103 protein-coding genes and 3 pseudogenes (1 of these 106 running past the window's edge) are annotated in these 115,343 nt (G+C 38.4%); 59 read left to right on the top strand and 47 right to left on the bottom strand.

Annotated elements, in window-relative coordinates:
* The 4 genes from ABDW32_RS20840 to ABDW32_RS20825 all read right to left on the bottom strand — a co-directional run.
* Window positions 1-431: the 5' portion of a 5'-nucleotidase gene (locus ABDW32_RS20840; protein ID WP_343565766.1), read on the bottom strand. It extends 331 nt beyond the left edge of the window; the window shows 431 of its 762 coding nt (coding positions 1-431); it begins with the start codon at window positions 429-431; its stop codon lies beyond the left edge, outside the window.
* Window positions 432-587: 156 nt separating this feature from the next.
* Window positions 588-1,655 carry an EamA family transporter gene (locus ABDW32_RS20835; protein ID WP_343565765.1) on the bottom strand — a complete coding sequence of 356 codons (1,068 nt, stop codon included), beginning with the start codon at window positions 1,653-1,655 and terminating at the stop codon, window positions 588-590.
* Between the two features lie 17 nt (window positions 1,656-1,672).
* Window positions 1,673-2,146, bottom strand: a complete 474-nt coding sequence (locus ABDW32_RS20830) for an Lrp/AsnC family transcriptional regulator (RefSeq protein ID WP_104381980.1) — start codon at window positions 2,144-2,146, stop codon at window positions 1,673-1,675.
* A gap of 180 nt (window positions 2,147-2,326) precedes the next feature.
* The gene (locus ABDW32_RS20825; RefSeq protein WP_343565764.1) at window positions 2,327-2,830 is read right to left on the bottom strand and encodes an FUSC family protein; all 504 of its coding nucleotides are present in this window, start codon (window positions 2,828-2,830) and stop codon (window positions 2,327-2,329) included.
* A 213-nt stretch (window positions 2,831-3,043) separates the two neighbouring features.
* Between ABDW32_RS20825 and ABDW32_RS20820 the strand changes: the two genes are divergently transcribed.
* The 8 genes from ABDW32_RS20820 to ABDW32_RS20785 all read left to right on the top strand — a co-directional run bounded on the left by ABDW32_RS20820 (window position 3,044) and on the right by ABDW32_RS20785 (window position 15,377).
* Window positions 3,044-5,965, top strand: a complete 2,922-nt coding sequence (locus ABDW32_RS20820) for an FAD-linked oxidase C-terminal domain-containing protein (RefSeq protein ID WP_343565763.1) — start codon at window positions 3,044-3,046, stop codon at window positions 5,963-5,965.
* A gap of 93 nt (window positions 5,966-6,058) precedes the next feature.
* The gene (locus tag ABDW32_RS20815) at window positions 6,059-6,709 is read left to right on the top strand and encodes a hypothetical protein (protein ID WP_343565762.1); all 651 of its coding nucleotides are present in this window, start codon (window positions 6,059-6,061) and stop codon (window positions 6,707-6,709) included.
* 254 nt (window positions 6,710-6,963) lie between these two features.
* The gene (locus ABDW32_RS20810; RefSeq protein ID WP_343565761.1) at window positions 6,964-8,178 is read left to right on the top strand and encodes a DUF763 domain-containing protein; all 1,215 of its coding nucleotides are present in this window, start codon (window positions 6,964-6,966) and stop codon (window positions 8,176-8,178) included.
* Between the two features lie 83 nt (window positions 8,179-8,261).
* Window positions 8,262-8,663, top strand: a complete 402-nt coding sequence (locus tag ABDW32_RS20805) for a hypothetical protein (RefSeq protein WP_343565760.1) — start codon at window positions 8,262-8,264, stop codon at window positions 8,661-8,663.
* A gap of 174 nt (window positions 8,664-8,837) precedes the next feature.
* Window positions 8,838-9,920 carry an efflux RND transporter periplasmic adaptor subunit gene (locus ABDW32_RS20800; protein WP_343565759.1) on the top strand — a complete coding sequence of 361 codons (1,083 nt, stop codon included), beginning with the start codon at window positions 8,838-8,840 and terminating at the stop codon, window positions 9,918-9,920.
* A 22-nt stretch (window positions 9,921-9,942) separates the two neighbouring features.
* Complete coding sequence (locus tag ABDW32_RS20795) at window positions 9,943-13,107, top strand: efflux RND transporter permease subunit (protein WP_343565758.1); 3,165 nt, start codon at window positions 9,943-9,945, stop codon at window positions 13,105-13,107.
* Entirely contained in the window at window positions 13,100-14,539 is a 1,440-nt protein-coding gene (locus tag ABDW32_RS20790; RefSeq protein ID WP_343565757.1) for an efflux transporter outer membrane subunit, read from the top strand. Before ABDW32_RS20795 ends, ABDW32_RS20790 begins: the two co-directional genes overlap by 8 nt.
* Before the next feature lie 151 nt (window positions 14,540-14,690).
* On the top strand, window positions 14,691-15,377 hold the full coding sequence (locus ABDW32_RS20785) for a Bax inhibitor-1 family protein (protein ID WP_343565756.1): 687 nt from the start codon (window positions 14,691-14,693) through the stop codon (window positions 15,375-15,377).
* A gap of 79 nt (window positions 15,378-15,456) precedes the next feature.
* Here the strand turns inward: ABDW32_RS20785 and ABDW32_RS20780 are convergent, their stop codons facing one another.
* The 5 genes from ABDW32_RS20780 to ABDW32_RS20760 form a co-directional block, all read right to left on the bottom strand.
* On the bottom strand, window positions 15,457-15,969 hold the full coding sequence (locus tag ABDW32_RS20780; protein ID WP_343565755.1) for an SRPBCC family protein: 513 nt from the start codon (window positions 15,967-15,969) through the stop codon (window positions 15,457-15,459).
* A gap of 204 nt (window positions 15,970-16,173) precedes the next feature.
* A complete protein-coding gene (locus ABDW32_RS20775; RefSeq protein ID WP_343565754.1) occupies window positions 16,174-16,614 on the bottom strand; it encodes a carboxymuconolactone decarboxylase family protein in 441 nt (146 codons plus the stop codon).
* Between the two features lie 130 nt (window positions 16,615-16,744).
* On the bottom strand, window positions 16,745-17,110 hold the full coding sequence (locus ABDW32_RS20770) for a VOC family protein (protein ID WP_343565753.1): 366 nt from the start codon (window positions 17,108-17,110) through the stop codon (window positions 16,745-16,747).
* A gap of 117 nt (window positions 17,111-17,227) precedes the next feature.
* Window positions 17,228-18,259: a glutaminase A gene (gene glsA, locus ABDW32_RS20765; RefSeq protein WP_343565752.1), complete on the bottom strand. Its 1,032-nt coding sequence runs from the start codon at window positions 18,257-18,259 to the stop codon at window positions 17,228-17,230.
* Between the two features lie 47 nt (window positions 18,260-18,306).
* A complete protein-coding gene (locus tag ABDW32_RS20760) occupies window positions 18,307-19,695 on the bottom strand; it encodes a family 10 glycosylhydrolase (protein WP_343565751.1) in 1,389 nt (462 codons plus the stop codon).
* A gap of 309 nt (window positions 19,696-20,004) precedes the next feature.
* Here ABDW32_RS20760 and ABDW32_RS20755 point away from each other — a divergent pair, with 309 nt between their 5' ends.
* The 6 genes from ABDW32_RS20755 (at window position 20,005) to ABDW32_RS20730 (ending at window position 27,111) form a co-directional block, all read left to right on the top strand.
* The gene (locus ABDW32_RS20755; protein WP_343565750.1) at window positions 20,005-21,168 is read left to right on the top strand and encodes a porin; all 1,164 of its coding nucleotides are present in this window, start codon (window positions 20,005-20,007) and stop codon (window positions 21,166-21,168) included.
* Window positions 21,169-21,188: 20 nt separating this feature from the next.
* Window positions 21,189-22,619: an anion permease gene (locus ABDW32_RS20750; RefSeq protein ID WP_343565749.1), complete on the top strand. Its 1,431-nt coding sequence runs from the start codon at window positions 21,189-21,191 to the stop codon at window positions 22,617-22,619.
* Window positions 22,592-23,287, top strand: a complete 696-nt coding sequence (locus tag ABDW32_RS20745; protein ID WP_343565748.1) for a succinate dehydrogenase cytochrome b subunit — start codon at window positions 22,592-22,594, stop codon at window positions 23,285-23,287. The genes ABDW32_RS20750 and ABDW32_RS20745 overlap by 28 nt, the downstream gene beginning before the upstream one ends.
* A 10-nt stretch (window positions 23,288-23,297) precedes the next feature.
* Window positions 23,298-25,214 (top strand): fumarate reductase/succinate dehydrogenase flavoprotein subunit, encoded by a 1,917-nt coding sequence (locus ABDW32_RS20740; RefSeq protein WP_343565747.1) that lies wholly within the window; start codon window positions 23,298-23,300, stop codon window positions 25,212-25,214.
* An 11-nt stretch (window positions 25,215-25,225) separates the two neighbouring features.
* Complete coding sequence (locus ABDW32_RS20735; protein ID WP_343565746.1) at window positions 25,226-25,975, top strand: succinate dehydrogenase/fumarate reductase iron-sulfur subunit; 750 nt, start codon at window positions 25,226-25,228, stop codon at window positions 25,973-25,975.
* A gap of 188 nt (window positions 25,976-26,163) precedes the next feature.
* Window positions 26,164-27,111, top strand: coding sequence for a polysaccharide deacetylase family protein (locus tag ABDW32_RS20730; RefSeq protein ID WP_343565745.1), 948 nt, complete (start codon window positions 26,164-26,166; stop codon window positions 27,109-27,111).
* Window positions 27,112-27,146: 35 nt separating this feature from the next.
* Here ABDW32_RS20730 and ABDW32_RS20725 read toward each other — a convergent pair whose 3' ends face one another.
* Entirely contained in the window at window positions 27,147-27,686 is a 540-nt protein-coding gene (locus tag ABDW32_RS20725) for an N-acetyltransferase (protein WP_343565744.1), read from the bottom strand.
* A 525-nt stretch (window positions 27,687-28,211) separates the two neighbouring features.
* Here ABDW32_RS20725 and ABDW32_RS20720 point away from each other — a divergent pair.
* Together ABDW32_RS20720 and ABDW32_RS20715 are read left to right on the top strand one after the other, a co-directional pair.
* Complete coding sequence (locus tag ABDW32_RS20720; protein WP_343565743.1) at window positions 28,212-31,427, top strand: TonB-dependent receptor; 3,216 nt, start codon at window positions 28,212-28,214, stop codon at window positions 31,425-31,427.
* A 113-nt stretch (window positions 31,428-31,540) separates the two neighbouring features.
* On the top strand, window positions 31,541-33,418 hold the full coding sequence (locus tag ABDW32_RS20715; RefSeq protein ID WP_343565742.1) for a RagB/SusD family nutrient uptake outer membrane protein: 1,878 nt from the start codon (window positions 31,541-31,543) through the stop codon (window positions 33,416-33,418).
* A 48-nt stretch (window positions 33,419-33,466) separates the two neighbouring features.
* Here the strand turns inward: ABDW32_RS20715 and ABDW32_RS20710 are convergent, their stop codons facing one another.
* Both ABDW32_RS20710 and ABDW32_RS20705 read right to left on the bottom strand, forming a co-directional pair.
* The gene (locus ABDW32_RS20710; RefSeq protein WP_343565741.1) at window positions 33,467-34,687 is read right to left on the bottom strand and encodes an MFS transporter; all 1,221 of its coding nucleotides are present in this window, start codon (window positions 34,685-34,687) and stop codon (window positions 33,467-33,469) included.
* An 87-nt stretch (window positions 34,688-34,774) separates the two neighbouring features.
* On the bottom strand, window positions 34,775-35,434 hold the full coding sequence (locus ABDW32_RS20705; RefSeq protein WP_343565740.1) for an FCD domain-containing protein: 660 nt from the start codon (window positions 35,432-35,434) through the stop codon (window positions 34,775-34,777).
* A 245-nt stretch (window positions 35,435-35,679) separates the two neighbouring features.
* On the opposite strand from ABDW32_RS20705, the gene ABDW32_RS20700 reads away from it, so the two are divergent.
* Window positions 35,680-37,398 carry a hypothetical protein gene (locus ABDW32_RS20700; protein ID WP_343565739.1) on the top strand — a complete coding sequence of 573 codons (1,719 nt, stop codon included), beginning with the start codon at window positions 35,680-35,682 and terminating at the stop codon, window positions 37,396-37,398.
* A gap of 190 nt (window positions 37,399-37,588) precedes the next feature.
* On the opposite strand, the gene ABDW32_RS20695 is transcribed toward ABDW32_RS20700, so the two are convergent.
* On the bottom strand, window positions 37,589-38,773 hold the full coding sequence (locus ABDW32_RS20695; RefSeq protein WP_343565738.1) for an MFS transporter: 1,185 nt from the start codon (window positions 38,771-38,773) through the stop codon (window positions 37,589-37,591).
* An 83-nt stretch (window positions 38,774-38,856) separates the two neighbouring features.
* Here ABDW32_RS20695 and ABDW32_RS20690 point away from each other — a divergent pair, with 83 nt between their 5' ends.
* The 6 genes from ABDW32_RS20690 to ABDW32_RS20665 all read left to right on the top strand — a co-directional run bounded on the left by ABDW32_RS20690 (window position 38,857) and on the right by ABDW32_RS20665 (window position 45,253).
* On the top strand, window positions 38,857-39,708 hold the full coding sequence (locus ABDW32_RS20690) for an AraC family transcriptional regulator (RefSeq protein WP_343565737.1): 852 nt from the start codon (window positions 38,857-38,859) through the stop codon (window positions 39,706-39,708).
* A gap of 883 nt (window positions 39,709-40,591) precedes the next feature.
* Window positions 40,592-41,218 carry a Pr6Pr family membrane protein gene (locus tag ABDW32_RS20685; protein WP_343565736.1) on the top strand — a complete coding sequence of 209 codons (627 nt, stop codon included), beginning with the start codon at window positions 40,592-40,594 and terminating at the stop codon, window positions 41,216-41,218.
* A 444-nt stretch (window positions 41,219-41,662) separates the two neighbouring features.
* On the top strand, window positions 41,663-42,202 hold the full coding sequence (locus ABDW32_RS20680; protein ID WP_343565735.1) for a hypothetical protein: 540 nt from the start codon (window positions 41,663-41,665) through the stop codon (window positions 42,200-42,202).
* An 8-nt stretch (window positions 42,203-42,210) separates the two neighbouring features.
* A complete protein-coding gene (locus ABDW32_RS20675) occupies window positions 42,211-42,870 on the top strand; it encodes a hypothetical protein (protein ID WP_343565734.1) in 660 nt (219 codons plus the stop codon).
* Between the two features lie 25 nt (window positions 42,871-42,895).
* Entirely contained in the window at window positions 42,896-43,966 is a 1,071-nt protein-coding gene (locus tag ABDW32_RS20670) for a hypothetical protein (protein WP_343565733.1), read from the top strand.
* A gap of 198 nt (window positions 43,967-44,164) precedes the next feature.
* On the top strand, window positions 44,165-45,253 hold the full coding sequence (locus tag ABDW32_RS20665; RefSeq protein ID WP_343565732.1) for a nitronate monooxygenase: 1,089 nt from the start codon (window positions 44,165-44,167) through the stop codon (window positions 45,251-45,253).
* Window positions 45,254-45,541: 288 nt separating this feature from the next.
* Here the strand turns inward: ABDW32_RS20665 and ABDW32_RS20660 are convergent, their stop codons facing one another.
* Window positions 45,542-46,135: an NAD(P)H-dependent oxidoreductase gene (locus ABDW32_RS20660; protein WP_343565731.1), complete on the bottom strand. Its 594-nt coding sequence runs from the start codon at window positions 46,133-46,135 to the stop codon at window positions 45,542-45,544.
* A 76-nt stretch (window positions 46,136-46,211) separates the two neighbouring features.
* Window positions 46,212-47,036 (bottom strand): helix-turn-helix domain-containing protein, encoded by an 825-nt coding sequence (locus ABDW32_RS20655; protein ID WP_343565730.1) that lies wholly within the window; start codon window positions 47,034-47,036, stop codon window positions 46,212-46,214.
* 274 nt (window positions 47,037-47,310) lie between these two features.
* Here ABDW32_RS20655 and ABDW32_RS20650 point away from each other — a divergent pair, with 274 nt between their 5' ends.
* The 5 genes from ABDW32_RS20650 (at window position 47,311) to ABDW32_RS20630 (ending at window position 54,823) form a co-directional block, all read left to right on the top strand.
* Window positions 47,311-48,090 (top strand): Ku protein, encoded by a 780-nt coding sequence (locus ABDW32_RS20650; protein WP_343565729.1) that lies wholly within the window; start codon window positions 47,311-47,313, stop codon window positions 48,088-48,090.
* Between the two features lie 432 nt (window positions 48,091-48,522).
* The gene (locus tag ABDW32_RS20645) at window positions 48,523-50,466 is read left to right on the top strand and encodes a glycoside hydrolase family 97 protein (RefSeq protein ID WP_343565728.1); all 1,944 of its coding nucleotides are present in this window, start codon (window positions 48,523-48,525) and stop codon (window positions 50,464-50,466) included.
* 37 nt (window positions 50,467-50,503) lie between these two features.
* The gene (locus tag ABDW32_RS20640) at window positions 50,504-50,803 is read left to right on the top strand and encodes a RagB/SusD family nutrient uptake outer membrane protein (protein WP_343565727.1); all 300 of its coding nucleotides are present in this window, start codon (window positions 50,504-50,506) and stop codon (window positions 50,801-50,803) included.
* Between the two features lie 6 nt (window positions 50,804-50,809).
* On the top strand, window positions 50,810-53,644 hold the full coding sequence (locus ABDW32_RS20635; RefSeq protein ID WP_343565726.1) for an endopygalactorunase: 2,835 nt from the start codon (window positions 50,810-50,812) through the stop codon (window positions 53,642-53,644).
* A 240-nt stretch (window positions 53,645-53,884) separates the two neighbouring features.
* The gene (locus ABDW32_RS20630; RefSeq protein ID WP_343565725.1) at window positions 53,885-54,823 is read left to right on the top strand and encodes an SPFH domain-containing protein; all 939 of its coding nucleotides are present in this window, start codon (window positions 53,885-53,887) and stop codon (window positions 54,821-54,823) included.
* A gap of 139 nt (window positions 54,824-54,962) precedes the next feature.
* On the opposite strand, the gene ABDW32_RS20625 is transcribed toward ABDW32_RS20630, so the two are convergent.
* Window positions 54,963-55,745, bottom strand: a complete 783-nt coding sequence (locus ABDW32_RS20625) for a phosphatase PAP2 family protein (RefSeq protein ID WP_343565724.1) — start codon at window positions 55,743-55,745, stop codon at window positions 54,963-54,965.
* A gap of 1,517 nt (window positions 55,746-57,262) precedes the next feature.
* On the opposite strand from ABDW32_RS20625, the gene ABDW32_RS20620 reads away from it, so the two are divergent.
* Together ABDW32_RS20620 and ABDW32_RS20615 are read left to right on the top strand one after the other, a co-directional pair.
* The gene (locus tag ABDW32_RS20620) at window positions 57,263-58,132 is read left to right on the top strand and encodes a hypothetical protein (RefSeq protein WP_343565723.1); all 870 of its coding nucleotides are present in this window, start codon (window positions 57,263-57,265) and stop codon (window positions 58,130-58,132) included.
* A 355-nt stretch (window positions 58,133-58,487) separates the two neighbouring features.
* Complete coding sequence (locus ABDW32_RS20615; RefSeq protein ID WP_343565722.1) at window positions 58,488-59,234, top strand: hypothetical protein; 747 nt, start codon at window positions 58,488-58,490, stop codon at window positions 59,232-59,234.
* 93 nt (window positions 59,235-59,327) lie between these two features.
* On the opposite strand, the gene ABDW32_RS20610 is transcribed toward ABDW32_RS20615, so the two are convergent.
* The 3 genes from ABDW32_RS20610 to ABDW32_RS20600 form a co-directional block, all read right to left on the bottom strand.
* On the bottom strand, window positions 59,328-59,672 hold the full coding sequence (locus ABDW32_RS20610) for a TfoX/Sxy family protein (protein WP_343565721.1): 345 nt from the start codon (window positions 59,670-59,672) through the stop codon (window positions 59,328-59,330).
* Between the two features lie 151 nt (window positions 59,673-59,823).
* Entirely contained in the window at window positions 59,824-62,685 is a 2,862-nt protein-coding gene (locus tag ABDW32_RS20605) for a response regulator (protein ID WP_343565720.1), read from the bottom strand.
* A gap of 340 nt (window positions 62,686-63,025) precedes the next feature.
* Window positions 63,026-64,018 carry a phosphotransferase gene (locus ABDW32_RS20600; RefSeq protein ID WP_343565719.1) on the bottom strand — a complete coding sequence of 331 codons (993 nt, stop codon included), beginning with the start codon at window positions 64,016-64,018 and terminating at the stop codon, window positions 63,026-63,028.
* A gap of 599 nt (window positions 64,019-64,617) precedes the next feature.
* Between ABDW32_RS20600 and ABDW32_RS20595 the strand changes: the two genes are divergently transcribed.
* A complete protein-coding gene (locus ABDW32_RS20595; protein WP_343565718.1) occupies window positions 64,618-65,205 on the top strand; it encodes a hypothetical protein in 588 nt (195 codons plus the stop codon).
* Between the two features lie 106 nt (window positions 65,206-65,311).
* Here ABDW32_RS20595 and ABDW32_RS20590 read toward each other — a convergent pair whose 3' ends face one another.
* From ABDW32_RS20590 to ABDW32_RS20575, 4 genes are all read right to left on the bottom strand, one after another.
* A complete protein-coding gene (locus ABDW32_RS20590; protein WP_343565717.1) occupies window positions 65,312-66,544 on the bottom strand; it encodes a transglutaminase-like domain-containing protein in 1,233 nt (410 codons plus the stop codon).
* A 598-nt stretch (window positions 66,545-67,142) separates the two neighbouring features.
* A complete protein-coding gene (locus ABDW32_RS20585; protein ID WP_343565715.1) occupies window positions 67,143-67,652 on the bottom strand; it encodes a ClbS/DfsB family four-helix bundle protein in 510 nt (169 codons plus the stop codon).
* Between the two features lie 367 nt (window positions 67,653-68,019).
* Window positions 68,020-69,072: a ribosome small subunit-dependent GTPase A gene (rsgA, locus tag ABDW32_RS20580; RefSeq protein WP_343565714.1), complete on the bottom strand. Its 1,053-nt coding sequence runs from the start codon at window positions 69,070-69,072 to the stop codon at window positions 68,020-68,022.
* Between the two features lie 326 nt (window positions 69,073-69,398).
* Window positions 69,399-70,373 carry an AraC family transcriptional regulator gene (locus tag ABDW32_RS20575; protein WP_343565713.1) on the bottom strand — a complete coding sequence of 325 codons (975 nt, stop codon included), beginning with the start codon at window positions 70,371-70,373 and terminating at the stop codon, window positions 69,399-69,401.
* Between the two features lie 112 nt (window positions 70,374-70,485).
* Between ABDW32_RS20575 and ABDW32_RS20570 the strand changes: the two genes are divergently transcribed.
* Both ABDW32_RS20570 and ABDW32_RS20565 read left to right on the top strand, forming a co-directional pair.
* On the top strand, window positions 70,486-70,983 hold the full coding sequence (locus ABDW32_RS20570; RefSeq protein ID WP_343565712.1) for a transposase: 498 nt from the start codon (window positions 70,486-70,488) through the stop codon (window positions 70,981-70,983).
* A complete protein-coding gene (locus ABDW32_RS20565) occupies window positions 70,976-72,160 on the top strand; it encodes an NAD(P)/FAD-dependent oxidoreductase (protein ID WP_343565711.1) in 1,185 nt (394 codons plus the stop codon). The genes ABDW32_RS20570 and ABDW32_RS20565 overlap by 8 nt, the downstream gene beginning before the upstream one ends.
* A gap of 233 nt (window positions 72,161-72,393) precedes the next feature.
* On the opposite strand, the gene ABDW32_RS20560 is transcribed toward ABDW32_RS20565, so the two are convergent.
* A complete protein-coding gene (locus ABDW32_RS20560; protein ID WP_343565710.1) occupies window positions 72,394-72,855 on the bottom strand; it encodes a hypothetical protein in 462 nt (153 codons plus the stop codon).
* A gap of 77 nt (window positions 72,856-72,932) precedes the next feature.
* Here ABDW32_RS20560 and ABDW32_RS20555 point away from each other — a divergent pair, with 77 nt between their 5' ends.
* Window positions 72,933-73,928, top strand: a complete 996-nt coding sequence (locus ABDW32_RS20555) for an Rpn family recombination-promoting nuclease/putative transposase (RefSeq protein WP_343565709.1) — start codon at window positions 72,933-72,935, stop codon at window positions 73,926-73,928.
* 236 nt (window positions 73,929-74,164) lie between these two features.
* On the opposite strand, the gene ABDW32_RS20550 is transcribed toward ABDW32_RS20555, so the two are convergent.
* Together ABDW32_RS20550 and ABDW32_RS20545 are read right to left on the bottom strand one after the other, a co-directional pair.
* Window positions 74,165-74,290 (bottom strand): hypothetical protein, encoded by a 126-nt coding sequence (locus ABDW32_RS20550; RefSeq protein ID WP_343565708.1) that lies wholly within the window; start codon window positions 74,288-74,290, stop codon window positions 74,165-74,167.
* 171 nt (window positions 74,291-74,461) lie between these two features.
* Window positions 74,462-74,800 carry a helix-turn-helix domain-containing protein gene (locus ABDW32_RS20545; protein ID WP_343565707.1) on the bottom strand — a complete coding sequence of 113 codons (339 nt, stop codon included), beginning with the start codon at window positions 74,798-74,800 and terminating at the stop codon, window positions 74,462-74,464.
* Between the two features lie 103 nt (window positions 74,801-74,903).
* Between ABDW32_RS20545 and ABDW32_RS20540 the strand changes: the two genes are divergently transcribed.
* Window positions 74,904-75,650 (top strand): SDR family oxidoreductase, encoded by a 747-nt coding sequence (locus ABDW32_RS20540; RefSeq protein ID WP_343565706.1) that lies wholly within the window; start codon window positions 74,904-74,906, stop codon window positions 75,648-75,650.
* A gap of 227 nt (window positions 75,651-75,877) precedes the next feature.
* Window positions 75,878-76,906, top strand: a complete 1,029-nt coding sequence (locus tag ABDW32_RS20535) for an LLM class flavin-dependent oxidoreductase (RefSeq protein ID WP_343565705.1) — start codon at window positions 75,878-75,880, stop codon at window positions 76,904-76,906.
* Here ABDW32_RS20535 and ABDW32_RS20530 read toward each other — a convergent pair whose 3' ends face one another.
* Window positions 76,907-77,488 carry a Crp/Fnr family transcriptional regulator gene (locus ABDW32_RS20530; protein ID WP_343565704.1) on the bottom strand — a complete coding sequence of 194 codons (582 nt, stop codon included), beginning with the start codon at window positions 77,486-77,488 and terminating at the stop codon, window positions 76,907-76,909.
* A gap of 159 nt (window positions 77,489-77,647) precedes the next feature.
* Here ABDW32_RS20530 and ABDW32_RS20525 point away from each other — a divergent pair, with 159 nt between their 5' ends.
* The 3 genes from ABDW32_RS20525 to ABDW32_RS20515 all read left to right on the top strand — a co-directional run bounded on the left by ABDW32_RS20525 (window position 77,648) and on the right by ABDW32_RS20515 (window position 79,643).
* Window positions 77,648-78,076, top strand: a complete 429-nt coding sequence (locus ABDW32_RS20525) for a DUF3592 domain-containing protein (RefSeq protein WP_343565703.1) — start codon at window positions 77,648-77,650, stop codon at window positions 78,074-78,076.
* 316 nt (window positions 78,077-78,392) lie between these two features.
* Window positions 78,393-78,980, top strand: coding sequence for an SMI1/KNR4 family protein (locus tag ABDW32_RS20520; protein ID WP_343565702.1), 588 nt, complete (start codon window positions 78,393-78,395; stop codon window positions 78,978-78,980).
* A 9-nt stretch (window positions 78,981-78,989) separates the two neighbouring features.
* A complete protein-coding gene (locus ABDW32_RS20515) occupies window positions 78,990-79,643 on the top strand; it encodes a DUF6597 domain-containing transcriptional factor (RefSeq protein ID WP_343565701.1) in 654 nt (217 codons plus the stop codon).
* A 1-nt stretch (window position 79,644) separates the two neighbouring features.
* On the opposite strand, the gene ABDW32_RS20510 is transcribed toward ABDW32_RS20515, so the two are convergent.
* Window positions 79,645-80,991: an SWIM zinc finger family protein gene (locus ABDW32_RS20510; RefSeq protein ID WP_343565700.1), complete on the bottom strand. Its 1,347-nt coding sequence runs from the start codon at window positions 80,989-80,991 to the stop codon at window positions 79,645-79,647.
* Window positions 80,988-83,654 carry a DUF6493 family protein gene (locus ABDW32_RS20505; protein ID WP_343565699.1) on the bottom strand — a complete coding sequence of 889 codons (2,667 nt, stop codon included), beginning with the start codon at window positions 83,652-83,654 and terminating at the stop codon, window positions 80,988-80,990. Before ABDW32_RS20505 ends, ABDW32_RS20510 begins: the two co-directional genes overlap by 4 nt.
* A 288-nt stretch (window positions 83,655-83,942) precedes the next feature.
* On the opposite strand from ABDW32_RS20505, the gene ABDW32_RS20500 reads away from it, so the two are divergent.
* Window positions 83,943-86,438: a cation-translocating P-type ATPase gene (locus tag ABDW32_RS20500; protein WP_343565698.1), complete on the top strand. Its 2,496-nt coding sequence runs from the start codon at window positions 83,943-83,945 to the stop codon at window positions 86,436-86,438.
* Between the two features lie 245 nt (window positions 86,439-86,683).
* Window positions 86,684-86,983, top strand: a complete 300-nt coding sequence (locus ABDW32_RS20495) for a hypothetical protein (protein WP_343565697.1) — start codon at window positions 86,684-86,686, stop codon at window positions 86,981-86,983.
* A gap of 221 nt (window positions 86,984-87,204) precedes the next feature.
* Here ABDW32_RS20495 and ABDW32_RS20490 read toward each other — a convergent pair whose 3' ends face one another.
* Entirely contained in the window at window positions 87,205-88,113 is a 909-nt protein-coding gene (locus tag ABDW32_RS20490; RefSeq protein WP_343565696.1) for an SMP-30/gluconolactonase/LRE family protein, read from the bottom strand.
* 1,025 nt (window positions 88,114-89,138) lie between these two features.
* Here ABDW32_RS20490 and ABDW32_RS20485 point away from each other — a divergent pair.
* Entirely contained in the window at window positions 89,139-89,606 is a 468-nt protein-coding gene (locus ABDW32_RS20485; RefSeq protein WP_343565695.1) for an HAD domain-containing protein, read from the top strand.
* Window positions 89,607-89,692: 86 nt separating this feature from the next.
* Here ABDW32_RS20485 and ABDW32_RS20480 read toward each other — a convergent pair whose 3' ends face one another.
* The 5 genes from ABDW32_RS20480 to ABDW32_RS20460 form a co-directional block, all read right to left on the bottom strand.
* Window positions 89,693-90,148 (bottom strand): GNAT family N-acetyltransferase, encoded by a 456-nt coding sequence (locus ABDW32_RS20480; protein WP_077433860.1) that lies wholly within the window; start codon window positions 90,146-90,148, stop codon window positions 89,693-89,695.
* Between the two features lie 17 nt (window positions 90,149-90,165).
* Window positions 90,166-90,744 (bottom strand): hypothetical protein, encoded by a 579-nt coding sequence (locus ABDW32_RS20475; protein WP_077433858.1) that lies wholly within the window; start codon window positions 90,742-90,744, stop codon window positions 90,166-90,168.
* 355 nt (window positions 90,745-91,099) lie between these two features.
* Window positions 91,100-93,226, bottom strand: coding sequence for a S41 family peptidase (locus ABDW32_RS20470; protein ID WP_343565694.1), 2,127 nt, complete (start codon window positions 93,224-93,226; stop codon window positions 91,100-91,102).
* A gap of 145 nt (window positions 93,227-93,371) precedes the next feature.
* Window positions 93,372-93,779 (bottom strand): GNAT family N-acetyltransferase, encoded by a 408-nt coding sequence (locus tag ABDW32_RS20465; protein WP_343565693.1) that lies wholly within the window; start codon window positions 93,777-93,779, stop codon window positions 93,372-93,374.
* The gene (locus ABDW32_RS20460) at window positions 93,763-93,972 is read right to left on the bottom strand and encodes a hypothetical protein (protein WP_343565692.1); all 210 of its coding nucleotides are present in this window, start codon (window positions 93,970-93,972) and stop codon (window positions 93,763-93,765) included. The genes ABDW32_RS20465 and ABDW32_RS20460 overlap by 17 nt, the downstream gene beginning before the upstream one ends.
* Window positions 93,973-94,475: 503 nt before the next feature.
* On the opposite strand from ABDW32_RS20460, the gene ABDW32_RS20455 reads away from it, so the two are divergent.
* From ABDW32_RS20455 to ABDW32_RS20380, 16 genes and pseudogenes are all read left to right on the top strand, one after another.
* A complete protein-coding gene (locus ABDW32_RS20455; RefSeq protein ID WP_343565691.1) occupies window positions 94,476-94,997 on the top strand; it encodes a hypothetical protein in 522 nt (173 codons plus the stop codon).
* 53 nt (window positions 94,998-95,050) lie between these two features.
* Entirely contained in the window at window positions 95,051-95,383 is a 333-nt protein-coding gene (locus ABDW32_RS20450; protein WP_343565690.1) for a hypothetical protein, read from the top strand.
* Window positions 95,384-95,394: 11 nt separating this feature from the next.
* Window positions 95,395-96,555, top strand: a complete 1,161-nt coding sequence (locus ABDW32_RS20445; protein WP_343565689.1) for an SMI1/KNR4 family protein — start codon at window positions 95,395-95,397, stop codon at window positions 96,553-96,555.
* Window positions 96,556-96,565: 10 nt separating this feature from the next.
* Window positions 96,566-97,216, top strand: a complete 651-nt coding sequence (locus ABDW32_RS20440; RefSeq protein ID WP_343565688.1) for a hypothetical protein — start codon at window positions 96,566-96,568, stop codon at window positions 97,214-97,216.
* Window positions 97,217-97,239: 23 nt separating this feature from the next.
* Window positions 97,240-97,371: pseudogene (locus ABDW32_RS20435) on the top strand (IS3 family transposase); the annotation flags it as partial.
* A 235-nt stretch (window positions 97,372-97,606) separates the two neighbouring features.
* Window positions 97,607-97,846 (top strand): annotated as a pseudogene (locus tag ABDW32_RS20430) (type I restriction-modification enzyme R subunit C-terminal domain-containing protein); the annotation flags it as partial.
* A gap of 320 nt (window positions 97,847-98,166) precedes the next feature.
* A pseudogene (locus tag ABDW32_RS20425) lies at window positions 98,167-98,541 on the top strand (hypothetical protein); the annotation flags it as partial.
* 184 nt (window positions 98,542-98,725) lie between these two features.
* On the top strand, window positions 98,726-99,811 hold the full coding sequence (locus ABDW32_RS20420) for a hypothetical protein (RefSeq protein WP_343565687.1): 1,086 nt from the start codon (window positions 98,726-98,728) through the stop codon (window positions 99,809-99,811).
* A gap of 10 nt (window positions 99,812-99,821) precedes the next feature.
* Window positions 99,822-100,370 carry an RNA 2'-phosphotransferase gene (locus tag ABDW32_RS20415; protein ID WP_343565686.1) on the top strand — a complete coding sequence of 183 codons (549 nt, stop codon included), beginning with the start codon at window positions 99,822-99,824 and terminating at the stop codon, window positions 100,368-100,370.
* A 183-nt stretch (window positions 100,371-100,553) separates the two neighbouring features.
* The gene (locus ABDW32_RS20410) at window positions 100,554-101,171 is read left to right on the top strand and encodes a hypothetical protein (RefSeq protein WP_343565685.1); all 618 of its coding nucleotides are present in this window, start codon (window positions 100,554-100,556) and stop codon (window positions 101,169-101,171) included.
* 213 nt (window positions 101,172-101,384) lie between these two features.
* The gene (locus ABDW32_RS20405; RefSeq protein ID WP_077433838.1) at window positions 101,385-101,765 is read left to right on the top strand and encodes a hypothetical protein; all 381 of its coding nucleotides are present in this window, start codon (window positions 101,385-101,387) and stop codon (window positions 101,763-101,765) included.
* A gap of 90 nt (window positions 101,766-101,855) precedes the next feature.
* Entirely contained in the window at window positions 101,856-102,515 is a 660-nt protein-coding gene (locus ABDW32_RS20400; RefSeq protein ID WP_343565684.1) for an SCO family protein, read from the top strand.
* A gap of 14 nt (window positions 102,516-102,529) precedes the next feature.
* The gene (locus ABDW32_RS20395; protein WP_343565683.1) at window positions 102,530-103,378 is read left to right on the top strand and encodes a FixH family protein; all 849 of its coding nucleotides are present in this window, start codon (window positions 102,530-102,532) and stop codon (window positions 103,376-103,378) included.
* Between the two features lie 66 nt (window positions 103,379-103,444).
* Window positions 103,445-103,942, top strand: coding sequence for a c-type cytochrome (locus tag ABDW32_RS20390; protein ID WP_343565682.1), 498 nt, complete (start codon window positions 103,445-103,447; stop codon window positions 103,940-103,942).
* A 156-nt stretch (window positions 103,943-104,098) separates the two neighbouring features.
* Window positions 104,099-106,219 carry a TonB-dependent receptor gene (locus tag ABDW32_RS20385; protein WP_343565681.1) on the top strand — a complete coding sequence of 707 codons (2,121 nt, stop codon included), beginning with the start codon at window positions 104,099-104,101 and terminating at the stop codon, window positions 106,217-106,219.
* A 219-nt stretch (window positions 106,220-106,438) separates the two neighbouring features.
* Window positions 106,439-107,410 (top strand): Rpn family recombination-promoting nuclease/putative transposase, encoded by a 972-nt coding sequence (locus ABDW32_RS20380; protein ID WP_343565680.1) that lies wholly within the window; start codon window positions 106,439-106,441, stop codon window positions 107,408-107,410.
* 78 nt (window positions 107,411-107,488) lie between these two features.
* Here ABDW32_RS20380 and ABDW32_RS20375 read toward each other — a convergent pair whose 3' ends face one another.
* The 9 genes from ABDW32_RS20375 to ABDW32_RS20335 all read right to left on the bottom strand — a co-directional run bounded on the left by ABDW32_RS20375 (window position 107,489) and on the right by ABDW32_RS20335 (window position 112,564).
* Window positions 107,489-107,656, bottom strand: a complete 168-nt coding sequence (locus ABDW32_RS20375; RefSeq protein ID WP_343565679.1) for a hypothetical protein — start codon at window positions 107,654-107,656, stop codon at window positions 107,489-107,491.
* 31 nt (window positions 107,657-107,687) lie between these two features.
* The gene (locus ABDW32_RS20370; protein WP_343565678.1) at window positions 107,688-108,365 is read right to left on the bottom strand and encodes an SMI1/KNR4 family protein; all 678 of its coding nucleotides are present in this window, start codon (window positions 108,363-108,365) and stop codon (window positions 107,688-107,690) included.
* A 78-nt stretch (window positions 108,366-108,443) separates the two neighbouring features.
* The gene (locus ABDW32_RS20365; RefSeq protein ID WP_343565677.1) at window positions 108,444-108,575 is read right to left on the bottom strand and encodes a hypothetical protein; all 132 of its coding nucleotides are present in this window, start codon (window positions 108,573-108,575) and stop codon (window positions 108,444-108,446) included.
* Between the two features lie 6 nt (window positions 108,576-108,581).
* Window positions 108,582-109,070, bottom strand: a complete 489-nt coding sequence (locus tag ABDW32_RS20360) for a hypothetical protein (protein ID WP_343565676.1) — start codon at window positions 109,068-109,070, stop codon at window positions 108,582-108,584.
* Window positions 109,057-109,644: a hypothetical protein gene (locus tag ABDW32_RS20355; protein WP_343565675.1), complete on the bottom strand. Its 588-nt coding sequence runs from the start codon at window positions 109,642-109,644 to the stop codon at window positions 109,057-109,059. Before ABDW32_RS20355 ends, ABDW32_RS20360 begins: the two co-directional genes overlap by 14 nt.
* Before the next feature lie 60 nt (window positions 109,645-109,704).
* Window positions 109,705-110,451: a metallophosphoesterase gene (locus tag ABDW32_RS20350; protein ID WP_343565674.1), complete on the bottom strand. Its 747-nt coding sequence runs from the start codon at window positions 110,449-110,451 to the stop codon at window positions 109,705-109,707.
* Window positions 110,452-110,535: 84 nt separating this feature from the next.
* The gene (locus tag ABDW32_RS20345; RefSeq protein ID WP_343565673.1) at window positions 110,536-110,925 is read right to left on the bottom strand and encodes a hypothetical protein; all 390 of its coding nucleotides are present in this window, start codon (window positions 110,923-110,925) and stop codon (window positions 110,536-110,538) included.
* A 435-nt stretch (window positions 110,926-111,360) separates the two neighbouring features.
* A complete protein-coding gene (locus ABDW32_RS20340; RefSeq protein WP_343565672.1) occupies window positions 111,361-112,128 on the bottom strand; it encodes a tRNA(His) guanylyltransferase Thg1 family protein in 768 nt (255 codons plus the stop codon).
* On the bottom strand, window positions 112,118-112,564 hold the full coding sequence (locus ABDW32_RS20335) for an AAA family ATPase (RefSeq protein WP_121124851.1): 447 nt from the start codon (window positions 112,562-112,564) through the stop codon (window positions 112,118-112,120). Before ABDW32_RS20335 ends, ABDW32_RS20340 begins: the two co-directional genes overlap by 11 nt.
* 317 nt (window positions 112,565-112,881) lie before the next feature.
* Here ABDW32_RS20335 and ABDW32_RS20330 point away from each other — a divergent pair, with 317 nt between their 5' ends.
* Entirely contained in the window at window positions 112,882-113,637 is a 756-nt protein-coding gene (locus ABDW32_RS20330) for a DUF6882 domain-containing protein (RefSeq protein ID WP_343565671.1), read from the top strand.
* A gap of 215 nt (window positions 113,638-113,852) precedes the next feature.
* Here ABDW32_RS20330 and ABDW32_RS20325 read toward each other — a convergent pair whose 3' ends face one another.
* The 3 genes from ABDW32_RS20325 to ABDW32_RS20315 all read right to left on the bottom strand — a co-directional run.
* On the bottom strand, window positions 113,853-114,488 hold the full coding sequence (locus tag ABDW32_RS20325; RefSeq protein WP_343565670.1) for a pentapeptide repeat-containing protein: 636 nt from the start codon (window positions 114,486-114,488) through the stop codon (window positions 113,853-113,855).
* Window positions 114,489-114,703: 215 nt separating this feature from the next.
* Window positions 114,704-115,111 carry a GNAT family N-acetyltransferase gene (locus ABDW32_RS20320; protein WP_343565669.1) on the bottom strand — a complete coding sequence of 136 codons (408 nt, stop codon included), beginning with the start codon at window positions 115,109-115,111 and terminating at the stop codon, window positions 114,704-114,706.
* A partial coding sequence (locus tag ABDW32_RS20315) for a hypothetical protein (RefSeq protein ID WP_343565668.1) occupies window positions 115,095-115,343 on the bottom strand: 249 nt, incomplete at its 5' end. The genes ABDW32_RS20320 and ABDW32_RS20315, both read right to left, overlap by 17 nt.

Here is a 115,343-nt window from a genome sequence, read left to right as displayed (position 1 = left end):
TCAATAATCGTCAATGTATTTTCAAAGGGCATGACTTCAAAGATATGTCCTACTGTAATATTTCCGGCCTTGAGATCATTGCGAATTCCACCTTTTGTCGCAAAGGCAATGTCGGCGGGATTATGGGCATAATGGTCACTCATCCATAACAATGCTTCACAAAAGAAGTTACCCATTAATGTTTCAGGGGTCTTTTCTTTTGTCAGCGCCTTGTCGGCATGTCCGATAACGCGGTTCATTTCAGTTTCCATTTTTTGCTTGAAAGGCTCATAAATGGAAATGACAGTAGGGTCTGCTTGTACATCCTTGTTAATATGGTATTGTTGGAAATCCTTTCGTGTAGGGTGTAGTTGCTTCGAACAACCTGTGACCATCAAAAGCGAAATGACTCCAAAACTACCAATAAAGGCAATTTGCTTTGATATATTCATTATAGTTAGTTTAACCAAAATACTGCTGCAAAGTTAGCCAATTAAAAAGGAAGAAATCTTATTCCTTCCAGTCTAATTTTGCTAAAAAGATAAATACAATAAAAGCTTAACATAGATCTACGTTAAGCTTTATCATATAATTAGAAAAATAACAACCTAATGAACTAATTCTGCTTCGGGAAGATCATCTATAGTCGATTGACGGTCTTCACTCTTTGGCAAAGAATCGAATGTCTTTCCTTGCAGGATCTTTTTGTTTTTATTTTTAGTTGACAATTTGGTGCGGTAAGCCTTCCAGTTCATCAGTAAAACAGAGAACAAAATAACTGCCAAACCAACGATCTGTAAGGAAGTCACGGCATGTGAAGTGAAAAAATGACTTAATATTAACGCAATGATCGGATTTACATAAGCGTAGGTACTTACCTCCATCGCTGGGCGCACCTGCAACAGCCAAATATAGGAGCTAAATGCTAGGATGGAGCCAAATGTGATTAAATAACCTAAATTGAACCAGTCGACTGGAGCCACGCTGCTCAGTTCAAATGATGCATATTCACCTGTAAACAGGGCAGTAATATTAAATAGAATACCTGCAGTCACCATTTGCCAAGCCGTTTTGACCATAACATGTAAGTCTTCCTTTTCTTGGGTCTCTGATTTTTTAAAATATTTGGATACTAATGAGCCTACTGTCCAAGCAATAGAGCCTAATACTAAAATACATAAAGCGATAATCTTGAGTGTCCCATTCGCATTGTCATTAGATGACAGGATCTGTTCAGCAAACAACATCACAACGCCAACGAATCCAAGCAAAACACCGGCTACTGTTGTAATGCTGCTAAAATTTTCTTTCCATTTGGGTTTATCCAGTATAATAAACCAGATCGCTGCTGCTGCTGCAATAATTGCTGCCACCCCGCCAGAAACATATTGTTCGGCCCAGATGACGCCAGCCATATCGACAAATAGAAGTAGGAATCCAACGAAAGCAGCTTCCAATATGGAGCGTTTGTTAAAAAGTTTATACCCTTTTATGGCACAATAACTCATCAGGATGGCACTTGCGGTGACAAAACGAAATGATCCCAGTATAAATGGTGGAAAGCTATGCAATGCTTTTTCTATAAAGAAAAAGGTGGAGCCCCATACCACGTAAATTATAAAATAGGCAACCACAACCATAAGTGGATTAGCAGCTTTTTTGTGACCTTGCAACATATTAAACCTCCTTTCTATTATTCAGGTATAACAACCTGTTGATCTTCTTTAACCGTCTGAAGCACAATTGTGGTGCGCGTGGAAATTATTCCTTCTACTTTACTTAAGGTATTACGCATTAAATCCACTAAACCTGTCGAATCAGCGGTTCTTACTTTAATAAGATAACCATCATCTCCAGCGATATCGTGTACCTCCTGTACTTCTGGAATTTCAGCTAAGGCAAGGCCTACACGCTGCTCTCCAATAATATCATTCGCTTTGATGAAAATAAATGATAAAAGTTTTTGATCGACAGCAGCTGGATTGATTTTGGCGCTGTATTTTAAGATGACGTCTTTTTGTTCGAGCTTTTTAACGCGCTCCAGTATTGCTGACGGAGCCATGCCTAATTCTCTTGCAATATCAGCATTGTTAATACGCCCATTATCCTGCATTAAACGAAGGATTTTGTAATCTACTTGATCTAAATTATATTCTACTTTTGTCATTTCGACTGCAAAGGTAGATAAAAAAGTATAATATTCAAAATATTAGTGTTAATTATGAATATTATTCTGATTGTTTCATTTTAATGCTGAATTTTATTCTATTGATAAGAATGTTGGTTTTCTTTGTTTGTTTTAATTGACTTGTTGAGAGGATGTTGCAAAGCTTTACAATTTCAATGATCAACAATTATACCGATTTCTCAATTTAATAATGATATTCTGCGTGGATAGGATGACTCCTAAGCCGATCAAACAACCCACACATACACAGCCGAAGCGGTCAAGAGCTGCAAAATAGGAGCGACTTTCCTGTTCATGTAAATAAACAATAATCAGCGCTACCATCGAGGTGCGAGCCACGGCCATAATATTTAACGCTTTGCAGATAACCAAAGAGGCAAGCATGCCAATCATCATAGCGTAAAGCTGTGGAATTGGAATGAAATATAGACTGAGGCCTATGGCAGAGCCGATAAAATTGGATTTTGCACGGTCAATGGCAATTTTTTTTGACTCATTTTCCTGTGGAGATATGACCAATATAATTGAAATTAGGGTCCAGGAAACGGAGTATTCCGGAAAGGATACGAATAAGATGTAGCCAAGTAAAAACCCAACGAGTACCCGTATCGAATATATAATAAAATCTGAATGTAATGTGTATCGGAGGATAAGATTACGCATATAACGGAGAGGATGTTAATTCGTTAAACTGTGTTGATGTAGCAAAAATACGAGCAAATGAGGAAGATGCGAAATAAAATTCAAGTTTGTCACCTTTTGTGAGTGCGTTTTTATGCGTTTTAGATAAAGAAGTTGTGTGTTTCTTGCAAGTAAGCCTTTTCCCAAAGGAGAAATTTCACTAAATTTGTTTTCTACATTTAAAAATTATATCCAGTGAAAGATCAGAGTCAATTAGCCCTATTGGCAACTCAACTAAAAGGAGAGTTGTATTATACAGATGAAGCGTCACACCAAACGATGTTGTTTGCTTATTCGACGGATGCTTCGGTATACCAAGAGAAGCCCTTGGCTGTAGCTATTCCAGCAGGTATAGATGACATCAAGAAGCTGATTGATTTTGCTCGCACAAACCAAACGACACTAATTCCGCGAACGGCTGGCACCTCCTTGGCAGGACAGGTTGTTGGAAATGGTATTGTTATGGATATCTCCCGGTATTTTAATCGTATCCTCGAATTAAATGTGGAGGAGAAATGGGTGCGTGTGCAACCTGGTGTCATTCGTGACGATCTTAATAAGTTTCTTAAACCTTATGGGCTGATGTTTGGCCCAGAGACCTCTACAGCAAGTCGGGCTATGGTCGGAGGAATGATCGGTAATAATTCCTCAGGCCTCCATTCCATTGTATGGGGTGATACCCGTCATAATTTAATTTCAGCAAATGTAGTTTTAGATGATAAATCTGAGGTAAGTTTTGCTTCGCTGGATGAAGCGAGTTATTTCAAAAAGCTTTTACAAGCAGATCGTGAAGGAGATATCTACCGTCACATGAATAATTTGTTGACTGATCCTCAAAATTTGGCTGCGATTGAGGCGGGCTACCCCAAGCGTTCAATTACCCGACGAAATACAGGGTATGCCCTGGATATTTTGAGTGATCGTACGCAACCGTTTAATATGTGTAATCTTTTGGCAGGGTCAGAGGGAACTTTGGCGATTGTAACTGAAGCAAAGCTCCGCTTGATGGATTTACCGCCCCAGGAACTCGGACTGTTATGCGTGCATTTTGCTGATATGGTTGAATGTATGCATGGCAATGTAATTGCATTGAACCATAAACCTGAGGCCTCGGAATTGGTGGATAAGTATATCATGGATTTTACGGTTGGTCATCCTACTTATCAGTATAATCGTTTTTTTATAGAGGGTGATCCACAGGCATTATTAATTGTTGAGTTTAGAGGACATACGGTGGCTGAAACCGAAGCTAAAGCAATGGCTTTAAAGGCGGAGCTAATCGAAAAAGGATTGGGCTATGCTTATTCTTATATTACCGGAATTGAGCAAACCAATCTGGTTTGGGATGTTCGAAAAGCGGGGCTTGGTTTGATTCGTAATCTTCCGGGGGACAGCCAGCCCGTCAATTTAATCGAAGACTGCGCGGTTTCGCCGGAGGATCTACCTGAATATGTCAGCGATATTCAAAAATTATTGACTGAGGAGGGCGTACATGCATCTTATTACGCGCATGCGGGAGCGGGTGAGCTGCATATCGAACCTTTTGTCAATCTGAAATCAGAAGAAGGTAAGCGCACGTTCCGCTCCATATTGGAAAAAACAAGTGACCTTGTGTTAAAGTATAATGGATCATTGAGCGGGGAGCACGGTGATGGACGTTTGAGGGGAGAATTTATTGGTAAAGTGCTAGGAGAAAAGGTTTATAAACTTCTGGAGGAAGTAAAGATGATTTTCGACCCTTTTGGAGTTTTTAATGCAAATAAGATTGTCAACACTCCTCCAATGGATGCCCATTTGCGTTATGACAATGAAAAAAATAGAACGGATATAAAAACCTATTTTGATTTTTCCAAAGATGAATCCATTCTCCGTTTGGCTGAAAAATGTTCGGGCTCGGGTGATTGCCGGAAAACAGAAATTACCGGTGGGACGATGTGCCCATCTTTTATGGCGACACGGGATGAGAAGGACACGACGCGTGCACGCGCAAATATGTTGCGTCAATTTTTGACCAACTCCACGAAAAAAAACCGCTTTGACCATGAGGAAATCAAGGAAGTGATGGATCTATGTCTGAGCTGCAAGGGCTGTAAAACGGAATGCCCGTCGAGTGTGGATGTTGCCAAGATGAAAGCAGAGTTTTTACAGCATTATTACGATGAACATGGGGCCGGCTTTCGGACCAAATTGATCGCGAATTTTACGGATTCCCAAAAACTGGGATCACTCGTTGCTCCAATCTATAATTTTGTTGTGAAGAATGACTTTTTATCCGGTTTGGTAAAGAAAACCATAGGGTTTGCACCAAAGCGCTCACTTCCTACGGTGAATGGAATGACGTTGAGCCAATGGGTCAGGAAAAAGGCGATAGCACAACAGACTAAACGGAGGGTCTATCTATTCGCAGACGAGTTTACGGAATATAATGATGCTGAGATTGGTATTACAGCTTACAAGCTGTTGACGGCATTGGGCTATGAAGTGATTATTCCAAAACATGTACAAAGCGGACGGACATATCTCTCAAAAGGATTTGTGAAAGAAGCAAAAAAGATTGCAAATCAAAATATTGATTTTCTGAAAAATCTGATTACAGATGAAACGCCGTTGTTGGGTATTGAGCCATCAGGTATCATTACATTTAGAGATGAATATTTAAGCCTAGTTGATGAAAACCTGCGTGCCGATGCGCAGCGCATAGCTAAAAATGCACTTATGATAGATGAATTTCTGTTAGCGGAAATCGAAGCGGGGCGAATTCATCCGGAGCAGTTTACAACTGCAGAAAGAAAAATCAAACTGCATGGGCATTGCTATCAAAAAGCTTTTCATCTGGTAGGTATTACTCAGCAAGTTTTAGCTTTTCCATCCAATTATTCTGTTGATGTGATTCCATCGGGCTGCTGTGGTATGGCGGGGTCATTTGGTTACGAAGCCGAACACTATGATGTCTCGATGAAAGTGGCCGAACTGGTTTTATTACCAGCTGTACGTAATACGGATTCAGAGACTCTAATTGCTGCTGCAGGTACATCGTGCCGTCATCAGATTAAAGATGGTACCGGAAGAAAATCTTTCCACCCTGTTGAAATTTTATACGACGCTTTATTGAAATAAAATAAAAACATTGCGAATAGTTGTTTGTTATCAGTAATAATAGTAATATTAAGGAACAATATTTCAATGATTACTGACAATAAACAATTCACCATGTACAAAATTCAATCTATAGCCCTTCTTGCAACAGCTACGATAATGGTGGCTGCTTGTGGAAATTCCAATCAGAAGAAAGCTGATGGAAGCGATACTGCGACAGCTAACACAATCGAGCGGGTTCGCATCGAAAAACTAACGAACGGTACACCAGGGCCTGAAAAAAAGAATTTTTTTCTGCGTATTACCGACGAAGTTAAAACCGATTCAAGTCGCATTTATACAACTAAGTCAATTTATAATAAGGATACAGTAGGTGCTAAAATTGAAATTGTTGACTTTATCCCAGCAGGCATTATAGATGGTCAGCCAAGTGATGACGTGGGCTTTACGAAAGGGAAAATCAAAATTTCTAGCTTAGGAACACAATCGGATAACTTGGTTAAAGCTTTAGGTGAATTATTTCAAATGCCAACTACTGATGGCTTTACGAAAGACATTGTTCTACCAAATGTATTTTCGTCAAATAAAGTGAATGTTGATCTATCAAAGAAAACGGCCTATAGTTTCAAACTATTTTTAGAGAATAAGAAGGCGGAACCTGCGGAATTGTTTTTTAATGTGGATACCTATAAGCACTCGATTGAATTTTCCGAAAAAGATCCATCGTTCCGGGCTGGATTTCTATCGGCTTTGACAGGAAAGTAAATCTTTCTCCATTGATAACTGATAGCAAGCTGGGTTAAACAAGAAATATATTGAAAAAGAGAGATGGCTGTATAATCGAAGGATTATACAGCTTTTTTAATGTGAATTCTTTTGTTAGTCTAGTTCGTTGGTTGCAAGCTACTCATTTCTTTACGTACAAATAGAAAGACAGCTCCCAAGAGATATTCCTATGCTTGGAAATTTATAAGTGGAAAAAAACGTTATATTTGTGCTAATATATTTAGTTTTTATTTATGCGGCATTCAGGAACGGCGGATTTGCCATTACATTACGGAAAGGTACCCGCTTGGCTATATGAACGGATGAGTACGTTGGGCAAGTCTATTGTGGAAGTCATTCTTATGGATTATGGACAAGACGAAGTACTAAGGAGGTTGGCAGATCCATTTTGGTTCCAAAGCTTCGGAGCTGTACTCGGTATGGACTGGCATTCCTCAGGCATCACAACATCCGTTATGGGTGCTTTAAAACGAGCAATAAATCCGTATGCGGATACATTCGGCCTCTATATATGTGGCGGGAAGGGGAAATTTTCTAAGGACACGCCGAAGGAATTAGTCTATTTGGCAGATAAAACAGGTTTGGATGGTAATAAATTGATTCGAACGAGCAAACTAGTAGCAAAGGTTGATAATACGGCGATACAAGATGGCTATCAATTATACCTTCATAATTTTATTGTCAGCAAGGACGGTCATTGGGCTGTGGTACAACAGGGTATGCATCATCACGATGGAACTGCCCGTCGCTATCATTGGCATTCGGAGCAAGTGCGCTCTTTTATTGACGAACCACATGCAGGTATTGAGGGACGTTCGCAGGGAGTTATCCTCAACTTGACTGCTTCTGCTGCGGCCCCTAACCGAGCCGGTATTATGACTATCGTCAACGAAGATTATTCCCGTGCGTTAATTGATTTTAAAAAATTAGTCATGCCTTCCCATCATGATGTACGCGCTACAGATGTTGATCTCAAAAGGCTAGGAGCGATGTTATATGTTGCACGGGAAAATCAACCTCAGGATTTCGAGGAGCTTTTGTTGTTAAAAGGCATGGGACCGCGTACATTACAATCGTTGGCACTCGTCAGTGAGGTGATCCATGGCGCTCCAGCGCGATTTGAAGATCCTGCGCGCTTTTCTTTTGCCCATGGTGGAAAGGATGGTCATCCATTTCCCGTTCCTTTGGATATTTACGATCAAAGTATTCAAATTTTACAGAAAGGTATCGAAAAGTCAAAACTAGGGAATAATGACAAATTAAAATCTTTGCATAAACTCCATCAGATCATATTGCAGGCTGAGGATAATTTTACGCCACAGTTTGATATTCAGCAGGTCATCGTAGAAGAACGTAGAGATTCTTGGAAGTACAATGGCCGAACCGTATTTGGCCAGGCAAAAGCTCCAAAGGATGCTAACATAGGTCAACAGTTGTCACTTTTTTAAGCATATTGTCGGATTGTAATCATTTTGTTAAAATGTGTTAAACCTTATTAAAATTATTTCTACGCTAGTATATTTGCCCTCGAATGAAAGCAGTTATTACAATTCTATGTTTTATAGGGTTCCTATTAATTAGGAGCGGTAATAGCCATGCTGTGCTGAACGAATCTGATCGACCTACGGTCAGTTTTATGTACCAGTATAATGATGCCAACACGAAGGACAGGCTTAATTTCCTAAGTTGCCACATCGATCCTTTAATCGCTGGAGGCATACACAATGAAAATCCGGTTATTGAAGAGTTTAACAGTGAGAATTTTCAGTTGACCAAAGACCTCGAAGCAGCATCTAATTTTGTCGCTTTATTGTTCTGTGCGGTTGTACTTTTTATCTTCGTATTTCGTTTTGCAAAGAAAATTCCTTTTTGCAATTTCGTTGCTTATTTACATCCCCAAAGATATATTCTCCAACAAAACTGGAGAATTTAATAGCCAATTTCCAGAAAGAACTTAACCTTATTCTTGTATTTCCATATTGATTGGATTTTCATTTACCTATAAGTGAATCCCGCATTTGGACATTACTGCAAGCTAGGGATTAGGCTATTTCAACTCCCATATCAAACAAAACAATCAAACTTATTTTTAATTAGACGCTTACAAATGAAAAGAGTATTTATGCTCATTAATTTGGCTATGGTATTATGCCAAATTGGGTGTACTTCCAAGAAGGAAGAGAAGGAAGAGAAAGAGAAATTTAATGTTACTTCTCCCGTACAAATAGACACAACCATTCGTAAAGATTTCGTATCTCAGATTAAATCTTTCCGTAATATCGAATTACGTGCACAGGAGAAAGGATATCTGGAACAAATTTTTGTTGATGAGGGACAGTTTGTACGCAAAGGGCAACTCCTGTTTCGTATTATGCCCAAAATGTATGAAGCAGAGTTTAGAAAGTCCATGGCCGAAGTTAATGTAGCTGAGATCGAAGTGCAGAACACAAAGAGCTTGGCGGACAAAAATGTGGTTTCGCCGAATGAGCTTGCCATGGCAAAAGCTAAGTTAGAACAGGCGAAAGCGGCTTCAGCTATTGCCAAACTCCACCTTTCTTTTACCGAGATCAGGGCACCATTCGATGGTACAATTGACCGAATCCCCTTAAAATTAGGAAGCTTGGTCGATGAAGGAGAGTTATTGACAAGCCTTTCCGATAATAGTCAGATGTTGGTGTACTTCAATGTGTCGGAACCAGAGTACCTGAATTATCAGACAAATGTCAGCAAACGCGGAGATACCCATGTTGGATTATTGCTTGCCAATAACGAATTGTTCCAAGAACATGGTGTGGTTGAAACCATAGAAAGTGAATTTGACAGTGAGACGGGCAACATTGCCTTTAGGGCGAGATTTCCAAATCCCAATCGATTATTGAAACATGGTGAAAGTGGTAAAGTCGTGATGAATTTTCCATTGAAACAAGCATTGATCATACCGCAAAAAGCAACCTATGAGTTGCAGGATCGGAAATACGTTTATGTAATAGACAAAGACGGCAAGCTAAAGGCCCGCTATATCACGATCGGTAATTCCTTGCCAGATCTTTATATTGTCACAAGTGGACTTCAAAAAGACGACAAATTCTTATTGGATGGCATACAGAAAGTGAAAGAGGATGAAAAAATCAACTATAGTTTCGTTCAGCCCAGAGAGGCTATCTCTAATTTGAAGTTAAAAACAGAATAAATTCCCTTACTCTTAAATTACTATGTTTAGTCGTTTTATAAATAGACCTGTACTTTCGATTGTCATTTCATTGATCATTGTGTTTTTGGGGGTTCTTTCAATGGTACAACTTCCAGTAACTCAGTTTCCGTCCATATCGCCACCTAAAGTAAATATTACAGCAGAATATCCTGGTGCAAATGGAGAGCTGATGATAAAATCGGTGATCATTCCACTTGAACGCGCCATAAATGGTGTTCCGGGAATGAAATACATGGCGTCAGATGCCGGTAATGACGGTGAAGCCAGTATACAGGTCGTATTCAATTTGGGTACAGATCCAAATCAAGCCTCTTTGAATGTGCAGAACCGTGTTGCTTCTGTGGTCAATAAGCTTCCGCCCATCGTTGTACGCGAGGGTGTTAAAATTACCAGAGAAGAGTCCAACATGTTGATGTATATCAATCTCTATAGCAAGGATAAAGATCTGAATGGAAATTTTATGTACAACTTTGCTGATATGAATATTGTTTCGGAACTACGACGTGTAGACGGAGTTGGTGTGGCAAATATTCTTGGAACAAGGGAACTAGCCATGCGGATCTGGCTAAAACCCGATCGCATGACAGCTTATAAAATTTCAGCTGAGGAGGTGATGAAAGCGCTTTCCGAACAGAGTTTGGAAGCATCTCCAGGTAAGGCTGGGGAATCATCGGGTATTACTTCTCAATCTTTTGAATACGTACTGAAATATCCGGGACGTTTCACAACAACAGAAGGTTATGGCAATATCGTACTACGGACAAATGCAAACGGCGAAATGCTGCGCTTGAAAGATGTGGCCGATATCAAATTTGGTTCAGCTATGTACGATATCTATTCGACCCTAAATGGAAAACCTTCTGCTGCAATCGTTCTGAAACAATCTTATGGCAGTAATGCTTCTCAGGTAATTCAGGACGTTAAGGATAAGATGAAAGAACTGAAACGTTCTTTTCCAAAGGGACTTGATTATGAAATCAGTTACGATGTTTCTAAATTTTTAGATGCTTCTATGGAAAAGGTTATCCATACCTTGGTTGAAGCTTTTATTTTAGTTGCTATTGTCGTTTTCCTATTCTTGGGCGATTGGCGTTCTACCCTGATTCCGACTATTGCAGTACCGGTTTCCTTAGTAGGGTCATTTCTTTTTATGCAATTTTTTGGGATCACAATTAACCTGATTACTTTGTTTGCTCTGGTACTGGCAATTGGTGTTGTGGTCGATGATGCCATTGTTGTCATTGAGGCCGTTCACGCCAAGATGGAGGAGTTACATATTTCTGCTTATAAGGCAACAAAAAAAGCGATGCATGAAATCAGTGGGGCTATTATTGCGATCACATTCCTAATGGCGGCCGTATTTATACCAGTGGCCTTTATGTCGGGGCCTGTCGGTATATTCTATCGTCAGTTCTCGATCACCATGGCTACATCTATTATCCTTTCCGGTGTAGTTGCGTTGACGCTGACACCAGCGTTGTGTGCGATTATGCTTAAGAACAATCATGGAAAACCTCGTAAGAAATCCATCGTAGACAAATTTTTGGATGCATTCAATAGATTGTTTGATAAGATGTCCAATAAATATGTTTTCTTACTGAAAGGTATCGTGGACAAGCGTTTCTTTACTTTTTTGGTATTGATCGGATTCTGTATTGGCGCCTACTTTTTAAATAATGCCGTGCCAGCAGGCTTTATCCCAAATGAGGATCAGGGGATGATTTATGCCATTATTCAAACGCCACCGGGATCGACTTTGGAACGGACAAATTTGGCCGCTCAGACTTTGCAGAAGGAAGCAGAGAACATCGATGGCGTACAATCTGTTTCTTCATTGGCCGGTTATGAAATATTGACAGAGGGAACCGGGGCGAATACCGGGACCTGCCTAATCAATTTAAAAAGTTGGGAAGAGCGTAAAGAATCGGCACAGGAAATTATCGAACAGCTAGAAAATGCGGCGAAAAATATCCCTGGCGCTTCCATTGAATTTTTCCAGCCGCCGGCAGTACCGGGCTATGGTGCAGCGGGAGGATTTGAGTTGCGGCTTTTGGACAAAGCGGGTTCGGGTGACTATAAGAAAATGGAAACGGTAAGTAAGGATTTTGTCCGTGAATTGAATAAACGGCCTGAGCTATCTTCTGTATTTACATTTTACAGTGCTAGTTTCCCGCAATACATGCTTCATATCGACAACGATATGGCGCAATTAAAAGGTGTTACAATTGAAAATGCCCTGAATACACTTTCTACGTTAGTGGGCAGTAATTATGAAACCAACTTTATTAAATATGACCGACAATACAAGGTCATGGTGCAAGCATTACCACAATATAGAGCTCTTCCAGAAGATATCCTGAAATTATATGTGAAAAATGACAAAGATGAGATGGTGCCTTTCTCAGCATTTATGCATATGGAAAAGGTATACGGACTATCTGAGATCACACGGCATAATATGTATATGGCCTCTGAAATTTCTGGTTCTGCAGCCCCTGGATATAGCAGTGGCGAGGCTATTGAGGTGGTCAATGCGGTAGCAGCAAAAACTCTGCCCCAGGGTTATGGTATTGATTGGGCTGGTATTTCCAAAGATCAGGTAGGACGTGGCAATCAGGCCATCTATATCTTTTTGATCTGTTTAGGTTTTGTCTATCTTATTCTTTCCGCGCAGTACGAAAGCTTTATCATGCCGTTTGCTGTTCTCTTATCATTGCCAATTGGGATTTTTGGAGCCTTTTTCCTGCTCAAAGTTCTTGGACTGGAAAACAACATCTATGCGCAGGTGGCACTCGTCATGCTCATTGGATTATTGGGTAAGAATGCTGTCTTAATTGTTGAATTTGCCACACAGCGGCATGCACAGGGACTCAGTATCATTGAAGCAGCTTTGGAAGGAGCCAAGGTGAGGTTTAGACCTATCTTAATGACATCATTTGCGTTTATTGCAGGTTTGATTCCCTTGGTAATGGCTTCTGGACCAGGAGCGATCGGTAACCGAACTATTGGTACTGCCGCGGCAGGTGGGATGTTGTTTGGAACTGTCTTTGGTATCCTTGTGATACCCGGCCTCTACTTTATTTTTGGAACAATTGCTTCCAAACGTAAGCTTATCAAACATGAAGATGAAAATCCGTTAACTGAAGAAATCGACAACAATGGCTAGTCAAAGAAATAAATATTGGGTAATAGGGGCTTTGCTGTCTGCAGCGATGACCGGCTGTAAGGTTCCTAAGGCGACCCAGATTCAAGAAAATAAATTGGTTCCACAACAATTTTCCGAAACTGTTGTACAGGATACAACGAATTCGGCTAATATAAAATGGCGAGATTTTTTTAGTGACCCTAATTTAATTGCTTTAATTGATACGGCATTAAAAAATAATCAAGAGCTAAATGTAACTTTACAAGAATTGGCCATCGCCAAAAATGATATCTTATTGCGAAAAGGTGCACTTAAGCCTAGTGTCGGATTACGAGCTGGTGGAGGAGTGGAAAAGGTGGGACGCTATACCAGCCAGGGAGCAGGGGATGCCAGTACGGAGATCGAGCCGGGTAAGGAAATGCCAGACCCTCTCGGTGATCTAACGATAGGTGCCTATGCAAGCTGGGAAATTGATGTCTGGAAAAAGTTAAAAGATTCCGAGCAGGCCGCCTTAAATAGATATCTTGCTACGGTGGAAGGTAAAAACTTTGTGCTGAGCAGTCTTATCGCTGAGATCGCTAGATCTTACTATGAATTGTTGGCCTTGGATAACCAGCTAGCGATTATCAAACAGAATATTGAATTGCAGGACAATGCGCTGGAGGTCATAAAATTGCAAAAACAAGCTGCCCGTGTAACAGAACTTGCGGTCCAAAAATTTCAAGCGGAAGTATTAAAGACCAAAGGAATGGAGTTTGAGACGCGTCAGCAGATTAAGGAAACTGAAAACCGTATTAATTTTCTTATGGGACGTTTTCCGCAAGCGATCAAGCGAGATAAAAACAGTTTCGTGAATATGGTGCCCGCTAAAGTACAGACAGGAATACCCAGTCAACTGCTGAGCAATAGACCTGATATCCGCGCCGCTGAATATGAGCTGGCGGCAGCAAAATTGGACGTACAGATTGCCCGGAAAGAATTTTATCCTTCACTAGAAATATCAGCGGCACTGGGCTTACAGGCTTTTAAGCCATCTTACTTGTTTAAAATGCCCGAATCGATGTTGTACAATATAATAGGGGAGTTGGCAGCTCCATTGTTAAACAAAAATGGATTAAAAGCGGAATTCAATACTGCAAATGCCAAACAGATACAAGCGGTTTATAATTATGAAAAAGCAATTTTAAATGCTTATCTGGAAGTATCTACGCAATTATCCAATATCGAAAACCTCGGCAAGAGTTATGATTTCAAGAATAGGGAAGTTGAGGTACTCAATAATTCTGTGGCTGTGTCAGATGATTTGTTTAAGTCGGCACGTGCTGATTATATGGAAGTACTGATGACTCAACGTGATGTATTGGATTCAAAACTAGAATTGATAGAAACCAAGAAACAGCAGCTTAATGCGGTTGTTAATATCTACAAAGATTTGGGAGGAGGCTGGAAATAAGTTGTTTGTTTGAACGGACCCTGCCAGGCGGGGTCCTCTTTTTTAGTAATAATGTGCTGTAATTCGAGAGGTTCGGTATAAATTATTTCTTGTGAAAATGGAATTAATGCTTATTTTTAATCTATATTAGTATATTTTATTTAACTGTTTTATGGAATCACAAGAATATTTACTCGTCAATGATGAGGCTGAAAGAGGCGTTTTTTATAAAAAAACGTATCTACACGTTGCCCTTTCTATTTTGGCATTTATCATTTTAGAAGCCTTATTGATAAAATTAGTTCCATATGATCTTATTGTATGGATGGTCAGTGGGAAGTTTATTTGGTTGTTTCTTCTCGGATGTTTCTGGTTGGGAGCTTCATTGTCTTCTCGATGGACATTAGCGCAGAGCCGCAAAACCCAGTATTTTGGATTGGCATTTTACATTGTATTGGAAGCGATTATTTTCCTACCTATGATTTTTATTGCTGCTTCATTGACCGATGGTGCAGGTATGCTTTATCAGGCAAGTATAATGACGCTGGCCTTGTTTACAGCACTTACTGCAGTTGCTTTTATGTCAAACAAGGATTTCTCATTTTTGAAAAATATTCTTGTTATTGGTGGCTTCCTGGCATTAGGAGCCATTGTTGCGGGTGCATTATTTGGATTTCAATTGGGACTTTGGTTTTCTATCATCATGGTGTTGATTGCTTCAGGAAGCATTTTGTACCAAACGCAAAATCTGAAATATAATTATGGTAATGAACAATATGTGGGAGCGGCATTACAGCTATTTTCTTCTATCATGTTGCTGTTTTGGTATATTTTACGTATTCTGATGAGTCGTCGTTAATTCGATTCATTTTTTGAAAAGAAGGTATTTAAAGATTATTTTGATTAAGCTTTAAATACCTTTTTTATGATGTATGAAGCTATTTCAAGATATCTTTTAAGTTTTTGAGCCCCTGATCAAAATCCTTATTCATATTCATAAATAGGCCCATTAGATTCCAGGGATAAGGTGATTTGCCCGTAATTCCCCAGGTCACAGCTGTCTGATTGGGCGATATTTCCTTCAACGTAAAATATCCTTTTGACGGTTCGCCAAATCCAAAATCGAGCGACGTTTCGATAGTCTCCCCATCTACGATCCGTGTAATGGTCTGTGAACCCTTGCCTACTTTCTCACCATCCCAGCTGTATTTAAATCCAACCTGACCATCGGTACCCTGCTCGGATTTCTTCATCTGTGGATCGGAAAGTTGCCATACCCCAAAGTGATCTTGATTTTTGAGCATTCTCACGTAGTTGAAAACCTCCTGCTTGGGTTTGTTAATGATAATCTCACTTTTAGCAGCAAAATCCTTAGGGACAAAAAGAGCTACAATTAAAGGGATGGCGATGAGAATAGCCAATCCGATTAGAATTTTTTTAAGAATTTTCATTTTTTGAGTTTAATTGGTTTGATAAACTTTTTTCAGATTAAAGATAGTTGATTAATGTGATTTGTGGTATGATAGATCTAAGATTTTATCGACTGGTTATTTTAAACGAAAACAGGGCCATTCACGCTAGACTGACCCTATTGTTCTATATTCCCTGTCGGGAATGGTTGACTTTGCATCCTATCGGATATGTCCACGGTTTACCTACTTTAACAATTCCAAATGTGTGCTTATGCCAATTCTATTCCAGGCATTGATTGTAATAATTGCTATAATGATCTGTGCAATCTGTTTTTCGTCAAATAGTTTCTTTGCTTTTTGATAGGTCTGCTCCGTCAAGCCCTGTTGATGAATTAGCGTAATCTCTTCCGTCATTTCTAATAAAACCTGTTCTTCGATACTAAATAATACGGTCTCGCGCCAGGCATTCAGCAGGAATATACGCTGTGGCGTTTCGCCATATTTTAATGCGTCTTTGGTATGCATATCAAGGCAAAAGGCACATCCATTAATCTGGGATGCTCTTATCTTAATAAGCTCTTTCTGGATAGGGGTTAGAAAGGTATTAGCAAGGTAGGTTTCTAAACCCATCATCGCCTTATAAGCTGTTGCATCTACTTTTGCAATATTTAATCGTGTTTTCATTGTTTTTATATTTTGATATTACAAAATTGTAGGAAAGAATGGATAATAAACTTAAACTGGTTTAAGAAAGCACATCTCAGATTAACATCTGTTATATTTACGCAACGCATTTAGTCAGGGATGGAGCTCCTTATTCTGAAATAATCAGGTAGTAATTGTCAGGATCGCGCAGGATAAATTGATTTCTTAATGAGTTTTCATTGTAGTGAATTTCCTTTTCGAACATCGCATCGAGTTTGGTTGCATTTTCAAACACCATTTGGAGATTATCTACTCGGAAGAATAGGATCAAGCCATTTCCAGCATTTTTGGGATGGAGCATGGTCGGATGTGCGTGTTCACCCCATTTGTGAAGGCATAAAATTACATTGTTGTCAGCTGTTAGAATTTCAAAAGTCTCGCCACCGTGTTCGCTGGTACAACCAAGCAAATCCTGGTAAAAGGCGGAGCTTTTTGAAACACTTTCTACAGCAATTATTGTTTCTGTTCTTACCATTGGTTTATTTTTGGTATTTTAATTTGTTCCTAGGCCTGCATATAGCTATGCAGACTTAGGAATTAACAAGCAAAACAGGGATTCGGTTTTACAAACGATTTGAAGAGATTTGATCCGTTAATCAAATAGGCTCATATGTTTGGCCCTCACCAGATCTAGGATAATATGGTAACCCGCAAGTGAGTTGCCGTGTTGGTCTAAAGCTGGACTGAATGCGCCTATTCCCATATTACCGGGAACACTGACAGTGATTCCTCCACCGACACCAGATTTACTAGGCAGCCCAACCGTACGGGCATATTCACCACTGAATTCGTACATGCCGGCAATCAGCATTTGTGACTGAATAAGTTGTGACAGATTAGCATCTTGAAATTGCTTGTTTCCATCATAACGGACGCAGTGATTGGCAAAAAAATAACCTATTTTGGCAAGATCTTCCACTGTGATTTCGATGGAACATTGTTTAAAGTAATTATTGAGTTTTTCTTCCCCTTCGCCATCAATTAACCCATTGTTTCGCATAATGTAGAACATACCGCGATTCCTATGACCTGTCTCTCTTTCTGAGTGATATACCGCATGGCTATAATCTATCTGCTTATTGTTTGTAATGAAACGTATCATTTTAAGAATTTTAGCAAAGGGTTCCTCACCATTTCCTTTAATAAGGGCTGTGGTCAGTATAGCACCTGCATTCATCATGGGGTTAAGCGGTTTACCCATTGTTTCTAAATTGCCAAAGTGATTGAAGGGTTTGTCGGTTCCAAAATATCCCATTTTCTCAAAAACAGCTTTTTCACCATTCTCCTGTACCGCAATCATCAGCGCTATTATTTTTGAAATACTTTGGATCGTAAATTTTTGATGTATATCTCCGGCACTGACAATGGTGCCATCGTGATTTACAACCGAAAGTGCAATGGATTGTGCATTTGCTTTGCCCAGTTCCGGAATGTAGTCTGCTACTTTACCCAGTTTAAAGTATTGACTATTCTTTTCAAGAATGCTATTTAGTGTTGCTTGATCTATTGTTTTTACCTCCTTTACCGTTGCAGTGTGTGTAGTCTGCTGTGCCTGGCATACGTCTATTCCCCCTGTGTGGTATAGGATAAGTAAAGCTGTTATCAAACCAAAAGTTCTATTCATGTCTTCAATCTATTAAGAAAGCCCAAAGATAGGAAAGTATCGATACTTTAGCTGTTCGCAGGCGCAGGATCAACATTCCAACCCGAAAGTATATCGCCATAGAAAAAGAAGGTTACATAAAAACTTTTGTTACTAACCTTATCTTTTACGAGATATTTTTTTGTGACATCGTATGCGTCAACTTGCTTATATTTAGATAGTACCACGGCGTTTGCTGTCGAATTTTCCGCTTTTACCATATCTTGAATTTTTTGGGTGATCAATTTCATAATACCGGCTTTCTTAAAAGGGTCATTTTCTACCTTATTGGACGAATTACGAGGTAAGTTTCCATTGTTTTTTTCTTTTTTGGATTTAGCTGCTATCGTATAGGCTCTGAAGCGCTCTTTGATCTTTGGATCCTGAAGGCTGTGGATCGTAAAAATAGAGATCCCTTGAGCACCATTGTTTAAAGCTTCATCCATATCGACAAACATTTCATCATTGTTTTTAGCCATCAATCCGCAGTACAAAGTGGTATTCGCAGCCTTATCTCTCACGTTTTCTATGGTACAATCTTTTATAAAGCTTGGGTCTTCGGTGTAGAAGTTGCTATAGACCATAGGGAATACAATGTCCAGCTTCCATTTACCCCAATCTTGACGAACCATTCTCGAAGCCATTTTTGGTGTAGGAAAAGGAGAGGCGGCCATAGTCTTTCCATGGCTGTGGACAACATCAGCAATCATATTGGCGATGTCAGTGATCTGGTCACAACGAAACTGTCTCCATTTTAGATCTTTTGAAGGGTCCTTTTGCGCCCTGGGATCATAACCATATTGTTTTTTGAATTTTTCTATGGCAATCGGGTGATATCCATAATCCCATGCTGGATATTCGCGGTCTTGAACGATATTATACTTTGGCCACAAGGTGGTTGGCAGTACAACATCCACATAGCGGTTGTAGTCTATTGATATACCATCTAGCCCTTCAACTTCGCAATAGGACTGGATTTTTTGTTTAATATATTCTTTAACTCCTGGTACAACAGGTGACAGGAATTTATAATAACCAACATATGCAGTGGTATCAGCCAGACTTTTACCATTTCTATTGACACTAAACCAGTCCGGATGTTCTTTTAGGATCTTATCCCGGTCATGTTCCAGGTTCATCGTCCATAGCCAAGCGATCACCTGTATTCCATATTTCTTTGCGATAGGAATGGCGATTCTATATTCATCCGGACTAGCTGCATTTAGCATAACCCCATCAATACCCAGGTAATTCATTTCACGGCAGATGGAATCAAAATTTGTTGTTAGATTATAATCAAGCCAAGTCCAAAACATGGCCGTCTTTTCTCGCTCCGCTGCTTTGGAAACAGGAACGAAAAACCCATAAATAATTAGTATTAGGCAAACACAGCATTTTCTGATTGGTTGTTCTTTCATGTGATTTATTGATTCTAAATTTATCTAAATTTTGTTGTTCGAATGTTTAGTATTGGTTTCAATCTTGAAATTTTACTCATTCAAAAATTGAAATCTGAATATATCCAACCGTGAAAATACACAAAAACGTGGAATTTTATCAAATTGACCGCTGTTTGGGCAAACTTTCTTTTAGATACAAAATTTTTTAAAAAAAATAAAACCATCTTTCAGCTAATATGTTATTAAAGCGAGAATAATTTTGAATAGATCATTTATTGACGGTGAAAAGTGTGCTAGGCTACTGGCAAATAGTTAATTATTTTAGATATGAGGAAACTCTACATTCCAGTTTCTGTGTTATACATACTCTTTTGTACGACTGTAAAAGGACAAGAATCCGCTCCAGTTCAACAGGCGAAGCGGGACACTGTACAGCAACCTAAAGAAGAAACTTATCCTAAACTTCAAATAAAGGGGCTTTTTCAGGCGCGATACCTTGTAAGCGCAAATAAAGATGTTGATGTCAACGGACTCCACCATAGTGATGGCTCTGGAACGGACAATAATTTTATGGTGAAATATATGCGGGTGCAGATGCGTGCGCAGATTAGTAAGCGAACTGAAGTCGCCGTCCTGGCCAATCTAGCTGATTTTAAAAGTGATCCAAAGACAAAAGTTCTTGAAAATGCGTATTTAAAATATACGTTTAGCCCTAAACTCGCCATTACCGTTGGACAGTTTCGACCTTGGTTTGGTATTGAGGAAACTTATCCCATCGATATTATTAAATCCTTGGATTGGTCAAATCAATACCTTGAATTTGGAAAATTAGGCTGGGCGAGTTTTCAGATCGGAATGGCTGCAACAGGGGAGGTTAATTTAGGTGATATGCCATTTAGCTATTCTTTTTCTATTGTCAATGGAAATGGTAAAAACCAGGTCGTTGATAATGACAATGGAAAACAATATTCAACGCGCTTGGTATTTGGATTGTCAAAAAAATATGGGGTCAATCTTGGGCTGAATGGCGGTGTGGGTGAGGTCATGAAAAAGCAAGTACATGCGCTGGGGGTAGATCTGAGCGGAAACGTAGATTTTGGGAAACGCTGGAACTTGGATATGCAGCTGGAAGCAAAACAGGCTATCAATCATAACTTATATTATGCGTTGGATGAGAGTTCGCGTGCTTCAAAATTAAGTGACTATCTGGTTCGAGGCATCTATTTCCTCCCGAATTTAAGGTATGAAGTCAACTATTTTAACCTCAGTGCATTTGAGCTTTCCTGTCGTTATGAGTATATCGATCCGAATTATAAGTTAAATGCAAATGCAAGGCAAACTTTTACGCCAATGTTTGGTCTGGAGTTTTTAAAAAATTATGGCGCCCGGATACAGCTTGGCCTCCAACTTGATCGCTATAAGAAGCAGACTCAGAATACCAATGAGTACAATAAAAACTTATTTATCGTACAAGTACAAAGTAGATTCTAATCTTTTAAACCTCCATTATTATGAAAGAAATTAGTATCAAAAATGTTGCCATCACCTTTATTGTTGCGCTCATTTTGTGGTTTATTCCAGTTCCTAAAGGCGTTAGCCCTGAAGCTTGGCATTTATTCGCCATATTCGCAGCGACCATACTTGGGATCATTCTGAAGGCCGCGCCGATGGGTACCATGTGCATGATGGCGATCGCATTTACAGCACTGACACAGGTATTGGCTCCTGGAGATGCAGGGAAATCTATTACGAAAGCGTTGACCGGCTTTGGGGATAAAGTTATTTGGTTGATAGGGATATCATTTTTTATAGCACGGGGGTTTATCAAAACGGGCTTAGGTAATCGTATTGCATTTCTTTTTATTCGGGTTTTTGGAAAAAGTTCGCTTGGACTGGCTTATGGCTTGGGTTTGGCTGACGTGTGCCTGGCTCCCGCGATACCTAGTAACACGGCCAGGGGCGGTGGTATCATTTACCCAATTATGAAATCTATGGCCATCAGTTTTGATTCTGTTCCTGACAAACCTGAAACGCATCGAAAGTTAGGTTCCTATCTGACATTGAATAGTTACTACATGAATTTAATTGCGTCCTCCATGTTTCTAACCGGAACAGCGAGCAACCCAATGTGTCAAAAGTTTGCTGCCAATCTTGGGATCGATATTACGTGGATGTCTTGGGCTATTGCAGGGTTTATACCAGGCATCGTTGCCTTTTTTGTTGTTCCGCTTGTGTTGTATAAACTATATCCACCTGAACTAAAAAAGACGGGTGATGCACCCAAAATGGCAGCGGAAAAATTAAAAGAAATGGGACCGATATCCAGAAACGAATGGTTGATGTTATTGGCGTTTTTTATACTTTTGGCGCTTTGGATTTTCGGAGGCTCACTTTCGATTGATGCGACAACTACTGCATTTATCGGTTTGACTTTGCTTTTATTGACATCGGTACTAACCTGGGAGGATGTAAAAGCAGAGAAGGGCGCTTGGGATACCATTGTTTGGTTTGCCGTTTTAGTGATGATGGCCAGTTCGCTGAATGAACTTGGGTTTATAGGCTGGTTTAGTGATTTGATCAAAGAACAGATTGGTGGATTGAGTTGGCAGTTTGCATTCCCTGTCATTGTTTTGGTATATTTCTTTAGCCATTACATTTTTGCGAGCGCTACAGCCCACGTTGCCGCAATGTATGCTGCATTACTCGGCGTGGGTGTATCGCTAGGTATCCCGCCCATGCTATTGGCTATGATGCTTGGTTTTCTGGGCTCCATATATGGTGTGTTAACGCATTATGGCCATGGCCCAGCACCGGTATTCTTTGGTAGCGGTTATGTTGATCTTAAGTCCTGGTGGTTGCGTGGTCTGGAAATCGGGATCGTCCTGCTGGTTATTTATATGGGGGTGGGTGGCTTATGGATGAAAGTTATTGGTTATTATTAAATAAAAGGCTTATGCTATCGACTTTATCAAAGAAAATACTTATGTGCATAACGGGGTTATTTCTCGCTTTCTTTTTATTTATCCATTTTCTGGGCAATTTGCAGTTATTTTTACCTCAGGAGCAGGCACATTTACAGTTTAATGCCTATTCACACTTTCTCTCTGGAAATATCTTGATTAAAATTGTTTCGTATGTCCTTTATCTGAGTATTATACTGCATGCGATCGATGGATTGGTCATCACGATAAAGAATAAAAAGTCAGGCGGGAGCTATCAGTCTGACCATCGTGGGCGGGCAAGCAAATGGTATTCCCGAAATATGGGAATTCTGGGTACGCTTATTCTAATATTTTTGGTGATTCATTTCCAGAATTTCTGGTATGTATATAAGTTTGGCGCTCCGCCGCTGGATGCAAAGGGAAATAGGGACCTCTATATATTGGTTATTGCGGTGTTCCAACAATGGTGGTATGTGCTTATTTATGTTTTGTCCATGGTGGCATTATGCTATCATCTTATCCATGGAATTCATAGCGCCGTGCGGACATTAGGGCTCTATCATCCAAAATTTGTCCATTGGGTTAGAGTAATTGGTATTACATATTCCATCATCATCAGCGTAGGTTTTGCATTCATGCCAATCTATATCTTTTATACTGTTAACTAAAGGTGAAGACATGACTTTAAACTCGAAAATACCAGCGGGGCCCTTGGAGCAAAAATGGACACGCTATAAAAAAACTGCAAAGCTTGTCAATCCCGCCAATCGGAAAAAATTAGATATCATTGTTGTGGGGACGGGCCTGGCGGGAAGTTCAGTAGCTGCATCCCTTGGCGAAATGGGCTATCAGGTCAAATCATTCTGTTTTCAGGACAGTCCCCGAAGAGCCCATTCTGTAGCAGCCCAAGGTGGTGTCAATGCTGCCAAAAATTATAAGAATGACGGCGATAGCGTCTATCGGATGTTTGTGGATACTTTAAAAGGAGGTGATTTTCGTGCGCGTGAAGCAAATGTCTACCGAATGGCTGAATGTTCGTTGAATTTGATAGATCAGGCGGTCGCACAGGGGATTCCCTTTGGACGTGAATATGGGGGATATCTGAATAACCGTTCTTTTGGTGGTGTTCAGGTAAGCCGAACATTCTATGCACGAGGACAGACCGGACAGCAGCTGCTCTTGGGAGCTTATCAGGCTCTGATGCGGCAGGTCGGGAAAAAGACTGTTCAGCTATTTTCCCGTCACGAGATGTTGGATGTTGTTGTGATCGATGGGAAAGCGCGTGGTGTTATTGTCCGCAATTTAGATACAGGAGAAATTGAACGACATGCAGCACACGCTGTTATACTTGCAACTGGTGGATATGGCAAAATCTATTATCTATCTACCCTGGCAATGGGTTGTAACGGATCGGCAATTTGGCGGGCACATAAAAAAGGGGCATTGATGGCATCTCCAAGCTGGATTCAGGTTCATCCGACCTCTTTACCGCAATCAGGGGATTATCAATCCAAGCTGACGTTGATGTCAGAATCCTTACGTAATGATGGTCGCATTTGGGTTCCATTAAAACAGGATGAAAACAGAGCGGCCAATGATATCCCAGAAGAAGATCGAGATTATTACCTCGAACGTCGATATCCCGCGTTCGGGAATCTTGCACCTCGGGATATATCCTCTAGAGCGGCCAAGGAGCGGATTGATGCCGGTTTTGGTATCGGTCCTTTGAAAAATGCGGTTTACCTTGACTTTGCGAAAGCAATCAAGGAGCAGGGGAAGCAAAAAATTGAAGAGAAGTATGGTAATCTTTTTGATATGTACCATAAAATAACGGGCTATGATGCATATTCCGAACCGATGATGATCTCACCTTCGGCCCATTTTTCGATGGGTGGTCTTTGGGTTGATTATGAACTGATGACAACATTACCGGGGTTATTTGCGCTTGGTGAAGCTAATTTTGCCGATCATGGAGCTAATCGCTTAGGGGCAAATTCGTTGCTTCAGGCTTCGGTAGACGGCTATTTTATTGCCCCATATACCATCGCCAATTATTTGTCGGACGAAATCCACACTGGAAAGATTTCCACAGATCATGTGGAGTTTGAAAAGGCGGAATTAGTGGTTAAAAAGCAAATAGAAGAGTTGTTGCAAATCAAAGGCAGTAAGACTGTCGATCATTTTCATAAGCTACTTGGAAAGCTACTGTACGACTACTGTGGCCTAGCCCGGAACGAACAGGGACTTAAATTTGCAATAACAGAAATCAAGCAACTTAAACAGGAATTTTATCGTGATGTTATGGTTAGCGGGCAAGCAAATTCATTAAATACCGAATTGGAGAAAGCCGGACGTGTTGCAGATTATTTTGAAATCGGTGAATTGATGTGCTATGATGCATTGACCCGCGAGGAATCCTGTGGTGCCCATTTTAGGGAGGAATACCAAACAGCAGATGGAGAAGCGATGCGGAATGATGCTGAATTTCAATTTATCTCTGCCTGGGCCTGGAAAGGAGCGGGAGAAGAACCAGAATTGATCAAAGAACCACTGACTTTTGAAGAGGTACAGCCAACGGAGAGAAGCTACAAATAAAATGAACAATTATGAATCTACATCTTAAAATCTGGCGGCAAAAAAATAATCAAACAGCAGGAAAATTGGTAGCCTATGACCTACAGGGGCTCAATCCACATATGTCATTTCTTGAAATGCTGGATACCTTAAATGAAAAGCTCATTGTGAACGGAGAGGAGCCTGTTGAATTTGACCATGATTGTAGGGAAGGAATTTGTGGACAATGCGGTGTAATGATTAACGGTATTGCGCACGGCCCGCTGAAACATACAACAACTTGTCAGTTGCATTTGCGTTCGTTCAACGATAATGATACTATTGTGATAGAACCTTTCCGTTCGTCCGCGTTCCCGGTGAAAAAAGATCTTAAAGTGGATAGATCCGCTTTTGATCGAATTATTTCGCAGGGAGGCTTTGTATCTATCAATACTGGTCAGGCTCCGGATGCCACGGTTATTCCCATTTCCCATGAGCTCGCTGAAGAAGCATTTGATTCTGCCGCTTGTATCGGGTGTGGTGCTTGCGTTGCTACCTGTAAAAATGGGAGTGCAGCGCTATTTACTTCGGCAAAGATTACGCATATGGCCTTACTACCGCAGGGGAAGGAGGAAAGAAATCAACGTGTGCTCGACATGGTTAAGCAAATGGATGCAGAATCTTTTGGACACTGTTCCAATACGGAAGCATGTGAGGTTGAATGTCCGCAGGGGATCTCTGTCCTAAATATTGCCAGGATGAACTTTGAATATAATAGGGCTTTGATTTTTAAAAAGAAATAGACTGTTTCAACATTTTGGTAGATGTATCAAATAACTAAATGTGATATTAAACCTCTTAAACAAATACTTTGATTATTTTTGTAGCTATTTATCCCGGAAAACAGGGATTTATAAAATATTATACTTTTTAAGTTGGTTTTTATAGTATTTTTGAAAAGTAAAAAATCACTTAAGTTATTAGGATAGATATGAAGTGTAGAAGGCTATTGGTTGCATTGTTCACGTGTAGTGTGATCTTGGGTAATGTGTCGTGCAAAGATTTCTCCAATAAAGTATTGGGTAGTGACAAAGAAGGCGGGAGGGATACTTTAAATGAAAAGTTAATTCAAAAGGAAAAAGTTCCTGTTCTTTTGAATAAGTGGGATTCTCTTCAAAAAAATCAACTACATTTTACAGTCGATAGCTTACATCCTATCTCCGTAAAGCAACAAAAACGTAACTTGAAAGACTCCTTGCGGAGAGCCTTTGATGCTTATCCCAAACATATCTATTTGACATTTGACGATGGACCTTTGATCGGAAGTGCGGCGATAGACTCTTTGGCAAAGGAGAAAAATATAAAAGTTAGTGTTTTCCTGATCGGTAAGCATGCAAACATGAGCAAGGGGAGAAAACGGGATCTTCAGAAGTATGAAAGTAATCCTTTAATCGCCTGCTATAATCATAGCTATACACATGCAAATAATCAATATTCACGATTTTATAACAATGCTGAAAAAGCCTACGCCGATTTTGAAAAAAATGAACAGGACCTCAATCTCAAGCACAAAATTGTTAGGCTTCCTGGCAGAAATATCTGGATGTATGATGATATCAGGAAAATAGATTTGAAAAATGGTTCTACAACGGCTGATATGCTTCATAAAAATGGTTATCGTATTTTCGGCTGGGATGTGGAATGGCGTTTGAATAGTGTTACCGGTAACCCGATTGTGAGTCAGGAAGCGACTTTATCCCATATACGTAACTTTATGAACAATAAAAGTTCAATGGTACCCAATAATGTGGTGTTTTTAATGCACGATGACATGTTTCAGACTAAAAAAGGGCAACAACAATTATCTTCATTGATCGATGCACTTAAAAGTGATGGGTACCAATTCGAGTTTATGCAGGATTATCCCATTAAATATTAAATAAGAAAAGGCTTGGCTGGTACATATGGTCAACCCTAGGTTATACCAAACTCTTTTGGATAGACAACCATTCCCTTGACTCCAACGAGAGCCTTCGGAAGGAGTTCGATAATCATACAATTTTCATCCGGAACGTCAAATGGCATTTTGATACCATATTTGACCATTTGCACATAACCATATCTCGGATAATAATCTGCGTGCCCCAATAAGATAATAGATCCGAAGCCGAGTTGCCTTGCAATCCGATGAGCTTCGTTAATGAGTTTGCCTCCAATCCCTTTTCCTTGAAAATCAGGTAGTACTGCAATTGGGGCCAAAGCAAGGGAAGAATGTGCCTTCTTATTTTCTTCATCGACGATTTTGATCTTTGTAACTAATATATAGCCCAAAGGTCTATTATTGATCTCCGCAATCAGTGCGAGCTCAGGTATAAATCCAGTCGATTGACGGAGTTTTTCTACGAGAAATTGCTCTTGATGATCAGTATGCTCAGCATGTTCGAATGCTTTCCGTATAAGTTCAAAAACGGTTTCATAGTCTTCTGGACTTTCTTGTCTAATATGTGTTTTCATTTTTGTAGGAGGTTTTTTTTGAGAAAAATATATTTCCAAATTATTGTGGCTGTTGCGGTTCGCAATTAACAAATAAATACGTTGATAATAAAAATACATGTTTTTATATAATTATAGCGCCATTATAATTAAAACTTATAACATGTTTTTTTAATAATACAACTGTTCTTTTTTAAGTAAAATGATGGCATATTATGTATTTGAACGGATATTTTCGATGACTTCAGATAGCACAATCTATAATTATATATTGAAGATAGGAGGCCCAGACGCGGTGGTATTTAGAAAGATTCTTGTAGGACATTTTTATCTATCGTATGATTGTTAATTAACTGTAAGTGTGTGGGTTAATCTGTGGTTTGTAAATAGTGTTAAAATAACACTTGCATTGTTTATTTATTTTTGTATTTTCATATATTCAAAATTCAATTATAAACCGCCTTTGATAAGATCCTAAACCGAGCATCTTGTGGAAGCAAATAAATAACTAATAAACATACAATTTTAAACCATTAAGCAGTTTTTATGATTAATTGCCATTATTTCTCAAATCAATGGAAGAGAGCATTTTGGACCGGATCATTATGCTCTTTAGTAGCATTAAGTCCCCAGTCCGTGAATGCTGCCGGTTTCGCGCATTACGCAAACCTCTTTCAACAAGAACTAAGTGTTACCGGTGTTGTCCGAGATGAAACAGGAATGCCAATTTCTGGAGTAACCGTTTCGGTTAATGGAACTAATTTGGCGACAAAAACAGACAATGAAGGTCGTTACAAATTAGACAAAGTTCCATCTAATAGTACAGTCAATTTCCGGATGGTCGGTAAACAGAGCATGGACGAAGTCGTCAATGGTCGACGTGCCATAGATGTGACATTGCTAAGCTCCCAATCCAGCTTGGATGAAGTCATTGTGGTTGGTTATGGCAAACAGCGGAAAGAAACCGTAACTGGTGCAGTCGCTACGGTAAAAGGGAGTGATCTAGCACAATCGCCAGCGTTGAATGTTTCCAATGCAATGACAGGCAGAATCCCGGGTGTAATAGCGACAAATGGTAGTGCGGAGCCTGGATATGATGGTTCTACCATCAAGATTCGTGGCACTAACACCTTGGGAAATAGTAGCCCGCTCGTGGTTATTGATGGTGTGCCAGCCCGTGAAGGGGGAATCGAACGGCTTAATCCGCGCGATATAGAAAACATCTCGGTGCTAAAAGATGCGTCAGCAGCGATTTACGGTGCAAGGGCAGCGAATGGTGTTATCCTTGTGACAACCCGTCGTGGAAAGACAGGTAAGCCACAATTTTCTTATACCTTCAACCAAGGATATTCCCAACCAACAGTAATTCCAAAGTTGACGGATGCCACACAGTTTGCGGAAATTCGCAACGAGCTTGAAATCTACAATTTACCTGTGGACGAATGGTCAGCAGCATTGACCTCTATAAACGGGACAGGATCTTATACAAAAAAGGACGGAACTGTATTAGGGGCACCTTTTAAACCTGATGATATTCAGAAATTTAAGGATGGCTCAGACCCCTGGGGACACCCCAACACGGATTGGTATAAATCTACCCTGAAAAATTGGTCGCCCCAACAGCGTCATAACCTTCAGATTAATGGTGGTACCGAAGATGTAAAATACCTATTGTCCTTAGGTTATCAAAATCAAGATGCTTATTACAAAAATTCTGCAACCGGTTACAAGCAATATGATTTACGGATTAACCTTGATGCGAATATAAGTCAATATATCAAAACACAGTTTGGGGTTTTGGGAAGGCAGGAAAACCGTAATTTCCCTACGAAAAGTGCGGGCACTATTTTTAGGATGTTAATGCGCGGAAACCCAACGCAACCAGCGATCTGGCCAAATGGGAAACCCGGTCCTGATATTGAGAATGGTGAAAATCCTGTTGTTATTACAACAAATGCCACCGGATATGACCGTGATAAGCGATATTATTTCCAGACAAATGGACAGGTAGATATCACGAATCCATGGGTTGAAGGACTAAAATTGACATTAAATGCGTCTGTAGATAAATACGTAAAGAACCAGAAAACCTGGGTTACTCCCTGGACATTGTATTCCTGGCCGGGCGCCTACGAAGCAGATGGTAAAACACCTTTATTGCAAGCCGGTCGACGTGGCCCTGCAGATCCTAACCTAAATCAAAGTAATGAAGATCAGCTCAATATCCTTTTAGGAGGTATTTTAAGTTTCGATCGAAAGTTTGGAGACCATCAAGTAAACGCGATAGCTGGTGTGAACAGGGAGACAATTGATAACGATAAGTTCAGCGCCTATCGACGTTACTTCTTGTCGAATAGTATAGATTATTTGTTTGCAGGTGGAGAGCAGGAGAAAAATAATGATGGAACAGCGTGGAAGAGAGCACGGTTAAATTATTTCGGTCGTTTTGGTTACAACTATAAAAGTAAATATATCGCGGAATTTCTCTGGCGCTATGATGGCTCTTATATGTTCCCTGAAAGTGAGCGTTTTGGGTTTTTCCCCGGTGCCATGGCTGGTTGGGTAGTCTCTGAAGAGAACTTTTGGAAGGAAAATATTCCAGTTATCAACTATTTTAAAATTCGCGCATCTTATGGGCAAATGGGTAATGACAATATTTATTGGGAAGATAAATTACAAGAATACCAATACTTTTCCACTTATTCATTCGGAACCTATATTGTGGATGACAAGCTGGCCAAAACATTATTTGAGAGTCGGGTACCAAATGAAATGGTTACCTGGGAGGTTGCCAATAACTATAATTTAGGTTTTGACTTCCAATTCCTACAAGGCAAGTTAAATTTTGAATTTGATATCTTTAAAAATCGTCGGAATTCGATCCTATGGCGAAAAAATGCTTCTGTTCCGCAAAGCACGGGTATGACGCTACCTGCTGAAAACATCGGTAAGGTCGATAATAAAGGTTGGGAATTTAATCTTGGCTATAAAGGTAAAGTCGGCGAACTTGGATATACTGTCGGAGTCAACGGCGGTTATGCGAAGAACAAGATTATTTTCTGGGATGAGGCTCCTGGAGCTCCTGCTTGGCAACAAAGCACAGGTAAACCTATCAAGACCGATATCTATTATATTTATGATGGTGTGTTCCGGGATATGGATGATATCGCCGCTAATAAACTTGATTATAGCGCCATTACCAAAACTTTGCGCCCCGGTGATATGAAATATAAAGACTATAACGGTGATGGGAAAATCACACCAGATGATAAGGTAAGAAGAGACAAAAATAGTGATCCTACATTCCAGGGGGGATTCAATTTCAGCTTGAGCTATAAGGATTTTGATTTGTCCGTTTTGTTCCAGGGAGCGACAGGTGGAGAAATCCGTGTTGGTACAGATGAATCGGGTTCTATTGGTAATTTTCTGGAAGAATTCTACGATAAACGTTGGAGTATAACTAATCCGAGCAGTGAGTACCCTCGGTTAACGGATCGTAGTAATCAATATTACTCCTATAACAATACCTATTGGATGCGGAGTACAGACTATCTGCGTCTAAAAAATGTCGAGTTGGGTTACAATCTTCCGTCAGCAATCTGTGATAAGATCGGTATAGGCTCATTGCGTGTATATGCAAACGGGATGAATTTGATCACATGGAGCAAAATCAAGATGTATGATCCAGAGGCTGTAAATGCACTGGGGCAATACTATCCACAGGCAAGACTTCTTAATGCGGGGGTATTATTATCGTTTTAAGCGTTATAAAATTAGGAGAATAAAGGGAGGTTTGTGGTCGATGAATCTATAGGTTTCAGGGATAACAAATCGTCTTCGGAAGTTTATTCTCGGAAAATAAATCAGATAAAAAAATGAAAAAAATTGCAAATATATCACTATCAATACTTGTATTATCGTTTGGATTCCAATCCTGTAACGATGATTTTGTGAATACAAAGCCGCTTAGTGAAGTTCCCAATGAACTGGTATGGTCTGACCCTGGCCTGTCAGAGGCTTTTGTGATAGAAATTTATAATGGTTTTGGTGCAGGCGGTTTCTACGAGCAAGAAATGGCTTCTATGACAGATGAAGCACTATTTACACACCCAAATCGCGGGATTAATACGGTAACTGAATCGCGGTCTAATCCGGCTGATCAAGGTTATATCATGGATACCTACGAATATGGACGTATGTACGTACGTATCCGGGCAAGCAATATGGCTATTTCAAATTTGAGACAGGCCAAGTTTGATCAGGAAAAAGCGAATAAAATACTGGGAGAAGCATATTTCTTGCGCGGATATTATTATCAACAACTCTTGCGTTTCTACGGAGGTGTACCAATAGATAATAAGATTTATACCTTAAATGATAAGGATTTTATGAAGCCTAGAAATAGCTATGCCGAATGTGTCGATGCGATCGTGAAAGATCTGGATAGTGCAGCGCTACTATTAAAGGGTATTACGCCAGCCAAAGGGAGGGCAAGTGAAACGGCTGCCTTGGCGCTGAAATCCCGCGTGCTGTTATATGCTGCCAGTGATCTTCATGATGCAAATAAAGCCGGTATGAAGTCTGCACTCTTAAAAGCTTATACCAAACCGGAATACCTAATGTACACGAGTGGGAGTCAGACCGAACGTTGGAAAAAAGCGAAGGAAGCAGCAAAAGCAGTCCTGGACCGGGTCAGCTTTGCTTATAAGCTGGATCTGTCCGCCCCCGTAGCGGCGACAGAAGGAACTGCAAATTATATGGCCTTGTCTTTAGGAGGAGGAAGTAAAATGGCCGATGCCGCAGCGGCAAAAGACATTATTTTGGGCCGATTTTTTATTAATGAAAAAGACGAACGTGGTGGATGGGTTGGACGTGACAATGGCCCGAACGGTTATCACAATTGGGCGGGGAATACGCCTATCCAATTACTCGTTGATGACTATGAAACGGATAAGGGACAAAAGTTTGATTGGTCCAATGCTACTATGGCGGCATCTCCTTATCAAAACCGTGACCCAAGATTGAAGGCAACAATTCTATACGATGGCTCCGACTGGAAACCCAGGACGGCTGATGTAACAAAGCGGGATCCCAACAATCAAATCCAAACCGGTCAATATGAAATTATCAATGCCCAAGGCAATAAAGTCACACATTTTGGCTTGGATACCAGAAAAAGTCCTGTCGAAGATTGGAACGGATCAAGAACAGGATATTATATGCGAAAGTTTGTCGATCCAGATCCAGCACAAGAGGATCAAAATACAAGACAACGTATTCCCTGGCCAATGTTACGCTATACCGAAGCTGTATTAAACTATGTGGAGGCCTGTATCGAACTAGGTGAAGAAGCGGAAGCAAGAACTTGGCTGAACCGTATTCGGTTCAGAGCTGGAATGCCGGCAATTGCAGTCCAAGAGAGTGGAGTTGCACTCAAAAACCGATACCGGAATGAGCGACGAATAGAATTAGCTTATGAAGAGCATCGCTTTTTTGACGCAAGACGTTGGATGATAGCGGCAGAAACCATAGGACGTAAAGCAAATATCATCAATATCACTGGCACGCTGAAAGATAATAAAAAAGTAACGTTGTATAAGTACGATCCGACCAACTATACTTATAAATATGTCGTGAGTAATATTGATCCTGGAATTGAAAATAGAAACTGGGATGATAAAATGTATTTTACTTCTTTACATCGTGATGAAATAAATAGAAATACCCAGCTTATTCAGAATCCTGGATACTAAGTTTTTATAAATACATCTCACCGATAATTATCGGTGAGATGTATTTTGTCAGGCTTTTTTCTGACGTTCAATGTTGGGTAGTAAGCCCGTCGCAATGCCAATCAACGGGAGATAGGCACAGATGTCGAAGATATGTTCAATGGAGGTTTTATCAGCCAGCCACCCCAAAAGTGCGGAGCCAATTCCACCCATTCCGAAAGCAAGTCCAAAGAAGAGTCCCGCAATCATACCTACTTTACCTGGAATCAGTTCTGTCGCGTACACCAATATGGCCGAAAAAGCTGAGGAGATAATCAGTCCGATTAGAACAGAAAGTATCATTGTTAACGTTAGCCCGACATGCGGCAATAGCAATGTAAATGGTGCCGCACCAAGTATTGAAACCCAAATAATGAGTTTACGCCCGTAACGATCACCTAAGGGGCCACCAAGTATCGTTCCAATAGCGACCGATGCCAGAAAAACAAAGAGATAGATTTGTGATTCTTGTACGCTAATGTCAAATTTATCGATCAGATAGAACGTAAAGTAACTGGTCATCGATGCCATGTAGAAATACTTCGAAAATATAAGGATTAATAAGACAACTAGGGCAAAGATGACCTTGGATTTGGACAAGTTCGAATGTACCTCTGCAGTGTTATGTGTTGCAGCAGTAGATTTCGGTTTGAGGTGCAATTGGTACCAATTTCCGACGTAGGTAAGAATTAGTATCGCCAAGATTGCCAATACACCAAAAGTACCAATATATTGTTGACCAAATGGAATGACAATCAGTGCAGCTAAGAGAGGGCCAATTGCCCCGCCAGCATTTCCGCCGACCTGAAAAATCGATTGTGCCAATCCTTTTTTACCGCCAGAAGCGAGATGCGCAACTCGGGATGCCTCAGGATGGAAAATAGAAGATCCCATGCCAATCAAGCTTACCGAAAGCAAGATATAGATAAAACTGGAAGCAAAAGCGATACAAAGTAAACCAGCAAGGGAAAATAACATACCGATAGCTAAGGATCGTGGTGTAGGATTCTTATCGGTGTAAAGTCCAACAAAAGGTTGCAGAATGGACGCTGTCAGTTGAAATACTAGGGTAATAATGCCAATTTGAGTAAAACTAAGCGCATAATTAGATTTTAATAGTGGATAGACAGCTGGAATAACTGACTGAATTAGATCGTTCAATAGATGAGAAATACTAATTGCAAATAAAATGGGGTAGACTGTCTGGGAACTATTCCAAGAGCCGTCTGCATTTAAAGATTCTGTTTTCATACTTAATACATCAGGTCATCTGATGTTTTGTTTTGTGATTATTTATATGTGATTGTCGGGATTTTAAATTAGAAGGAGGTTAAGGAATTATTTATGCTGGATAATTTGATTGGCGACAGCAACAGCTTGTTGGATATTTTTATCTTTAATCGCTTGCATTAAATCCTCGTGTTGCTTTTGCGAGATTAGGAAAGGAGTTGTGTCCTTATAAATTTCCATGAAAAATTTGTTAACGTGGGTGGATAAGGTATGATACAAGGCCGTCAGAATGTTATTTCCACAAGATTCAGCGATAGCGCTATGAAAGGCAATATCCGCCTCTATACAAGCGATAAGATTTCCGGCAGCGGCATATTTTGCTCTATTTTTAAGCGCGGTAGCCATGCCTTTGAGCCCATTTGCTGTTCTATTTATCGCTGCCTTTTCAATAATTTTTAATTCAAGAACATGGCGCACTTCAAAAATATCATTAAAATTACCCTTTTCAATTTTAGCGTCGAGCGCATGATGTCCGGTCACACTTTTGATAAATGTTCCCAGTCCCTGCTGCACATGTAAATACCCAGACTGACTTAGATACTTAACGGCTTCACGAATAGTTGATCTACCCACTGCAAACTGTTTCATTAATTCCGGTTCTGTAGGGAGTTTTGACTCTAAAGGAAAATTGCCCAATTTGATCTTTTCTTCAATTGCGGCAGCTACTTCTTGAGCCAACGATCTTCGTATGATGTGTTCAGTTTTCATATAGTCATATCATCTGATGATTTCAAAGGTAGGATAAAATTCCGCTTCCACAAAAATAATTTTTTCTATTCCATCCACTTTTGCTCATATTGGCCTATCCTAAAAAGAGCAATTTTTTAACATTGATCGAATCTCGTAAGGCTTTAGCAGGAACTGAATTTCCCTGTGTGATCACAACATGTAAATTCTAGAGGTGCAGATAGACTTTAGTAAGTTTTTTTTAAATTAGATATTAAATTGATTTTATGAAGAAAATTCCAATTCTATTCTTTTTATTGATTTCAAGCATTGGCTATGCTCAAAATCTTTCGCCTTATGAGAAAGGTAATGGTAATCAGTCGACGACTTTCGAGGAAATGCGTGAATTCTATAGGGGACTGGCGAAGCAATTTCCAACAATCAGTTATGAAACGAAAGGGGAAGACGATAACCAAGCTCCGATTGATGTCGTGATTTTCAACCCGTCTGAACAGCCTTTAGAAGAGGGACGAAAGGACAAAGCGGTGTTGTTTATCAATAACGGCATTCATCCCGGCGAGCCAGACGGAATTGATGCGACCATGATGCTCATGAGAGATTTAGCTACCGGAAGGATAAGCATACCTAAGCATGTTATTATAGCTGCCATTGCGAGCTATAATGTTAGTGGGATGTTAAATCGAAATGGTTTTTCCCGAGCGAATCAAAATGGACCAGAAGAATACGGTTTTCGGGGAAATGCAAGGAATTATGACCTGAATAGGGATTTTATTAAAACAGACACTAAAAATGCGCGGAGTTTTCAGCAAATTTTCCAATGGATAAAACCGGATGTTTTTATTGATAATCATGTTAGTAATGGCGCAGATTATCAATATACGTTCACCTATATTTCCACCAATAAGGAGCGTTTGGGAGGAGTTCTGGGAAGTTATTTTAACAACGAAATGCAGAAAATACTGCTAGAAAATCTTGAAAAAGATGGGTTCATCTCAGTTCCCTATGTCAACATCCATCATGACGTTCCCGACACAGGCTTCCCAGTTTTTATGGATTCCCCAAGGTATGCAACGGGCTATACCAGTCTTTTTAATGTAATTGGAACCGTGGTCGAAACCCATATGTTAAAACCTTATAAACAGCGCGTAAAAGCAACTTATGATTATATGCTTAATACGCTCAATTTCATTGGGCGTAATTATAAAGTTATTCAACAGAAAAGGGCAGACAACCTCAAACAGTATAGGGTAGGGAATACATATCCCATTAGGTGGAAACTTGACTCTACAAAATATGAAAACATCGATTTCAAGGGTTTTGAGGCAAAATATAAACCGAGTGAAGTTTCTTCAGAAAGTAGATTATGGTATGACCGTAATGCCAAATTTTCAAAACAAGTTAAATTATATAATACCTATATCCCAACAAAAGAGATTACTGTTCCAAAGTATTATGTCATTCCGCAATCCGAATGGAAAGTGCTTGATTTACTGAAACTCAATAAGATCAAAATGTATCCGATTCAGCGGGATTCTATGATTGTTGTAGAGCAGTATAGAATCAAAGATTTCAATACGACTTCTACTCCTTATGAAGGACATTATGTACATTATGATACGGATGTTATCAAAGAAGAGAGAGAAAGGACATTTAGAGCTGGAGATTTTTTGGTTCCACTGGATCAAGAAGGTGTCAAGTATCTTTTGGAAACACTCGAACCGGAAGCGATTGATTCCTATTTTAACTGGAATTTCTTTGATGCGATTTTAGGGCAAAAAGAGTACTATTCAGCTTATGTTTTTGAAGATACTGCGGCTAAACTTTTAAAGGAAAGCAAAGAATTAAAATCTGCTTTTGACAAAGAGAAAGTGAACAATCCGAAATTTGCCACTGACGGGCGAGCCCAGCTGGATTGGGTATACAAACACTCTGATTATTATGAAAAATCACACTTATTATATCCGATTTTCAGGGTCATACATTAATGAGGCTTGTATCACCTAAGTTTCTGTTGAGGAACTGGAAATTCTGTACAATAAGGTTATAGATTACGATCCTCAAATTCACTGAAAAATATCATTTATTTTACTGAGATCAAAGATAACAATACAATTAAGAAAGACACCCCATTCCCAGAGAAGGGGTGTTTTCTTTAGGCAATCGGAGCCGATTTTGTTATACCTGTTTACAAACTGATGGAGCAAGCTCCGGTCTATTTGTTTCGCCCTCGGTTCGCGGCTGTGGGAAAGTAACAAAACTCATTGCAAATGTTATTGCTAATAATAGGATGCTTATCCATATAACATCATGAACTCCGTAATACGCACTTATTATTCCGCCGAGAAACGCGCCTAAGGATATGCCAATATTGAATGATGAAGTCAATAAGCTATTGACAAATTCTAAGGCGTGATGAGGGACAGACTGTGTTGTCCTGATATTTGAAACTAAAAAGCCACCGGTATGGATCATTCCCCAAAGTGAAACGATAATGACCATTGGCATAAAGATTCCGCCAAGGTAGTAAGCCAAAATCTGTATCGTAATTAAAGAGGACAAAAACAATCTTGCTGTCAATAAAACATTTCTATTCAGCGCTAACCCCATAAGCCAGTTCCCCAACGTCCCCATGCCACCAAAGAGAAGCAACATGATACTGATCTGCGCACCATCCATTTTAGTAATCTGTTCAAGATAGGCCGTAAGATAGGTGTAACTGGAGAACATCGCTGCTAATGTACATATGGTAGAAATCAAGTTGAGCCATAGGAGAGGACTTTTTAGTATGGTCATCTGATTCTGTATAGTTCTCGTGTTATCTGCTGGAATTGAAGGTATAAAAAGCAATAGGCCAATAAAAGCAATTAAACTGATTGCACTACTGAGAAAAAACGAGGCTTGCCAATTATTGAAAAGATCTACTGCATAAGTTGTTAATGGAATTCCGAGTACAGTCGCTAAGCTAAGTCCCAGCATAACTGTTGAGACACCCTTTGCTCCATTATTCTTAAATGCAATAGCGATAGAAATATTCCAAAAGAGGGGATGTAATATTGCTGGTAGTATACGGGCTACCATCAGCATTGCGAAATTTGAAGAAAATGCGGAGATCAAGTTGGAGAGAACAAATATGCTCATAACCAGACATAAAAGAAGCTTTCGATTTATTTTTGTTGTAAAAGAGGTGATGAAGGGAGAGGAAACGGCCACTGTTATCGCAAAAGCACTAAGTAACCATCCAGCAGTATCTATTGATACTTGGAATTCCCGACTAATAGTTGGAAGGATGCCCACTATTCCAAATTCGGTAGTAATTATGCCAAATGCACCCAAAGCCAGGACGTAGATTGATTTATTCATTGTTATCTAAAATTTATATAGCAAAGTTGGACAGAAAAATTATAAAAAATCAGTACATTTTAATGATAAAAAAGTATTTTTACATGATGAAAAGAGAAAATATCGATCAACTGGTTAAAGTAGAACATCATAAAGAGGTAAACTGTCCCATAAGAGACAACCAGTTCTCTTTTTTTCAGATCATATATGTTATTTGCGGAAAAGGCTTCTTGAAGATAAATAACAATACAACATCCTACGATGAAGGCAGTCTGATCCTCCTTACGCCCAATGATCAGCACCATTTGGACACCGTTGAGAAAACGGAACTTTTGCTTATTAAATTTAGCGAACGTTATGTTAAAGATTACAAGTGGAACAGTATTAATTCTATGGAATGTTTACTATATGGCGCGTCCTATTTGTCGGGTTGCATTTTACAGAATAAGCCAGATGTTATTTTGGTTGATTCGATCGTATCGTCACTTCTTCATAACATAAATCATCCGGATCTCTTTCATGAAGAACTCACATTACATTATGTGAACGCTATAATTGTAATCGCTGCACGCAATATTTCAAAGATGCGAGTAGAACATGTGGCTTCCAACACAGACAAAAGGGCGCTGGATATTATCAACTATATTCAGGGAAACATCCATGATCCGGCCTTGTTGAAAGTATCGTCGATAGCACAAAAATTTGGATTTTCCGAAAGCTATCTTGGAAGTTATTTTAAAAAACAGTGCGGTGAAACAATTCAGCATTATATATCGAATTATAAAATGAGGTTAATTGAACATAGACTTCTTTTTAGCGATATGCGGGTTAACGAAATTGTCTCCGAATTTGGTTTTTCCGACGAAAGTCATCTGAATAAATTCTTCAAAAAAAGGCACTTAATGAGTTTGACTGAATTCAGAAAGGCAAAAGGACAAATAGAATTATACCTTTAAATAGCATATAGATATTCTATCACCCAAGAGGTTTAATAGCTATAGCAGGCTATTTGTTATTGATGGCAGAGTAGATTTTAAGGATTTTATTATTTTCTAAACTACGGATCGCATATAAACATACCTTAAAGGCGAATTACAAATGGCAGCCATCGAATATGTATTTGTGGTTGGTTAAAGCAAAGAATACTATAAATTTAATTTGAATTTAGAACAGATCGGGCATCGAAATGTTAGAGATATGGATAAGGATGTTTGAGTTGATAGCATTTAAAATGCAGTTTATAATATAGATATTTACCAGGGATTATATGAAAAAAATAATATTTAGGTTCGCACTATTTAACCTCCTAATAGGTGTTGTACTATTTATTCTTTATAGAGTTGTTATTAGCGGACTAGAGCCTGTCAACACGAACTTCTTTGAGCGATTTCTTAGTATTATGGATTTATTTCTAAGTCTTGGTTTATCAACTATATATGTTATCATTATTGCTGTTAGTACCCTGTTGTTTTTTCTTAATCAAATTGAAAAAATTAGAAAAAGTTATTTTTTGTCTTTGCTGACATTTTCGGGCATACCTTTCCTGTGTATTATCATTCTATCTATCAATATTTTGACAGATTTTTATCAATATAATATTACACCTGTTTCTTTAAAAATATTGTTAAGCTTTTCAATAGTCTATTTGCTATGTAGCTTTATTGAATTTCTGATGTACAGAAAAAAAGTGCGAAACCTAGTTAATATATGATTTCAATAGGACTGTATGCTGTGAATATTTTAAATAGTAAATGAACAGAGATAAGGCGCAATTTCGCTGATACAGTCCTTGGCTTTTAGGTAAAGAATTGTCTATTTTTAGATATTAAAATGACGAACATGATTTTATCTCAAAGGAGCTTTGCTGCTTTCATTTCCTTACTATGTTGGACCGCCATTGTTGCTCAATTTTTAATTAGTTATAGTAATTCCACAATAGCAGTTGGCGAATTGGTTGTTAGGTTCTTTAGTTATTTTACAATCTGGACAAATCTGGTGGTGGCGATCTGCTGTACTTGTATCGTACTGTTTCCAAATAAAGCAATAGGAGACTTTTTTACCAAGCCGACAACGATCACTGCAGTCACACTTTACATCCTAGTCGTAGGACTAATTTATAATATTGTACTTCGCTTCTTGTGGCAACCTATAGGAATAGCACGGGTTGTTGATGAAATGCTTCATTCAGTGGTTCCTATTTTAGTTTTAATTTTTTGGTGGCGTATGGCGGATAAGCGAATTGTACATTGGAGGTCTATATTTAACTGGCTAATATATCCCTTTATTTATTTGCTATACACCCTATGGCATGGAGCGTTCTCTGGATTTTATCCTTATCCTTTTGTAGATGTTTCGGAATTGGGAATAAATCGGGTATTAGCGAATAGTACGATTATAACTGTTATTTTTTTGGTCATAGGCTTACTTTTAATCCAAATAAATAGACGAATCGCTAAGAAAAGGTAATAAATCTATTCCGATTAGAGTGAATGTGTAAGGATAGGTCGTCGCGATGTTTAATAAATGAGATTTATAGGTTTATCTTAAAAGACCGAAAAAGTTTTATAGGGGAAGCTTATCGGGAGGGGAATGGACAGATAAACACCCATCTTTCGAACCGCTTATAGCGGAATTGGTCAACTATGCGGAGGCTAGGAAGTTTACATCAAAATGCTGGCAGGTTATTGTCCGCCAAAATAAGTTGGATTGCATTGATGAATAGGAACTGCCGAATACGAAATGCGTATACGAATTTAAATTCATTAGAGGCGAATATTAAATGAGACAAATGTATTAGGATTTAAGGGCATATATTTAATCATTGAAACCTTATTTTCGAAATCATGATACATGAGAGAATTTCGTTTTTTGGTTAACAAATAACAATAGTCAATTTTAACATTGGAAAGTATGAAAAAAATATTCCTGGTAGCGCTGATAATTTTTACACATTTTATTGTTTTTGGTCAGCAGAAAAGATCGAAAAAGAATACAATTCCTCCACCAATAAAAAAGAAGGAGTATCCTATACCAGAGGCGAAAGGAATAGAAGATCTTATTATTGAACAGAAGAAAAAATGTTTTGTTTATAAGATCGAGGAAAAGAAAGACTCGTTGTTGTTCGTAAATAGTAACTTACTAGAGTATGGTTGGGCAGGAGATAACGCCAGGATGGTAATTACATCTTATCATTACGATCCGATAAAAAAGAAAGAGGCAGAACAGAAAGGGGATGTTCTTTTGAATGAAGAGCATGTACAATTTATCAATGGGTCATATAAGACAGAAAAAGATATTTTGATTTTCATACCTGAAAAAGCGGATCGGTTTAAAACAAGAGCATTTAGGTTAGTATATAAATCAAATGTAAAAGAAATTGATTATCTGGAAGACGAAGATAACAATAAATATATTGCAGGCGATTGCTCAGAACCCGTTGTTGGTCTATAAACGATTGCATGACAAAACCAATAAATAGCGATAGCAGACGTTTTGCAGCCTTTCCTATGATGATTGCTAGCATTGTTATGTTTATGGCAATGTTCGTCCATACTAAACTAAGCTTAGCATCATCAACTGAGTATCCGAAAGATACTGTCAGGACGATATATAAGCCGCAGCTCTTTGATAGTATTATAGTGAAGAGTGTTTATCAGGATACATATGGAAAGAATACATTGTACATAAAAGTCACGAATCCCTGCAATGCGGATTCGTCTCGATTTGACGGAGTGCTGACGCAGATCGAAGCTCGTGTGAAAAATAAAAACACTGCCATATCTATGGTCTATACACATCCCTATCCTCAAATGTCGTTAATCTACTTCGTAAAAGAAGAAATACATCTGCAGAACTTCGGGAATCATATGGCAGTTATTATTCCTTTCTATTACTGTGGAGGCTATGAGACCAATGATATGAAAGTTTCCTATATAGTTATTTACAGAAATAATAACTATATCTTCCATATAAATTATTACTGCGGGGAGGGAAAAGACTGCAAACCAGTTCAAAGCTTTAAAGTTATGTTTAGTCAACTTCCAAAGGATATTCGGAACTATCTGAACAATTACCTGACCCAAAAGCATAAGTCTAGATTCAGCTTCCATCAGGAGTAAGTTAATCGAATAAACAGAAAGGGATATGGATAAATTTGATGTCATTTGCTTTACTATTTTGTTTTTCATCCTTTCCGGGAACAGTAAAGCACAAGTAGAAAATAAGGTACTAAACACAGTCTCAGATTCAATAGGTACGGAATCTATATTCTCTAAAAGGAATAAAAAAGATTGTGTAACACTTCCATTTGGATATTTAGATATTTCCAAAAGAAAGCACATTGACTCTATTCTATCAGCCATACAGAATAAAAACAAACTACAAGAAATCAAAGCGTTAAATTTTGAGAGAGTAATTGAGAAGGATCTAATATTTTATCCTGAAGGGTACGATGTTTTTCTGCCCTACATCCAAAATATTAATGAAAAATATAACAGTATTAAAATTGCATCCAATTTTCTGTGCTATGGACCACAATCATTGTACTTTGTAGCTATTTATAATACCGTTCGCTATGCTGAACCGTTTATTGAAAGACTATATTTAATTTCAACGAAGGATAATAAACTTGTTGATATGAAGAGAATATATTTTCATTATGAAGGAGAAATGGGATTTGCATACTATACTTTGTTCAACATAACTGATAACCGTATAATTTCTCTACAGGATTACAAATTTATCGAAGGACCATTCAAATTAAAACCTCTCTCTAAATACAAGATTCTACCCTCCGGACAATTTTCCAGATATTATGATAATGATGGTTTTTATAAAAGTGAAGAGGAACAAGGGATGGTAAAAAATCACCTTAGAGAAGGAAAATGGATCGAATTTAAATCAAATAATTATATCGATTTACAGCAATATTCAAGTTTTACAGATACTTATACTTATTTGGAAGCTGAATATAAAAATGGTTTACCCGTTGGAAAATGGAAGTTTTATAAATTATTGCAAAAATACAGTGAGGAGACAGGCGAACCTATTTTAGAAACGAGAGTGAGGGGACAATTAATTTATACTGAAATATATAAAGATGGAATATTGGACAAACGAGAGTTTCGACACCCCTCGAAAAAACTAGAAAAGATTATAAACAATAATATGATCGGCCACAATACCCAGGCAGATTTAGATTTGTTTACAAGGTAGGTCTATAGTTAATCAATTGCTCAAAAGAAGTATTTCCTGTTATAGAACGACAGAGTAAAGTAAGAGTATACAGGAATGTATTATTGATTGCATAAGACAATTTTGCATACTTATCTGAAGAGTTCTCTATCCTAAACAGTGGAAATTTTGTAATTTTAGTGGATAGCCGTAGACTTACAGCGAATTTTATATTGTTAAATGATAAAAGCGAAAAAAATGTGGAGCGACACTAAATTTACACGATTATTAGGCATTGATTTGCCCATTGTTCAAGGACCTTTTGGAGGAAAAGTGTCATCTATTGATCTTACTGCTATTGTTTCCAATAGCGGGGGGCTGGGTTCATACGGTTGTCAGCCTTTTGATGCAAATGAGATCGTAAAAATTTCGGAAGAAATTAAGAAAAAGACAGACAAGCCTTTCAATCTCAATCTTTGGGTAAAAGACCGAGATGATAAGATAGATGATTTTGACGATTTAGCCCTTCGTGAGGTGAATGAGGTGTTTCAACCTTATTTTTATGAAGCAGGAATAGAATTACCACAGTTTCCGTTTGCCGATAGCCCATCTTTTGAAAATCAAATTGAAGCTATTTTTACGATAAAACCCGCTGTATTTAGTTTCGTTTATGGAATACCATCTGCAGATATTCTAGAAAAATGTCGTCAGTTAAATATCAAGACGGTGGGTGCAGCTACGACTTTAGACGAAGCCATTGCTATTGAAAATGCTGGCGTTGACGCATTGGTCGCTACAGGTTTTGACGCTGGGGGGCACCGGGTTTCATTTCTTGATAAACCTGAAGAAAGTCTTATCGGAACGTTTTCGCTGATTCCCCAAATAGCTGATCACGTGAATATTCCTGTTATAGCAGCCGGAGGGATCGTAGATTCGCGAGGTGTAAAAGCTGCTTTTTCACTAGGTGCAGATGCAGTGCAGATGGGGACAGCATTTCTAGCTACCGAGGAATCAGGAGCAAGTCAAGCACATCGCAAGAAATTATTCTCCAAGGAAGCTCGATACACAACATTAACAAAGGTATTTACAGGCAGATTATCACGAGCAATAAAAAACCGGTTGACAGAAGAACTAAAGGATTATCAGGGGAAATTGGCTCCTTATCCCTTGCAGGGAAAGATTGTAGGAAAACTTGGTGCATACCCTGCAAATGCAGAGTCCGCTCCAGAGCTAAAATCTTTTTGGTCAGGACAGGCAGCATCAATCTTAAAATTTCATCACGCCAAAGATTTAATTGAACATATTATTGCCGATATGGGAACATCTTAATAGAAAAAAAGAAATCGCCAGCAACTATCCTGTTGATGTGGTGACGCTAATTATGACTCCGAAATTTTCGTCGCTTTGAAGTCAGTCTTTCTCAGGTAGGAAAGTTTTGGAGGACATACATTTTATGAGCTGTCATTATATGGGTATTGTAAGCACCCACATAACGACAGCCTCATTAACCAATAAGTGCAAAGGTATTCCAGTACCAACAAAATGATTGACACAAAATTAAGATCGATCCTCAGGTGCTGTTTTGTTTAAAAGGCCTAATTCACTTTGTTCAAAAGGTCAGGTTATTTTGATCGGATTTGTCGTATATACATTTCTGATTTTAGAAAGCCAAATTTCAATAGTCTCAGTGCTCGCGCGGTCAGCTTTATCAAAAAAGAAATGCTCCTCGACCTGGAAGCCACAATAGGTATAGATACTCTTATCTGAGGTTAGCGATAAGGCCTTATCCATACCAATTGCAGCATATTCTTCATTGGATTTTCCATGAGTATTGATGATTATCGCCTGTTTCCCAGTTAATAGTCCTTTCTGGACTCCCTGATCATAGCTGTAAGCAAATCCATAGCTAAATACCCTGTCAATGTACCCTTTCATTATTGCTGGCATACCCGTCCACCAGATCGGATAGATAAAGGTGACGATATCCGCCCAAGAAATATATTCTTGTTCTTTTTTAATGTAGTCATCGACGATGCCTTTCCGCTGTCCTGTCATATCGTTCAGAGACAGTACTGGGTCAAATCCGATACTGTAAAGATCTCGGACGATTATATCTAATCCCTGCTGTTCCAGTGTTTTTTCTATACACTGTTTAAATTGAGCATTCAAGCTTTCTTGATTTGGGTGCGCGTAAATAATAAGATGTTTCATACTGTTATTTTAGTTGATTGAACAGTACAAATTTAAAATAGGGCCCACGGGAAAAATTGTAAGAAAACGAAAAGAGCTATTGATCGATAGGCTGGCAGATATCCCGCTGAAACTTTAGGTAATTTCTAGGTGATAGCCCTATAAAATACTGAAAGTCATGAATAAGTTGGCTTTGATCATAATAACCACATTGATCAATGATTTTAAACCAGTTTATCTTTTCATTAGACAAATGTATCTGTTGAATCAACTTTATCGTTTTTAAAAAGCGATGGTAACGCGTGATCTCTTTTGCACTGAAACCAAAGTGTTTTTTATGTATCAACTGGATGTTTCGTTCACTTTGTTGCACTTTTGCTGCAATAGATTTGATTGGATTTATTGCGCTCGATTTAAAGTTAACTAACAGATTGGAAGTAGCATTTTGTAAATTGAGATACGGCCGGCAGAAATTGAGCATATACGCCACCTTTTCCTGAACGCAATTTATGCAGTTCAGTTGGGTCCATAGATAGCTGAAACAATTCTCGTCAAGGGCTTCATCGGGATGAATGGGCAAATGGTTTGATAAAACGGCTTTACCGAAAAAACGGTAGAACGAGTCATCTTTGAAATTCACAACCAGTATGCTGGAATTTTGAGGGATACCATATTCAAATGCGGACTTAATAGGCCCCAGGACAATACATTTCCCAATTTCAATTTTCTTTTTTTGCTTAGAAATCAGAAATGCTGCAGGTCCGAAGTTGAAAACCATTATGGTTTGGAAAGAAGGTAAAAGTGTTTTGGTTATTGTTGTTTTAGCCTTATTCTCTACAAAATAAAAATAAGAGAAAATTGCCTCAAACTCTTGAGGAACAGGAATTTTATGATCATCATATTTTAATTTGTCTGAGTTCATTTATAAGTTACAATTTAGGGAAAAATTAGCGCTATTTTGGCAAATAAAAATGCATTTCTATAAAACTTTTGGTTGTGAAGGCTTGTTCGATAAATAACTATTAGATTGTAAAGTGGGACTTCATAAGTTACACTAAATAGGCACATAAATTATACGAATTCTTGTCGCAGAGGAGTAGAGTGAGTTGTGAAAAATAGATTAAGTTTCATTAATTTATATTCAACTGATTTAGAGAATTATTTGATTATGCATTACAACTTAAAGATATAAAAATATGAGAGCAATCTGGAATGGAGCAATAGGTTTTGGATTGGTAAATATACCGGTCAAACTGTACTCAGCTAGTGAATCGAGTACGTTAGATTTAGATATGCTGGATAAAAGAGATCTCGGCAATATCAGATATAAAAGAGTAAATGAAAATACCGACAAAGAGGTTCCTTGGGAAAATATTGTAAAAGGCTACAAAATAGAAGATAGCTATATTGTATTGGACGATGATGATTTTGAGGCAGTAAGTCCGGAAAAATCAAAAATTTTGAGCATCAAACAATTTGTTAACGAAGATGAAGTGGATGTAGCCCTTTTTGAGACGCCTTATTTTCTTGAACCTCAAAAACATGGTGATACTGCCTATAAATTATTGTTAGAAGCACTTCTGAAAACCAAAATGGCCGGTGTGGGATCTTTTATCCTTAGAGAAAGAGAAATCCTTTGTATGATCCGCCCTTACCAGAAGGAAATTTTGATGGTGAACAGAATGCGGTATCCTGAGGAAATGAGAAGTTATGCGGATCTGAAAATTCCAAAGGGAAAAGCACCAAAAGCCGAAGAACTGCACATGGCAGAAGCTTTAATTAAATCATTAGCGGAGGCTTTTGATCCGTCGAAGTATAAAGATACCTACAATGAAGACTTACTGAAAATTATAAAACAGAAAGCAAAGGGTAAAAATATAAAATCTAAAAAAACCAAAGAGCCAGAAGAAAAAACAATTGATCTTATGGCAATGCTAAAAGCTAGCCTCGAATCTGGGAAGAGAAAAGCAGGCTAAATTATATCCAGTATTTGTTCAAAATAAAGCATATTTAGAAAAATGGAGGCGAAAGTCTCCAATTTTTATAACATGGTCATGATGATAACAACCTTTAATTTTTTTTCTAAAAAATCAATTCAGTATCAATCAGTAAAATATAAGTGTAATTATCTTACTGCCAACAAACTGGGCTTACAGAATAGGATTTAAATGGATAAAATAGACAAACCAAATTTTGGTGATCAAAATTAATTTTTTCCACCTATTAGACCAAAATCTCCCCCTGAAAATTATTCTCCCTTGGTAAATTCGATTAATAACTAAATTATAAACTAAACCCCACATCAGGGAGCGTAGGTTATTCTTTTATTGGTTCGTCTATCGTGGTCGCCTTTGTTTGTCTGTCCAAAAATTGACAGACAAAATTGTGTGTACCCTAATATCCAAATTATGAGAAACACTATTTTCGCATTATTACTATTGGTATTATTCCAATTAGGTTTTGCTCAAGAAAGCCAATGGAAGTTAACCTCTCCTGATGGTAAAATCACTGTAAACCTTAATGTTGATTCCAAAGGATTAGAAAACTATGGAAAATTACTTTATACCGTGTATTTAGACGGGAAGCTCGTGCTCGAACCAGCTCCTTTGGGGATCGACCGTGAGGATCAGCAGTTTGATTCGGACCTGGCTTTTGTTTCCAGTACGGAGCCTAGGCTTATCGACGAACACTATCGACTCAAATCTGGAAAACAGCTGCTGTGTCGCAATCATGCGAATGAACGGGTCGTAAGCTTTCAAAATACACGCGGTAAAGAAATACAGCTCATCTGGCGGGCCTATGATGATGGTATTGCCTTTCGATACCGTTTTGCAGAAAAGGATACCAAGTCATATAAGATAATCAGAGAACATACAGGTTTCCGCTTACCGACCAATGGTCGTGCCTGGATACATCCCTATGATTGGAACAGCCGTCAAAAACCCAGTTATGAACAATATTGTCAAAACAATATTGCCATTGGAACAGATTCGCCAAACCCAAAAGGATGGGCTTATCCGATGTTGGTAAAATCGGAGGCAGCTTGGATCATGATCACCGAAGCAGTATTGGACGGAACTTATTGCGCGACTCATCTCCGAAGTACGAACGATGGCCTTTATACCGTAAATTTTGCGGAGAAGGAAGAAGTTGCCCTCGCAGACAGCCTTGAGCCAACATCTGGGATGCCGTGGCAGAGCCCGTGGCGTGTGATTGTACTCGGCGATTCTTTATCCGATATCGTTGAGACCAATATCGTACAGCATTTAAATCCTCCTAGTGTTATCACTAACGATTCATGGATCCAGCCAGGACGTTCCAGCTGGAGCTGGTGGTCAAACGGAGGCTCGCCCAAGAATTTTTCTGTGCAGAAACAGTATGTTGACTTTTCAGCTGAAATGGGCTGGGAATACATCCTTATAGATGCCGGATGGCCTGTCATGAGCGGTGGATCAATGGAAGATGTTGTCCGCTATGCCCAATCAAAAGGTGTCGGAGTCTGGCTCTGGTATCATTCAGGTTCTGGTCAACGGATGGATTCCATAAGTAACCGAAATTTGATGAGCGATCAACATGCACGTAGAGCCGAGCTTGCCCGTCTCCAAAAATTAGGCGTGAAAGGCATTAAGGTCGACTTCTTTGACTCGGATAAACAGGGAATTGTGAGACGCTATCAGGAGATATTAGCAGATGCCGCAAAGTATGAAATCATGGTGAATTTTCATGGTGCGACATTACCTCGAGGATTGGAAAGGACTTATCCTAACTTAATGACTACCGAAGCCATTAAAGGAGCGGAGGGTTTTGGTCGCCAGGAGAACTGTGACCGTGCCCCCGTGCATAATGCCACAATTCCGTTTACAAGAAATGTGGTCGGGTCGATGGACTATACGCCGGTTACATTTTCCAATAAGGTCCGTCAGGGGGTGGAAGCTTTCAACCGCACGAGCTTTGCACACCAGCTCGCTTTAGCGGTTGTCTTTGAGTCCGGTGTCCAATGTTTTGCAGATAAAATCGAATCCTACCGCGAATTGCCCGAGGCTCCGCGAAATTTTTTAAAGCATGTTCCCACAGCATGGGACGAAACAAAGCTGCTAGATGGATTTCCCGGGGATTTCGTCATCATAGCCAGACGCAAAGGAGACACCTGGTATGTAGGCGGCATTAATGGCAAAGATGAAAAACGTTCTTTAACTTTTAGCCTTCCTTTTATTCCCAATAGCAAACCAATTAAGATGATCACAGACGGCGGAGACAGAAGTTCTTTTGCGGTGGGTGAACTGGAGTCTAGCGGAAAGATCCAGGTCAATATGCTACCCTACGGTGGATTTACAGGCACGATCAAGCTTTAAGCAAATTGCCGATGAATGCACTATGAACAAACTAAATATGGAGAAACAAAAATTACGAAACAGCACTAAATGCTGTACGCAGCGTTCGGCAGTCAATACGCCTGCAAGAACAAGCCTGACTCGTGATTATATCTGCAACGAAAGGAGGGTGGAATTGGCTTATGAAGGGATTCGTTATTATGACATTATACGTTGGGATATCGCAAAAGAAGTAATTCCCACGGCGATTTATAATTCAGACGGGACAAAGCCGAAATTTGACGGTAACCCAGGGCCGATTCCACAGAGCCAAATGGATATTATGGCTGACCTTTGGAAACAAAACCCTGGATTTTAATAGAACATGGACCAACTACGCGCTTATATTCTTGTCCTTTTCATATTGGCATCAGCAACGACCCTGCATGCAAGAGATGTCAGGCTGGTGCCATCCGCCAATTCACCAAATGTTATCCGTATTGTCAATGAGACTATATTTTTGGTTGAAGGGAAGACCTATCGTTATACGGTTGATACACCTGTCGATAGCGGGTTAATAGAAACCGGGCTTCCGCTAAATGACATCGCCACACAACTGGAGCTTTCGACAGGTACGCCCTTTCAATGGCAGGTATATGATCGCTGGGGTAAAGTAAAAACCAATGGTTATTTAAAAGCCGGAGATCTTTTACATGTCCAGACAGCACAACACCGAATAAAATATAAAATAAAAACAGTGATGGGAGCTTTAAGTCCACAGCTAACATGCCAGCGTGAGACCATCACAGTTGGTTGTCATGAAGATATTATTTTTGACTTTGTGGCTGGGCAGCGGAGTCCGGATACGAAGGTTGATTTTATCATTCCCGCCGGTATCGATGTTACACTTGACAATGTTTTTGTCGACGTTATTGGGAGGGGCGAAGTTTCCCTACGGCAGTTTTCCAGACTTGGGATCGGAAGAGGTGCCAGCCATTATGAAGATAAGCGTGTCGGTAGCGTGCAACTATCTAAGATAAGCTCCGGTGGACATCAGATTTCCTTTTCCGATATCGACTTAAGGCCCTCCAACGGAGTAGATTTACGTTTGCGCATCCGTTCTGTAGTATTGCCCCAAGTAAGAAACTACGTCTTTGTCGCTACCTATACCACCAGTAAACCTGATAGCTACACTAGCTTTCAGACAGCGATGGCTACTGTTAGCATCCGCGGTACTAAGCGTATTTCCGACCTCAGGCTTGTCGCGCCAAAAGCATCAGCAATAAAGACAGCATCCGATTTAAACTTACTTTCAGTCCTGCAGTGGACTACACCTCGTAATGCAAAAAAAGTGAGCTTGTTGATTTCAACCGATCGGGGACAGCGTTGGGAGCATCATGCACATTTACCTAAATATGCATCAGACTACAGATTCAAAAAGTTGGAAGCAAATACACTTTATCAGGCCAAGCTCGTTGTTGAAGGCGGCCCCCAGCGCGGAGAATCCAATCGTATTGAATTCTATTCAGGACCTGTGGACGTCAAACAATTCGGCGTGGAAGGGAACGGAAAATCAGATGATAGCGAAAAGATCAACGCGGCCATAGCCTTGCTCAGCAGACAGGGAGGAGGTATATTATCCTTTGACAAGGGGGATTTCCTAGTGCGGACCGTTTTGCTTAAAAGCAATGTCTGGTTACATATCGGGAAAAATGCAGTTCTCCGTGGTTTATCTCCTATGAATGGTCCCGAAACAACCTGGTTCAGTGATAAGGCTTATCGCTATGGGCTATCGCCCACGGATACCGGTCCATACGATGATCCCGAAAATTATCTGACCAAACAGGATGTAGGACACAGTTTTTTTCAGAACAGCATGTTTTTTGCGGAACGTCAGGTAAATATAAGGATCATAGGTAACGGTCGCATCAGTGGCAATGGAAATTTAGTAACTGGAGACAAGGTCATGGATAACGTTGCGGGAAGACGTGCTGATAAAATGTTTACGTTTAAACTTTGCAGGAATATTGAAGTAGGTGGCTTTGCAAACGGTCTGGATATGTGGTACGATGAACAACGGGATGAGCCTTATTATATACGGGGCGAGGGCCCAAAGGATTTCGATACAAACAATGTACTGCATATCGATCAGGCGGGGCATTTTGCGGTTTTGGCGACTGGTACCGATACCATCCATGTTCATGACACCTATTTTGGGCAGGCGAGTACGGATCACGCACGCGACATTTATGATTTTATGGGCTGCAATGCCGTTACTGTATCCAATATTTACTCCCGGTTGAGTGCTGACGATATTGTCAAATTGGGATCCGACTGTTCATTGGGCTTTACCCGACCTAGCCGCCAACATTTGATACGCGATATTATTGGTGATACCAATTGTAATCTGTTCCAGATTGGTTCAGAAACTGCAGATGATATCACGGATGTCTATGTAGACAATATTTATGTATTGGGTGCCAATAAAGCAGGATTTTCGATTTCGACTAATGATGGGGGAACGGTCAAGAACGTATTTTTGAATACCGGTCATACTGGGAAATTGCATAGCAGGTCAAAGATGCTACGTTGCCATACACCAATTTTTATTTCCATATCCAATAGAGGACGGGTATTGGGAGCCACTGTAAAACGTTTTCGGTTCAAGGAAAATGAAAAGATCCGGGATGAACTTTTATGTACCAATGTAAATATCGGCCATATCGAGAACATCGTGCTACAACATGTGGACATTGCTGAAGCCTACGCTGGAAGTTCATTTCGCAGCAGGCGCTGGAAAGGCTTCGATGGCTCGCAGGGGCATTCTGCTGCGATCATAGCGGGCTATAGTTTACCAGAAAACACCGCAGTGGAAGGTGGACTTACTTTTTCTCTACCAAATGGGAAAAGTAACAGTTATATAACTTCGCTTAAACTGAAAGATATTAATCTTTTGGTAAAAGGAGGAAATCCACATCAATCCAGCGATTATAATCCGCCTGAACTGGGTGTAGGAAAATATAATGTTAAAGATTTTGGTGTGTTACCAGCTTACGGCTTATGGATCAGACATGCCAGGGACATGTCTATCGTTGACTGTACGATTAAGACCGAACAAGCTGATCGCAGAAAGGCTATTATTCTAGATGATGCGACCCATATAATAATAAATGGGCTTGAAAGCCAGACCGTTGATGCTTATCATGGAATTATGCGTTAAGTTCTCCGTAACTAATCGAAATATCTTTATTACTGGATACTTTAATGCTGTCATGCGTAATCTTGCCTCACATTTTATGATTAAATACTACTTTAAACAGCAAGAGCTAGTAAGGGCTATAATTAATTAATGATCGAGATTTCCATATCTGCCAACATATTCAATACAAATTAAATAATTAGACTAGGAATAACAATGTAAAGATGTAAATTTGGGTATCATCAATAGTAAAATAAGGTTATGATATATCTAGGAATCCTCATCTTTTTCGGACTTATTACATTATTTGCTTCTTTTTATACCGTAAAACAGGAATCTGCTGCTGTGATAGAAAGGCTGGGCAAATTCTTAAAAGTGAGCCATGCCGGTTTACATTTGAAAATTCCTTTTTTTGATCAAATATCTAAACGTTTGAATCTTAGGATAAAGCAGTTAGATGTCATCATTGATACCAAAACGCTTGATAACGTTTTCATAAAGATGAAAGTTTCTGTTCAGTATCAGGTAATCAGGGAAAATGTAAAAGATGCTTACTATCGTTTGGAAAATCCCGAAAATCAAATTACATCCTATGTTTTTGATGTGGTGCGTGCTGAAGTACCAAAAACAAAGTTAGATGATGTATTTGTCAGAAAGGATGACATTGCAATTGCCGTAAAAAGCGAATTACAGGATGCGATGCAAAGTTACGGTTACGATATTATCAAAGCTTTAGTGACAGATATCGACCCGGATGAACAGGTAAAACATGCGATGAACAGAATCAACGCTGCAGAACGTGAAAAAACAGCAGCAGAATACGAGTCTGAAGCCCAAAGGATACGAATTGTTGCGGTAGCAAAAGCGGAAGCTGAATCCAAAAAGCTTCAGGGACAGGGGATTGCCGATCAAAGGCGAGAAATTGCCAGGGGGTTGGAAGAATCTGTAAAAATGCTGAATGCTGCTAATATCAACGCTCAGGAAGCATCAGCTTTAATTGTGGTTACGCAACATTATGACACCCTGAATGCTATTGGAGCTAATAGTAGGAGCAATTTGGTTTTACTCCCCAATTCACCAACTGCTGCGAGCTCCATGCTGAATGATCTGGTTGTTTCCATGGCAGCAGCACAAAAAATAGACGGAGTTGGTAAAGGTCAATCCCCCGAACTTTCTAATGATAGGGGACAACAGGAATAAAAATTTGTTCCGAGTATACCTGCACATTCACTCATTTCTTGTATTTAATGTAATAAATGTATAACTATTTTTCGGTCGGAGAAAGCCGAAATACCGCCGTACTATCGCAGTCTCCGCCCTGCATCAATTCATTGGGGATTTAAAATTGCTTTACAAAACCAATTGTGAACTGTCTATTGCTATAACCCGGAAAAAACGACATCGTACGCTGATCATCTCCGCCGATATGGATTTTATCGTAAAGCCAATAAGAGAGTGTTGTTGATAGGATACCGACGCCAGCCCCGGCAGCAACATCACCCAGCCAATGTTTATTATTATACAGACGCAAAATGCCCGTTCCGGTAGCAACAGCATACCCGGCTACACCTATCCAGGGTGATACATGCCAATACTCCCTACGCAAGAATTCAGCAGACGCAAATGCCAAAGTCGCATGTCCCGAAGGAAAAGATCGCCTATCGCTTCCATCAGGTCGTTCTTGACGGGTCAACCTTTTGGTAGAAAACACTATTGCCGTTGAGATCCCTACAGACATGGCATATACAACAGCTTCTTTTTTTACAGAGCTTTCACCTTTTATACCAAATGCCTGAAGTGCGAAAACTGCTGCTCCCGGCACAATTCGCGTATAATCATCAATCTTTGTTCTGAAATTGGGGTGATTTTCTACGATCTCATTTCTGACATCAAGATTTATATTTTTAAAGAATTTTGCTTCTGTTGCTAATAAGCCATACCCCACTAGGGCAGCGGGAACAATAAATTGTTTTGCCTTAAGTTTAAATGGAGATGAAGTAAAAAGACTATCAGTATTGTTATTCTGTATAGTTAAACCATCGTACTTTGGCAAACTACCTAACGAGTCAGTCTGTGCGGAGACTGTGAATGGAAGCAATATTAATAAAAGAAGTCGTATCATTCGGTACATTTTAAATAAATACAATTTAAAGGAGAAGGAAAATAATTAATAGAATGAACAAAGCTACCAAAAATCCTTTATTACACCAATTGACAGGGGAACGAGGAATGCTCAGTGGATTCATTAGGGAATACTCCGTCGATAGCAGGGTTGCCATTAATCATATAACTACATAAGTTCGCCCCATATTTCCTGTTAATCCTACGTATTCGAGAAGTAGAATTTAAGAGCATGAAAATCTCCGATCAACTGAAGTACTGTGTTGGCTAGTTGAAGATGGAATGCTTCTCAAATTGGTTTTGGAGGAAATAGTTGGGGAAGTGTTTCAGAATTAAAGCAAATTCTTACATTTGGGTATACCCTTGGGTATAGGATATGTTAAGAAATTAAGCGCATCTTTATGGACAGCACAAACAATTATTGATAGTCCCTAAATGAAATTATTAAAAAGCCATTTTGTATTGATTGGGATGATCATTGCATTGATTCTTATGTTTATTGCAATTAAAGTTTATCCAGGCGGTACATACCAAAATAAATCCTCCGTTGGATTTGATTGGTCAAAGAATTTTTTTAGCAATCTGTTTGGGGAAAGAGCGTTAAACGGAGCCGAAAATACCTCTAAATATTGGGCGTTTACCGCTATGTTTTTCTATTCCTTTAGCTGTGCTCTATTTTTTGTCCGTATATCAAGAAAAATTCCTAACAGGACAGCCTCTAATTTTATAAAGTATGCCGGGGTACTTACGATGCCCTTTACATTTTTTATCATTACACCGTTCCATGATTTGATGTTGGCTATTTCGAGTAATCTGTTTTATTCATGTGTGGTATGCATTACCGTCTATGTGCTCAGATCAAAACTCCACTTTTTCAAATACTATTGCATGTTCTGTTTGTTTGTATTCTATTTTGCAACCTATTTGTATATTACAGGACAATGGGATTTGCTATCCTTAATGCAGAAAATAAATAACGGCAGTACCATTATATTAATTATAGGGCTCGAATATTTTACGAATCAAAGTGATTTTTCCAAAAGGGGGGTCCAATGAAGAAATTATATTTGATTATATTAGCCTTTTCGACATTCCTTTTTGTCATTCTATTATTCAGTCGTTTTATGATTGCTACTGTCCCAATTATTGGTCTTGGTTTCTTTACTAACATTTCCCTTATTGTGCTTACTTTTGGTGACCAAAACTGCCTTTTACACTATTGTTTGCGTATGGCTTTGTGTCTTCATTTCTACATTGCTGGGTGTAAGCATCAACCATAAGAAACTGGCCGATCTCAACGAATAAAATACACATCTAGCGAATTAGAATTTCAGGAAGTACTGATGATTCAATCTCAATGTTCTTTTTTAGCGGAAAACAAATGTTAGAGTAGATTTTGCATAACCGTCAGAAAGGTCAATTTACCGACTAATTCTTCTTATTCACCGAAAACTCTTGGTGAGAATATTATCAAATCGATATAATGCATCTATAATTTATACCTAACTATATTTCAATATGGAAAAATTAATTGCAACAGTGTTTTTGATTGGATCTTCAATTGCAATAACTAATGCTCAGACTATGGAAAATACTATGGATTTGGAAAAATTGATTATGAAAGCATATCATACAGACCAAGAAAATAGGACCATTGTAGAGAGGCTTCTTCTAGATAAATCAACTCCGCAAGATAGCTTGAAGAAATATGCGGTACAATTGAAAAAAAGTGATATGGTGAATCAGAAAGTTGTGTTACCTATTCTAGATAAATATATCGCGAGGGAAGTTAAATTATCTGATTCTTCGCTGAATGCCGCATACTATATTGTTCAACATGCAAGCAAAGAGGATCAAGAGAAATATTCGAATTTTGTTGGAAAATTATTTAAAAAACAGGTGATCGATAAAAATGAGTATACTCGATTCGTCGATAGAGTACTTATAAAGAATTGTAAGGCTCAGGTCTATTTAAAGCAAGCTTACATGGATGCAGATGTTAAAGACATTTATCCCTTTCCACTAAGGGCAAATGCGAAAGAGATTGCAAAAAATAATAACCTTTTGGAAGAATTGGAAAAAGAAATTGACATTAAAACCAAAAGCTTTCCTGCGGAATATGCTCCTGTATTTGTTGTTGATGATGAATTTGTGGTGTTTGGTCATATCAAGAAAAAAGAAGAGCAAAGAAATGTACCAGTCAGCGATGTAGAAATTTCTTATGGAGGCAAGGTATTGGCTAAAAGTAACAAAAATGGCTTTTACAGTTTCAAAATTATTAAATCAGCCGCGGCAAGTGATATTTTATTTACGAAGGGATCTATTTATACGAATAAGAATCTGGATAGTACGGATAAAGACTGGCAGATGGTAGATGTTCTTTTTTAAATCCGGCTTCACATCTTTCATTCATTTAAAAATGAATTATTTTTATGCTGATTGCCAGAGACAGTAGGGAAGACGGTCTTAGCCTAAGATAAAAATAGTGTAATTGGAAAGCACTGCGACTAATAGGGTATTGGCAGAATGTCTTTCTCATCCTGCTTGATTTGGCGATTACGAGGAACTTCAAGCATAAATAGGCCTGAAACCATTGCCCTTAATACAATCCCGTGGCACTGAAATCCCGCAGATAGCAGCTAAATTTATTTAATTCTGTATTAATTAGTTAATTAATACAGGATTGATGCAAGCAGAAATTTTCTTTAATTTGCCGTTTTATAATTTCTAATTTCTTCAATTTATGCTTTTCATTTATACGCGTTACGAATACGTTCTAGGAAGTAAAGATATCACTGCAACATTAAAAAATGAGACTAAACCGCAGAATTTTAATCTTCATATCATTACACCCGCGACTAAATTTTTAGGATTTCCTGTTGGAGGCGGTTTAGTTAAAATGTCTAGGCTGGTGAATCAACAAGGACAGGTCATCCATGCTAGAAACTATTCACCCGAAATAAAAGAGGAGGTAAAAAAATTTAAGAAGACTCTCACAATTCCATATTTCAAACTATGGAAGGGATATTTGTTTATTGCCTCAATAGCGATTGTTGGATCTATTATTTATGGTATTAAACTCAAATCAGATGGCAAAAAATACCGTAACGAAAAGGAAAATCTTGCTAAATCAGCACAACAATTGCAAGCAGGCCAGCTCTACGGCGCTAATTTCTTTACTGATGCAGAGGGAAATAACATCCAAGGATTACCAGCAGGCTGGGTTAAAATCGTAAAGATAGAAGGCGATACCGTATTTGTGCAACGTTCTAAAAAGACATCAGATCGCGCTATGTTTGAAATGAAAGACCTAGAATCGATCAAACCAACATCAGACGCAGATTGGAATGATCACATTGAAAAAATGAATTATCCATTATTTAAAGAAGCTATCCAGAATAAAAATTTATCGGGTATAGATTTGTCGTATATTGGTAAAGACCACGATAAGTATCCTGGGGTTATTATGTCCTTTAAAGGCGTTGAATAATAGCTAAAAAAATAATAAAAGAATGAATAGGGAAGGAAGGTTGTCAGCGGCCTTTCCTCTCTATTTGATTTTATTCAATTTAATGCTATTTTCTCATTTCTTCTTCGCAGCTTTTGCAATGGCGTTATAATCAAGACAGATTTTTATCCAATATTCAAAATCATCAGGTTTTTGAAAACCGATAGGTTCCACATAACAATATCCTTTTAATTGCTTTCCTTTCATAATCATCGGTAAGAAACCTTTTCGTTCCGCGACTTCATTTTCCAGTTCGGCATTATAGCGACACATCAGATTGTTATGGCTAATACTGATACACATTTTTCCATTCACAAGAAAAGATAATCCGCTAAACATCTTCTTTTCTTCGACTTCGATATTTTCTTCCATTGAAAGTCTTTCACGGACTCGATTGACAAGTTCATCGTTATAAGCCATCACTTTAGTTTATCTGCTATTTAAAATTACTTAAAAACTTGATCATCATCAGATTATTCTTAATTATAATTTCTGTACTTTTCGTGCTATCATGGTCGTTGACCTGCGGTTGTATTACTAGAAGAATTCGAGCGCTATCTTTTCAGAAGTATTAAACACTAATATATTTTTTGAGTACTTCAAGAAGGTCTGCGCGCCGTATAGGTTTGGGAAGAAAGTCATTCATTCCTGATTCAAGGCATTTTTCTTTTTCACCCAGCACATTTCCTGCTGTAACGCCTATGATAGGTATATGTTGATATGCTGGTAACATTCTAATATTTCGTGTTGCCTCGATACCACTCATTATCGGCATCTGTACATCCATAATAATAAGGGAAAACTGTTTTTTACCACATTCTTCCAAAGCCTGTAAACCATTTGCAGCTTCTGTTAGATGTACATTGGGTGCGAGAGACTTCATGATCCTATTATTTAGCACCATATTCACTGGATTATCATCAACCAAAAGCACCTCCAATTCAGGGGCAAATAAATCCGAATCTTTTGCAGACTGATCCTGAATAATTTCTACTGTACTGCTTTGGTCTACCTTTTTAAGTGTTTTGTACAGGTCATGTGATTTTATAGGTTTCAACAGTAAATGCGTATTTTCTATTTTCCTAACTGAAGCAAAAATATCCAGTTCTTCCGAAGAAGATGAAAGTATGATAAATGGAGCAATCTCATTTCGCTGACTTAACAAGCCTGTAATTTTAGCTATTGTTTCCAAACCAGACATTATAGGCATATGATAATCCATTAGGATCACATCGAACCGTCCACCTTTTAGCATAATATCTAGCGCTTCCATACCATTAGAAGCCAAGGTAGATTTGATGTTTTTATAGGTAAGCATGTGTTCAAGTATGATCCTGTTAGTTTCATTATCATCCACCACTAAGGCCGTCTTAATAGACATTTCATCCTCTTCTCTCAGTTCGGCAATTTCGTAGGGCACCTCGATATCAAAGAAAAATACGGAACCTTTTTCCGTTTGGCTGGTCAGCGACAATTGACTTCCCATATACCCCAATATATTGTTCGAGATGGTCAGCCCGAGACCAGTACCGCCATATCGTTTACTGATGGAACTATTTTCCTGGGTAAAGGCATCAAAAATATATTTCTGTTTCTCAACAGGAATTCCGATTCCTGTATCTCTTACTGAGAAGCGCAAAGCAATAGAATTATCATCCATGCGCAATTTCTCTACTTTTAGCTCGATCTCTCCCTGTTCAGTAAATTTTACAGCATTCCCCAGGAGATTGATCAAAATCTGTTTTAACCTTGCTTCGTCAATGAAAAGTATTTTTGGGAGCCCCTGCTCAACGTTGAGTAGGAGTTCTATATTTTTTTTCTGGGATTGATAAAGGATAACATTAATGACTTGGCTTAACATATCATATATATCACTTTTTTCAATCAGCAGTTCCATTTTTCCCGACTCTATTTTAGAGAAGTCCAGTATATCATTGATGATGCTAAGCAGATTTTCCCCTGATTCATTGATGTAATTCAGATATTGTATCTGTGTTTCATTCAGCGGTGTCCTGAGTAGGAGGTCAGAAAAACCGATAACCCCGTTCAAGGGAGTACGGATCTCATGGCTCATATTGGCCAGAAATTCGGATTTTGCCTTGCTTGCTATATCCGCAGTCTCTTTCGCATTTTTCAGTTCTTCGTTTATTTTTACGGCATTTGTAATATTCTGAATGGAAATAATTATACCGCCAACTTCATCTTTTGTGAGATACCAAGGCCCCACCTTAAGGTCGTAATGCTGGATTTCTTCTTTTCCTTCTACATTAAGCGTAAAATCTCCGTCGATGTAAGTTTTTCCCAAAAGCGCATTCCTATAAATCTCTTCTGTTTCTTTGGGAATATTGGGAGATATTGCAAATAGATTATTGCCGATAAGATCTACATTATGCATACCAAATTCATCTTTCCATTTACTACTTACAGCAACATAGTTAAGGGCTTTGTCAAACATGGCTAAAGGAATGGGAACATCCTTCGCAAAGGACTGCATCATAGCTTCCTTTTGTGTAACTTCCAGAAACATCTTTTTGAAGGCGTCAATGTCCTGAATAATTCCAAAAACCCTGATGCAAATTTCATCTTTAAATTCGGGAATTCCCTTTATTCTGACCCAGATCGTGACGCCATCATTACGCAGCAGCTGAAGTTCTTCATCAAAAGATATTCCTTGTTGTATTGCGTTGTTAATGAGATATTTTATTCGCTCCCCGTTTTTTCCTTCATAAAATTCAAGGGCATTTTCAAAAGTTGGCTGGAAATTATTGTTAACCTTGTGAATTTCTCTTGTACTTTGAGACCAGAATACCTTTCCGGTCTTTATATTTGCCTCCCAGCCTCCTACCTGGGCAACAGCGTTTGTCTCTTCGAGCATTTCCTTCGTGTAAGACAGATCTTTTTCTAACTTATCCCGGCGAATAAGGTCGGATTTTAGTCGTATATAAACGAATACAGAAGCGCCAATGGCGGCGACGGCCGAAAAGATGATGAATAAAACGGTCCGTTTAGAAGATTTATTTAAATTCTCATTTTTTATATCAAGTTGAGCCTCCTCGTGTTTTACAAATTCCTGAACGAGCATTCGACATTGATCCATGGCGCTCTTGTTATGTGCCAGTTCTTCCGGGCTCATTAATATTCCCTTTTTACGATTCTCAACGAACAAGTCATATCCTTTCATCATGATGCCTGAAGTATGCAGCAGTTCACTAAGAATATTAATCTGGTGTTTATCTTTAAGGCTAAGCCGGTCTCTATTAGCAACAAGCAGTGGGTATTCATTCCTGCTTTTATTTAAAGGTTCAAGAAAATTTTCGCGGCCGGTCAGCTGATAGCCACGATTTCCTGTTTCAGCATCCAACAAGGAGTATAAGATATTTTTTATTAGACTGATGGATTCCCTGCTTTTTAATAAGCTTTCCCTGTTTTCCATCTGTTTATGTATGCTGATATAAGATGCTATGGAACTCGCAATCAGCATTATCAAGAAAAGCACTAGGCCTATCTGGAGATTTCTTATAATTTTTTTCGGCATTGGATGCTAGTTTAATATTAAGATACTAAAAAAGTAGAATTGTAACCCTGGCAAATCAGCAATATTTCATCGGGTTTAACAATCATTTTTCTTCAATGATCCGTCATGTTTCTACAGTGATGGATGAAACCACTCGGTATCATTTATCTGAATTCTATATGCAGTAATGAGGCTATTTAATCGTTATCCATGGATTATTGTAATAAAGTTCAACTCTAAAACTAAGGTTCTTGAATAGCTATTCTATTTCAATTTTATGATGGGAGATCCATCTTTTCAGGTTTCCGACCATTCTTTTCAAATGGTCCTCATTCAGGAAAATATTGGTCCAGTAATCGAATCTATCACATTGTACGCTGATGTAATAGATCATAATCGCTAAACAGGCAAAATCCAGGCATTTTTTTTCTTCGGTACTTATTGTGGTTACCGTTTCATAACCCCGTAAGAAACTAGCTGCTTTTTGTTGATATTCCTGTTCATTCATATGAGTTGCCAGCAACTGAAATAGGAAATATGAAATGTCAAAACACAAATAACCATTGCCGCAGAAATCGAAATCAAAAAATGTTATCCCTTCTTCCTTGTCAATGTGCATATTGTCGAACCAGATGTCAAGATGGACACTTCCGAACCTCATTCTGTCTCTGTCGAGACTATTCATTTTTAGTGTTAGAAAAGAAGAAAGATTTTCTAGGAACTCAATTTCGTCCGTATTTTTACTGTAAAATCTTTTTATCCGCAGAACTGGATCTTTCAGCATATTCTGTGTATTGTATGAGATCCTTTTGAGCTCAAAGTTTTCAGTTCCACAATGCACTTTTGCCAGCGCTTGCCCAATAAGGAAACTTGTTTCCTCCGAGAACTTTGCTGTCTTTTTGCCTTTTGCAAACGAAAATAAAACGCCAAATCTTTTTCCTTCTGGTGCTTCAATTTCCTGAATATATGTATCAGATAAGTCTGCAATGGGAAAAGCAACTTGGCCACCGTATTCCTTGAGATGTGTTAGTAGTCGTAGCTCTTCTTCAATTTCCAGTTTTGTCCTCCACTTATGTGTATAAACCCTAAATACATAAAGTTTTTCCCGATCCCGTACTGCGTATAAATGGTTCATTGCAAGCCTGATTATGGTACATTCTGACATGTTACTCAGCCCGTATTGTGCCTGAATAAGTTTGGAAAGTCCATTTGGTGAAAGTGTACTGTTTATTGCCGGAAATTGATTGGTCATGTTTTTTTGATCTGTCGGTTCATAAAATAAGCTCTTGTTATATCACCGAGCGCCAAATATAGGTTAATTTCTAAACAAGAGTAAATAATAATGGAAAAAGGCGAAATGAGCACCAAGAATGACTGTGTTCTGTGGTTTTAAATCGTTTTTAAGTTGGAAAAGCCGATGGAATAGATGAGATTATCAGAATAAAAAAGCGAACGATATGATATCTTCTTTTCATTTCTTAAATAGGTCTCTCACAAATAGAATTATTTAGAACTATTATTCTGCTTATGCTTTTTCAATGCTGCAAATTTTTGTAAGTTGGTATAACAGAAAAATAGTATCGTATGATTTTCTTTTTCGACGTAGATGGTGTCATGATCCATGTTGATCCACATAAATGGGTAGGGTAGGCTGCCGATGCCTTGTATGTATTTAGCAATTTCAACATATAAAATAACAGAATATTTGCAATTGTTCAGTGTATTTGAAGAAAATACCTGGACTGGAATACAGGATCAAAAAGTGGGAATTCGTTTGGATTTATTGTTAAAAGTTCTTTATATTAACGACAAGCCGGCTATTAGTGTCGGTATTGAAAACCGTCAATAAAAATGTTCAAGAAACTATTTCAAAAAAAGAAAACACCTGCCGAACAATACTTAAATCATTTAAATAGGATATTTAAGAAAACTCCACTTTTGTTTAAAGAAGATAGTTTAGATGAAGGTCTTCCGGGTGTTACAACGATTGTATATGAGGATATACCCAAAAAGGGCATGATTACGTCATTTACATATGGTCTTTCCTTAGGACATCATCCCGATTGGCGAAATGGAAAGCCTGAACTTACGTTAACAGTAAGATCAGGTGATTTTGCCTGGGGAAGAATATCGGGTTACTTAGCAAACTCGTTACGAAATAAATGTCCTTTTTCCTATGGAAATCCTATCGATTTTGGGGACAAGATTGCTAAGGATTCCGAAATGGATGGATTTTTAGTATTTGCTCCCTCCATTTTTAGCGACAAAAGAAACTATGAAAATATTAATATTGGTGCAGGATATAATATTTATATCAAAGGTATTTACCCTATATATTCGGCGGAGATTGATGTTATCTCCAAACTTGGATTAGAAAAATTTTGGAAACATCCAAAATTTGACCTTTATAATGTTCATAGAGAGCGAATTTCTGGATAAAGTAAATGAATTATTTGCCTTAAAACCGAAGTTTAAAAATCCTATACGTAAACTCTAACTTTAACAGGTTAAGTAGAGGGGCAGGTTACGCCTGCTAATACTATCTTTATGGTGTTATATTTGTTTCAGGGGATCTCCAGAAGTAGGCAGGGTCATGCGTAATAACATTGTTTTTTAAGTATTTATTACTGTCTTTGTCAAATCCGCTCGGAATTAAATAAATGTACTTTAAATCAGTTTCGGCAGGCCTATATCTACTCTCGGTGTTAAACTGGCTTTTACTCGTGCACTGAATCCAATATAAATTTTTCGCCATATAATAATCCAGGTACCAAAGTTTAGTTACTTTGGACTCGGCGTTTAATTTGAGTGATTGATTATTTTTTAAACGCTCCCTGACTTCTTCAATACTCAGTAAATTGTTACTGTCATCCATTACAAATGTACCATGGGAGGGATCCATCCACAACCATTTTTTTAAGGTTTCAGCATATACGCTATTGATCACATGACAGTCAGTGTCTTTATCGTCTTTTGGCATGCAAGTAACATAGCGCGACTTAAACCCCATTGCAAGATACATTTCATTTAAAGTCATCGCCTTATGCCGACAGTTGATACCTTTCCCTGTAGCCTTATGATAGTTATAAAAATCAATTGCGTCAAATTCACAAAGCGCCCAATTGCTACCGTCATATTTGATATTATTTGCAACAAAAAACATGATATTACGGATTTTAGAAATTTCGTCGCCATCGCCAGCAATTGAGTCCAGTTTGAAGAAATTTTTGACCGATACTAAATTATGATTGCTTGCCGTCTGATAGGTAAATACAGGCAAAGCGGCGTTACTTTCCGAAGCATATGCTCCTGACTGCTGTAATAAGGCCAATTTATCATATTGCTTCAGTTGACTGAAAGCTTTTACAAATTTACTTTCTTTACGGATATTATCTAAATCAGTATCATTTAAAGCATTACGATAGTCTGTATATCCCCACAAAATTGCCTTTTCAAAACTTGTGATAGCCTGTTTTTTTTGATTAAGCAATGCTTGCAAGCAAGCAAGGTTGTAATATCTATTCGCGTTAATTTCTTTGATAGTTGTTTGGAATTCCTGTTTTTCATTTCCGGACAACCGTAAGCTATCCATTTTTGATAAAATGGTATTTAATGCTGTAGTGACATTTTGATAATCCTTTGCCGGATAATAGGTATTATAATCTTGTTCTAATTTCTTAAAGTCTGATAGGAACTTGTTCCATGTCGTCGAGTTTGTTTGTGCAAATGCACTGCCTGCCAAAAATATGAACAGAAGAAGGTTAAATAATGGTTTCATTGGAGGTTTTTAGCTAAACACTGTTTTATTCATAATTAATGCTGAACAAGGTGTTTGCCAAAACGCTATAGCGCTGAAAATAAAAACGTTGAACTAACGGTACTGTTCAATTTCGGACAATTGCTAGCTAAAAACGAACACTTCAAAGGCATCAGTTCTTCCAGGCACAGCCTTTTGTTGAGCATATCGGCGGCGAACAAAGTTATCTAGTTTTCGATTAGCTTTGGCAGGGGCACTTTAGAGCAAGGCATATGTAGCTGATGTTTTGGGACAATTGCTTTTCATAACCGTTTACCATATTGTAAGACAATTATAATATGAAACATTTATTACTGTTGAATCTCTCTTTGTTTGAGATCATTGCCTCTTTGGTATTTATTGTCATTATTTACCTTCTTTTCCTGAAATTTTTTGGAAAAAAAATTAATTAACTTGTTATTGGATAGGGGCTGCAATAGTCCCTTTCAATATTCACTTAGTTTTCCTTCTTATGCTCAAAAACCTAAGTCTTCCGTTAAAAAACAGAATGTTGGTGACAGTAAGAAAATCCAAGAAGTGGCAGATATAGATTGTAGTAGAAAGGGGTACAGTCCAACTATCAAACGTTATGTTCTTTTTTCCACTTACGAATTCTCCTTCTTGCATTGGTATAAGGCGAAGACGTGTTAAACTGAATCATTCTTCCTAAAGTCCATTTCTCATACCAGGAAATCCCATATAATTCAGTATTGGATTTTTGTTCAATTAGATTAAGGATTTCAGCAACCGTTTTATCTAATTTATTACACAACGTATTGAAGTCAATGCCTTCATAATCTCTGTAAAACTTCTGAGCCAGCTTGCCAAGTTCATTCCATTTATAACCTGTTTCGGGAAAATCTACTGGCTCGTTGTTCTCTTTTTTCCGATTCCATTCGAGCACCAGTTCTCCCCATCCAATCAAATAAGAAACGAGGTTATTGATACTCATTGTCGTGTCTTTTGCATGTCCTTCTAAGTCTGTGGTAGAACTTAATGCAACAGGAATGGTCGATAATTCATTTTTCAGCTTATTGTAATTTGTTTCAATAGCTTTTTGTAATTCTTCTTTGTTAACTGGTACAGCCATAATTGGATGAAATAGATTTTTACCAAATTTACAAAAGCTATAAAAGAGTTCACTTAAAATAAGAAATGACTTGCTTTACCTTATCTGTTTTTTAGCTGAGGTTAACAACTGCCCAGAAATTGGTGGAATGATTTTATGTGATATTCTCTATCATAGACTTTCACTTTAAAAACTTCTTGGACATCTTCCCAAAACTCCGCTATTCCTATCTGGTACAATTTCATTCTTGATGCCGTACTACCTTTGGCCATCACTATTACATGAGGATCCGAAGTAAAATCCCATCTTTTTGTTCAGCATCATGATAGATAGACTGCATTATACAGGTGTTCAACTATTAAGCGGAACACCTGCATTGCATAAATGGTTAACGTTTTTTCATTCTCTTCACCTCTTCTAAAATTCTGGCGAAAGATTTATCCCTTTTGCGTTTTTCATGTTCCGAAGTAGAAAAATACCAGGATTCTTTCCGCAGCTTGAGGTAACTATTGTATACCTCAGGTTCTAAAAGGCCATTGTTTACAGCTTCTACGACAGCACAGCCAGGTTCATTAACATGTTGGCAATTTTCAAAACGACAGGATTCTGCAAAATCAGCAAGCTCGAATATCTCTGATAATGTTTCAGAATTGTCTGAGGCTAAACCAAATTCTCTAACACCGGGCGTATCTATTAAAACACCACCATCCTTCATCAATATCATTTCTCTTCGGGTCGAGGTATGTCTTCCTTTACCTGACGATTTGCTTATCTCAGCGGTGGAAAATATAGTCAGTTCGCACAGTGCATTGATCAAAGAACTTTTTCCGACTCCAGATGACCCAACAAATACTATCGATTCTCCCTGTTTGATAAATTTTCGCACGGGAAGTATCGAATCAGGAGAAAGAATGCTGGTGAAAAGTATTGGCATTTGCCGTGCTATATGTTTCAGCGATTCCTCTACTTTATGGCGATTGAACGCCAAATCCGATTTAGTGAGGATCAGTATTGGATGAATGTTTTCTTCCACAATTTGAACCATAAATCGTTCCATTCGGCGAACGTTGAAATTGGCATCAAGGCTTTGTACAATAAATGCCTTGTCAACATGGGATGCTATAGCTTGCCTGTCAGTCTGCGTACCACTCTTCCTTCGGTATAGTGTATGCATGCGTGGTAAAACATCAACGATTATTCCTTTGGTATCTTCAAAAGGTTGAAAAATAACCCAGTCACCGGTACACGGAAGTTCAAACGATGACCGGCCATAAAGCATGTTACCTGCCAGTTCGCACAACAGCCGACCATTCTCAGCAACGACCTCGTAATTGGTTTTGTTTACCGCTGCAACACGGCCATGAAAAAGATGATTATATTGTGAAGCTTGTTTGAGTTGGAACAGCGTGTCGTTCCAACCATATAATGATAAGTTATTCACTTCTTAATAATTTAAAATGACGAAATAAAATTGCTTAATTCTCTGTCATCCGAATGGATTGTTCCATATCAATCGCCTTTGGTAATACTTAAACTACCAAACCGATGATTTAGAAACAAGACACCCGGAATTAGGCAATTATTCCAATCGTCAAACTATAATATGTGAATAGCTGTCTTTGCATAAGATACAAAGATATAAAAAATCTAATTCAATATGTTAATCGCTTATTTTAACAGCAAGTTACTCAGGATTTCCCTAAAAAATAGAATAGGTGAACTACGGAAGCGACTATGTACTGTTTGCCTTTTTGGAGTTACCAAACTTTAACTTCTGACTTTACTTGGCGCCATGCCGAACTTTTTCTTGAACGCCTTGCTGAAGTGCTGTAGGGAACAGTATCCCAATTCAAACGCTATTTCAGTGGCTTGCTTGTTGCCCTCCAATAGATCCTTTTTTGCCAGATCCAAACGTAGGTCAGCTAAATAGGAAAAAGCCGTTTGTTTAAATATTTCCTTAAACCCTCTTTTTAGTTTATATTCATTCATGCCGGCTATTCTCGCCAGTTCTATCAGCGTTGGGGGTGATCCGATATTTTTAACCAGATAATCACGGGCATATATAATCCGTTCTTTATCATAATCATGTTTTATAAATCTTGTTGTTGAATCTTGCAGGTTATTTAAAGACTCTGCTTGCAAAACAAGCAGCTCAATGGTTTTCGAAAGAAGAAACAGCCGCTTTAATCCACCGGAATAACCACAACTCAAGATCGAGTGGATACAGGTTTGTATTGGCAGGTCAATATTTAGACTAGAATTTGAAAAAGCAACCGGTGTTCCCGAAACTATTTTATCAGCAAACCGCTTTAGGGATTCGTTTCCATCTTTTGATATTGTTAAAAAAGAATCTTTTTGAAATTGGATCATAAATGATTTCATCTGCAAACCATCAAATTTCATTTTACCTTTAGCCCTGGTACCATAGAATAAATTGTGCTGATTACCATTTAATTCAAAGGAATTGCTCATGCCGTCCTGTACTATAGAAGTTCTTCCTTGCAAATTAAAGTGCATGGTTACCAGCTCCGAATCTCCTTTCCAATCCAATTCGGTAGGTTTATCAAGATCAGTTTCGGAATATAAGATCTTAATACCGTCAAACAGCCATTGTTTAGCAGCTAGTTGTCCAAAAGGGATATTCGTTTTAAAGTTATTTTCTTTAAAACCATGATCACCAAGATCATTTTTATCAAAGGCTATTTTAAAATTCTTTTTATCATTTTTCAGTTCAAACCCCATTGCGCCTTAATTTACCAGTTTAACTCCTTTTTATGCAAGCGCATTTTTTGATAGCGCGGTACTTTTGTCACGTGAACTAATGTAGGAAGTAAATTTAAAAAAGTTTATGCAAATGGGAAATACATACCAATACCCGAAAGCTACTCGATGGCTATTTTATTCAATCTGTGCTTACTTTATTATGAATGGCGCCCAATTATGGGAAACTGCTATAATGGTCCCTGCCTGGACAGTAGCTCCTCCGTCTTCATTTATCTTTTTTCAAAAACCATACGGGCTGGACTTCAAAATGTTTTGGATAATAATTCATGGAGTTCATGAATTGGTATTGATCACAGCCTTGATTTTTAACTGGAGGATAAAGAGGCGTAGGAAATTGATGTTACCGGTTCTTGTTGCACATCTTGCAGTTCGGGTATGGACATTAACGTATTTTGCGCCACGTATCATGGAGTTTCAGCAATTGCCATATAGTGATACCCTGGATGTATACTTACAAGAAAAAGCGGCTCAATGGCGCAATTTAAATTATGTACGTGTGGCCATTTTTTTTGCCTTGAACTTATTACTGATATCCGGATTAAAAATAAAAGAGGAAAACAATGGATAAAAAAGTACTCGTTATCGGTGCCGGCGTAGCCGGACCCATACTCGCTTTGCAACTGAAAAAAATAGGTTTTGATGTTGAGATATTTGAAGCGAGATCAGAAGGCAATACCAAAGAGGGAGCCTTTTTGGGCCTTACACCCAATGGTTTGAATGTATTGAAAGAATTTATTGATTTAAAGCTGCTCACGAAAGATTATACCCCTGGATCAATGAAATTCTTCAATTCCAAAGGAAAGCAAATAGCAAAACTCGATACGGCCTATCAGAAACAACAATATGGTGTAGAAACAATCCAGATCAAAAGAGCAAACCTCACTAAATACGTTCGGTTAGCTGCTAAGGCGGCCGGGATAAAAATATGGTACGATAAAAAGTTTATCAGCTATCATGAGGATAATAAACAGATAACCGCAAATTTCGCGGATGGAACGATGGTTACTGGATATATTATGTTAGCTTGTGACGGAATGTTTTCCGAAGTTAGAAAACAATTATTCCCGAATACGTCTGCCCTTAAGTATACGAAGGTTATTTCTACGGGCGGTTATGCAAATGTTGCTGAACTTTCCGAACCGTTGGATTCCATACGGATGAACTTTGGTGAAAGGGGATTTTTTGCTTATTCAGTTTCAGATAAAGGTGAAGTTTGGTGGTTTAATAACTATTTTAGGGAGCAAGAACCAAAGCCAAAAGAAATAGAAAAGACATTAAATACCGAAATTCAGGCATATTTGGCAGATATTCATCAGCATGACGATCCTTTATTTTCCAAAATAATCAAAAATAGCCATCAAATTCTTGCATATCCTATTTATGACGTACCCAAGCTTTTGCATTGGTACAAAGGCCGGGTTTGTCTTATTGGGGATGCGGCACATGGTATCTCTCCACATATTGGGCAGGGAGCATCATTGGCATTGGAAGACACGGTTGTAATTGCTGAATTATTGAAATTACACAAAGACTATAGGCCTGCCTTTCAGTTTTTTCAACGCGAACGCCAGTCCAGAGTAGAGCGGGTAATAAAAAGTGCGAGGAAAGTGGGGAATACAAAAACAAAAACCAATCCAGTAACAGCGTGGTTTCGTGATCGTTTAATCGGTCTTTTTATTAAGAAACAAATTAAACAGCTAGACTGGATATATGGTTGGATCTTTCCACTTAAGAATAGGAACTAACATAAAATATCCGGTTGGAGTTTCGTAATGGGGTGCAATACTGCTATATGATCTTTCCATAGTCAATTTGATTTTAGGTTATATCAATTCAAATGGTCTACTTTCCAATGGCTAATATGCAATAAAAAATCGAATTTCAATATATATTATGTTCCCCAGTTCCCTCTCAAATATATGATGATTATTGATTAATTGCAGAATGCCATCGAGCAAAAACTGGATTGTGATTGACTTCATCGATTTTTCTTCCATTTTATTTCTCCACGCTGGATCATAGCAATATACTTTTTTATATGGTCATCGGTCAGTGCTGTATCATCTTCCAGGTGATATTTAAACTTCTTTGAAAATTGGTCATATTGAATTGAAGCCGCATAGGTTGTATTCACATACACATGCCAGATACTTGATTTTTTAGTGCTTATCCTAACGACATATCGTTTGCCGTTGTTGTAAAACAGCTCGGGTGAATCGTGGTCGTATCTCAGAATGAGTGCGTCGATACAGGCCTCCCGAACATCTTCCGGCATTACACCGTAAGCCAATTCCCAGATACCCTGCGACCTTCTGAAGACATAGGAGGATGTGCCATTTTTTCCATACAGATAATAATCACGTATACCCATCCCTTTATCCGCTATACTCATTTTCACGAACATGATACGATTACGACAGCGCACTTCTAACGGTTTCATAAATGCAAATTTACTAATTATATTAGTATTTTTCAACTAAATGTTCTATATTTGATTGATAACCAATTTATAAATTTATGGCCAGATCAAAAAAGCAGCTTGGTAAGTACGTCGATCCGCGTACAGATTTCGGTTGGAAATTTTACTTCGGTAGAGAGGAAAACAAGGTGTTACTAATTGAATTTCTCAATAGTCTGTTTCAGGGAGAGAAGATAATTTCGGACCTGAGATACAAGCCAGTTGAGTATGATGGCGATTTTGAAGAAATGCGTCGTGTTGTATTTGATTTGCATTGTATCGGCAGCGATGGCGAGGTTTTCATCATTGAGATGCAGCAGCTCTTCCAGGAGTTTTTTAAGGATCGCGCCGTGTATTATACTTCGCGTCTGATCAATAAGCAATTGGCGCGAGGTAAGAAGGGCAATGATTATTACTTACCAGAGGTGTACTTTATCGGTATTCTGGAGTTTAACATGGATGGACATGGAAATTCTGGAATATCCCGAGCCACAGAACATCCTTATTTTTATGATGTCGCGCTCTGTGACAAATTGACGAAAGAAATATTTTATGATAAATTGGGGTATAAGATGATTTCGCTTCCATTGTTCAATAAACAGCCAGAGGAACTAAAGACAGTTATGGATCAATGGTTGTACTTACTTAAACACTTGAGTACCATGGATAGATTGCCATCATTTTTGGATAAAAGAATATTTGGTCTTATCTTTGAAATAGGAGAGATAGGTAAATTAACGGAGGAGGAACTCATGTCATACGAAGCAAGTTTAAAACATAAGCGCGATGCGGAGAGCGTATTCAATTCGGCCATGAAATCCGGAGAAGCTTTAGGTCACGCTAAAGGTTTGGCGGAAGGTTTGGCAGAAGGTAAAGCTAAAGGTCTAGTGGAAGGTAAAGCTAAAGGTCTAGCGGAAGGTAAAGCTAAAGGTCTAGCAGAAGGGGCGCGCAAAAAAGCGCTTGAGACTGCCAAAGCATTTAAGGAAATGGGATTACCTATAGCTGATATCGCTAAGGGCACAGGACTCTCTATCGAAGACGTCGAAAAGCTCTAGCACCATCATTGAATAACAAACTTTTACTTTCTTAAAATTGGATGAGCTTGACTCAAAAGGTATAGGTATCTCGGGCACAACCAATTGCCGTAAAATCTTCAACATTTGAATTACATTGGACGGACGTTTATAATTAACGGAGGACGAGCAAGTGGAGGAAATAAGAGAATGTGCTAATGCTGGGATAATGATGGCAAAAAGTTGAACAACTTAGTGAACAAAGTGATTTCAGATGGTTAGGAGATTTTTATCTGTTTATACAATTTTTCTGCAATAGCTTTAGCGGCAACGACAGCACCTTCCATATATCCAGGAAGTTCAGTTGCAGTTTCTGTCGCCGCAAAAAAAAGTTTGTTATTCATATATCCGCTTTGAAGTAATGAATGACCATTATTTTGGTGAGAAACGTTTACCAAATTGCGTGTACCAACGGCGGTTATAGAGGATATAAAATATAATAAAGATCTAGAACATAAATTAAGTAAAAGATTCAGACTTGCTTTCTGAACCATTTTTAAACAAATAAAATGGTGCTAACTCTTATCCGCCACAATCATTCTCCGATGTTCTCTACCCCAAATAATCATTTCCGAGATAATATCTCCGAAAGTCCTGCAATATTCAGTAGGTTCATATTCAATTAAAACAGGAGTATCGGGATAAACAGTTCGTTTAACCAACTTATTTAATTCCATATCTTTCAGCTCTTTTGACAGCATCCTAGTGGTTATTCCGGGGATACTTCTTTCAATTTCACGAAAACGTCGGTTGCCGTTGCAAAGCGAATTGATGATAGGTATTCTCCACTTTCCTCCAATGAAATAAAGGGTGTCCTGCAAAGCCCTAAGTTCTTCTGTCTGATCTCTTTCCATAGTTGTAAAGTTAAATGATATAATGAATGATACTGGTATACTCGGTTATACTGGTAACAAAAGTATATCAATTCCCGCTAACTTTGAAAAAAAAATCAAAGAAATGAATAAGTTGAATAACAAATTAGCCATCGTAACAGGTGGAAACAGCGGAATAGGATATGCCACCGCAAAAGAGTTAATCGCCGAAGGAGCAAAAGTAATTATCACCGGAAGGCGAAAAGAAGCCATTGAAAAAGCTGCTGTGGAGCTAGGAGCTATTTCTTTTGTGGCAGATCAGGGGAAATTGGAAGATATCGACAATTTCAAGATCGAAGTTGAAAAGCAATTCGGGAAAGTTGATATCCTGTTTATTAACGCAGGTATCACCGGAACTTTAGGCCCGATCGAAAATATGAGTGCGGAAAACTTCGACAATGTAATGGGTATCAATTTCAGAGGAGCTTATTTTACCTTAAGCAAATTTATTCCCCTGTTGAACGATGGGGCTTCAGTGGTGTTCCTTTCCTCCAACGTCGCGACAACATCTAAACCGAATAGTTCGATTTACCAGGCAAGCAAAGCAGCATTGAATTCCATTGCAAAAACTGCCGCTGCAGAATTAGCACCAAGAAAAATCAGAGTAAATTTGGTAAGTCCGGGACCTACAAAAACGGAAATTATGACCAAAGCGGGATTGGACGAAAAAACATTGCAAGGTCTTGATCAATGGTTGATCAGTGGAATTCCATTACAAAAAATGGGAACAGCTGAAGATGTTGCCAAAGCCGTTATTTATCTGTCAGATAACAATGTGGCAAGCTTCATGACCGGAACGGAAATCCTTATGGACGGCGGAATGGTATTATAACCTTCCGCTCCTAAGGCCCTCCATCTACTCGCATTTAAAAAATGGGACAATAATTGCAGATCCTTTTTGATTTCATCAAATTTCCAGATAAGGCCGAATTTGAGAATAAGTAATAGGGCTCGATATAGAAAAATTTTTTTGATCTAGATCATCGTTTTAAGCCATCGGAAAAACTGAACTTTGATTAATTTTCAATAATGGAAGTCTCTCAGATTAAATCAGTAATTATGGAAATAGGAATAGATAGTTTTATAGCTACCGGAGCATACAATGGTAGATTGAGTTCAGAGGAAAATATGACGGCCATGGAAGCCCTGTTGTCAAAGATAGCATTTGCAGATCAGGCAGGATTACATGTCTTCGGGCTCGGGGAACATCATAGGAAAGAATTTTTAGATGAATCACCGGCAGTCATACTGGCGGCAGCGGCAGCCAGAACTCAGCATATCCGTCTAACGAGTGCCGTTACTGTACTGAGCGCGGCAGATCCGGTAAGAGTATTTCAGGAATATGCAACATTGGATATTATATCTAAAGGGCGGGCTGAGATTGTAGCCGGAAGAGGATCATTTATTGATGCTTTCCCATTATTTGGATTCAATACACAGGACTATGACGAACTTTTTGAGGAGAAAGTCAAATTGCTCCTTGAAATACGTGATCATGAAACAGTAACCTGGAAGGGCAAATTCCGCGCAGAGCTCATACAACAGGCGATATATCCGAGGCCGGTGCAAGAGCAGCTACCTGTCTGGATAGGAGTAGGAGGCACGCCACAATCATTTATTCGCGCCGGAAAACTGGGGCTCCCATTAATGGTCGCCGTCATCGGTGGTGAAACCCATCGCTTTCGGCCTTTGATAGATTTATATTATGAAGCCGGAGAGAGAGCCGGGCATCCTCGGGAGAAGCTTAAAGTAGGGTTACATTCCCTCGGTTTTGTAGCGGATACAACATCGAAGGCTAAAAATCTCTATTTTCCGGGGTATCAGGAAATGATGGGCAAGATTGGAAAGGAGAGAGGCTGGTCGACGCCCACAAGGGAAATGTTTGAAGCCCAAGCTGAGTCGGCTGGCGCCTATGTTATTGGCAACCCCGAAGAAGTTGCAGAAAAGATATTGAGGCATAGTGAGGCATTGGGTGGGATCTCAAGATTTACATTTCAGATGGACAATCCAGGACTAAGCAAGGACGATATATTCAGAGCTATTGAATTAATCGGAACAAAGGTAATTCCGCTTGTGAATCAATCCTGATTATTTTTTGACTGCCCGGGACCTGATTCTGCTCAGCGTTTCTTTGGTAATGCCTAGATAAGATGCAATCAGTTGCTGTGTAAATCGCTGTGTAAATTCGGGATAGCTATCAATAAGCATATTATAGCGTTCTTCAGCCGTCATACTTAAAGCGGCATTGATCCTTTTTTGGCTTGCATAGGAATAATTTTCGTCCAATTGGCGTGTAAGTTCATTCATGATTGGAAGGGAAAATACCTCCTCTGCAGCGTTTTTGCTCAAGATAAGCAAATCAGTATCTACACAAGCATCTATATTGAAGGCGGAGGGTGTGGTTTTGGCAAAACTTTCGCGATCACCGACCCACCAGCCTTCAATATAAAGGCTCATGATGTGCTCGGCACCTTTAGCGTCTATACTGTATTTTTTCATAGCACCTTTGACAAGAAATCCCATATAATTACATATTTCACCTTCCTGCAAAAATGCTCGACGTTTTTTGATTTTGCGGTGAACAAAATTATTTTTTAGGATCCCAATTTCATCTAAGGTTAGGGGTCTGGAGACCCGCGAATTGATATAGTTGATTAAAGTATCGTACATGAGCCGTTGTTTTACCTCACACAAAGGTAAAAATACCTTCTTTTATTTTTTCATCTAATATTATTTGTTTGGAGTCTTCGGCTGTTGATTGACTTTTCGAAAATTGTTTATATTCGTTAATATTTATTTATCAATTAGATATAATAAAATAATTAAAAAGTGGAACAAATTAAAAATAAACCTATGTGGCAATATTATTTAATCCTGGGAATAGGTATAGTGTTCCTTTTACTGGCGATATTTAGCTTCCGTAATACAATGGTATTTCTAAAAAATGGAGAAAAAACTATTGCAACTGTTATTGACCTTCACAGGTACGAATCAGAAGGCGAAGTATTTGCGCCGATCTTCACTTTTCATACAAAAGATGATCAGTTAATTACTTACGAATTAGCCGAAGGAAACGATCCTCCAACCTGGGAAATAGGGGAGAAAACAATTGTCATCTATGATCCTGGCGATCCGTCGAAAGTAGTTTTGTATAGTTACTTCAGAGTATTTATATGGACATTGCTTCTGCTATCAATAGCACTTCCATTATTAGTTATTGGGGGCGGGTATTTTATCGCAGCAAGATTTATTCTTTAATACCCAAACTATTCCAATAGGTTTATTTAAGGAATGTAAACCGCTTTCTGTTTAAATACTTAAAAATTATAAACTTTTTTCCTATGCCATTTGAAATGAATACCATACACTAATCGCTTAATAAAACTTCAACATATTTTGCAAGTGTTTTAAACCTGACGGCGAACCATCCAGCCATATGAGCGTACATAATAAGAATTTGGTAATTTTAATCGTACCAAGAGGGACTTCCTTTTTAAATTAGTAATTCATCACCGAATTCTTTATTTTTAATATTCCAGTTTTTTGGTAAGAGGTCACAAAAATAGAATTATGCATGGATATAAATTTCATCAAAGAGAAATTACGCTTTCTACAGGATAACCCGAATAAATTAGATAAAATTACACCAAAAGAGTTTTTTCTTAATCCTCCTATTCCCGAATCCGAGATTTTTTATATTGAACGCAATCTAAGGATTAGGTTTCCTGAAAATTATAGAGACTTCATTACCAAAATAGGGAATGGTTGCAGTGGACCAGATTATGGGCTTTTGTCCTTAGAGGAATCAATGATAGACTTTAAACTTAAAACAAAACCTGCTATTGATCTGACAATGCCATTTGCTTATTCTGAAAGCTGGAATGAAGACTGGGTTTTTGATATTGATTGGGAAAGTGGAGAGCGACCAGATGAAAATCAGTTAAATTCATATATGGATACAGGCCATATACATGGATGTTTGCAGATTTGCCATATTGGACACGGTTGTACTTATCTTTTGGTTGTAAATGGAATTGAATACGGAAATATTTGGACTGATGAGAGGTCTGACTATGGAGGAATAACCCCTTTATTAGATACTAATGGCTTGAGGGTGTCTTTTGAAGATTGGTATATCAATTGGTTGAAAGAGGTTATTTGAAGTTGCCGCATGGAATACAAAAAAGTGAAGCCTTACAAAGAATTAGAACCCTTTATTCATTTTTATTGGGAACTGAAGGGAAAAGAATATGAAAAGGGCTTGGAGCGGGTTTTCCCGGATGGTTGTGCTGGCATCCTATTGAATTTAGGAAATAGATGTTTGACTGATAATGGTGGTTTCTCCGTGGATTATGGGAAAACCTATGTAGTAGGTGCTATGAATGCTTTCAAAGACAGCCTTATTGATAACGATACCCATCTTATTTGTGTTTGTTTAAAACCCGCAACTTTTGCTAATTTCTATCATTATGCTTCTCAAATTGAATTGACAAATAACACTATCGAATTTGAAAAATCCATTGCTTTTGATGTTGATAAAGTATATGAAGATCCATTTAAATATTTTGATCGTTTTTATTCCGAAAGAATAAAGACCAAAACAAATCATTTACACACTGTTATTAATGATATACATTTATTCAAGGGGAGAATTTGCGTTTTTGATCTGGCAAAAAGAAATTGTATAACCGTGAGACAACTGGAACGCAATTTCAAAAAGTTTATTGGACTATCGCCACAAGAATATTCGAACATCGAACAAAACCTTATCTATTCAAGTTGGGCTCATATCCATTCCATCGCACAGGGCTTGTCAATCTGGTAGACTATTCGCCCAGTTTCATCTTTACCGCCATGATATGTTTGCAGAGCCCTCTATTCGTCCTATTATTCGTAAACCAGGTACAAGTACATTGCAGATCATCACCTCTACCGACGACAATATAACTCAGGTCAGCACTGCTTTTCACTTCAGCCTTAATACCATTTTTGTCATTCTGTAGGAGCAGCACTGCATCTTCATTAAACAATTTAATCGCATTTTGCAACCTTGGATTAAAGCGTTTTAAGCGTGAAAGCTTAAAGGGAAGCTTTCTGTAAAAATAATTGTTGCTCAATAAATCGTAACCCAATAATCCCATACTGGAAAGTGAGGCCTGCATGGTTTGCATGGTCCCCAGCTGAATGTCATATTCCATTGAAATCAGCGTAGGCTGAAAAACCTCATTGGTTTTAAAATAATTATTGATACCCAATAGCCATTCTTCAGGCAGTTCAACCAGCAGGTTTTCGATATGCTTACTTTCACCGGAAAACCCGCGGTATACGCTCTCCGAAAGTAGAAACAGCATTTGTATGTCCCTGAAGTCAAGTACCACCGCTGTACTTTGCTGATCTTCGTGTTTATAGAAAGAAACACTGTCTATATGCACCAATAGGTTTTCAAGTAGATTGAGCCTGTGAATGCCACCTATTTTTAAACTATTGGGTTTGGCAGTTGCGGAAAAAGTATAGCTGTTCCCAGACCTAAATAAAAAGTACTCGGGCTTAACCGCTGTTTTAGGTATGGCTTTAAAGAGCTGCAAAGCTTCAATTTTATTCAATTTAAAGGCAAGCTCCATTTGCGATAAGTAAACCTGGACATTTCCCAAACCCTTAATCCAGCGATCAGGCAAACTCACTTTTTTCTCAGTGCTCTCCGTGCGCGCTGTAATGATCTTCAGCTCATTGGAACCAACGCCAACGATCAATTTATCTGTCCGGCCGACGGTATTAAAAGCGCGGATCGTCATATCGTTAAAATCCACATTGGTACAGCCGGATTGGATAAACTCTCCGTCGATTCCTGTTTGTAGTACATCAATGCGAGCGTAAACACTGTTACAGGATGAAAAAGCCTCAAAATGAAGCTGATTATTCCCGACAGAAACGATCGGATCACGCATATTGATGCGCTGATCCGGGCTGATCGCAAAATGGGAGCGTACTGTTTTACCGAGCGTACTCAAACATTTTGAAGCGACAAATGAATTGATAATATTCCCATGAAAAAAGCAGGGAACCTGATTGTCCTGTTCAATTTCAGAACAATGCGCCAGGATAAAGGATTTGTCCCGTCCCCCCGTAGCGATCGTAGAAGCATGTTGATACTGATATTCAAAGTCTAGATTCATTTGCGTTTTACTTTACTTAGAAATGCCTGATTTACTTCTTTATGAAGTTGGGCCGAAATCTCTATATAATAAGCGACTAATTTTTTGCTGTTTACAGGGAGATGCTGGCCATCGAGATGTTCCAGGGTCTTCTCCATACATAATAATTGGAAATCCTTGATCTGCTGTGAGACAGATGGACGATCCAAATATTCTATAAACCTATTAACAGGTGCATATCCGCCGGCAAGTAGTCTCCCGATAGCAAGAGCAAGGTAAGAAAGATCCCATTTTCTATCTATCAGTGAAAACTGAACATATTCTACCGCCAGATCCCTCGAAATCTTCTTTTCAAACAATAAACAAACCGCAATATATAGCCAACCGCTACCATGTACTTCGAGGCGATGATCCATCAAAAACTGCATGGGGTAGAGGCCGTGTTCCATTTCTTTTACTTCATTTCCCGAAGCTGTATCTGGGATATACCGGCATAGCAGCGGACCGATGTATTGAGGTGTTAAACTGAGTTGAAAAGCAATGGCCTCCCGAAATGCCGTTGAGAAAGGCGCCGTATTATAAAAGAGTGGGGGATAATATTTGGTTTCGTCCCTTTTAAACCAACTATAATTCCAATTATGTTCCAGCAATATCCTGTGCCAGGTTGAGTATTCGTTTTTGTCAATGATAATTTCGAATGAAATCTCAAAAGGGTTAACGACGGCCGGATAATTTTTGGCCGTTGTATTTTCAAATTCCGGAAATATATGGTCCGGCTGTTTGATCCGTGTTACCTGCGTCCAGAGTGCCAATACATCCGCTGTGGGTTTAACCTCGTCTGTAGCTCCTAAATAGTATTGTATTGCAGCAGCGTAATTCCCCTTTAAGGTCTTCACAAGGCGAATGGTCTCTTCATCAGTTTGTTGATATAACAGTTTGTTACAGGCCACGATCAGATCTTCCATTTCAATAGCTACCTTTTTTTGCTCATACTCGAGCAAGCGTTTTACCAGTACTTTAGGGAGCAGAAAAAAGGGTAGGTGGCTTGGTGTCGACAGAAATGGTAAGCTATTGTTGCTTGCGAGTTTTTGTCGCATCCAATCCAGCTTATGCTGTGCAAAGGGAATGCTGTCACTTTCATCGCTTGATTTTTCCAGATTATCATCGCCAATCCAATAGTGCATAAACTGGGCGAAAAAGCCCATGTAATCAATATCCCAAAATCGGCTAAACAGCTGCTTGCAATAAGGTTTCAATTGCTTTTTGTAATCTTTGGGGATATCATTCTGCAACTGATTCAGCCCTTCTAAGAAGAGATCAAAATCTAAGGCAGACTTCGTTCTGATGAAATGACCGATCTGAAATAACAAAGCATCCCAAGTTGAAGGGATCGTGACTTGTTCCAGTAGCTCCGCCTCCTCCTCAAATACGGGTTCTGCTACGGATGGAGTCGCCTGACCTAAGCCGAGAATTTCGAGGGTCTTGAGTTTTAAATTACTGCGGTGCGGTTCAACCAGATCCTCCAGTATCTCTGGCTCAGCTTGTTCCACTAAAAGTTGGGCACCTTTTTCCTGTAATTTTGGATCCGTCTGGAGTAACAGCATGGATAGCTCTGCGGAAATGTCAAGCGTGTTATGTTCTTCTTTTTTCAGAATGTATTCGACGATATCCAGGCACAGTAGCAGGGATTTTTCTATTTTCCCCTTTGGGAAAATACTGCTCACATGATCAATAAATCCAATTTCATCAAAACCATCCATTTTATAGATTGTCTTGATCTGTTTGACCGAAAAATTAATAAGGCTTGTATTCGAGGTATTCAGTAGCGAAAACAAGAGCTGTTGCTGCTGCAGATAATCGTATTGTGTAGTATTAAACAAGCTTAACAGTCGGATATGCCAATCTAAGTGTGGTTTCTTCCAGTTATTGAGTAGAGATTCCATTAAATTGGGAATAATAACGCGGTCAAATACATAGCCCTTCTCTTGCATGATCTGTATAACTTCCGTCCAATACTCAGTCACCTTTTTACAGACAAATCCTTCACGGGCTTTCCATTTGGAAATGTCGAGCACAGGAATCTCATATTGGTGGAATCGAAAAAACACCTTGTCGATAGCATCCTGATTTTTCAATAAAAAATTGGCCTCCATTTCTGTATTTCTGTCAAACATCGTTATCGTAAACAAACGAGTAACAAAATAGCTTTCATCAAAAGCGATCCAACCTTGTTCGTAAAATGCCCATAGCACTTTGAAATCGATGCCGCCAAAACGTTCCTTTTGTGAAGCCTTAACGATTTTATGCAGATAGTCGGGCGGGAACAGCTGATAAAAAGCCAGTAAGGGTTCCACACCAATAGTAGGATTGTTCAGGTAGGAGGTTAAAGGACACGAAAGCCATTCTCCTTTTAAGTATTCAATCTTTGCGATATCCTCAAATTGGCGGGTACAGGCGATAAGTGCAAAATTTAGCGTTGCATAAACCCGTTTACGGTTCTCATAAAAATCAAGTCGAGCCGGTACATCTAAGCTGTGGCCATCCTTTTCTAAAATATCGCGGTCAATATCCAGCGAATGCAAGTATTGTATAGTTGCTGCACGTTCATCGGGATTCAGCACTTTACATTGATCTAGCACTTCTACCCAATTTTTGTCTTTGATATACTGTTTGAGTTTATTCATACGGTTAATTAAATATTCAAAAATATCATAAATCTAATGAGCTTCTATAAAAAATATTTTTTTCTTTGCGATATCAGTAAGCATAGCCTGTAATTATTTTATACTAAAAAGCTCTCAAACTATCATAGCTTGGGTTCATCTGGTCGTCGCGGCTATATACCCTTGCCCGTAAAAAACGGATTTAGAGGGGATTCTATAAATTATGCCGGTTCCTAAAGAACATATTTTGGGAAATGGTGTTTCTTATACAGTCAGTAGATAATCGTTTCTATATTAATCAATTTCTTTATGGCATATAATATCCCCAGTCACCTTAAAGGTCTCAGTCAGGACGAAGTAAATCAGGCTAGGGCAAAATATGGGTATAACCAGTTGGCGGAAAGCCATAAAAGTACTTGGCTGGAATTGCTTGTTGGAGTTTTAAAAGAGCCCATGCTGATTTTGCTGATCGTTATTTCACTGATCTATGTGATTGTGGGCGACTATGCTGAAGCGGCTTTTATGCTGCTGGCCATTGTGGCGGTAACAGCGATTTCGTTTTATCAGGACAACCGTAGCAAGAAAGCGCTGGAAGAGCTTGAAAAACTAAATGAGCCGCTGAGTGTGGTCATTCGAGATAGTCAGGTGGTAAAGATTGCTACGCGGGAAATTGTGGTAGGGGATCTCTGTATCACAGAAGAAGGACGCATGATAAATGCTGATGGAATTATAGTACACAGTAATGATTTTTCGGTCAACGAATCATCGCTCACAGGAGAGAGTTTTTCAGTTTTTAAGGATAGTGCGACAACCGACAATTTAGTATATAGCGGAACACTAACAGTTTCGGGGCTTGCAGTTTTTCAGGTACAAAAGATAGGCAAAGAAACACGCGTCGGCAAGATCGGCGAATCCATGCGGACGATAAAAGAAGAGATCTCACCTTTGCAGGTACAGATCCGGAAGTTTGTTAAAGCAATGGCAATCATCGGAATTGTTATTTTCCTGCTGGTGTGCCTGTTCAGTTACATGGATACCCACAATATTGTGGAGAGCTTGCTCAGTGGACTGACACTGGCGATGTCTGTGCTGCCCGAAGAAATTCCTGTTGCATTTACAACATTTATGGCGCTTGGTGCATGGAAGCTCATGCGCGAGGGAATTATTATAAAAAGGAGCAGTATTGTTGAGACTTTAGGAAGTACGACAGTAATCTGTACAGATAAGACAGGCACTATTACGGCCAACATCATGCAATTAAAACACCTATATGATTATCGTTCCGATACCGTTTATGCTGAAGGTGAATTTGATGACAGCGCGCTTAATGAACTCATCGACTATGCGATGTGGAGCAGTGAACCTGTGCCTTTTGATCCCATGGAAATCACGTTACATAAGATCTACGAAGAAACACAAAAAAATGATCTGAGAAGGGCTTATCAGCTTTTTCATGAATATCCTCTTGCGGGTAGACCGCCAATGATGACACATCTTTTTGAAAATAGTGAAAAGGAGCGGATTATTGCGGCCAAAGGCGCTCCCGAGGCGATAATTAGCGTTTCCAAGCTATCCGATGTAGACAAAGATAAGATAAGGGGGGTGATTGAAACATTTGCTCAGCAGGGATATCGGATTCTTGGTGTCGCCAAATCACATTTTGAAGGAAATGAGTTTCCAGTAAAACAACAGGATTTTAAATTTGAGTTTTTAGGGCTTACTGTCTTCTATGATCCGCCTAAGCAGGGCATAAGGGAGGTCTTTCAGCAGATCTATGCTGCGGGCATTAAAGTAAAGGTGATTACCGGCGATAATGCTGAGACGACAAAAGCAATCGCTTTGCAGGCAGGAATTGTCAATACTTCTCCGGCTGTAAATGGCAGCGAAATCGTTGGGAATACCGAAGATGAAATTATAACTATCGCTCAACGGACAACGTTATTCACCCGAATGTTTCCCGACGTAAAACTTGCCGTTGTCAATGCGCTGAAAAAAAGTGGTGAGGTTGTCGCCATGCTCGGAGATGGGGTAAATGACGGACCCGCATTGAAAGCAGCCCATATCGGTGTGGCTATGGGAAATAAGGGAACCGAGATCGCCAAATCAGCGGCAGCATTGGTCATCACCAACGATGATCTGCAGAAGCTAATTGTCGGCATCGCTGCTGGCCGCCGGATTTATTCCAATATCAAAAAGGCTGTGCAATATATTATTTCCATTCATATTCCCATTATTATGACCGTATCCTTGCCCTTATTTTTGGGATGGATCTATCCGCAGATATTTAGCCCTGTCCATGTGATCTTTCTGGAACTGGTCATGGGGCCTACCTGTTCTATTGTATATGAGAATGAACCTATCGAAAAAAACACGATGAATCAGCCACCAAGAGCAATGGGGAAGACTTTTTTGAGCATCAACGAACTAGGGATAAGCATCATTCAGGGAATAGCGATCACAGTCGGAATCTTGTTTAGCTATCAGTTTACAGCCCAGCATGGTGGAAGCGAAGAAAAGACAAGGGCGATGGTATTCTGTACTTTGATCTTTGCGAATATACTGTTGAGCTATGCCAACCGCTCTTTCTATTATAGCATAGTCGAAAGCTTTAAGAATCGCAATTTTCTACTTGTAGGGATCTCTTGTGCAGTGCTTATCCTGCTATTTGTCATATTATATTGCAGACCTGTCGCCTCTTTCTTTGAGGTCAGAGCCCTTAGCGTATCTGAATTGACTATAGCACTCGCTGTTGCTGCTGTATCTGTACTCTGGTTTGAAATCTACAAGCTAATTAGGCGAGCGTAGAGCATGTTTTTGTGATAATTTAATAGTTGTCAATATATTAGGAGAATTAATCAACTGTTAATCATATTGGTTGCCATAAACAAACGGAAAGTCTTTGGTATTATAAATATCAATATCTTTAAATTTATCAACAATGTTTGATGATCCAAAATGCGGAAAAGAGATGATTGATGCTTGGAAAAATTCTAAATTTGAAAAATAACAAGTACTGTGGCTAAAAATTGTATTGACTAGCATGGATTGGGATGAACAGAGCAGAAGAAACAAAATCAACGATCACCGGAGTTTATGAATTTAAAGACGAAGATGGGGTCATCTATAAAATGAAAATACTGGGAAGAGGAGAAGAATTGTTTTTTCAAAAGAATGGCAGCGCCCTGATTTGTGATATATCAGCAAGGTTTTCGGTAATTGATCCCGAAAGTATCAGGCAGTGGGACAACGGGAAGAAAATTTCCGATGAAGAACGAGCTTTTTTATTAGCAAAGATCATTGAATTGTATAAAAAAGCCTATAAAGATGATTTAACATGTTTGAAATTTTAGGAAGGGAGTTTTTAAAGGAGAAACATGATCTTAATTTTTGAATAACATTTCAACACAGGCGAACAGGCAGAACACTATAAGACTCGAACGATATTTTGACGAAAAAAATAAAATCGCTCGGGATAATCGTCTTTCTTGGATGTATTCAAATGCGAAACTGTCCATATAATCAGTAGAGCTTACTAAACTGCTGTTTACGTCAACTGCTGAAGACAGACAATTTATTCTACTCCCTTTGTATGCATTGGGATGCAATAAACCGCTGTTGAAGCTGTGATAAATAGATTAGTTCGATCTTTGCCACCAAAACAGACATTCGATGTCCATGGTTCTTTTACCTCAATATGTCCTATCAGTACGCCTATCGGACTATAGATAGAAACACCTTTCCCCGTAAGGTAGACATTTCCCTGATTGTCCAATGTCATCCCATCAGAGCCTTGGTCGATGACCGCCTTTTGTCCGCTGAGCTTACCGTTAGATTCAATGATATATCTGTAAGTTTTATTTCGCACCCTATCCGCTATATATAGGTATTTTCCATCGGGCGATCCTACAATGCCGTTAGGTTTAGCTATATCATCAGCCACTACAATTGGTTTTTTACCTTTTCCCGGAGGGAGGTAGTAAACTTTTTGCCCTTCTATCTCTGGTTTTTTTCTGGTCCAGTAGTCACGCTGGTAGTAAGGGTCTGTAAAGTAAATACCACCTTTCTTATCTGCCCAAAGATCATTTGGACCATTCAGTTTCTTTCCATCTACATCTGACAGCAGGACGGTAACTCTGCCATCATTGCTTATCGACCAAATTTCGTTTTTTTCGTCTGCGCAGGCAAGTAGCTGACCGCGATGGTTAAAGTACAGTCCATTGGCACGGCCGGCTGAATCTTTAAAAAGAGAAAGGTGACCTTCCGTGTTGTATTTCCAGATTTTGTTATTGGGCTGGTCAGTAAAATAGATATTCCCCTCCTTGTCCACTGCCGGCCCTTCTGTAAAGGCAAACTGCCGAGATATTAATTTCAATCTGTCCTGATCAAACAATTGCGCCCTTACATCTAAGCCTTTTAATGAGAAGAGTAATATTAGCAAGAATGCGGGATGGAACCTGCTGAAATTAATTAAATGTAGCATAGTAAAAGTAATTAACTAAATTATCGTTATCCATAAAAAATCAAGGTATAGTATTTAAGTATGGATAGTCTCTATTTCAAGTCCAATATAAATATAATTTTATAAAGACCTGATAATATTACCTCTAGCCCAGGTAAATAGGAGGCAGCCATCCAATTGCTGATATCGGTTGTTTTGGTAAGGAAAACTGCCTGGTATAGAATTTTTAATGTGGCCTTGAGAGAAACCTGTCTTTTTACATTAATTGTTCGTAGTATAAAATCCATAACCAATTATTACAATGGCAATAATGGAACATGTGATCTGAATTACCTTATATAGGTTTTCATTTACTTTCTTTTTCAGGAAAATAGGTGTATTTATAAAAGCTATAGCTAATAAATATAATGGCTTATTATCGGACGTAAAAAATATAAGTACACTTATTATTATAAAAAATAAGGGGATATAGTCTGATAAGATTAAGTTCTTCATGAAATTTTAAAGGGAGAATTTGACAGCTTGTAAATTAACAGGTTGTGATATAACAAAAATTATTTATTAGTACTAAGAAGAAAATACTTAAAAGCCTTAACGGTTTCATAAGTTATTAGCTTTAGCGTATCGTAAATCGGGCCCGAACTTATTCATATCCATTGAAAAATCCAGGTAATCAATACTCCTCACCATCAATTATAATCGTGTCTTCTTTTGATTTTGCGGCATCATCTTTCTTACACGCGCCAAAGCCTAGCCCCAGCAACGCAATAAACATTAAATATCTTTTCACTTGGTAATATAATTAGTCGATAAGATAAGTATTAAAGTTCTCATATTTTATTGGCAATAAGAAAATTACCCAAAAGTGTAGGTTGATTAATTAATTAATGACTCTCTTCATATATAAGAGAGTGAGCACCATATAGTGATGATATTTGAATTTACAAAATTAGGCTGGACTATCAATCTATGGCTAATATTTTTTATTATTAAATCGCAAACGGGTGGATTGAAAGTCCCCTATTAATTATTAGCTTAGTTGCCTTATGATCTTCTTTTTAGATATAGACGGTGTCATGGTACATGCCAATCCATATAGACATGTGGAGCAGGCAACCGATGGCTTTTATGTATTCAGTAGTGCTGCTGTAGAGACATTTAATGCGATATTCATTGCTAAAGAAGATCAAGTGATCCTTTCTAGCTCGCACCGTTTTAAATATACAATAACAGAATGGCAAAAGATATTTCTTGATAGGGATATTCGAATAGATTCGCTCGCCTTGTTGGATAATGTTAAACAGCACTTAAATCATCGCTTTACACGGAAGGATCAGGTATTGGGTCAGATTGTGCGTCAAAATATCCTTCCAGATCAAATGATCATTATAGATGATGACAAATCATTAAATGATTTGCCACAAGAGCTAAAGTCAAGGCTAGTATTAACACCTTCTTATATCGGATTGACGGCAATGGATTTGCCCAATTTGAAAAATATGCTCAACAGGTAGTTTCAGACAACAATTTCTTTATATCGCCAATCAGGTAAAAACTAATGACGCAAATAATTATCGATACTTTATACATTTTACAATATCTACTGTTTAGATACTCTTTTTTCAAACAACATCAGGTAGGAGTCATCAGTCTCACCAACAATCTTGAAACCCACGCTTAAATATAGACCCTTAGCTGGATTGGTTTTTAAGACACTTAATGTGATCGTTTTCTCTGATTCAGTAGCTTCCTTTATCAAATCATTCAATATTCTCGTACCGATTCCTTTGCCTTGATAGGAGGGAGCCACCTGAATTTGTATCAGTTCTATGTTATTTGCTTGTCTGTGAACCTTTAATAGACCTATGGCACATTTATTTATTTCAATTATTGTGGCGTGTACAAATTGATATTCAATCCTTTGTAAATGTGCCTCATCAGAGACCGGTAAGGAGCTTGCAATTAAATGCTGATTCATCGTCTGTATCCTGAGATCAAGCAGAAACTTCAGATCACTTTTTAATGCAGGTCTGTATTTTATTTCCCATACGTCCATAGCTATATAAAATTTAATCAAAAATTAGTAGCGGTCAGATAGCCCGATGATCTTAATCTTTCCAGGATGTGATTTGCCTCAGCTTGATCCATATCATTTGCAAATTTTATGGTTTTAAAACCATATTCAAATCGAATAGTACCTCTATTTCTAAAAATACCTAAACTATTCCCTTGGTTCCAAAAAACAAATTCAAAATGTTCTTCCTCAACATGAAATCTCTTCGCTTCTTGTAGATCATAAATCTTATGCCTGAATAGAATATCATTTTTTCTGGAAATACTTATTTGATCGCGATCTATTGTAATGATTTCTTTTCCAATGAGGTACCACATTAACGTTTTCATTACAAATAAGCCAGCTGCCGTCGAGAGGATCCACCAAACTATAAAAAATATCACCTCAAAGCTCAAACCTCCGTTTGTATCGTAAAAGTCTCCGAGTGTCGGGGCAAAAAAAATAATTGATTGTATCCAACCAAGCAGCCATAAACTAAAAATAATGATAATAGGTAAATGCTTCTTTGCCGGGACGATAATGGAATATCCCGTTGGAGTTTCGTAATGGGTTGCAATACCGCTATATGGCCTTTCCATAATCAATATGTTTTATAGGTTGTACCAATTCTAATGGTCTAATTTTCCGCTGGCTAATATGCAATAAAAAAACGAATATCCATATTATATTTCGTTTCAAATTCCATCCCAGTTAACCCCAAATTCTGCGGCCACTTTTTTGTAATCATCATTAGTTAATGATCCGGGAATAAGTTTCTATTCATCCCCGCCATTTGCTTTCACTTAGGATGTAATCACGACCTCACATAATAGCAGTTTTTTCGACACCGTCTCATAAAGTGTGTAAGTTATAAAAATGCGGAATGGGAAAGGACTTCGCATTTTTTATTTATTTAACTTTATGAGACCGTGTCAATTAAAAGTACTAATGTTTTCACTTCCTGATAATATCAATAGCGTTATTAAGTATGCTATCTACTCCCATGGTCACTTCCTCTTCAGTAAGTGGAACATAGATGTCAGGTTTAATTCCGATACCATGGGTTTCTCCATGATCTGGGTATAGTATTCGAGTACCAGTGTACCAAAACCTAAACGTAGGACTTCCTATTAATGGGATTGTCACAACGTTACCGTCAGCCCCCATCGAATTCCGGCCTATTATTGTAATATCATCTGATCTCTGAGCAGCTCTCAACGCCATCGCTAGGAATTCTGGATTACTCCTTGATGCTTCCGAAATCAATACCACTATTTTTCTGCTATGACGATAGTTGGCTCCGCCCGTTGTCGTTATATCAGACTCAATTAGACGTTGAGGATAATGAGATAGCTTTTGTGTTTTTGCAAACAACAGGTCCGGAGAAATGAATGATTGTATATAAAGTTTACCGTTTGGGTAATTTCGTAAATCCAGTATTATCTTATTACTATGATTTATCCAAGCGTTGATAGCCGTCGATGTGTCAATATGTGCTGGATTTATATATGTAATACTATCATCGATATTATAAATTCCATGATGTTCAATAGACTTTTGAAGGGTTGCATTGTTGTCTTTTAGTTTGCTAAAGAGGCGGGAAAGACTAATATCTCCTTTTATCTTGATGGTTTTATCAATTTTATTCGTGGAGTAGCTTATATCTATGGTGTCCGATATAGGGATTAGACTCATGAGTTTTTCTCTATTGACGAAGTACTGATGTACATCTGGTCTAGGGCTTCCTATATAGGATGCTATTTTTTGATAGGACTCATGCAGTGGTACTCCATTTATTCTATCTATTACACTACCTATTTGTATTCCAGTTGTTTTTGAAAACGAACTATCAATATTTGTCACGATAAAATCTTGCTTGAATTTCTTAATATGCATAGGCAGCCCTATCGCGAAATTTCCGTAGACGCTGTGAACAAAACCTATTGACGATGTTGGTATGGCACTATGTGCATCTTTAATGGTTGAATTCAATATAACTAATTGTTTGTTATATTCCAGTGTAGTCGTTGCATTGATAAATTTAGGTATCAGCTCTTCTAGCAGAGAACCATTGTCAAATTGCCCTGATAGTGTATATTTATATGGATATAAATATTTTATGATATTGCAATATCTGAATAGGTTGACAAGACGTTCATAAACGTTGGGTAATGTATTTTTGTGCAGTGTTTTCTCCTGAAGTTTTGTATAAACTAAATTATCAGTTCGATCAATATATTTGTTTTTAAAAGCAGGAGGATTATCCACTATTATTTGTAATCGTTTTTTTTGTATCGCGGAGAGCAATGATGACTTTTGGATCCACGAATTATCTAGGTTTTCGAGAATTAGACTTTCTGATTTTAGTCCTATGGAAGCCGTATCGGGTTTTGAAGAAACATAACTAAGCAAGATATCTATGCTCTGTTTAGGTGTTTCAATATCCGCAAAGATCTTATACAACCGTTCAAATAAAATCTCATCCCAATCAATATCATTATATGAAATTGAAGGAGAATTATATTTGATAGCGCCCCAGGTTTGCGCTAATTCTACGAGATTAGACACCATTTCTTGACTTTTGATCTTCGTCACAAATCTTTCTTCCCATTGTCTCAATATTTTGCCAAATTGTATTTCCGGACGAACTTCAATTTTTGAAAAACTAGAACTTCCTGAACTAATAAAAAACACCGAAATAGAGTCGACCTCCGCCTCAAAAGGGATATATATTTTCGAAGAAATTTTGTCAAATGGTATAGAGGTTTTATAATAGATCGAAGTGTATCCTTTATTTCCACCAGCAACGATGATGTCAAATTTTACAGGATTTACAGACAGAGGACGTACTTTTTTTAGTATTATATCAAGCGTCAGTTGGCCTTTGTCTACTTTTTTCAATTTGTAATATTTCGAATACATGACGCTATCCTTTATACTTCCATTGTTTAAGACTAGACTGCGGTCTTTAGGAATTACCTGTTGTTTTATACCACTTACCCAATTTGTAGAGTATTCAATTTCTTGAGCAAAATTCAGCGTATAGAAAAATGTAAGCAGCAATGTAAATACGAATCTCATACGTTGTTCTTTTTAAATAAATAATATTTTTCGGTTATATTAATTACGACAGGCTCTTCGAACCTTTGATTCAGAATGAAAAGTCTATTTATAAACACCCATTATTGCTGACAATAGTTGCTCGGGTTTTGTTGTTTCCTCAAATTTAATGATCACCCCCCGAATAGATCCACATCGGCTCTGTTTGACCAGCTCGTTCAAAGCCGTTCTTTTTATAAAATTCAATAGCCTTACCATCGGCGGTGAGCATCTGCATATGAAAACCCTTATAAATCTCTTGCATTTTATCCATAATCAAACGCCCAACTCCTTTGCCTTGATAGGAGGGTAGCACTAGGAGATGTGGATAATAAACCACCAGATACCCATCGGAAATTGCATTGCCGAGGCCCACTAATGTTGTACCATCCCAGGCAGTAACCAGAGAATGCGAATTTAAGAGTGCTTTGATCAGTAGTTCAGGTTTTTCGGCTGCACTCCATTTATTAGATTGATACAACTTCAGAATGTCATTTGCGTTCAAATCTCTATTTACACTAAGTTGTATGTTCATATATTATTCTGTAGTTTTTGTTTCCGCCGGAACCGTTATAGTTATCAGTTAGATTGAATGCATTTACTAATTCATAGCCAATTTTAGACATATAGTTCAATATGGAGGCATACGACTTTTTATTGGTTAATATTTCGGAAAGCTTTTCACCTTCTGCGATCTGTTCATCTGAGTCTCCCAAGTCCACTTTCACCTTTAGTTTTTTCGATAAGAATTTTCCTTCTACACGTATATACGCATACGAGAAAGTATTATGTATTTCACTATTTGAAGAGTTGCTAGTAGATTGGGCAAAGCTACTACTTAGGCAACAGATCTTAAGGAAAATAATTAGCGATAATTTATACATAATTGGTTTTATTTCAGTAATAAGACTGTTGAATTTACAAAAGAGGATTTAAATAGACAAAATATATAACCTAATAACTATAATTTCCATACCTATTTTGTACCTTGATAGCACATGAATTTGAAATTCCAGATGAAGCCGTTAGAAGAAATTGACGTCACAACTGTGAAATCATCAATATCGTGCATGTTGGTATCCTCGAAATATTATACACGGAGGATGAAGTTGATCGGGAATGGGTCAAGATGAATCTCAGTGAAAAGCTACAACCTTATTTCCAAGCTTGGTCAGAATATTATAGGTAAGATATTATATTAGAACAGCAATTTATATCATATTTACATGTAATGAGAAAAGTAGTATTTCAAAACATAGACGAGAAAACAAAAAAACTTATGCTTTGTCAGGCAGAAGGCGGAGTTTATCTTTTTGGTTATTACAGCTTACAGGATAGTTCTGCAGATTGGGATCATTTCTCTTACACTATGGAAGATGCAATGGAATGCTGCTTTGAAGAATATGGTGTTAATCGAGAGGCTTGGATAATAATTGAAGATCAACCTAAAAATTGTCAACAGGACTTTATTATTCCAACAAGGATAAAAGGCAGAGAAATTGGAAATCCTGCGTTCGGACAATTACAACAATTCATTAAAGAACAGTGGGTAGACTATGAAATACCAGCGAAATGTATAAGTTTTGACGGACTTACAGGTGACCAGAGATTATTGACCACCGGACTTGTATTTGAGTATGAGAAGGCTTTAATTGAAGATAAGGAAAAAGCAATAAAAATTCTGACAGCATTAAACTTTGAAAGACCTTCGATTGATCAATTATTGGATAAACATAACACGAACCGGTTTTAAAGGATTTAAAAGAGTTTATTATTGATCATATCAAATATGAAAATAACTAACTAATGCGTTTGAATAAAATGGCAACAGAAGCGAACAGGCAGGACTATATAAGGCTCGAACAATATTTTGACGAAAAAAGTAAAATCGCCTGGGATAATATGGTGTATTGGGCTGAGAGTTACTGGACAGAATCCGTAGATCAGAAGCTATTGGAGGAAAACCTGGATAACAAGTCAGATATAGCTAAGGTAATCTTCGCAAAATTAAGAGAGGGAGGTCTGGACTGGATCGATCGGAAAATCCCAGCACTTGATAACCTGAGCCCGAAAGAGTGTCTGAACACGAGCGACGGTATAAAAAGATTAAAAGAAGGACTATTAAGAATGGATATATAGGACATTTTATATTGAATGATTTTAAAAGATGTATACCAGGATATACCCAAAAAGGACTGATTAAATCATTTACAAACGGTTATAATTTACAACTTGTAAAAATAAAACCAAACTTTGATAATATTTTTATGACAGACAAAAACTTACAGAAATTAAGACAGCAAATAGTTGACGAAACAGATGGGGGTAAATTTTCCAAACTGACAGAAAAATTATTGAAAAAATATTCATCAACTGACAGAGAATATGTTTTAAATATCTTAACAGATTACGCAAGGAATGGACAAATTTTGCATTGGCGAAATTTCCTAATGACTGATATTATCAAACTTGTAAACGAAGATGAAGCCAATTACGCTGACTTTTTCGAATGGTGCATCACTCAGCCTGAATTAACCTATTGGGGCATTGACGGACTATTAAAAACCAGCGGCAAACAATCATACCCGGCATTGATCGAAATTCTAAAAAACGAGAGTATTAATACATCAATACGTGCAAAAGCAATCAAAAGCATCTCATTATTTAGCAGACAAGCATTTGACAGGGAGCTACCTAAAGACCCAGGTTATTGGAAAGTAACAGATTTAAGAATAGAAGAAATAGAAATCTGGCAGAAAAATGGCTTTCAGGACGGTGATGGCTATCCTAAACCGAAAACTCATAATTCGCTGGAAAATCCAAAAACAGAACTTGAAAAAATTGTTTCAAAACTTAACAGAAAACTCCAAGCACAAAGAGCTAAAAACCCAGATCTATCAAACCCTACAGACTGGCTAGTTGTTGCAGATAAAACCGACATTTTAAACATAGAGAAAAAATGGAAATTACCGGAAAATTATTTGCTGTTCCTTAAAAACTACTCGCCTTTAAACGTATTTATTGACAGCAAAAAATACTTTCAAGGTCTACATTTATATGGAGCTTCTGAGCTAATAACTAGACAAGAAGGCTATTCATTTAATCCGGTAACTAACAAATCAATTGCCGATTGGCCAAAGAATTTTGTTGTAATTGCTGATGCTGGAGCTGACCCGTATTGCATAGACATTAATGAAATAACAGAAAATGATGCACCAATTTATACAAGTATACACGGGAGTGGTGAGTGGGAATTTGAATTATATGCAGATAACTTCCTAACCTTTTTAAAAGAAATTGCAGAAAAATAATATTGACACTATGGACACAGCAGAATTCGACCATTTACCTGATGGACTTAAGGAAAAAATTATAAGATCCAGACAGGCTTTTCTTCAAGCACAAGATATCAGCGATAAGATTTCAGGCTCATTTCATATTTGTAATCTGAGTGTTTCTGCTACGGCGGACCATGCGATTTCAATAAGTGGCATAACTGACAATGAGGACGAAAAAATTGCTGTCCAAAATTTTGTATTACAAATGGAAAATGTTTCAAGTGTCTTCAATGGAATTGAAGTTCTGTCAAATCCTACAGCGCTAAGCTTGGTTGCCAATGGAAAGGAGTTTTCCATCACTACGTTGGTGGAATTGAAAACTGTAGTTGTACAGTTTCATGAAACCGAATTTGTTGAATATACCCTTAGCGGACATGATGAAAGTTCAATTATATTATTGAAAAATTCAACTCATTCATTTGCAATATATCTCCGATTCAATGGCGACGCGGGTTACACTACGCATAATCCGAAAGGGACAACTAGTGAAATGAAAGACTTTATATTGACAAATGGACAAAGGGATGAGTACCCTACGGCATTGCTTGTTGATAATAAAGATGGTTTAGAAATACTACAATTTTACTTATTAACTGGAGAAATGTATCCCGGGATTAAATGGCAGGAAGAATAATTATGATTTACTAAGTCGCAAGGACATTCTACAACTGGAAGAAGAAATACGGCGGTCCGGGCGTCTCGGAGCTGTGTAGGCTCCGTCAGCTGGAAGAAGAGAACGCCCATGTTGCCGATCTGAGCCTTGACAAACAGATGCTCCAGGAAGTATTTTGAAGAAAATCAAAACAAGATATCTACGCTTAAATTGATCGCCACATCTCCGACGCAATTAAAGCGTGGGCGCTTCAGGGAACTGAGCTTATTACCTGATACCAAGGGCTGCAATCTTCGCACGCCACATGATGCATGGAAAAATGCAAAAAGACAGGATGTGGCTACCGATATTATTGCTTATATTCGTACCTATATGCTTGGATCCGCACTTGAAAGCTGAAAAGATCGTGTTAAAAAAGTCTTTCTACAGCTGTACCAGCAACAAAATTGGACCGTGCCGCAGAAGAGTTTGCTCCAGCAGATTGAAAAGCAGATGATCGTCGAAGGCATTGTTACTTTCGAAGATCTCGACAAAGAGCCCTTTGATGAGATAGGTGGATTCGAACGGATCAATAAAAGGTTTGAAAATCACTTGCCCGATATCCAGCAGAAGATAAATACTAATATGTACAATGGAAATCAAACAGCTTGATCATGATGAATAAAGTTTCCATTCGTTTTTTTGATGACCGAGAGGTACGCGCTATTTGGGATGAAGAGCTTAGCAAATGGTGGTTTTCAGTGTTGGACATTGTGGCCGTTTTGACCGATCAGAATGATTATACCAAAACCCGAAATTATTGGAAATACCTCAAAGCCAAGCTTAAGAAAGAGAAAAGTGAGTTGGTTAGTGCCACTACCCAACTGAAACTTCTTGCTGCTGACGGGAAAAGGTATAATTCGGATATGCTGGATCATGATGGCATAATCGCTTTAGGAAAGACTTTCCCTAGCACCAAAGCAAACCGTTTTATAGAATGGTTTACCTATAGCGACGAAACCATCGACGGTAAGAGTAAAAGTAAAGCTTATGCCCTGTTTGAAAGCTCATTCATTGAAAGCATTGAAGTAGGCACTGTCAAAGGTCTACAGCAGATACATGCCTATTTATTTGGTGGACTGTATGATTTCGCGGGACAGATCCGCGCAAAGAATATTGCCAAAGGAGGCTTTCAATTTGCGATAGTAGACAAATATGTGGAAATGAACATTGCTCATCCATTTATGGAAGGCAACGGACGAAGTACGCGTATTTGGCTGGATCTCATGTTCAAAAAGCAATTAAAAAAATGTGTAGACTGGAGCAAAATATCCAAAGCCGATTATCACCAAGCCATGATAAAGAGCGTATCGAATAGTCAACCATTGAAAATATTTGATCTTAGCCAGTTCGTCTTGGAAATGAAAACTGGTAATTGGAACTGAATAAAATGGATATTAGATACAGCAGGAGGGATGAAGTTTAGAATTTATTTTCTAATTTGCTGGATTGCGTATATTTGAGATTGATGCACAATAATACCAAGGCAGCGTGACAGTAGTAGAAAAATATATAACTGAACTCGACTTAGTCCGACAGAACCCAAAACTCTTGGACAATTATCGCTTTGACAAAGACGCCATAGATTCAAAACACTTTGACCGATTAAGACTAAATATTGCAATTTACAATGATCTTAAACAGACCGACTATGAAATCGTAAAGTATCTTTTTGAAGAAGAAAAGGAATGGCGAAAATATGGAAAAGACGGTGCTATTGATAATTTATATTTCTGTGCCTTCATTCTGACACTTTTCAATTCTCCCGAAATCGTTTGGTTGTTTCTTGAAGCTAAAAATATTGATTTTGATAGCGGAATTGGATTTGATGGTGAATATTTGGTTTCGGCAGGACTCAAAGAAACCTACCAATATTTAAAAACAGTGGACAACCCAATGAAAACTGAACTGTTAAAGTATATTGGAGAAGCGGAAGAAAGTTGTATTTATTCGCAGGCAGACATTGACGATTGGAAAGAAATGAAGAAGTCCTATTTCAGATGTTACAAATTACCAATTCAGGACGAACTGTATTTTCTCTATTCGACAAATGAAAGAGAACTATTTTTGACAAAACTACCTGAATGGATCAAACAAGATAAAGCTTGGACTGAGGAAGAGCTAGGTTTGTATAGGACATACGCGAAATATGCAGACGACAAGGTTTCAGAGATAGAAGCTTATAAATTGACACTCAAAAAAATTGATAAAGATTTTCTAACCGACATCTACAATCGACAATTGGCAGAGTTATATGTTGAGACCGGTGAAAATAATAAAGCTCTTGAAATCCTTGAGGGCGTAATAAAAGGAACAGATAACCACAATATGATAAGAGATTGTATTGAACAACTTTGCAGAATAATTATTAGAACAAACAGCTCATCAAATGAGATAGCTAAGAATTCATATCATATTATAAAAGTTCAATATAAAAAGTACAAAAATTTTTCACCAATGGTGGACGGTTTAATTAAGGACGTGACAGAAATAATGAAAGAGGAAAAAATTACTGCACATAACAGCAGCTTGCCAAAAGCGGCGCGGACGTGGTGGCAGAGACTTTTAGGCTCCTAATATTAGAATTATGGGTAATAGCGAAATAAACATAAGCAAGTTTTTAAGTTTGGTATTACGACACCAACCTGAAACAATCGGTATTCAACTTGACCAAAATGGTTGGACTGATGTAGATAACTTAATTGAAAAAGTAAACAACTACGGAATAAAGTTAGACAGAGAAACGCTTAGTCACATTGTAGCAACAAATTCTAAAAAGAGATTTGCATTTAATGATACACTTGATAGGATACGAGCTAGTCAAGGACATTCAGTAGAAATTGAGTTAGGCTACACAAATCAAAAACCACCAGAAATTTTATACCACGGAACAAGTGAAAAATCAGTCCAATCCATTTTAAACGCAGGACTTGAAAAACGGAATAGACAACATGTTCATTTAAGTAGCGACATTGAAACAGCAATAAAAGTTGGCCAAAGACATGGGAAACCATTTGTTTTCAAAGTGCTTGCAGAACAAATGTATAATGACAATTTTCGGTTTTTCGTTTCAGACAATGGTGTTTGGCTGACAGAGGATGTACCGATAAAATACCTGAAACAAAATGATGAATAAAAATAAACCCCGCATAATTGGAAAAATACATAGGAATGATGCCCCACCAGCTTGCGAAATTCTAGTATAATTTTTACGTTCAGGAACAGGAAAATCTTGGAGTTACACTGTCCGACAGAAGTCCTTGAAGCGGTCAGCGCACATATTGAAACCTTTAAAATCGATATTAAATATTCATAAGGTATGGAAGTTACAATTAACAGGTTTTGGAGCATTGATGACGATGAGGGGCTATCAAGAGCTTCTATTCTGCTCAAAAGACCCCGAGTTGATGCCCAGATATCCCATTACGTTTTTGATTACATATGGACTAAAATATTGAGTCCCAAAAAGTTAATGCAGAAAGGGAATTATTCGTTTACATTATCTTTTGATGTGATGAATGAGACCCATAAGTTTTTTTATGACTCTATCTACAATACGGATACGGTAAAATTTCATCCGGCCTACAGGAACAGAAAATACAATGGGATGACGACCACGGAAGTTTCTATTTCCTGTAAATGCAATCTTTTCGATGAGCAGATTACTCCCGAAGTATATGCCGGGTTCGTGTATGATATGTTTGGGTCTTATTTTGTTGAAGCCTTTAAAAAAGTCAGCAAGGAAGAGCTTGACACAGGCAAACAAAAAATGGATTTTTCTGAAATCAATAAATTTCCGTTTCCGGCATCTTTTGACAGCCAGAAATATGGTGGAGACAGCGGGGGCGTAGAAAAGAGAGTTGTCAATTTTGTCGTTGATGAATCATCTGATGCTTTTATGTTCAGGGAGACATATATTGCGCATTATGGATTTTAGCAATGAAACAAAATCAACAGCCTTGGTCGATGACCGCCTTTTGTCCGCTGAGCCTACCGTTAGATTCAATGGTAAGATGCATAGGGAAATAACTATATCTCACTTCCAAGTAAATATTACAGTTTAGTAATGTCCTTAAATAATTTTCAATTCTTCCTCCGATAAGGTTGCTTATTCCATCTTTCGTTTTTATATTTGGCGGATTAACTAAACATGAAAGCGAAACAGTTCATATGGATCTTATTGCCATTGATGCTCTTACAGAGCTTCTCAAATGTATGGCTATGGTCTGTATTTGAATTGAACAGGGATTATATCGCACGCAATGAATGTGTGAATCGCTTTAATGAAAAAGCACTGTCCTGTCGTGGTCAGTGTATTTTGATGAAGAAAATGCGCGAACATGAGGAAAAAGAACAAAAAAATCTTGAATCCCGTATTATTGACGTAGTCTTTATCGACAACTCCCACAATTTTTCTTTTGATATGTCTTCCATATGCAATGAAGATTGTATTAGTTTGTCTTACCCAGAGTACAAACAAGATTATTCCTACAATCCCACTTTTACAATTTTCCATCCACCCTTGGTTTAAATTATTTTATAACGTGTGAGCAATTGATAAGCTATTCGACGAGATGGCATTTTCAATTGCAATAGTTAATAATAATTAAATCAAAATCTCATGAGCACATATTCCCGTATAGGGATAGTTGTGGCCTTATCTTCATTTTTGGCATCTCAATTTATTGCATGTACGCCATCATCCTCTTCCGGTCCGCTCCCTATCTTAGGTGAGCGAGACATTAAGGAAAGGATTAACGATGGTGTTAAGGTCATCGATACTTTATACCATACAATACCCGATTTTACACTGTTGGATCAGGACAGTAGCATGGTGTCCAAAAAGACATTGAAAGGAAAAATCTACCTAGCTGATTTCTTTTTCACGCGTTGTCCTACAATCTGCCCGATCACCTCCCGCAATCTGCTTAAATTAGCAAAGCACTTTGCGAACGACCCTAGAATCGTGATCGTATCGCACACCGTAGACCCCAAATACGACAGGCCCTATGTGTTGAAGCGCTATGCAGCAGAACTGGGAGCACCATCCAATTGGCTTTTCCTCAACGGTCCGAAAACCGAGCTGTATAAGCTCGCTGGTGCTGACGGTTATTTCTCGTTTGCACAGGAAGATCCGAATGCTCCAGGAGGATTCGACCATAGTGGTGCCTTTACACTTGTCGATACTGCTTTTAGGGTCAGAGCCGTATACGACGGGACAAAAACAGATTCAATTCCAAAAATCATAGCCGATATCCAGCTTTTGCTGGATAAAGGATAGCAAAAAACAATTCAATGAATTTATCAAAACAAGTATTCCAATTTCTCGTGGCACTTTCGGTTGTCCTATCTGCTATTGCCTGTACTGAACAGAATTCCCAGAAAAAACATGTTGGTGCCCATGATTCCGCGACACCTGCTATTCCAGACGAATCTAAGCTAATTGCTATCGCAGATACCGTCTACAAGGGCTTGACATTTAAGGTCTATGCCGATGCTAAACTTGACAATAAATACCATACGGTTTATTTACAGGTAAAGGACAAAGATGGTAAACCCTTCAATAGTTCATCACTTGACTTTTACCCACAGATGGATATGGGAATGATGAAGCATGGAGGACCTTTTGAACATCCTGTTGCCCTGGGCGAGGGTTGGTACCGAGGGTCAATGGTGTTTATCATGGCTGATATACCGGATATGGGACCGGGTTGGCATTTGTATACAATCCTTGAAACGGAAGGGAAAAAGGATACCATAGCCATAAAACTTCCCGTATCCGCTGCAAAGACAATGCGGACGATGAGTTCCGGTACACGGGATGATAGCCGCGTGTTTATATCCAATCTGCTGCCGGATACCGTAAAGCAAGGAAAGCATCCGATCAAATTTCTGATGAGTAGGATGGAGCAGCATGATTTTCCACCATTGGATGGATACCTCATCAAGCTGAAAACAACTATGCCAGCTATGGGGCATGGCTCATCGGGTAATAAGGATGCTGAATCCATTGGACAAGGTTACTATGAAGGAGAAATAAACTTCTCCATGGCCGGCCAATGGGAAATTATCGTTGAGTTGTGGAAAGACGGCAAGAAAGCAAATCAGGATGATATCAAATACCAGGTCTACATCATTAAGTAAAAATTGGGGCGGTTGCTGGCTGTACCATAGTTTATAAAGTTTTTAATCACCATAACATAAAGAGAAATGAACAAACGAATCAACGTAATCCTTTCCTGTCTCGCTATCATCGGGATGATCGCCTGCGGAGGCAATGGAGACAAGAAGAAAGAAAGCAACAGTAGTACAACGGCAAACCAACCGGCAGCTTCAGCAGAAGCAGCCATGTTGGATTTTAAATCAGATGGATCCAAAGGAGTGGGCCCTGTTAGCGCTGTCGAACGCAAACCATTTGACGCACAGCTAGCCAATAAAGGCCTGGAGCTCTTTGTGTCCAAATGTGCCATGTGCCACGATTTCGAACGTACCTTGGTGGGGCCTTCGTTGGATGGCGTTGTAAAGCGGCGTACGCCAGAGTGGATCATGAATATGATGCTGGATCCCGCGACTATGCTCGAAAAAGACGCCGATGCAATAGCGCTGAGCAAAGGTTTCAGTTCTCCTATGATTAGCTTAGGACTGCAGCAGGACGAAGGCAGAGCTATTTTGGAATATTTGAGAGAACGTAACAGCGCTGCGAAATAAGCCAGCTATGCAAACCCGCAAAATCAGATTGTTGTTTGTACCAGGATGGCTTGAGCTATATTGTTACAGGCAACAAATCTGTTGTGGGTATATATTGGTCAAATTTAATTTATTATACCCTTGAAAACGCTATACTTAAAGTCTTTTTTAATTTTTATGCTTCTATTTACAATTTTTAGCGCCGATGCGCAGGCGCACCATGCTGATACGCTATTGCCAAAACAGCTTGACTCTGTTTTTATTAAATCCCAGTTTAGGAAAGATAGGTCTAGCTATCAGTCAGCAAGGATAAACATACCTGATTACGAGAATCCACAGGTTACAACAAGTGTAGGTATCAACCTGACTAAAAATAGAAACTATTATACCCAGACAGCTATGTTGGCAAATGCAGCGGGGGTGACACCCAGCTGGGCAGGGGTTGCACCGTATTTCACTATTCGTGGATTTCGTACCAGAAGCAATTTTAGAAATGGCCTCAATGCTTACTTACACTATAGCGATGACAATAGCAACATACAACAGCTGGATGTAATCAAAGGACCGAGTGGTACCTTGTTTGGTGGTACAAATATGGCTTTCGGGGGATTGATCAATGTTCTCACCTATATTCCCGTGGATAGTACATTTACAACTATTTCGCTCGCAGCGGGCAACAATGCCCTGCACCGTGGCAGTGTTGAAATAAATACAGCACTTGATTCAGCACACAGATCCCTGTTCAGAATGTTTGCGACATTCACCTCCAGAAAGAGTTTCCAGGATCAGGGATTGAATAAAAGCCTTTTTCTGGCACCAAGTTTTAGCTACCAGCTGAGTCCTGACCTTAAGGTTAGGATCGAAGCCGAATTCTTGCGGAGAAATACCACCAATAATCCTTTGTTTACACCTGGCAATCCCCTTATCGGCGGCGTTGCCACAAACGTACAGCATGCGAACGATCTCCATCTGGACTACTTCAGTTCTTATACGAATAACAGCTTGCTATGGCGAACCTCCTCACTGAATTTTTATGGAAAGATAAGCTATGCCATCTCGCCGTTTTGGCAGTCTGAAACAAACCTCGCCAGTACAAACAGCACGTCCAATGGCGATTATCAGACAAACCTGCTGCTCGACAATAATACTGCGGTAGCAAGGAAGGTATTACACTATGAATCCGAGGATATCAGCAACTATCAGGTTCAGCAAAACTTTATCGGTAATTTTAAGCTAGGAGGCTGGGACAATAAATTACTGATCGGTCTTGACTACCAGCGCTATAGTTATGGGGCAAATTATAAAAATGCAGGTTATGTGGATACGGTATCGCTTGCTGATCCTTCGACTACAGCAAATTTATTTCATGCAGACCTGATCCGCGGTATCGTACTTTCCAGGCAGCCCAACAATTCGGTCGCTCCTCAGAACAGCTACTCGGCTTATGTTTCAGATGTCATCAAACCCACCGATGCGTTGACGCTGATGTTCAGTGCCCGGTACGACAGATTGATCAATTTGGGTACGAAGGATCTGTTGACTGGCATTACAACTGCGGATTATAAGCAGTCGTCCCTTACACCTAAAATAGGGCTGACTTATCAGCTTATTCCAAAAATTATAACAGTTTTCGGAAATTATATGAGCGGATTTCAAAATCTCGCACCGACAAGTGCCAACGGCATTCTATATAATTTTAAACCCCAATACGGCAACCAGTTCGAGTCCGGTGTCAAAATAGCGGTTCCAAACAATGCACTTGACCTTACACTGAGCTACTATGATATCCGGGTACGCAATTCGGTGATTACAGATCCAGCAGATGCCACAAAATATATTCAGGGAGGAAAACAGTATAGTCGTGGTGTAGAGTTCGATATACAGTCCGAACCTCTGACCAATTTTTTTATCCATGCGGGTGGAGCGTACAACGCTAGTAAGTTAACGGTTGCTGATGCTGCCGTTCAGGGATTAAGGCCTGTAAATGCTGGTCCAAAATGGTCTTTCACCTGGTATGCTAGCTATGAACTGCCGGCAAATAAGGATAGCAAGTGGAATGTTGGGTTAGGAGGAAATTATGTTGGTCAGGATCTGATTATTAACAGTACAAGTGCTGGAAGTTTTTATACAGACGCTTATACACTTTGCAATGCTAATATAGGTTATGTTTATCGACAATTTCAATGTAAATTGACCGCCGAAAATCTATTTAATACCCGTTATTATTATGGAGGTAGGGGTTTTATCACTCCTGGTAACCTGCGGCAATGCATTTTGGCTATGGCCTTGCATTTTTAGTGCTGTGATCTTATCATCTACAATAGTTTATCTGTGCTTCTAAAACATCAGTATTTAAAAGATAAAAGGCAGAGAATCCGGAAAATGTAACTTTTCAGCTCTGCGATTGATTATCAATATAAATTACTTTCTTGTCTGTGTTCTTTTTTTTTTGCTAATTATGTTAGTATTTTTAAATCTATTATTGTATATTTGCCTGATAACCAATTAATAAGTATTATGGCTAAATCAAAAAGACATTTAGGTAGGTATGTAGATCCACGTACCGATTTCGGTTGGAAATTTTACTTTGGTAGAGAGGACAACAAAATCTTACTAATTGAGTTTCTCAATAGTCTATTTCATGGAGAGAAGATAATTTCGGATCTAAGATTTAAGCCTGTAGAACAAGATGGCGACTATGAGGAAATGCGTCGTGTTGTATTTGATTTACATTGTATCGGCAACGATGGCGAGGTTTTCATCATTGAGATGCAGCAGCTCTTTCAAGAATTTTTTAAGGACCGCGCGGTGTATTATACCTCACGTCTGATCAATAAACAATTGGCGCGAGGCAAGAAGGGCAGTGATTATTACCTACCGGAGGTTTACTTTATTGGTATTTTGGAGTTTGATATGGATAGAAACGGAAGTTCTGGTATATCCCGTGTCACAGAGCGCCCTTATTTCTATGATGTGGCGCTTTGTGACAAATTGACCAAAGAAATATTTTATGATAAATTGGGGTATAAAATGATTTCGCTTCCATTGTTTAATAAACAGCCGGAAGAACTAAAGACAGTGATGGATCAATGGTTGTACTTACTTAAACACTTGAGTACCATGGATAGATTGCCATCATTTTTGGATAAAAGAATATTTGGTCTTATCTTTGAGATAGGAGAGATAGGTAAATTAACGGAGGAGGAACTCATGTCATACGAAGCAAGTTTAAAACATAAGCGCGATGCGGAGAGCGTATTCAATTCGGCCATGAAATCCGGAGAAGCTTTAGGTCACGCTAAAGGTTTGGCGGAAGGTTTGGCAGAAGGTAAAGCTAAAGGTTTGGCAGAAGGTAAAGCTAAAGGTCTGGCAGAAGGGGAGCGCAAAAAAGCTCTTGAGACTGCCAAAGCATTTAAGGAAATGGGATTACCTATAGCTGATATTGCTAAAGGCACAGGGCTTTCAGTCGAAGAGGTCGAAAAACTCTAAGGTTCTATAATTGCAGCTATCTTAAAGGTTTTCTGTCTTACATAACGGAATTAATTCTATTTGCGAAAAAGTCCTTAATTAATTCCCATTTAATGCAGCGAATTTAAATGTTGGATATGCGTCATATAAACGACCAGTCCCATCATAATACTGACCTACAACAAAGTCTTCCTGCTGTATCAACTTATCTTTTGTAGCGTACAACAAGGTCTCGTCCAAATCCAATACTAAAAGAGTTTCCTTCATATACTACGATTTCATTTATTGGATTCAGACTTTAATATCCAAATTCCTCGAAGTTCGCCCTGCCCATTGCTATCCAGCTTTCCCAATAGGACCGACCAGTAGAACCCGCCCCGTCTGGATCGATAGCATAAAAGTCAGCGATTACTTCAAAATGTTTCCTTGTATTAGTTTCGTTCAGAAAATGGGTCAAGCATGCCAACATCTTGTCGAATGATGAAAAGATAATTTCGCTCAATCCGTCGAGTTCGCCATCATATTCGTGGTCGTAGACTCTAATCGGATAATCTTTTGTTTCTACGGAGCCTCTCGTATCAAATACCAGTGGTCCAGTATCATTGCCTTCACTCGCAAATGGAATCAGGCCGAGGGGGATGAGTTGTTCAGGTATGTACCAGTCTAGATTGGATATTATTTCCGCTAACGGTTTGGAAGGCAAGGAGTGAGGTAACCGAACTATCGAACAATCACACTCAGCAAAGAAATAACGTTTATGCCATTCAATAAAGCTTTCAGGTAAAGTAACACCAAATTGTATCGCTACTCTTTTGTAATCTTCAGCGGTCATTGTCCCTGGAGTTGGTTTCCATTTATACCAGCCATCTTCGTTTACCTCGGACGCTATCATGTCTTTTGGAATATCTTCTGTGTAAACAGAACCTACTTCCTTGGTCAAATACGCGTTAAAAAATTGGTCGATTTTGTCGGTCATTTGCAGTCAGTTTTATCACTCTAAAAGTATCGCTTTGCATCTAATATATAAAAAGAGTTTTTGGAATGGAGAATAAATTTAGCGCGAACCATCTAAGGGCTCAAAAGTTATCTCTCCGGCATGATGCTTCCTTAATTGATCGATTAATGGGATACAAGATTCATCATAAGCGATATGTGTAAGACCATATTTATCGCAATTACCTTCCATAGATTCTTATTTACGTGTTGAGCGTACTCTTTTCAACTTAAATACAGTGTATCCGATCAAGGGAAATATGGCAGAGAGAATAGTATAAATGCATTTGGCTTGGAATTGCCAATTTATATTCAATGGGAGCGGTATTTCCTTGATGAGATAAGCTATTAAAACATCATATGCTATGTAATAAGCCTCAGGAATCAGCCATAAAATCGTGATATTTATATTGGTATTAAACTGATAATTTCCCGTAATGAGTACACACGATATAAGTATGATCAACCCAATCAATGCTGGCCAGAATATGGAGAAAATCTTTCTATTTCTTTGCGCTTGTAGGTGTCCTGCATAAATAAGTGCTGCAACCTGCAATCCAAAGATAATCAGGTTAAAATTTAAATTCCCCGTAAAGTACCTCAGCCAATCACCGTCTGCGAATGCTGCATAAAATGTCAAAGCCATAAAACTGAGGTGTACAAATAGGGGAGCGTTAATTCTCTTCATTACCTATATTACGTTTATGGAATCTCAATGTTTTTATCGCTTTAAGAAGATCCTGTTCTGTTTGCGCTTTCAGGTTTGAACCGTGAAGATTAAATCGGACTTTTGAAGAGTCTCCCCATAGGTCGCCGACGTATATCCCCGTCGTACCTTTTCCTAATACCCTAGGAAATACGATTTTGGCAGGTCTATTATCAATGGTATCCCAGGATACATTTTGTTTTCTGTACATATCGGCATCGAGATCCAAATCCAGTATCGGCATATCTTTTACAATAATATAGTCCGAAGAGTCTGTTGCGCTTTCCTCCATCATTTGTCTCGTAATGATTTCTATATTATGTTCTGTCAGCGTATTTGAATACATACCCAGATCGAAGTAAAGCGTATCCGTGTTGTCTACAGCAATTGCACCGACATAACTGTCGATTCCATCTTGTTTGACCTGCTGCCATTTATAAGGAACTTCAATCGTAAATAGACCAAAATCCATTGTCTTTGTGCGAGTTGGATCCTTGCACCCAATAACGAGAACAGTGAGGACAGAAAGATGGAATTGTTTAATGAACTGTTTCATGCAATGGCTTATATCTTGAATTTACAAAATCCAATTGAGGCGAACAAATAAGAGAGCGGTTTAAATCTCTATAATAAGATTTTTATTAAATCCATTATGCGGCTCATCAATATATCCATGCGGGTTGCATATAATTTCGGTGTTGCCGATTTTATAGTTTACAGGAGTATGCAAATGGCCATGAATCCAATAGGAGGGTTGATGCTTTAAGATAAAGGCTTCCATATCCGAGACGTAAGCTGAACTGATTGGATCGTCCAAATACTTCATTGGCAGGGATTGAATGCTCGGCGCATGATGCGTCACTACGATATTATGCTTCGCTTGATTGACACTAAGACTCTCCTCCAGCCATTTCCTTGAAGTTTGGTGGATTCTAAACGTATCGATGCTTCTCAATTTGGCATAACTGTCACCTAGTCTGATCTTCTTATAATCATTCATACGGCTTTGACATAGCGACCCATATGCAGCAGGATTGCCCTTTAAGGAAAAATCAGTCCAGAGTGTGCAGCCATGGAAACAAACCTGGTCGATCTCCAAAGATTCATTTTCCAACACATGGATATTTGAGTTACTTGCGGCATCTTTGATTTTATGTAATGTTTTCGGATAGGCTCCCTTATAATACTCATGATTGCCCAGTACATAAATGATCGGCATATCCAAAGAAAGCGATTTGAGCCAGTTGATCCCTTTCACCCCTAGATCAGTATCTCCAGCCAATACAAGTACGTCTGCTATATTCAGATTGATATCGTTGTATCCAAATTCTCTATGCAGGTCGCTAACAATATGGATTTTCATCTTTGTCTTTTTGTATCAATATCTAATTTTAAATCACCTTTACTAAATAATAGAGGGTATGTATATTAATATATAAGTTAGTAGCTAATTTGATTCAGGCCTATTCCATTGTGGGATACCGATAAACATTTCATTGATAAATTGTTCTGTAAATCGCTGCATCCCGCCTTCTTCCTTGTCATAGTAAGCCTTTATTTTTGAACAAATTTTAGGGTTATAACAGAGTTTGATCCGTAGGTTTTCAATCCACTCGGCGCGGATTACAATCGTAATTAACCTTTTGGTATCCCTCGTCAATCCGATTACAGTAATATCTTCGGTCATACCGGCGAACCAATCTATAATATATACTTTGGTACCAGCGCTAAACTGTTTCGTGCCGATACGGGTCTGTCGTTTTCCTTCGCCATAGCTAATTTCCCGTTTGATGTTAGCTACTAATGTCCATAATGGAGCAGGTTCTAAATGACTCATAGTGAATTAATTCTATCGGAAATTTGCGCATATTTAAAAGCAATCCTTTGTTTTGGAAACATCAAATAAAGGTAATGATTTATGATGTAACCTTGTGTTTCTTTATCCAACTTGAAAAAATACAATTGACAACTGTTACTAGGCTGGTTAACAGCCAAATGATTAACGAGTAAAATAGCACACTTAATGATGCACCACCCTGAAAATTAGCGGGGTCTATGTATAGAAAAGTATTAAGTATAAGGCTAATGGACACAATAAGTATCAGTCGAACTTTTTCTCCTTTTCCGCCTACTAAAATCCGATAGATAATATAGCAGAACAGCAGGATGTATAATACATATACCATTTTAAATTCATGATCGATAGGAAACATAATGGATATCATATAATTTTTTAAAACATGTTCTAAGATTGCTTACATGTTCTAGTTCATTAAGCTTCATTCTTTTGGATCAAGTCGGCAATATAACGATTATAAGCATCCCCCATAGGCAGCTCCATATCGGTGGTCAATTGTCGTCGGATAACCTCAACTGTTTCATTCGACAAAGGATTAACACCTGTTGATTTCACATTTTCCCAATATATTCCAATTCCTCTTTTTTGCCAGTTCGGCAGGTCATTGAAATTTACACCATAGGTATGCAGCAGTTCGTTCTTCATTGAAACGCTAAGACCTTCAATTCGTTTGGTGGCCTCGTTTTTATTATTACCGTTTTGCCTTAGATTCCAGTAACAATGCGCATTTAACGCATTACGGTGAGCATCTTCATTCCGCCATCTGAAATAATCCTCGACGAGTAGCGCATTTGGCAATTCAGATATCCGACAATCGAATGCAGCAACATCACCTAACATAGAGGAGAATTTCGCACTTGCTTCACCTGCCATGATAGAAATCAATTTTCTGGTTTTTCTTCCGAATGTATTCTCACGTAAATGAAATAGTAGAGAGATTTCATCGCTTTCCGTAAATCCATAAATAATATTAAACCCACAGCACATGAGGTGCTTTACGGTTTCGACCATCATATCCCTAAACCGCTCGTCGAAAGGCGCTTGGAAATCATGTTTTTCTTTTGTCAGCTTTGTGAAATTCCGACCATCAATCCGCGCGACCATATACATTCCAGGTAGGACCTGCCTGTCCTGATATGTCTCATAAATACGTAATTTTTTATCTAGATCATCAAATTTCATTTTGCCAGTCTTTAATGGTAAATATGCCTGCATCTAAGGAAACATAATATAATTTGTCAAAGCCTTCGTCAAGAGCAGGTATCTGTAACTTCTTATGCGTACCGCGAATGCCGATATCGGGAATTCTTTCTTTATTTATTCTCGTACTATTTCTTTCCAGCGAGGACTGAAGGCTAGAGCTAAAGTAGTATCCTATTATTTTGTATTTATGTGTTTTAGCGAGTTGAATATACTTTGCTCGATCTGCTTTCGTCGGATTTGTATTATCTATGACAAAGGCCTGTTGTGTTTCAAGACAAGTTTTTATAAACCGCTCTTCCTTATTACGCGTATTCAGTAGATCCATCGAAATCCGAACATGGCTATTAAAATGATTCTCTTTGTAAAAAGAACTTTTTCCGCTCGCTTGGATTCCACAATAAATAATCAATTCCATCAAATAAAAAATAAATTTCTTCCATTATGAAACATAAGTAATAGCCCTTTTTAGTGGTCATCTTTTAAATTTCTAAGGAATGTGGCTAACAAGTTGCTGAATTTACAAAAGAGACTTTAAATAGACAAAATATATCACTCCATAGCGATAAGTTCCATATCTATTTAGTATATTGATTACAAATGATTATTCAAGCTTATAGGCAGTTATGGGATATGATGATGCTATATTGGTTGTTAATTCAATTTAAGAACCATCCTAAAAGCTATCAAGCTCTACATATTATAAAGGCTGCTGAAAATTAAAGATACACAACGTTGAAAATAGATTACGAACAGTTTGCCGATAAAAAATGTCGGGAACTTATGCAGATTCAGGAGAGGTTTATGGAACAATTGAGCATCAGCAGCTATCAGCATTGGTATTATGATGCTGAACTCGCTCTCTTGCGGCTATACAATGACGATACAGATCAATTGTATCTAAAATATATTCCTATTGGTACCTTTTCGCTTACATCAGAAACATGGATGTGGAGTTGGTTCAATGATCATAGTTTCGAGCCTAACAAGGACAGTACACTTGCTGTTAGGGAATTTGGCATCGTAAACGATTATCCAAAATTGACAGCAGGTACCTTCTCGGCTGATGAATTCGATTGTTGGGAGTTTACGGCGATATCATTAGCTACTTTGGGGGGGATAGGAGTATATAGAGCTCCCTCCGAAAAACTTCAAAGCTATCTTCTCATTACCGGTGTTTTGGAAGAAAATTCTCGGGAAGTTATTCATTTTAATCAGGCAAAAGTTGAATGCAAAATCCATGGGAGGTCGAGACCGGCCTTTGTTTGCCAGCATCTTAACTTGGAGCATCGGAAGGGATTTGAAGAGGCTTTTGAATCATACAAAGGGATGGAACTTGGTGAAGATGACGATTTTCAAGCATGGTGTGATGAATGTGAAAAGGTCAGGATCAGAAATAATGGTTGGAACCAATACGCTGAAGAGTTTGCAAAGATCAAACTGGTCTGTGAGTATTGTTACTTTGAACTAAAAAGCTTCAATTGCCATTAATCAGATTTTAGATATAATTATGTACAGTAAATTGATTTTGTTATTGGGCTGGTCAGTAAAATAGATATTCCCGTCCTTGTCCACTGCCGGCCTTTCTGTAAAGGCAAACTGCCGAGATATTAATTTCAGGCTGTCCTGATCAAACAATTGCGCCCTTACTTCTAAGCCTTTTAACTAGAAGAGTAATATTAGCAAGAATGCGGGATAGATCATAATTAGAATGTGATTACAATGCGGTCAGGGGTACCTGTACTTAATAATTTAGGATTTGACAAATCAACTTGATATAAAATTTCATCAAATGTTCTGTCTTTCGGTGGTACGCAAGTTGATAAATCACAATTGTCAAAACTTACAAAATTTCCAAAATTAGAATTGGAGAAATCACAGTTATTTAAACATACCTGAGGATCAGGATTAGAATCGTAGATGCCGTTAAATGTAACATCTTTAAATTTTGCATCAAACATGCAGTCCCGAAATTTACTGCCGTTAAAATTGACCGTTGTGAATTTTGCCTTTATAAATTTACAACCTATAAAATGTGTAAGATTAAAGCCTTTACTTTTATATTCACAATTTTCAAAAACACAGTTTTTATAAACTCCTTTATGGCTACCGATCGTTGTATTAGATAAATTAATTTTATGAAATGTACAATTTTCAAAATTTGATTCGTAAAAAATTCTGGAACCTTTTAAATCTGAGGAATCAAATAAACAGTTTTCAAAGTTTGTATTTTCAAATATGGCACTATTGAAATTTGTTTTTGTGAAATCATAATTCACAAAGTTTTGATTTGAAAATTTTGTTTTTAAATCTAAGGTTTTATTTTTATAATCTGTATTCATAGACTCATATTTAATAATTAATCCCAAAACACACCATTCCCTTCTCCAAAATCATCGTCATATTTTTTCTGTCGGGTTCCTTTTTCGCAATCTTTTTTGTTGTTTATCGATAATAAATATCCGAGCCAAAATTTCCTCGTCCTTTAGTTTCCAAATGTGATAAACTCGGATCTTCTTTAACAAGCTGTTGCTCGAGCTTTGTTATTTCCTTAGATTTAATGATCACCACCAGAATAGATCCACATCGGCTCCGTTTGACCAGCTCGTTCAAAGCCGTTCTTTTTATAAAACTCAATAGCCTTACCATCGGCGGTGAGCATCTGCATATGAAACCCTTTATAAATCTCTTGCATTTTATCCATAATCAAACGCCCAACTCCTTTGCCTTGATGGGAGGGTAGTACCAGTAGGTGAGGGTAATAAACGACGAGATACCCATCGGAAATTGCATTGCCGAGGCCCACTAATGTTGTACCATCCCAGGCAGTAACCAGAGAATGCGAATTTAAAAGTGCTTTTATCAGTAGTTCTGGTTTTTCGGCTGCACTCCATTTATTAGATTGATACAACTGCAGAATGTCATTTGCGTTCAAATCTCTATTTACACTAAGTTGTATGTTCATATATTATTCTGTAGTTTTTGTTTCCGCCGGAACCGTTATAGTTATCAGTTAGATTGAATGTATTTGCTAATTCATAGCCAATTTTAGACATATAGTTCAATATGAAGGCATACGACTTTTTATTGGTTAATATTTCGGAAAGCTTTTCACCTTCTGCGATCTGTTCATCTGAGTCTCCCAAGTCCACTTTCACCTTTAGTTTTTTCGATAAGAATTTTCCTTCTACACGTAT

Source organism: Sphingobacterium sp., assembly GCF_039596235.1.
GTDB lineage: Bacteria > Bacteroidota > Bacteroidia > Sphingobacteriales > Sphingobacteriaceae > Sphingobacterium.
The sequence above is the reverse complement of the archived record's forward strand: the minus strand, read 5'-3'. Positions and strand labels throughout refer to the sequence as shown.

What these genes read in the sequence shown, in the direction of transcription:
- ABDW32_RS20405 (WP_077433838.1), top strand. Translation starts at nt 101,385, where the DNA reads ATGAAAGCGAAACAGTTCATATGGATCTTATTGCCATTGATGCTCTTA.
- ABDW32_RS20565 (WP_343565711.1), top strand. Translation starts at nt 70,976, where the DNA reads ATGGATAAAAAAGTACTCGTTATCGGTGCCGGCGTAGCCGGACCCATA.
- ABDW32_RS20825 (WP_343565764.1), bottom strand. Translation starts at nt 2,830, where the DNA reads ATGCGTAATCTTATCCTCCGATACACATTACATTCAGATTTTATTATA.
- ABDW32_RS20340 (WP_343565672.1), bottom strand. Translation starts at nt 112,128, where the DNA reads ATGAAATTTGATGATCTAGATAAAAAATTACGTATTTATGAGACATAT.
- ABDW32_RS20640 (WP_343565727.1), top strand. Translation starts at nt 50,504, where the DNA reads ATGGAGAAACAAAAATTACGAAACAGCACTAAATGCTGTACGCAGCGT.
- ABDW32_RS20675 (WP_343565734.1), top strand. Translation starts at nt 42,211, where the DNA reads ATGACAAAACCAATAAATAGCGATAGCAGACGTTTTGCAGCCTTTCCT.
- ABDW32_RS20680 (WP_343565735.1), top strand. Translation starts at nt 41,663, where the DNA reads ATGAAAAAAATATTCCTGGTAGCGCTGATAATTTTTACACATTTTATT.
- ABDW32_RS20505 (WP_343565699.1), bottom strand. Translation starts at nt 83,654, where the DNA reads ATGAATAAACTCAAACAGTATATCAAAGACAAAAATTGGGTAGAAGTG.
- ABDW32_RS20795 (WP_343565758.1), top strand. Translation starts at nt 9,943, where the DNA reads ATGTTTAGTCGTTTTATAAATAGACCTGTACTTTCGATTGTCATTTCA.
- ABDW32_RS20595 (WP_343565718.1), top strand. Translation starts at nt 64,618, where the DNA reads ATGTTCAAGAAACTATTTCAAAAAAAGAAAACACCTGCCGAACAATAC.
- ABDW32_RS20545 (WP_343565707.1), bottom strand. Translation starts at nt 74,800, where the DNA reads ATGGAAAGAGATCAGACAGAAGAACTTAGGGCTTTGCAGGACACCCTT.
- ABDW32_RS20475 (WP_077433858.1), bottom strand. Translation starts at nt 90,744, where the DNA reads ATGGAAAGGCCATATAGCGGTATTGCAACCCATTACGAAACTCCAACG.
- ABDW32_RS20375 (WP_343565679.1), bottom strand. Translation starts at nt 107,656, where the DNA reads ATGAAGGAAACTCTTTTAGTATTGGATTTGGACGAGACCTTGTTGTAC.
- ABDW32_RS20830 (WP_104381980.1), bottom strand. Translation starts at nt 2,146, where the DNA reads ATGACAAAAGTAGAATATAATTTAGATCAAGTAGATTACAAAATCCTT.
- ABDW32_RS20370 (WP_343565678.1), bottom strand. Translation starts at nt 108,365, where the DNA reads ATGACCGACAAAATCGACCAATTTTTTAACGCGTATTTGACCAAGGAA.
- ABDW32_RS20465 (WP_343565693.1), bottom strand. Translation starts at nt 93,779, where the DNA reads ATGAACATACAACTTAGTGTAAATAGAGATTTGAACGCAAATGACATT.
- ABDW32_RS20325 (WP_343565670.1), bottom strand. Translation starts at nt 114,488, where the DNA reads ATGAATACAGATTATAAAAATAAAACCTTAGATTTAAAAACAAAATTT.
- ABDW32_RS20560 (WP_343565710.1), bottom strand. Translation starts at nt 72,855, where the DNA reads ATGAAACCGTTAGAAGTGCGCTGTCGTAATCGTATCATGTTCGTGAAA.
- ABDW32_RS20740 (WP_343565747.1), top strand. Translation starts at nt 23,298, where the DNA reads ATGACTTTAAACTCGAAAATACCAGCGGGGCCCTTGGAGCAAAAATGG.
- ABDW32_RS20760 (WP_343565751.1), bottom strand. Translation starts at nt 19,695, where the DNA reads ATGAAAGAACAACCAATCAGAAAATGCTGTGTTTGCCTAATACTAATT.
- ABDW32_RS20395 (WP_343565683.1), top strand. Translation starts at nt 102,530, where the DNA reads ATGAATTTATCAAAACAAGTATTCCAATTTCTCGTGGCACTTTCGGTT.
- ABDW32_RS20645 (WP_343565728.1), top strand. Translation starts at nt 48,523, where the DNA reads ATGAGAAACACTATTTTCGCATTATTACTATTGGTATTATTCCAATTA.
- ABDW32_RS20720 (WP_343565743.1), top strand. Translation starts at nt 28,212, where the DNA reads ATGATTAATTGCCATTATTTCTCAAATCAATGGAAGAGAGCATTTTGG.
- ABDW32_RS20670 (WP_343565733.1), top strand. Translation starts at nt 42,896, where the DNA reads ATGGATAAATTTGATGTCATTTGCTTTACTATTTTGTTTTTCATCCTT.
- ABDW32_RS20755 (WP_343565750.1), top strand. Translation starts at nt 20,005, where the DNA reads ATGAGGAAACTCTACATTCCAGTTTCTGTGTTATACATACTCTTTTGT.
- ABDW32_RS20520 (WP_343565702.1), top strand. Translation starts at nt 78,393, where the DNA reads ATGGATATAAATTTCATCAAAGAGAAATTACGCTTTCTACAGGATAAC.
- ABDW32_RS20380 (WP_343565680.1), top strand. Translation starts at nt 106,439, where the DNA reads ATGGCTAAATCAAAAAGACATTTAGGTAGGTATGTAGATCCACGTACC.
- glsA (WP_343565752.1), bottom strand. Translation starts at nt 18,259, where the DNA reads ATGAATAGAACTTTTGGTTTGATAACAGCTTTACTTATCCTATACCAC.
- ABDW32_RS20575 (WP_343565713.1), bottom strand. Translation starts at nt 70,373, where the DNA reads ATGGGGTTTGAACTGAAAAATGATAAAAAGAATTTTAAAATAGCCTTT.
- ABDW32_RS20705 (WP_343565740.1), bottom strand. Translation starts at nt 35,434, where the DNA reads ATGAAAACTGAACACATCATACGAAGATCGTTGGCTCAAGAAGTAGCT.
- ABDW32_RS20495 (WP_343565697.1), top strand. Translation starts at nt 86,684, where the DNA reads ATGAACAGAGCAGAAGAAACAAAATCAACGATCACCGGAGTTTATGAA.
- ABDW32_RS20750 (WP_343565749.1), top strand. Translation starts at nt 21,189, where the DNA reads ATGAAAGAAATTAGTATCAAAAATGTTGCCATCACCTTTATTGTTGCG.
- ABDW32_RS20625 (WP_343565724.1), bottom strand. Translation starts at nt 55,745, where the DNA reads ATGATACGACTTCTTTTATTAATATTGCTTCCATTCACAGTCTCCGCA.
- ABDW32_RS20480 (WP_077433860.1), bottom strand. Translation starts at nt 90,148, where the DNA reads ATGGACGTATGGGAAATAAAATACAGACCTGCATTAAAAAGTGATCTG.
- ABDW32_RS20390 (WP_343565682.1), top strand. Translation starts at nt 103,445, where the DNA reads ATGAACAAACGAATCAACGTAATCCTTTCCTGTCTCGCTATCATCGGG.
- ABDW32_RS20780 (WP_343565755.1), bottom strand. Translation starts at nt 15,969, where the DNA reads ATGAAAATTCTTAAAAAAATTCTAATCGGATTGGCTATTCTCATCGCC.
- ABDW32_RS20770 (WP_343565753.1), bottom strand. Translation starts at nt 17,110, where the DNA reads ATGGTAAGAACAGAAACAATAATTGCTGTAGAAAGTGTTTCAAAAAGC.
- ABDW32_RS20695 (WP_343565738.1), bottom strand. Translation starts at nt 38,773, where the DNA reads ATGAATAAATCAATCTACGTCCTGGCTTTGGGTGCATTTGGCATAATT.
- ABDW32_RS20805 (WP_343565760.1), top strand. Translation starts at nt 8,262, where the DNA reads ATGAAAGCAGTTATTACAATTCTATGTTTTATAGGGTTCCTATTAATT.
- ABDW32_RS20715 (WP_343565742.1), top strand. Translation starts at nt 31,541, where the DNA reads ATGAAAAAAATTGCAAATATATCACTATCAATACTTGTATTATCGTTT.
- ABDW32_RS20665 (WP_343565732.1), top strand. Translation starts at nt 44,165, where the DNA reads ATGATAAAAGCGAAAAAAATGTGGAGCGACACTAAATTTACACGATTA.
- ABDW32_RS20725 (WP_343565744.1), bottom strand. Translation starts at nt 27,686, where the DNA reads ATGAAAACACATATTAGACAAGAAAGTCCAGAAGACTATGAAACCGTT.
- ABDW32_RS20450 (WP_343565690.1), top strand. Translation starts at nt 95,051, where the DNA reads ATGCGTTTGAATAAAATGGCAACAGAAGCGAACAGGCAGGACTATATA.
- ABDW32_RS20710 (WP_343565741.1), bottom strand. Translation starts at nt 34,687, where the DNA reads ATGAAAACAGAATCTTTAAATGCAGACGGCTCTTGGAATAGTTCCCAG.
- ABDW32_RS20815 (WP_343565762.1), top strand. Translation starts at nt 6,059, where the DNA reads ATGTACAAAATTCAATCTATAGCCCTTCTTGCAACAGCTACGATAATG.
- ABDW32_RS20485 (WP_343565695.1), top strand. Translation starts at nt 89,139, where the DNA reads ATGATCTTCTTTTTAGATATAGACGGTGTCATGGTACATGCCAATCCA.
- ABDW32_RS20650 (WP_343565729.1), top strand. Translation starts at nt 47,311, where the DNA reads ATGAGAGCAATCTGGAATGGAGCAATAGGTTTTGGATTGGTAAATATA.
- ABDW32_RS20535 (WP_343565705.1), top strand. Translation starts at nt 75,878, where the DNA reads ATGGAAATAGGAATAGATAGTTTTATAGCTACCGGAGCATACAATGGT.
- ABDW32_RS20600 (WP_343565719.1), bottom strand. Translation starts at nt 64,018, where the DNA reads ATGACCAATCAATTTCCGGCAATAAACAGTACACTTTCACCAAATGGA.
- ABDW32_RS20655 (WP_343565730.1), bottom strand. Translation starts at nt 47,036, where the DNA reads ATGAACTCAGACAAATTAAAATATGATGATCATAAAATTCCTGTTCCT.
- ABDW32_RS20685 (WP_343565736.1), top strand. Translation starts at nt 40,592, where the DNA reads ATGATTTTATCTCAAAGGAGCTTTGCTGCTTTCATTTCCTTACTATGT.
- ABDW32_RS20410 (WP_343565685.1), top strand. Translation starts at nt 100,554, where the DNA reads ATGGAAGTTACAATTAACAGGTTTTGGAGCATTGATGACGATGAGGGG.
- ABDW32_RS20335 (WP_121124851.1), bottom strand. Translation starts at nt 112,564, where the DNA reads ATGGAATTGATTATTTATTGTGGAATCCAAGCGAGCGGAAAAAGTTCT.
- ABDW32_RS20455 (WP_343565691.1), top strand. Translation starts at nt 94,476, where the DNA reads ATGAGAAAAGTAGTATTTCAAAACATAGACGAGAAAACAAAAAAACTT.
- ABDW32_RS20360 (WP_343565676.1), bottom strand. Translation starts at nt 109,070, where the DNA reads ATGAAGAGAATTAACGCTCCCCTATTTGTACACCTCAGTTTTATGGCT.
- ABDW32_RS20345 (WP_343565673.1), bottom strand. Translation starts at nt 110,925, where the DNA reads ATGAGTCATTTAGAACCTGCTCCATTATGGACATTAGTAGCTAACATC.
- ABDW32_RS20790 (WP_343565757.1), top strand. Translation starts at nt 13,100, where the DNA reads ATGGCTAGTCAAAGAAATAAATATTGGGTAATAGGGGCTTTGCTGTCT.
- ABDW32_RS20355 (WP_343565675.1), bottom strand. Translation starts at nt 109,644, where the DNA reads ATGAAACAGTTCATTAAACAATTCCATCTTTCTGTCCTCACTGTTCTC.
- ABDW32_RS20590 (WP_343565717.1), bottom strand. Translation starts at nt 66,544, where the DNA reads ATGAAACCATTATTTAACCTTCTTCTGTTCATATTTTTGGCAGGCAGT.
- ABDW32_RS20540 (WP_343565706.1), top strand. Translation starts at nt 74,904, where the DNA reads ATGAATAAGTTGAATAACAAATTAGCCATCGTAACAGGTGGAAACAGC.
- ABDW32_RS20385 (WP_343565681.1), top strand. Translation starts at nt 104,099, where the DNA reads ATGCTTCTATTTACAATTTTTAGCGCCGATGCGCAGGCGCACCATGCT.
- ABDW32_RS20690 (WP_343565737.1), top strand. Translation starts at nt 38,857, where the DNA reads ATGATGAAAAGAGAAAATATCGATCAACTGGTTAAAGTAGAACATCAT.
- ABDW32_RS20745 (WP_343565748.1), top strand. Translation starts at nt 22,592, where the DNA reads ATGGATGAAAGTTATTGGTTATTATTAAATAAAAGGCTTATGCTATCG.
- ABDW32_RS20530 (WP_343565704.1), bottom strand. Translation starts at nt 77,488, where the DNA reads ATGTACGATACTTTAATCAACTATATCAATTCGCGGGTCTCCAGACCC.
- ABDW32_RS20500 (WP_343565698.1), top strand. Translation starts at nt 83,943, where the DNA reads ATGGCATATAATATCCCCAGTCACCTTAAAGGTCTCAGTCAGGACGAA.
- ABDW32_RS20700 (WP_343565739.1), top strand. Translation starts at nt 35,680, where the DNA reads ATGAAGAAAATTCCAATTCTATTCTTTTTATTGATTTCAAGCATTGGC.
- ABDW32_RS20630 (WP_343565725.1), top strand. Translation starts at nt 53,885, where the DNA reads ATGATATATCTAGGAATCCTCATCTTTTTCGGACTTATTACATTATTT.
- ABDW32_RS20470 (WP_343565694.1), bottom strand. Translation starts at nt 93,226, where the DNA reads ATGAGATTCGTATTTACATTGCTGCTTACATTTTTCTATACGCTGAAT.
- ABDW32_RS20515 (WP_343565701.1), top strand. Translation starts at nt 78,990, where the DNA reads ATGGAATACAAAAAAGTGAAGCCTTACAAAGAATTAGAACCCTTTATT.
- ABDW32_RS20555 (WP_343565709.1), top strand. Translation starts at nt 72,933, where the DNA reads ATGGCCAGATCAAAAAAGCAGCTTGGTAAGTACGTCGATCCGCGTACA.
- ABDW32_RS20775 (WP_343565754.1), bottom strand. Translation starts at nt 16,614, where the DNA reads ATGAAAACACGATTAAATATTGCAAAAGTAGATGCAACAGCTTATAAG.
- ABDW32_RS20660 (WP_343565731.1), bottom strand. Translation starts at nt 46,135, where the DNA reads ATGAAACATCTTATTATTTACGCGCACCCAAATCAAGAAAGCTTGAAT.
- ABDW32_RS20440 (WP_343565688.1), top strand. Translation starts at nt 96,566, where the DNA reads ATGGACACAGCAGAATTCGACCATTTACCTGATGGACTTAAGGAAAAA.
- ABDW32_RS20585 (WP_343565715.1), bottom strand. Translation starts at nt 67,652, where the DNA reads ATGGCTGTACCAGTTAACAAAGAAGAATTACAAAAAGCTATTGAAACA.
- ABDW32_RS20635 (WP_343565726.1), top strand. Translation starts at nt 50,810, where the DNA reads ATGGACCAACTACGCGCTTATATTCTTGTCCTTTTCATATTGGCATCA.
- ABDW32_RS20835 (WP_343565765.1), bottom strand. Translation starts at nt 1,655, where the DNA reads ATGTTGCAAGGTCACAAAAAAGCTGCTAATCCACTTATGGTTGTGGTT.
- ABDW32_RS20730 (WP_343565745.1), top strand. Translation starts at nt 26,164, where the DNA reads ATGAAGTGTAGAAGGCTATTGGTTGCATTGTTCACGTGTAGTGTGATC.
- ABDW32_RS20490 (WP_343565696.1), bottom strand. Translation starts at nt 88,113, where the DNA reads ATGCTACATTTAATTAATTTCAGCAGGTTCCATCCCGCATTCTTGCTA.
- ABDW32_RS20320 (WP_343565669.1), bottom strand. Translation starts at nt 115,111, where the DNA reads ATGAACATACAACTTAGTGTAAATAGAGATTTGAACGCAAATGACATT.
- ABDW32_RS20365 (WP_343565677.1), bottom strand. Translation starts at nt 108,575, where the DNA reads ATGGAAGGTAATTGCGATAAATATGGTCTTACACATATCGCTTATGAT.
- ABDW32_RS20735 (WP_343565746.1), top strand. Translation starts at nt 25,226, where the DNA reads ATGAATCTACATCTTAAAATCTGGCGGCAAAAAAATAATCAAACAGCA.
- ABDW32_RS20400 (WP_343565684.1), top strand. Translation starts at nt 101,856, where the DNA reads ATGAGCACATATTCCCGTATAGGGATAGTTGTGGCCTTATCTTCATTT.
- ABDW32_RS20350 (WP_343565674.1), bottom strand. Translation starts at nt 110,451, where the DNA reads ATGAAAATCCATATTGTTAGCGACCTGCATAGAGAATTTGGATACAAC.
- ABDW32_RS20610 (WP_343565721.1), bottom strand. Translation starts at nt 59,672, where the DNA reads ATGGCTTATAACGATGAACTTGTCAATCGAGTCCGTGAAAGACTTTCA.
- ABDW32_RS20810 (WP_343565761.1), top strand. Translation starts at nt 6,964, where the DNA reads ATGCGGCATTCAGGAACGGCGGATTTGCCATTACATTACGGAAAGGTA.
- ABDW32_RS20605 (WP_343565720.1), bottom strand. Translation starts at nt 62,685, where the DNA reads ATGGAAAACAGGGAAAGCTTATTAAAAAGCAGGGAATCCATCAGTCTA.
- ABDW32_RS20800 (WP_343565759.1), top strand. Translation starts at nt 8,838, where the DNA reads ATGAAAAGAGTATTTATGCTCATTAATTTGGCTATGGTATTATGCCAA.
- ABDW32_RS20510 (WP_343565700.1), bottom strand. Translation starts at nt 80,991, where the DNA reads ATGAATCTAGACTTTGAATATCAGTATCAACATGCTTCTACGATCGCT.
- ABDW32_RS20615 (WP_343565722.1), top strand. Translation starts at nt 58,488, where the DNA reads ATGCTTTTCATTTATACGCGTTACGAATACGTTCTAGGAAGTAAAGAT.
- ABDW32_RS20785 (WP_343565756.1), top strand. Translation starts at nt 14,691, where the DNA reads ATGGAATCACAAGAATATTTACTCGTCAATGATGAGGCTGAAAGAGGC.
- ABDW32_RS20415 (WP_343565686.1), top strand. Translation starts at nt 99,822, where the DNA reads ATGGGTAATAGCGAAATAAACATAAGCAAGTTTTTAAGTTTGGTATTA.
- ABDW32_RS20620 (WP_343565723.1), top strand. Translation starts at nt 57,263, where the DNA reads ATGGAAAAATTAATTGCAACAGTGTTTTTGATTGGATCTTCAATTGCA.
- ABDW32_RS20570 (WP_343565712.1), top strand. Translation starts at nt 70,486, where the DNA reads ATGGGAAATACATACCAATACCCGAAAGCTACTCGATGGCTATTTTAT.
- ABDW32_RS20550 (WP_343565708.1), bottom strand. Translation starts at nt 74,290, where the DNA reads ATGAATAACAAACTTTTTTTTGCGGCGACAGAAACTGCAACTGAACTT.